This is a genomic window from Parapedobacter indicus, from assembly GCF_900113765.1.
In the GTDB taxonomy this organism is placed as follows: domain Bacteria; phylum Bacteroidota; class Bacteroidia; order Sphingobacteriales; family Sphingobacteriaceae; genus Parapedobacter; species Parapedobacter indicus.
Map to the genome: position 1 here is coordinate 230686 of NZ_FOQO01000007.1, position 115343 is coordinate 346028.

Genomic DNA, 115343 nt, shown 5'->3' on the forward strand with positions numbered 1-115343 from the left:
CCAACGCATGGCTTCACTTAGCCCGCCAGCAACGTTCGGAATTCATCCAACACGAACACATCGGCAACCTGAATTTTATTGCCGCATACGCGCCGATACGAAATGATGCATACGAACCGGTAGCGTTTCTGAGTCTACCACATTATAGTTACCAGAAAGAGTTCGAACAAAATGTCGGACTTCTTCTCAATACATTAGTCAATATTTATGCCTTGGTTATTCTCGTACTGGGACTGTTTGCCGTATTCGTTGCCAATAAGATTACCGCTCCGTTGGCGTTGGTGCAGCGGAGCCTGGCAAAAACTAGTATCGGCAAACAAAACGAGCCAATCTTCTGGAAGCGCCACGATGAAATTGGGAGCCTCATCAAGGAATATAACCTCATGATCGCCGCACTGGAGCAAAGCGCCAATACAATTATGCGATCTGAACGGGAATCTGCCTGGCGGGAGATGGCAAAACAAGTAGCCCATGAAATTAAAAATCCACTGACTCCGCTGAAGCTTGGCATTCAGCAACTGGAGCGCTCGTGGAGAGAGAAAGATCCGCGGTTTGACGAGCGATTTGCACGGTTCAGCGAATCATTCATAGAGCAAATCGACAGCCTTTCATTGATTGCTTCGGAATTTTCAGAGTTTGCCAAGATGCCTGACACGCAACTCAAGGAAGTCGACATCTTGGATATTATGAACAAAGCCGCGGAGGTATTCAATAACAACATCGGCGTCAAAATATCTATTTTCAATCGGTGTGGGGACCCTCAGATCAAAATTCAGGGCGACCGGGACCAATTGCTCAGGTCGTTCAATAATTTAATAAAAAATTCAATTGAAGCAGCCATCACCAAGCGGAAATGCCTGATCGACATCCATGTTAACTATGATATGGATCATTACGTATCGATAGCCATCCAAGACAACGGCCATGGCATAAGCCTGGAAGCCCGCGAAAAGCTTTTCCAACCCAACTTCACTACAAAAAGTTCAGGAACGGGTCTCGGTTTGGCATTTGTAAAACAAGCCGTAGAAGGAATGGGGGGCAGTATCCGATACGAAACGTATGTTGGAAAAGGTACTACTTTCTTTATTCGGATTCCTTCTGTCCGTGTGAAGCAACCCCTGACATAGCTGAGGCTTATTTCAGCACAACACTACCCTGACCCATTATCGCATTATCTGCATATAAGAGGATCGTATAGGTACCTTTTTGGAACGCCTTGGTATCTTTCCAATCAACGGTATAGGAAGCTCCATCATTCACGAATTCGATTGTTGTCTTATAGGTATATTGTATCTGATTTCCATTTACTTCAAACAACCCATAATCCGCCGTACGCAAATTCCCATTTGGATCAATCACACGGAGATAAACGTCATGTACGCCCTTTTCCGCCAACGGATTATCTGCGATGGTAAAGGTAATTTTGAGTTTATCAGCCCTTCGTGCTCGTGTTTCTATGCCTTCTTTATCGCCGCTACGCTCTCTTACACCATTTACCAGGATATGCGATAGTTTAAGAGCGGATGCCAGTTTCACTTTATCCGTTAAATCGGTATTCAGTTCTTCCAACACCGCAACCCGATCAGAAGAAGAAGAAATTTCCCGTTTCAGTTCGTCCCGTTCGGACTTTAGACGGTCATTTTGAGTTTTCAGTTGTTCTATTTCGGTTTTATACTGCGATACCTGCTGCTTCAATTGATTGATTTCTTGCCGGGCTTCTCCCAACTGTCCCCGACTGAGATTGTTTTGCTCTAATTGTTGGCGGAGGGATGCGATCGTGGTGCGCACACTATCTTGCGACGCCTTCAAAGCAGCGTTGATTTCAATATTTTCGTCGGTCAATTGATCCATCTCGGCTTCGATGCGGTCGATCTCAGCCTGCATGTTTACTTTTTCACTGGTTAGCTCATAAACCTGATCACCGGTATTTTTATATTTGACATAAAAATACACATTGGTAGCAAGCAACGCAACGATTGCCACCACAAAGAAGTACACCTTGGTTGAATCCTTCCTTATTTCCTCAGGCTTCGACTCGGAACCTGTTTCTTGCATGGTATGTGTTTCTTGCATGGTTTATGTACCGCAAACCTTTTTCCTTACAACACCCAAACCGTATGCAAAAATTGTTCCAACATCCTTTTGATGTTGCCATGTAGGGATAATTGCCGCTTCCTTATTCGAAATAATTCAAGGTTTTGAAACCACCAGCTTTAAGATATTCATCTTTACGCATGAGCTGTAAATCCGATTGTATCATATCTTGTACCAGCGCATTCAGCGTATATTTAGGTTGCCAACCTAGTCTTTGTCGGGCCTTGGTAGCGTCGCCGATCAGCAAATCCACTTCAGTAGGGCGATAATATGCAGGATCTACTTTGACGACCGTTTGTCCAAACTTAACAGCTGATGGATTGATGGACCATTCCGCGAGCCGATTTTCATCCACATCAATAATTACTCCCTTCTCACGGTCTCCTTTCCCGCTGAACTCCACTTCAATACCTAACTCTGCAAAACTCATCTTTACGAAATCACGTACCGTTGTTGTAATTCCCGTTGCAACAACGTAATCTTCAGCTGTTTCCTGCTGCAACATCAGCCACATGGCTTCTACATAATCCTTTGCATGCCCCCAGTCGCGTTGTGCGGAAAGGTTTCCCAGAAATAATTTGTCCTGCAGTCCCAACGCAATCCGTGCGACGGCCCGTGTGATTTTACGTGTTACAAATGTCTCTCCTCGGATTGGACTTTCATGGTTGAACAATATTCCATTACACGCAAAGAGATTATATGCTTCGCGGTAATTGATCGTAATCCAGTATGCATACAGTTTGGCCACCGCATACGGGCTACGCGGATAAAAGGGAGTTTTCTCGTGTTGAGGCACTTCCTGAACGAGCCCGTAGAGCTCAGATGTTGCAGCTTGATAAAAACGGCATTTTTGGCCTAAACCCAGCAATCTAATGGCTTCCAGTATCCGGAGTGCTCCCAATCCGTCGGCATTTGCGGTATATTCAGGAGTATCAAAACTCACCTTTACATGACTTTGCGCAGCGAGGTTATAAATTTCGTCCGGTTGCGTCTCTTGAACAATTCGGATGAGATTAGTGGCATCGGTGAGGTCGCCATAATGCAAGGTAAAATGACGATTGGGCTCATGCGGATCCTGATACAAATGGTCAATCCGATCTGTGTTGAACAGTGAACTGCGCCGTTTCAAGCCATGCACCCGATATCCTTTCTTCAGCAGAAATTCGGCTAAATATGCCCCGTCCTGTCCGGTTATCCCTGTAATCAACGCCGTCTTTGCCATTTCTTTAGCTATGTTTCTTCAAAACCGACTTTAGCAGATACTGTCCGTATCCACTTTTTAATAAGGGTTCAGCAATTGTTTCCAATTGTGAACCGTCGATATACCCCATACGGTAAGCAACTTCTTCAATACAGCCAATTTTTAATCCTTGCCGTTCTTCGATGACTTGTACAAATTGACCTGCCTGCATTAGGGAGGTAAAGGTGCCCGTATCCAGCCAAGCCGTGCCTCGGCTAAAGACACCTACCTTTAGCCGCTCCTGTTCCAGATACACCCTATTGACGTCTGTAATTTCATATTCACCCCGGGCCGAAGGCTGTATATTCTTGGCAATCTCAACGACCGAATTGTCATAAAAATACAGTCCCGGCACTGCATAGTTGGACTTAGGACTCAACGGCTTTTCTTCAATGGAAACGACATTGCGTTGTACATCGAATTCGACTACGCCATAACGTTCGGGGTCAGAGACGGGATACGCAAATACCACACCTCCCCCATCGGGCAGGTTTGCACTTTGCTGCAACAAACGCGACAATCCCTCACCATGAAATATGTTGTCTCCCAGTATTAATGCAACGTGGTCATTACCAACAAATGCTTCTCCAATTACAAAAGCCTGTGCCAGTCCATTCGGCACCTCCTGCACGGCGTATGAAAAAGAGCAGCCCAATTGCGAACCGTCTCCCAATAATTTCTGAAACGCAGGCAGGTCGTGGGGTGTAGAAATAATCAACACCTCCCGGATTCCTGACAGCATCAGAGTCGATAAGGGGTAATAAATCATGGGCTTATCATACACGGGCATCAATTGCTTACTTACCGCCAGTGTCAATGGATGTAAACGTGTACCTGAGCCTCCAGCCAGAATAATACCTTTCATCAGCTATAAGTTTGTTTTAAATGGTCTAATAAAACCTGCACTTTCATCGCACTACCGCCTCCCAGCGATGACGAAGCTTGTGTGAGTCTTCGCTTTCGCCGGTTTCATCATTTTTTGCGCCAGACGCTGACATAGCAGGTTTTACTGTTGTTGCACTTTATTTGTAACGTGCCAAAAGTATTAAATTTTATGCATTAAATGGATACGTATTGGTTTAGTCGATGAAAAACTTCGTGGATGTACGATGCACTGCTTATCTATATGGACATCCACGAAGTCGTAGTTTCAATTAATTAGCTGCTTTTACGGTAAAAGGTACCGAATAAGGCCCCCAAAGAAGTGTAACCGTACCATTTTTGTCAGCCTGGATGGTAAACTGCTCAACAGATTGACCACTGTCACTGCCTGCGGCGACAACACGGAGCGCATCTTGAGCTTCGTCGTACTTAGTACCCCACTGATCCCACACTTTATTGAAAATTAGGGTCGTGTTTTGTTCGGTAGGGATGGAATATAGGCTATATTTTCCGGCGGAGAGCGGCTTCCCTTGAACCAACACATTTTTATTGACTTCAAACGTAGTGGCTTCATTTGCACCTGTTCGCCACACTTTACCAAAGGGCGCGATGTCTACACCGATTTTGCGTCCTTTTAAGGAAGGTTTACTGTAATGGATGTCTATCGTAACTCCATCGGTTGTCGTTACGGTAGTGCGATCGGGGGGGCTAGCCCGTTTACTTTTATCCTGTTGGGCAAATGACAGTGCAGACAGGGCCAATACAAACACGAAAGATAATGTAATTGCTTTCATTTGAATATAATTTATGTTTACAATGTATCATTGAAGCCGTTCGAAATTAAAAACCAGGTAGCCCGTAGCACCGTCCAGATCCAAAGGCATCCGCAGCACAAGTTGTTCGGCATCTGCATAGGAAAGATCCAGTCTATAACCGGCTGTAACATTGCTCGGTTTATCTCCGGGATATATTTTTTTGAACTGAAATTGCGGTTGCCCATTGTCCCGCCCCGGATTGTAAATCGACCACACGATGTTCCGTACAGCACCGGGGGCACAAAGTGTTCCTTCCGCATCAAACGTGATACTTCCCTTACCATTATTCGGCAAGTTCCAAACACTGCCGACAAAACACTCCGCAGGCGCTTCTTCAAATACCGATTTCACAGAATATGCCGAAGGGAAGTTTTCCTTATCAACGGAATGCAAGACCCATTGACCCTTTACCCCGTTTTTCCACGCAGATGCTGATGGCCCTCCCGCAACGGATCCCTGCTGGGAGGAACAAGACGTCGAAAACATAACCGAAGACAAGAGTACTGTGAGTAGAAATAATGAGCGATTCATAGTATCGTAAAAATCTATTTGATTGGAATTGTATTTTTGTACCGTAAAGGTAACAGATTCCATTGTAAAAATAACTATTCAATATGACAATCCCGTCCAAAAACCATACCATCAGCAAATTTGTTGCAAAATTGCTCGTCCGGCTTTTCATGCTGCTGTTGCTATTTGCATTTGCTCCGGCTATCCTTGAAACCAAAATAGCCCGGCCACTAAGTTCAACATTTGTCTATATTCAGAATAAGTGGGCATTCATATTTCCCGGTATCCTTTTTCTGAGTTTTCTGATACTGCTCATCCTCACACTTCGTCACAAATATCAAAAAACTGACCTGAACTGGATGCTGTCGTTGAATACCGGCTTACTGATTGTCTATGTGGTTATGCTGTATGCCAAACTTTATCCGCTCATCTTCGGTTAAGCCCCTTGCAATACTCTTAACGTTTTTTATACCTTTGAGGCTTCACCGGCATACTATGGATAAAAAGAGGCTGTGGAATATTTTAAAAACGATAGGTAAACTTTGCTTCACAGCAGCCGCGTTATATTGGGTATTCCAGAAGGTAAATATAAGCGATCTAAAGGAGGCGTTGATCGATTCCCATCCCCTATTCCTTGCGTTGGCATTTTTAGCTTATACCTGTTCAATCTTAATCGCTTCTTCGCGTTTAAACGGATTTTTCAAGGCGATGGGATTAATCCTTTCTGAGCGCTATAATTTCAAGTTGTATCTCTTGGGATCGTGCTATAATCTTTTTCTGCCGGGAGGAGTTGGCGGCGACGGGTACAAAATCTACTTTTTACGACGTAAATTTAAGGTAAAAGGCAGACAGTTGTTATCTGCCGTTTTTTTCGACCGCCTCAGTGGGCTTTGGGCACTCTGCCTGATTACCGCCGCATTGGTGATCTTTATCCCCCGGCTGCAAATACCGAACGAAGTGCCGATCGTCGCAGTCGCATTGGGTACGGTGGCTTATTATGCGGTCTTAAAGCGATATTTCCCGACCTACAGCAAACATTTTTTTCTAACCCATCTGAAAGCCCTCGGTGTACAATCCATGCAGGTCATTGCTGCTATCTTAATTTTGTATGCACTTCGCTTTGACGGCAAGTTTTCACCCTATTTACTCATGTTTTTACTTTCGTCATTGGTCGCGGTCATTCCTTTTTCTGCGGGCGGGCTGGGCCTACGCGAAGTAGGAAATATGTACGGTGCACAGTTTTTTGCACTGGATCCGCATTTAGCGGTATTGATCAGCTTGCTCTTTTATTTTATATCTGCAGCGCTTGCTATCACCGGCTCATATTTTATTTTCCGGCCGCAAGGCTTGGGTGAAGACAGACTGCCAACCACAGCGGAAGCGGAGATGAATGAGGAAGACGAGGAAAATGAATAAAACAGACTGTTATGGCAAATATTGTAATTACCGGAGCAAGCAATGGTATTGGCTTTGAAACGGCATTGGCATTAGCGAAACAGGGAAACAATGTGCTGGCGATTGCCCGTAACGGCAATCGGCTCTCCAAACTCCAATCCGTTGGCACAAACGAAGCATCCACACAAAAAATCCAGGCGCTCTCGTTTGATATCGTAAATGGGGACTACAGACAGGCGCTTATCCCGTTGATCACAGAAAAATTTGGACAAATTCATGCACTTATCAACAATGCTGGCACGTTAGTTAATAAACCTTTTGCCGAAACATCCGCAACTGATTTTCTGGCAATGACACAAAGCAACCTGATAGGGCATGTTCAAATCATTCAGCATCTTTTGCCCTATCTGGCTGCCAATAGCCATATTGTCAACATTGGAAGCATGGGCGGTTTCCAGGGAAGCGTTAAGTTTCCGGGACTGGCTGCCTATTCGGCCAGCAAAGCTGCATTACACGCCTTGACTGAGTGCTTAGCGTTGGAATTCAAAGACATGGATATTAAAATAAATTGCCTAGCTTTGGGTTCGGCACAAACAGAAATGCTGGAAAAAGCGTTCCCCGGATACAAGTCACCGGTAACCGCTTCCGAAATGGGCCAGTACATCGCCCATTTTGCCTTAACGGGCCACCAGTTCTTCAACGGAAAAATATTACCTGTAGCGGTCACGACGCCATAAAAAGAATAAAATCAAAAAGTACGGAACTATGAACACGCCAAACTTGCGATCGGTATCCCTACTCCTATTCATCGTAACAGCCACATTTTCATGCCGAAATGAATCCAGCGAAAAAAAGGAGTCGCCCTCCCATAAGGAAATGGCCGAGGAAATTGCTGAAGACATGGAGGCGCCACTGCCCGCCCTACCCTACCTCGCGGTTTTCGATAAGCAAACTGAACAATTAACCGCCCAAAAAAACACAGATTTCAGCGTCACTTCACTGAACGCCGATGCCCTTACGCAGGCGTTGGTTGCCAACTACCCCGAAATTATCCCGAAAATCGAGCGGACTTCCAACGACACGCTTTACCTACGCATAGCCGATGCTCAGTATCTTACTCAACAGATGGGGTCATCGGGAGCACAGATGTATTTAATGGAAGCCACCTACGCATATACCGAGTTGCCCAACATTCATGTCGTCCATTTCTCCTTTGCAGAAGGGGACCACGCCTTGCCCGGCAATTATAAGCGTGATAGCTTTAACCCATAAATCGGATAGCCGTTCTTAACAGAAATGGCGTTTGCTAAACTGTTGATTAATCATATCTTTGCAGTTTTTTAACGCACACGTTTAGTGGACAACGATACATGAGAAAACTTTTCGGTTATATTCTTTCGCCCATTTTTTATTTACTTTTCGGTATCATCATCACGGTATTTCATCCCATACAATGGCTTTGCCTAAAATTGGGAGGGTACCAAGGCCATAAAACATGTGTGGATGTACTTAACGGATTTCTACTCTGCACCTATTACGCCCTGGGAAATACGATCAAATTTACCAACAAGCAGCACCTACCTACTGACCGGCCCATTCTGTTTGTGGCAAACCACCAAAGCATGTACGACATCCCCCCACTGATCTTTTTCCTACGCAAACATCACGGTAAGTTTATTTCCAAAATTGAGCTTGCCAAGGGCATACCGAGCATATCATTTAATCTACGTCACGGCGGTGCTGCCAATATCAACCGTAAAGACCCCAAACAATCAATTGCCGAAATTCTCAAACTAGCAAATAACATGAAATCCAAAAACTGGTCGGCATTCATTTTTCCGGAGGGGACCCGTGCGAGGACTGGAAGTATCAAACCTTTTAACGTGGGGGGAATAGCGACCATACTGAAGAAAGTATCCAATGTATTGGTTGTACCCATTGCCATAAACAACTCGTGGCAGATGGTTCGGTATGGCTTTTTTCCACTTAATACTTTTACCAGGATGAGATGGGAGGTTCTTTCCCCCATTGAACCAGCGGGGCTAAACCCCGAAGAAGTGGTTGCTCAGGCGGAAGCCCAGATCCGGGAAAAAATCAGTTGACCCGTCGGCCTTTCCATTGATATTTCCCGATGTTGCCCGCAATACCGATGTATACCATATATAGCACGTGTACAACTGTCAATACGGGCAGATACACCAGCAACTCCATCCGCTTGGCAAACCTGCAAAGTGGATAAAGAAAAATAAACTCAATAAGGAATTTCAGTGAAATTGCTACAGCGAATACCGGCCACAGCACCTGATAACATGTAAATGCAGCTATTCCGCTTATTAATAGCAGCACATTGAAAAACCAGATAGAAATCCCCAATGCAACGATCCCCCGATTTTTATAATGCGTACTTTTGGATGCCCAGCGTCTCCGCTGGTTGATGAACCCACGAAGATTTCTTTTGGCATCGGTATAGACAATCGCATCCCTTGATTTGCAAAACCCAATTTTGTTCGGATAGCTGGCGGCCACTTTATGGAGAAACAATTCGTCGTCGCCGGAAGCGAGGTGATCAATCCCATTGAATCCCCCCATTTCGTAAAATACATCCCGCCGATAGATGAGATTGGCACCGTTGCAGGTAGACGGATACCGGTTTCCGATACCAGCCGCTCCCAATCCAATGAGATACAGGAACTCAAGCGTCTGCAATTCCTCGAAAAAGCTCCGTTGCTGTGAATAAACTACAGGGGCGGATAGGAGAAAATAGTCGTATTGTTCCATGCAGGTAACCACCGTGGTCAACCAATCGCTTCCCATCCTGCAGTCGGCATCCGTGGTAATCATCAGTTGACCAGTAGCTTCGGCAATCGCCATCGATATGGCTTTCTTTTTATAGGAATTCAGGGGTTCCGATTCATTGAGTGTTAAGAGCTTTACACCTTGCCCGGAGAGAGATTGCACAATAGCCGATGTTCCATCTGTGGAGTGATCATCAACTACAATAATTTCCAGGAGTTCTTTCGGGAAGTCCTGAGCCAAAATATCTGAAAGCGTGCGACCTATATTTACTTCTTCATTTCGTGCAGCGATTAGCACACTGACCTTTGTTGTAGGCTTTTTCCCCCTCCGTGAAAAGCTGGGCAAGGCCCTCCAGCCTCTACACATGTAACCCACAAGCAATAGATAAACACCGGCGAAGATCACCAATGCCATGCTAATCAACTGAATCGCCAAAGAAATTAATTTTTAAGACAAACACTGAACCTAAAATGGCGGGCAATATAAGATTTATAAACCAAATACAGGATGCGATTGCCATCACCGCAATATCCTGATCGGTAATGTGTCCATACAAATAACTCGCCGTAACACTGCGGACACCAAAATCAAATAGATCAAGTGTAGGTAAAGCCGCCTGAACAAAAAACAGAATAAATATCAGCAGCAACATTGGCATAAAATCGATGTCAGGAATCAAGACCAACATCAGTATACAATACTGAGAAGTAAATACGGCAAATCTGGCTAGTGAGTTTAAAAAAACAAGCAGTAACTCGCTGCGGCTATATCGAGTGAGTATCTCAAAAAAGCGATGGAACTTCCGCAGAAATTCGATTCGCTTTATCCAACTGTCAATCCACTTTACGTTAAAATAAAGTATCAAAAAAAAGCCGGCATATACCACAGCTAAGAACCACAGCGCCCCGCCCATCAAGATACCGATATCAAAAAACCGATTGACAAACCAAGCTATGCTAAGCGATCCCGCTACACTTGTCAATACCAACTGCGCGAGTGCACCGACCCCCATTGCTACTACGCCAAAAATACGCTTACGTGGCTTCAGAAAGAGTACCCGTCCGCCAAACTCACCGATGCGATTGGGTGTAAACACGGCCCAGGTTAACCCACAAAACACCGATTGAATCGCTTTCCATAAACTAATCCGTTCGATATACCGGCATAGGTACCGCCATTTTACTGCCTCCAGAAACCAATTGGCGAACATCAGCAAAATGACTACAGACAGGGTAACTACCAAGGTATCCTTTCCTAATCCTTGCATCAAGCGTTCAAACTCCAGCAAGTTTTGGTGGTTGTTGAGCTTGCGGTATAACACCCACGCCACCAACAGAAGAATAGCGACCTTGAGTGCAATACCCAGTATTTTCTTTGTCTTATTGCTCAAACCCGGTGATTTAGCGTGCAATGTTACTAATTTTTATAAGGTAAACCTAAACAAGATGATTTATGGAATTGATCAGTAAAATTCATCTTAATGACAACGGGAGGTACAATACCTTCTTGGATAACATAACGGCCGTTTTGTTTAACTTTTATTCATCAGTTAATTTTTATCGTTATGTTCTATCCAAAATCGGATCTTTTCAGCCAAGATTGGCTGGATGTCATTTTCGAAGGGCGCAACAAGCAATACGGCGCCTATGTACTGCGTAGGGATGCATCGAAGCTAGCAGCTTTTGCTTTACTCATTGCCTCCACTATCTTCATCGTTTCACTGCTTATACCTTTGATCAAAAACAGATTCTTTCCGGATGTCGCCCAGCGCATCGCAGACCCGTTTGAAAAAACACACATCATTGAATTAGCCCCACCTCCACCCATTGACAGATCTATTCCCGAGCCGCCGACTTTGACTCGGCCCGCTCCGCGCGTTAGCCAGGTACGGATGCCACCCCCTAAGGTGGTCGCCGAAAGTCAGGTGACCGAAGAACCCCCTGCTGCTGCCCAGCTTAAATTGGTTGATCCTGGGTCTCAAACCATCGAGGGGAATCCCAATGCAGCCATTCATATTGACATCCCTTCGGGGCCTGGTGAAATCGACGCAGGGATAACAGAGAGCACCGGCGCGGTCGATGAGCCGTTCCAGTCGGTAGAGGTCGAACCTTCATTCCCAGGCGGCATGGCGGCATTTTTAAGGTATGTACAAAAAAATTATCGATATCCCACCCGCGCGGTAGCAGAAGGTGTAAAAGGGAAGGTCATTCTGACCTTCATCGTGGAGCGAGACGGTTCATTGACCGATATCAAAATCATACGGGATTTACAATTCGGTACCGGCGAAGAAGCGGTGCGCTTACTCAAAGCATCGCCAAAATGGAGTCCCGGCATCCAAAATGGCCGGGAAGTACGCGTGGCTTATACACTTCCCATCAGCCTTGATATCAGCCGCTGAACACGAAAAAACAACATCGATCATCAGCGGATTCGCTAAATTGCGAATCCGCTGATTCGTAAATCTTACCCGAAAACCCTAATTTCGCAGGATGCAAAAGTCGGCGGATTCGGAACGGATTATATTGGGAATTGACCCGGGCACAACTGTATTGGGCTACGGTCTTATCAGGGAAATCGGTAAACAGCTATCCCTGATCAGCCTAGGGGTCATCAAATTGGACCATCTGTCTGACCACGGCCTGAAGCTGCAGCACATTTTTCAAAAAACGACTGCGCTGATTGAACAATATCAGCCAGATTGCATGGCCCTGGAAGCACCTTTTTATGGCAAAAACATCCAGGTAATGCTCAAGCTGGGCCGTGCACAGGGTGTCGCCATGGCCGCTGCGCTAAACCGTGACATCCCTATTTTCGAATATGCCCCGCGGAAAATCAAGCAATCTGTCACCGGTAATGGCAATGCGGGCAAAGAGCAAGTGGCCGCCATGCTTAAAACGTTACTCAAATTTGAAGAGACGCCCCAATTTCTGGATGCTACAGACGGGTTGGCCGTAGCGGTGTGCCACGCATTCCAAAACAATTCACGGGGAGGGGCAGCAAAAAGCTACTCCGGTTGGAAGGACTTTATCAGGGATAACGCAGATCGGCTACGCTAGCCCCTATAATTTCACCTGCCTAATTACATTTTTGACATTTAATTCGATAATGTCTGTCATGGTGCGGCATTTCAGGTACTGGTCGTTTCCGTAATACGCTGCATAGCCTTCCCTAAGCTGCTTCACATTGGCCAGCGTTGACAACTCTTCGGTATTGGAGACGTCGCGCAAGGCGGCAATCCGATGGCGTTCACTGCGTACACGATGTACAATGGACGAGCGCTCTTCTTGCTGGTATTGCGATACGGTCCGTTCGGTTAGGTGCTCCATACACAACTGCACGTACGCTAGGTTATCCTTAAAAAACTGCGGCATGTATATCTTGGGGTTTCCCTCATAGAACTGCTGGTCAAAATCGATTGCCCGGATCCGAAATTGAAAATCATCAAAATCGGGAGTGATCTGCATCACAAAGTTATACGACCGCATATCACCCAGCAAGGTAATGATACACCGTTCGTTGAATTTAACAAACTCCTTAGCAATCCGCTTCGGATTATAATCGGGATTATCCATCAATGAACGAGCAAACACGTCGCCCGGAATACCGACAATATGTTCTTCCACAAGCGTTTGGCCTGCTACGATATAATTTACCGGATTCGGCGAAATAATCTGCTCCAACTCCAATCCGTATATTCTGGATGCGTCGGCCTGCTTTATATAAAAATAATCGTATACATCATTCAACCGGTTGACAATGCGTATCCGGAAGGGATGGGTATTACCGAAGCTACAGTATTCTACCCGATCGATGTACTTATGTTCTACAACCCGTATATTCCCCGATGCCTTGAGTTCCGCGTAAATAATTTTCAATCCGTTATATAAGGTCTCTTGCACATGAGGAGGATATAAGGGCGTTTCCCATAACGTATCCTTTCCATTCTTGTCGATTACCGGAACAGTCTCATAAAAATCTAACAGGTTTGCATAGCCAATAGGCATTCGCGCATCGCGCTGATAAGCACGCAGGTACTTTTGTAGTGCAGGAGATACCCCATAAATGGGCTTTTTGCGGGAGATTTTTACATCATCGGTTTTCATTTTATCAACGACTATTTTTTAAGTAAAGATACATTTTTAAATGGAGCATCTAAAAAATTGAAAATTTCTCATAAATGAACCGGATTTAGTCTATATTTTTGAGAAATTTTCAATAAAAACAGATTATTACTGCAAGCTTGAAATGGAGAAAACTAACTGTATTAAAAAGGAAGAAGCTCCTTTGGGAGAGGAGCTTCTACGCTAACCAATTATAAACCTATATTAAATTGAGGGAGGGCAACTTATTGATCAACATTTTTCACCTTTTCGCTGATCGATTGATACAAAAGTAATAATAATATTGAATTATTAAAGTTTTTTTATAGAAAAAATTGAATTTTTACGTTTTTTTCAATTAATTTTGAGATATATTGAAATAAATATCATTTTTTATGGAAAAGAAGTTCGAAAATTTAGATCTTGACAACTTGGATATACAAATTTTATCCATTTTAATGAACGATGCATCAATACCTTATACAGAAATAGCAAAAAAATTAATAGTTTCTGGCGGAACAATACACGTCAGAATGAAAAAGATGGAAGAATTAGGGATAATAAAAGGATCAAACCTCACAATCAACCCTCAAAAAGTCGGATTTGACATTACAGCATTCCTAGGAATCTATTTGGAGAAAGGATCCCAATACAATAATGCTGTCGAGCAATTAAAACAGGTAAAGGAAGTGGTCGAATTACATTATTGCACGGGCACATATAGTATGTTCGCAAAAATCGTTTGCCGGGATACTACCCATCTTCGCAAAGTCCTGAACGAAGATATTCAGGCAGTGAAGGGCATACAGCGTACAGAGACCATCATCTCATTGGAAGAAAGCATCAAGCGTCAGATCAGTTTGACCTGACAGTACATTACCGTTGAATCGTTCCGTTTAGCCCCACTTTAACAGAAAAAGGGCCACAATACGCATCCAATAGTACCGCCACATATTTACGGGTTGCGATGCGTTTTTCATCGTATTCATCTTCAAAATGAAAACGCCTCTTCCAGTTCTTTTGCACCTGGCCTTCCAGTTCGTTTCCCCGTTGACCGACAAACTTAATATAACTGAACACGTCCGCCAACGTCAATGTATCGACATCGGCATGGTCAATAAACCATATCTGGCTTCTCGAAAAAAGCTGATTCAGGACCGGTTTGATTTCAGCTGCCGTTACTGCATTATCGACATCAAAATAAACACGACCGTCCTCGTCGGCTCTGCCAGCCAGCATTCCCGTGGCACCAATCCGTTGAACGGCCAAAAAATAGGGTTCTTCTATCGTTATATCGCTAAATGGCATCAATCTGGCGCCGTATTTCAGCAGCTCCCCCTGTATGTCTCGCACATCCACCTTATCAGAGGTCGTTTTAAAAAAAGCAACATACGCCGCCGCCGCCCCTACAGCCTGCCCAACATGCATCAATAAAGGAATATCTTTCTCATCGCTCGTAAGCAAATGCTGAACGACAGGTGTTCGTTGGGTCAAAAACAAATTACTATCATCGCCCGGTATCAATCCCGATAACGGTAATGTAAATGCTTGACCACCCAAATCACCCACTGCCACCCCTGTACGAAAGAGATCACCGGAATTCGCAGATCGGAAATACGCGTCTGGCACGACCTCCCGGGTAGTAATGCTGTCGGCAGTTCCTCCGGCCAACTGATACAGATAAGCGTCCTTCGAAGCATCGACTACGGCCCTAACTTTAAAACTGCGCCTGTCTTCCAGCTCAATGCGCCAATCTTTTCCTGATTTCTTTATGGAGCGGACTTGTCCTTGTTCAACAACAGTCAGGTTTTTGGCGGCCTTCAACACACTGTCAACCACATTCTGCACGATCCTCGGATTGATCCGCCGCTTGGCAATGGCTGATAACGAGTCGCTGGGCTTATCATGCCGTAGTGTCTTTGCCAACAGGTTGGCCCAAATACCTGCATCCAATCCTGTATTCGAAGCAATGGAAATGATCTCTGAGGTCAATTCTGGCATCAATTTATCCCCGTTAACCACCCAAACGGTATTCAAGTTTGACCAAGAAGACTGGACTGCGGCAGCATAAGCATCCACTCCATACCCGTACACCAATACCTGAGGACGTTTTTTCTGCGCAAGGCCCACCAATGGCAAGATCAGGAACAGACAAAAAGACAAACGTAATTTGTTAGTATGCATAGCTTTGATTCATGAAGACGTAAATTTAGACATAAATGCTTCAGTAAGGTTTATTTTTTGATCAAAACTAATAATTACCTTTGCGGTATGTTAAATGACGAAAAATCACTCAATTTCATCGAGGAAATCATCGAGGAAGATATCCGTAACGAAAAACACGCCGGAAAGGTGCTAACGCGCTTTCCGCCGGAACCCAATGGTTACCTGCACATCGGACATGCCAAATCAATCGTCCTTAACTTCGGGTTAGCTCAAAAATACAACGGCCGAACCAACCTGCGATTTGACGACACCAATCCCGTCACCGAAGAAACGGAATATGTAGAAAGCATCAAAAACGACATCAAATGGCTTGGCTTTCGATGGGCAGAAGAGCTCTATACTTCCGATTATTTCGAAACCTTGTATGCATTTGCGGTGAAGCTTATCGAAAAGGGGCTTGCCTATGTAGATGACAGTTCGTCGGAAGAAATCGCCGCATTTAAAGGCACCCCTACAGAACCCGGTAAACCCACCCCCTATCGCGACCGGAGCGTGGCGGAAAACCTCCGGCTGTTTGCGGAAATGCGCGACGGAAAGTATCCCGACGGAGACAAAGTGTTGCGAGCCAAAATTGATTTGGCCAGCCCTAACATGCACCTTCGCGACCCCCTGCTGTACCGCATCAAACACGCACACCATCACCGTACCGGCAACAAGTGGCGCATCTATCCCATGTATGATTTTGCGCATGGACAAAGTGATTCGATCGAAAATATTACGCATTCCATCTGCACATTGGAATTCGTACCGCACCGCCCTTTATATGACTGGTTGATCGACCAATTGGAAATTTTCCCTTCCAAACAATACGAGTTCGCCCGCCTCAACCTCAATTACACGGTGATGAGCAAGCGGAAACTGCTCCAATTGGTTAACGAAAAATATGTAGACGGCTGGGATGACCCCCGCATGCCCACAATCAGCGGACTGCGCAGACGGGGATATACGCCTGCCAGCATCCGCAATTTCTGCGAACGCATTGGCGTGGCTAAACGCGAAAACATCATTGATGTAGGGCTATTGGAGTTTTGCATCCGGGAAGATCTGAACCAAACGGCATGGCGACGCATGGCCGTGCTTGATCCGGTCAAGCTGGTGATCACCAACTATCCGGCAGGGCAAACGGAAACGTTAACTGGCGAAAACAACCCGGAGGCTGAGGGAGGAGAAGGAGAACGCAGCATACCGTTCAGTAGCGAGCTATGGATCGAGCGGGAAGATTTCATGGAGAATCCCCCAAAGAAATTTTTCAGGCTTGCTCCCGGCCTGATGGTAAGGCTCAAACACGCCTATATTATCAAGTGTGAAGACGTTGTAAAAGACGCCGCGGGAAACATAACCGAAATCCACTGCACCTATCTACCCGAATCCAAAAGCGGCGAGGATACCAGCGGGATCAAAGTAAAAGGCACCATCCACTGGGTGAGTGTGCCCCACGCAAAAACCGTAGAAGTAAGGCTGTATGACCGGCTCTTCAACGTAGAAAATCCAGCCGCGGAAACCGATTTTAAGTCGACCATTAATCCCGACAGCCTGCAAATCATCAAAAATGCGTATGCAGAACCCGATTTGCTCCATGCCGTTCCGGGCAAGGGCTACCAGTTTATCCGCAAGGGGTATTTTACATTGGATAGTAAAACCACTACCGCCGATAAGTTGGTATTTAACCGAACGGTAACGCTCCGGGATACCTGGGCAAAGGAACTGCGTAAAGAATAAAGAAATAATGAGGGCTAGAAAACGGCTTGAATAATACGTTTCGTAGGCTTGGGATTACCCATGGTATAAAAATGCAATACCGGTGCTCCCATGGCCTTGAGTTCCTTGCATTGCTCGATCATCCATTCGACACCTACCTCACGGACGTCATGCTCAGATTTGCATGCCTGCACGGCTTCACTGAGCTCAAGCGGAATATCCAGATGGAATGTTTTGGGCAGGCTAACCAGTTGTTTACTGTTAGTCAGCGGTTTTAATCCGGGAATAATCGGAATATGTATACCGTTTTCCCTACACCGATCCACAAAGGCTTTATACTTACTGTTATCGAAAAACATCTGTGTGACGATGAAGTCAGCTCCCAGATCAGCCTTCATTTTTAAATACTGAAAATCCGTACTCAGGTTCGGCGACTCAAAATGTTTCTCGGGATATCCTGCCACGCCGATACAAAAGTCTGTCTTTTCGGAATTTTCCATATCTTCATGCAGATACCTTCCGTTATTCATGTTAACCACATGCTGGAGCAGGTCGGAAGCATATGCATGTCCACCCGGTGTAGGAATAAAGGAACTGTCACTTTTCCGCGCGTCGCCACGTAGCACCAACACATTATCAATCCCCAGGAACTGTAAGTCGATCAGTGCATTTTCCGTCTCATCCTTGGTAAAACCGCCACAGATCAGATGTGGCACCGCATCCACTTTATACTTGTTTATGATGGCGGCACAGGTTGCCACTGTACTGGGACGTTTCCGATAGGCGACCTTCTCCAGCAACCCATTGGGATGTTGTTTATAGATGTAGTCTTCGCGCAGGTACGTGACGTCGATGAAAGGCGGATTGAATTCCATCAGGGGGTCAATCGCATCAAAGATGGACTGAATACTCTGACCTTTTATAGGGGGCAAGATCTCAAACGAATATAACGTTTTGCCCTTTGCGTTCTTAATGTGTTCCGTTACTTTCATTTCATTGAGCCTGACTAAGCAGCCGCCAAACTTAGACAAATTATTGATATTGGACAATATTCTTTTTGCATCAATCAGATCGCTCCGCTGAGTCCACTTTTATATGTAAAGCGAATTATTCTTGATTGTTTATCACGAATACACATCCACCAATCCGTCCGGTAAGTTTACCTGCAACAGGCGTTTTTCCTGATCAACCAAAACGATCAGTTCATCATTTAATGGAAACATCAGTTCACCATTCTTATAGTCGACTGCGGCGATATATTGTTGGGGATATTCGTGTACTTCGACGATTTCACCTAGTTCACCGTGGAGTGAATCAACTACCGTAAACCCTTTCAGGTCGGTCATCCGAAAATCGTCGGGGCCGCGTTCGGGCAGCTTATCGTTAGGTAGGTATACTTTCTTACGAACAAGAGGCTGGGCCTTATCGATGTGATCAATATCTTCCAGGAATAGATAAGCCGTACGATTGGCTTGGATTTTTAGGCTATCTACAAAGAACGGAACAAGTTTCCGGTCGATTTCCAAAAAAAGCACATCCAATTGCAGCGCTTCGTAATCTTCAAACTCAAAAAACAGCTGCACTTCCCCTTTAAGCCCCCGGGTTTTGCTGATATAACCGATATAAAAACTCTCTGTCAATTCCATCCAATAGGTAGTTTCGATTTAATCCAATACAAAAACCGCTCTAGGAATGACTCCTGGAGCGGTTTGTTTTGTTGGAAGAATACTTCGATTACTCTTCCGTTTTTGTTTCTTCACTAGCTGGAGCCTCTTCGGTTGTCTCCGTAGCAGCTTCAACTTCGGGAGTTTCTTCGGCCGCCTCAGGAGCTTCTTCAGCGGGAGGCGTATTCTTCGCTTCAACAGCCGCAGCTATTTCTGCTTTTTTCTTAGCTTCCGCAGCTAGGGCTGCTTTTTTCACTTCTTCTTTGGATTGAGCCAATCCGTCCTTTTTGCCTTGGATTTTGGCTTCTTTTGCACCCAGCCACTCTTCAAATTTGGCGTCGGCCGCCGCCTCATCAAAAGCACCTTTTTTCACACCGCCCTGCAAGTGTTTTTTATAAAGCACTCCTTTGTACGATAAAATCGCACGGGTGGTATCTGTGGGTTGCGCACCTTTGTTCAACCAATCAAGGGCTTTATCGAAATTCAAATCGATCGTTGCCGGATTGGTATTGGGATTGTATGAGCCGATGCGCTCAATGAATTTACCGTCACGCGGAGCACGCGAATCGGCAACTACTACATGGTAAAAAGGCTTTCCTTTTTTACCGTGTCTTTGCAATCTGATTTTAACTGCCATTCTGTTTTTTAAAATATGTATTCAACATAACCCCGGAGCGCTGTGCTGCGGGGCTGCAAAGATAGGTAAATTATTGCTCATAACCAAATCGCTTCAGGTAATTATCTTTTTTCCGCCAATCGGGGATTACCTTGACAAACAGCTCCAAAAACACTTTGGTTTGCAGAAAGTCCTCGACATCCTCCCGCGCATAGGTGCCCACTTTCTTAATCATACTGCCCGCTTTACCGATGATGATATTCTTCTGTGAATCTCGCTCTACAATGATTTCTGCACTGATCCGCGTAATGGCCGCTTCTTCCTTGAATGCGGTGATAACAACTTCGGTACTATAAGGGATTTCCTTTTCATACAGTTTAAATACCTTTTCCCGGATGATCTCCGACACGAAAAAACGTTCATTCCGATCGGTGAGTGAATCTTTTTCATAGTATGGCGGGTGTTCCGGAAGACGATCTAAAATAAACTGCATAATCGCGGCTATATTGTGCCCATGCAAGGCCGATATTGCAAAAATCGCCTGGGGATTAACGAGCTCCTGCCAGTATCCTATTTTCTGTTTAACCTCGTCTTCTGTCGATTTATCAATCTTATTAATGAGTATGGCTACCGGTGAATCGGTCTTTTTCAGTTTTTCAATGACATCGCTTTCATCATACTTTTCATGGATATCCGTAACCAACAGGATAATATCGGCATCAATCAGCGATCCCTGTACGGAACTCATCATCGATTCCTGCAGTGTATAAGCGGGTTTAATCACGCCGGGCGTGTCAGAAAAGACGATCTGGTACTCCGGTTCATTGACAATCCCAATGATGCGGTGCCGTGTTGTCTGCGCTTTTGGCGTCACAATAGACATCTTCTCCCCCACTAACGCATTCATTAAGGTAGACTTACCTGCATTTGGCTTTCCGATGATACTAACAAATCCAGCTTTATGAGACATTTTTTTAAAAATTGATTTGGTTTACAAAGAAACAAATTATATCTTTGCAGTCCAATTCGGAATAGGAATTAAAAAATCCGGCAGCGATTGTTCGGATCTTACATAGGAAACATTGCGGGGTGGAGCAGTTGGTAGCTCGTCGGGCTCATAACCCGAAGGTCATTGGTTCGAGTCCAATCCCCGCTACTACAGAGAAAAAGGCTTTTAGATGTACATCTGGAAGCCTTTTCTTTTTGTTATAATATTCTGAATATAAGCTACATACAAAAACAGCAAATTTATTCTTGAGGTTCGACTTTCATCTGTTTTCTTGCTGTAGGTGATGCCTTGAGCGTATATACCCGTTTGATTCAGCCAAGGGCTATCAACCTAGACAATAATCCCAAGTCAGTCACACAATGGGTTTGATCGAAGAAGCCGAAGCGAAAGGTGAATTCTTGCCAGTCGGGAGGGTATAGAATTGGATGCATCAAGAAAAGCGGCAACCTGGTCGCTCAAAAGAAAATTTCACAATTCATTATCGAAATCGCTGACAACCCAACTTCAGGTACAGGGCATCCTGAACTACTGAAACAATGCTAAGCTTAATGATAAATAAAGCTCGCGGCACTTTTCCCGTATTCATGATGCCAGTGGATAACAAGCATTAGAAATCAGCCGCTAAATCCCATGCATATACGTAATCTTCCCCCTCCCATTCCTGCACACCTTGTATTTTTAAGGTCCATTGGGTTGAAGGCGGTGAACTGACGCCGAAGCCGTCTTCTCCGAAGGGCGCTCCGTTAACTTCAAGGAGGAACATATTGCTTACGGCTTTATATGCCGTGGTCTCGCCTACGGCTATCGTTCCGAAATCGGCTACCCGTTCCTCGCCGTCAAAATTAGTACTGGCCTTGTTTGGCAGGGCCTTTACGGTAATCGGACCGGTAAGCATGTTATTGGGTATGCTGCTATCGGTGTCGTTCACAATGCGGAGGTACATGATGACTGGATCGTCATCGACACTGCTTTTCTTACAGGCACAAAAAACGGTAGCCAGAAATGTCATAGAATACCACACAATGGGTTTGATTGTCTTCTTCATAAATGATGTGATTAGTTAGATTACAATACTTCGTTAAAAGAACAAACAAGTTTCTGATTTACAGCAAAATAGTGGATAAATAATGGTTGAAAATTTTTAATAAACCCTTGATTTTCAGTATCTTAATAGGATTTTCTCACGATTCTATAAGATATGGTCACCAAGGGGTATAATCTATACAAAACACTGATAATCAACGTATTGACTAATATGAAAAATATCAACGCATGCAGGCAGCGTTTCATGGTCGAGGCCGTTACCCTGTTCCTTTCGATAAAGGGCCGGATCAATTTCCAGCAGCTGGAAAGGTACGGCAAATATAGCGAACGGCGGTACCGTATCCAATTCGAGAAGCCATTTGATTTCATGCTTTCAACAGCGGATTGGTCAGGCAGCACGGCAGCGGGCATTACATCATCGCCCTTGACCCCAGCTTCATCGCCAAATCGGGCAGGAAGACGCCCGGCATCGGCTATTTCTGGTCGGGACAGGCAGCGCGCATGAAACGCGGGCTTGAAATGCTGGGCGTGGCGGCCATCGACGTGGCGGGCCACACCGGATTCCATCTGGATGCCTGCCAGACCCTGAGCGACAACCATCCCGGAAAGTCGCTGGCCGGGATCTACGCGGACTCATTCACCGACCATGCCGGGCAGCTCCTGGAACTGTCCAGCATTGCCGTGGCTGACGCATGGTTCACCAAGAAGCCGTTCATCGACGCGGTCTGCGGGGCCGGTTTCCAGTTCGTGGGCAGGATGCGCGATGACGCCAACCTGAAATACCGCTACACCGGCCCACGCAAGCCCGGTCGTGGAAGACCCCAGGTGTACGAGGGCAAGGTCAACCACAAGGACATCAAGGCCGGCTATTTTCATGATGTGGAACTGGCGGACGGAACCCTGGCCACCACAGCCGTGGTCTATGCCGTCTCACTCAAACGTAACGTCCGCGTGGTCAGGGTACCTTTCGGCAAGACGCACAAGCTGTGCTTCTCAACCGATACGGAGATGGATGCCGTAACGATCGTAAGATACTACCGCCTACGCTTCCAGATCGAGTTCATCTACCGCGACGCAAAACAGTTCACCGGGCTGGAGAACTGCCAGGCAAGGAGCGAGAACAAACTCGACTTCCATTTCAATCTGGCATTGACCGCAACCAATGTCGCCAAAGCCGCGCATTGGCTCAGCATACCCAAAGAGAAGCGTGCCTCATTCTCGATGGCAGACATCAAGACGATGAACCACAACGCTTTACTCATGGATAGATTTTTTTCAACCTTTGGGGTGAACCCACACTTGAAGAAAAATCAGAAACTTGTCAAAGAACTATTACTATACGGCACTATTGCCGCTTAAAAATTAACTAACTATTGAGATTACAATGGTACGAAAAAACGACCGGATTTCTGCCGTTTATTCCGCTTTTATCAAATCATCCGGTTTTTCTTGGCCAATGCAATGGCCTCGGTTTTAGAATGCACCTGTAATTTTTGGTAAATGTTTTCGATATGCCGGCGAACGGTGGAGGGTGAAATGCACAAATTGGCTGCAATGGAAGTATAAGGAAGCCCTTTCGACAGCTGTTCCAAAACTTCGGTTTCCCTGCTGGTGAGTTTTATGGTCTCATCCACGTCATCGTTTTGCAAAGACAGGGGGGCACGCAAAAGGTTAAGGGTTTTCAGGGCAATGGACGGCGTCATCGCCGCACCGCCCGCCAACGTTTGGGTAATGGCATCATAGAGCGCTTGCGGCGCGGTATCTTTCAATAGATAGCCGTCGGCTCCGGCCTGTATGGACCGGAAGATGTTGTCATCGTCGTCAAAAACGGTCAGCATAAGGATTTTAATGTGCGGATATTTCTGCTTGACCAACGCCGTGGCTTGGATGCCGTTGAGTCCCGGCATTTCAATATCCATCAAGATCAACGCTGTTCGAGGCTTTTCTTCCAACCGATCCATGCACTCCTGCCCATTTTTGGCGGTAAAGGAAATCGAAACAGCTTCGAAAAATGAAAGTTTTTCCTTGATACTTTTTATCAGGAAATTATTGTCGTCGATAATAGCTATTCTTGTTTTCATCACCATGAACGATCATATCGGCAGGCCCACCTTGAAGGTAACGGTTGTTTCTTCGCCCAGCACGGGCAGCAATTCCAGCTCACTGCCCAACTCCCCTGCCCGTTTCCGCATATTCTGCAGCCCGTTTCCGGCTTCCACTTCATTTTCCACAAACCCGCTCCCATCGTCGCGGACAGTAAACCGAATGCCATTGCCTTCTTTGGAAACAAGGATGTTAACATGACTGGCTTCGGCATATTTCAAGGCATTACTGGTGGCTTCCTGAATGATACGAAAAATATTGAGCCCCTGTAATGCCGTGAATTTCAAATCTGTCGGGATGCTTTCGTCCACTACAACCGCAATATGGGTTTTTAGTTGGGACTGTTTGGCTTTTTCGATGAAGTTGGCGATGCGGGACTGCAAATCCGCGAGGGTGATGCCCGCTTTGTTCATCGCCCAGATGGTATCCCGCAGTTCCTGTATGGTTTCTTTGGCAAATGCACCGATATTATCCAGCTTTCCTGTCAGTTTTTCGTTCTTGTCGGCAATGTAATATTTAATGGTATCGATTGCCGATACGATAAACGAAAGCTGCGCCCCGATATTATCGTGTAAATCCCTCGATATAGCCAATCGCTGTTCCTGCAAGCGGTTCTGGCTTTCGATTTTTTCCAATGCCAGCTTCAGGTCGTTGTCTTTTTGTTGCTGGATATTTCTGAGCACCTGCTGTTTGTACAGCAAAAAGCCGATCAGCCCAATAATAATTGCCAATGCCACCAACCCGAAAATCCAGAAGCTTCTGTTTTTGAGGGCAAGTTGGTGGTCTGTGATTTCCGCCTTTTGTTGAAGAATTTGTTTTTCCTTTTCGGCTGCTTCGTATTTTTCTTTGAGGTTGAGCATTTCCTTTGCTTTTTCTGACAGATAGAGGCTATCTCTAGCCGTTATAAACTTCTTAAGATAAGCATTGGCTTTTGGGTAATCCTTCTTTTTTTCGTAAATAAGGGATAATGCGCTTGACAGCACATCAATAGCTGGAATATAATTTATTTGCTCGGCTTCTTTAAAGGTAGCTAAAGCCAATTTTTCGGCTTCCTGTATATTTCCTTGTTCCAACAATATGTTGGACAAGTCATTCTTCAAATGAAAAATAGAAAACCGGTCTTCTCTTTCCTTTTGAATTTCGATAGCTTGTACATAATATTGCTCTGCATCTTCCAGTTTTCCAGCTTTCCAGCTGGATAAGGCCATATTCGTCAATGGGTATGCTTTGTCTAACCTTGCCCCAATGGCCTCGTAACCCTCCAACGATTTCTTGGCAAATTCAAAGGTCTTATCGAACTGCTTTTTGTCCAGATAGGCTGCGGATATACAGTTATAGCTCACCGCTATATAATAGTTATTTCCTAATTTTTGATATATTTCTAAAGCCTTTAGATAGTATTTAAGGGACAAATCGGGTTCAGCAATTAATCTGTATCTATTACCCAAATTGAGGTAGGAACCTGCAATCCATAGGCTGTCTTTTGCTTTGATAAAGTTATCTAGCGCTTTAAATTGGTATTCGACAGATTTATCAAGTTCGGTAAGAACCTCATAGGCATTTGATATACCTGTATAGAGGCTCCCCAGTGCATAATATTCTTCTGACACCTCTAAAATGGGCTGTGCTTTTAGATAATAAGCTAATGCTTCCTTAGGCTTGCTCGCATCATGAGAAAAAATACCGTAGGTAACCCATATCCTCGCCTTATAATAATCACTATTTATGGATTCGGCCTCCTTAAACGCCATATCGGTATAAAATTTGGCGCTATCCACATTCACAGAACGAAACTTCATTGCGATATCCTTTAAAAACAGCACTTTATCGCCACCTTTTTTTTCAGGTAGTGATGCCTTTAGGGTTGCAATTTCTTGTTGAAAGGTTTGGGCAACGGCAAGATGAGAGATTGTACCGAACAGTACCAACACCGTTACTGACTTGAAAAGCTGTTTCATTGAACACATTTTCTAAAAATAGGCATTTTATTTCAACGTTCGCTGTGATATTCCGTTCCTTTTAGCAAGTTTAATGAAGAATGAAGTACTTGTTTGAATGCGGAAGCCAGCATTTCGGGGTCTTCGTTCTGTGTTTGTGAAACTGGAATTTTCTGTTCCATTTCCGCTAATCGCTTTGCTATTACGCTATTGATTTCTTTATTGGCTTCCTGCCAGGAAGTGATAGCTTTTAGTTTCTTCAATTTATTTTCAAAATCGGTGGCATAAATATTTTCATCCAAACTGCTGTATGTTTCAAAGAAGTGTTGAAGCTCTTGTACAACAATCCATAACAATCCGATAATCACGATAAATAATAGGGCTAATTCTATCATATTACACTCCTTTGTATTTTCTTCTTCTGATTTTATTCCATTTCACGGTTGCCCAAACGATGATGACCACGGCAATAACCCCGATGATAAACGGTGCGGAAAGCACAAACAGGGTCAGCAAAGCAGGAAAAACACCCCAAAAGGTGGTTTCCACAGCATAGGGGTCGCCGATTTTGACCTCGGTGTACATGAGGGTTTCTAATAGCAAATTGCTCAATTCGTCAACCTTTGCAAATAAACTGTCGGATTGTGTGATGATTTTTTCAAATGAAAAGGTTTCGTTGCGTTCGTAATAGGTTGCTACCAGATTGTCTTTGCGTGTGGGCGAAAAATTGGTTTTCGTACCGCTGTACAGTTGATGTGTCTCGTTGTAACGGAACCCGAAGCCCGACGACAAGCCCTGCACATCTTTCGGGGTAAGACCTTCCATTAGCTGTACGTAGAAGTTTCCTTTCTGAATCGGTTGGTGCCATACGTTTCCGCTTTCCAACAAGTAGATAAAAGCGTTTTTTCGTTCGTAATTATATCCGCTTCGCACACCTGCATTGTTGGTATTCACGATAAAATAAACTGCTACCGATTGGCTTTCGTTGGGTGCGAATGCCATTTCCCATACCATCCAGTTATCGCTTGACGGTATCGAACTTTTATTGTCGTTGTTCAGTTCGGGATGGGCTTCTTTCAATAAAGGCAACCATTCGTCTTTGGCGCTGATTTTAAATCGGCTCAAACTGTCGAGCGTCACTTCGTTGCCGTCAACTTCGCCACCATAGTAAATACCATTAACAGGATAGCCCATTTTGAAGCGGAGTGGTTCGCCCGTGGTATTGCGGAACAGGTAAGTGCCTTTTACCACCGCATAGCCTTTGTAGAGCTGAATGTAAATGCGTTCCTGCTGCATCTGCACTTTTTTGAACGTGAGGCTGTCTTGGGGATAGAGCATCGTAAAGACGGTGCCGCCTGCGTTCCAAATGCCCGGCTGTGCGGCATTGGCAAAGGCTTTTTGGGAAAAGCCAAGCGCCATCAGCAAAAGTGCTGTACCGAAAATGTGATGTACTATCGCTTTCATAAACGCTATTCAAGTAAGGGTCAGTATCCGGTGTAAATAAAAGGTGCCCAAAAATACGGGTGGGTTTGATCGCCATATTTACCGTTAATAAAATTACGTTTTACGTCCGCCAATGCCGCCGAGGTCTCCATGGCATGATTAAATATGCGGTTGTACAATTCCACGCTCAAATACATGGTTCCCGAGTCGCTCACGCTCCACAATGACGTAAGCGTACTGTTAGCCCCTGCGTTGAAAAGTGCCTGATTGAATCCTTTGATACCGTCGCCCGGCGATTCGATCCCCAGTGCTGTTTGGCAGGCACTGAGCATGACAAAGTCAACAGGCAGGTTCAACTTCTCCAGCTCCTCCACGACCAGCATTCCGTCTTCACCATGAACGGGTTCCGACTTTACGGTCATCGCAATACCGCTCAAATCGAACACATAGGGATGTACACTGGCATGGCTGGAGAGGTGTACTGCGCGATATTTCCCTAGTTCGCCAGCAGCACTCATTTTTTTGAGTTCATTTTCGGTCATCCGGTCATCTAAACGGGTTTCCGTTTTCTGAACAATCTCCTCAATGACCACAACTTCTTTGCGCCCGCCTTCCAAATAAGACATGGGTTTATCTCCCTGAAAAGTGGCAAAAGCATAATCAAGCGGTTGTCCCTTTCCCAGATCTTCTCTGACCCGATAGCGGAGCTTTTCAAGGTCTCCGATAGAGTTAAGCGGTGCTTTCGGAGCGGAATACAGATCGTAAGTAGCCCCGCCAAACCCCAATACATTTATTTCATAGGTCTTGTTAGGCTGATTTCTCAACGTATATAGCATGGCGGCATTCGGGATGTAGCCAATCTCAAACCGCTCTGCCAGGTAATGGCCGTTGTCATCCACCAAGGCGTCAAACGGAATGGTTGCTATCAGGCCTTCCGGACTGATCATCAATTTGTCAACCGTAAAAAGATCAACATCCAGTCCGCTGATAAACGTGTGGTAGAAGCGGTTCAACAAGTCAGCTACATTTTCTTTTTGATAAAACACATAGCGACCATCTACTACCCCAGCTTCCATGTGTTTACGCAGATACTGGGTCATCAGTTTGAATTCGCCTTTGGCAAAAGTGTTGGGTATGCGAGTTTTCACTCCAGTCAGGTAGTCCAGATTTACTGCCCTAAACTCCATCTTTGCCCGTTCTTTTTCCAGTTCAATCAGTTGGCTTTTCTCATTAGTCAACAAATCGTCAAAGGCACCTGCCGAACGGTTATATTTGACAATCACGTTGTCTTTAGTAACCAAACACATCAGATACGTGCCGTCATACGTTGTCCCTTTCGACACGTCGATAAAAGACAAATAAGCCTCTTTTTCACCAAGAATGGCCTGCAATTCTTTTAATGGCAGCTGCTTTTTGACACTGCGCTTGTCATTCAACAAGGTGTACATACGGTTTGACTCGATAACATCATAAATTTTTTCGAATTGTTTGGTTTCATAGTACGCTCCCGCCAAAAAGCCATTTATTCGCTGGAATTTATCGAGATAGCCACGTTGTGCTAACAGGTCCATGTTATCCAGCAATTGGACCTCTTCTGCTCTCGCTTTTTCAAACTGCACAGCTGCTTCGGCATATTTCTTTTGCCCTACGAGCGTTACACCATCATTGTAGGCATTACCCGTAGCGACCACGGCCTCATCACCAACGATCTTCGCGGTAGTGGCTATACCGTTCTTCACAAGCTGCACATAATCAAATTGATCTATCCCAGGCGTTTTAAGGAAATTTTCTGCTTGTTGTGCAACAGCCCTTGCTTTGTCCAGATCTTTATTGAACGCATACGCACGCAGCAACACATTATAGGCTTCAGCTATATATTCTGGCGATTTTAGTTTAGGCAATGTAGCTGCATAGGCATCCGCAAGTACAGCAGCGTCCTGATATTTTCTTTGTTCGGTCAATGCCATCGTCAGGTAATAATACACCTTGGCTATGGTAGCAGACGACGGCAGGTTACTCCGCAGTGCAGACGTTATCAGGTTAGACGAAGTCTCTACCTTGTCCCACCGTTTTAAAGCCGCCTGCACTCTTGCCAGTCGCTCATAAGCCCGATATCGGGAGGCTAGATTATAGTTGCTCTGGTCGAAAACGATCTTTTCCAAATGGGGCTCCAGTTGCTGTCCGAATGTGAAGTTTACTTTTTCGGACATCCCCGCAATGCTCACCAGCGCATCGACATATAGCGTTCGGGAAATCAGTCCTTGTTGCACGGCTTCCTCCGCCGCAACCCAATCTGTCAAAATCTGAGCTGATTTTTCATTGCTGGCAATATCTCCATAAGTAGCTCCCAAGCTCGAAGCCAAGTTTTCAAAAGTTGCCTTTGCCCGTTTGATGCTTTCCTCTTCGTAATTTGCCAGATAGCCTCTTGCCTGCTGCACCGTAACCGAAAGAGGCGTGTAGCTGGCGAGCGAATTGAGGTATCCGTTCAAACTTTGATAATCTCGCTGCATACCAGCAGCATCCTGCCCCAGTGTTTGTAAATTCCTGATAAACTGTTCCGCTTCCAACGGCTGATTCGCGAATACGGCGTGCATAAATCCATAGAAGCTTCCACCACCATCATAGCTGTTATAGGCTACATCCCATTTGGAAAATGCTACCGCGTCCTCCGGCTTGTTAAGGTCATAAAAAGCACGTGCAACCAATTGAAAAGCCAGCGCATTGCCTGGATAGGTTTCAATCAGGTTAGCAGCCGCCTGCAAGGCAAGTGTCGGATTTTTAGCTTGTTTCGCTTGTTGATAGGCCGTATAATCCGGATGGGATTCCATTTTGACGGGAGGAATATCAACCTGCGCGAACGCCAGACCATGAGCCACTAAGAGAAAAAAGATAATTGAATAACGCATAGTTGACAGGTTTTATATAAATGAATGAGTTGATGTATCGGTTTGATAGGCAGCGGCTTCATACTTGTTGTTCATTACGCCACATAAATTTCTTCGTTGCCAGCATTGGTTACACTCAAAACCAGATTGCCGTTGGCGGGTTTGTATAAAATGATTTGATCACCAACATTTAATTTTCCATACAGCTGGTCATTCACCTTAATAGTTCCCGCCGAAGTTTCCACATTATTTGAACGCTTGCCGTTATGTGAGTATTTAGATTTGTCTTGTACAATAGCGAAAATACCCTCTTTGTAAGCATATTGCTTGTTACGGTAGTATAACCTCCATTCCTTATTGAATTTCCAAAATTGATATACCGCAATCAGCATCAACGGAAACAGGAAAACTAACATAATCTGCATATCGCCCACCATAAACGGCACAATAAAAAATGCCATTGCCGATATGACAATCAATCTGAATTTTGCTTTGCCCCAAAACCCTCTTTTCAATGCCTCGAAATCGTCTTGTGTAAAATATACTTTTCTCGGTGTGCTGCTCAAAAACTTCCGTTTCTCGTCATCTGCTTCTGTTGATTTTTCGGGCGGTAATTCATTGGCATTGCCGACTTCTAAAAATAAGGTAACGTGAGATTTTGGTGCTTTTTCCATTGTTATAGCCGCACCTACTTTTAATTTCCCGTAATGTTCCTGCTCTATGGAATATTGCACACCATCTATAGCTACATAATAGTGGCGCGAGGTGGAACCGCTACTGCTGACACTGCCTGTTTTACCGTGGGAGGGATGTGTAGTAGAAGTACGTACATTTAGTTTTTTATCGGTTATCTTGCCCCCTATCCGGTATTTGAAACCTCTCCGCAGGTCAATAGCATAGCTCCAGATCATATAGGCAACAACGCCAAAGAATAACACACTAAAGCCAACGAGTATGTAACGTGAAACACCATCCTGCAAAAAGCCGGTATCGGCATCATTACCCAAAAACGAAAAGAAAGCATAAAACATTCCGGCCGCTACAAACGGAAACAGTACGGTCGGCAACAGGTGCTTCCACAGCTTTTTGATATCTTGCTCATTGAGTGGTAACTTTTCTTTCATCGGGTTGGTTGTCATCTTACGCTGCATTAAACAAACTTATCAATGGCTTTCTGATCACATCATTTTTCGGGTTCATTGTATTCATTTTTTGGTGGCTGTGCTTGTTTTTTTGTAGCCACATAATGCTGATAGACTTGTTTGCAAAAATCCAATATGGCTTTTTCATCTTTTGCCGAGTACATCTTATCTGCGGTCTTGATTCTGCGTATCGTCACTTCTACCCAACTGGGGTCGCTATAGTAAAGATGCCTGTATGCTACACGTGCTACCCAGATGTCGCCATCGTACAGATATTCTGTCACGTGGATATCCATCACCTTGGGGGTCTCACCTTGTTGGTTGTCATAATGCACCAGCTTTGTTTCAAGGTCGCCTTTGTCGTTGTAGCTGTACGTGGTGAGTTCTTCCTTGCTTTTTCTTTCCATGGGCTGCGTAAATTTGAGTTGTTTTACTAATTTCCCTTGGTCATTGTTTTGATAAATAATGTCGGACACTATTTTGTTGTCTTTAAACTCTTTGACACGATATTCTTTTGTTCCGTTATATTCGATTTTCTTCCACGGTTCTACCTTTGCATCGTAGAAATTTTTGCTTTGCAATTCATCTGCCGCGTTATAATAGGCGACGGTTCTGGCGGTATAGCCTTTGTCCGCCCTGCGCTTGTAGGTGATTTCTTTATCTTTTTTTTCGACGGAGAACGTAGTAGAACTTGAAGACATCCCTCCATCCTTGGTGCCAAAGATGTAGTCTATCTTTGTAAGCTGTCCATCGGCATTATAATGGTAGACATCTTGGGTAGCCATATTATTGGTGATCATTTTTTTAAGCTGTGCAAGTTTCCCTTCGCTGTTGAAACGATATTCCTCACCACCTGTTTGGCTAAATATCTGTTTATCACCGCTATAACTACCTGTGATTTCTAATGCCATTTCGGTGTTTGCAGGCAGATCGAAATCTTCTGGCTTGGTGAGTTCCTGTGCCGTGGCAGTAAAACCGAGGGTAAAGAGAAGAAAACATCCCTTCACCCCTCCCAAGGAAGAGGATAAGCATATTTGGATAACATTGTTGATTGTTTTCATGCTACTGGAATTTGATATTTTAAGACTATGGGATTCATCGGAGCATTGACCCATCTATTTTCTGCCCATAAGTGGCAATGCTTGTAAAAAGGATAAGTAGCCGTGTGATTGTTGCTTTCATTTTACGGAGTATTTGGGCTTAACTGTTGTTTTGCTTTTGAATAATGTTATCCGAAGTGGTCAGTTTTTGCATCAACATCCGCAACAGCAAAAAGGGTAAGATGATGAGTGCCGAACCCCAACGGTTTTCGGGCGTGAATATTTCGGGATAGTTTCTGACTACAAAAAACATCAATGCGCCGCCCACGATGATCGAAACGTGAAGCACGATTGTGTTGGGATTGAACGCATCAAAGTAAACGTGTAGCGGTTGCTGTGTCTGGTGCAGATACCAGCGTTCTAACAGAACAAAAATCAGATTGATATTGAAAAACCAATTGTGGAACATCAATACCTCCATATTGGTGATTATTACAGCATCCGGACTGTCCACAGCGGCTATAAACCCGAAAATCACGACCAAAAACACCCAATAAACCCCCATCAGAAAAAGGCTTTCAAAAAAACTGTTATTGCGTGTGATTTCATACACCGCATTTTTGTTGCGTTTGTAGCACAATCTGTCCACCACCCAACGAACAAATTCATTCCACCAAAAGAAGTAGAGCAGATAGAAAACGGTGCTTTGTCCGTTCACTACCGACAGCAAGGTCAATACCGTAAAGATGAAGAAATCCCATTGACGGTAATATAGTAAGGGCCGTTCTATGATGGAATGAAATGGCTTCATTGTCCTATGACAAATTGCACTATATAGCTATCAAATAACCCTACCAATGGCTATTATTCTAACCAATAGCGGACTGCGTTATAGCGAACGGAGTTTGTGCCTACCACAAATACGGTATTTCCTACCGGCGTAAATTGTCTGCCGTCACTTCGATTGCCACCGCCAATGAAATCGGCGATTTCTACGCTACCGTCCGTGTTTTTCTTATACAATACGAACGCATTATCCTGCACGATACCGCCAAGATTCTCATTGGCTAAGAAGTAGTATGCTCCATTAAGCACAAACCCGCCCGTAGCACGCTTTTCCATGTCAACATGTTTATAATCCGAATTTTTAACCGTTAAGGCTTTTGTACTCAAATCATAGGTTACTTCCCTGTTGCCTTCAAAAACCAACTTCAATTGATTATCAAGTGCATAAAACAACTGGAAATAGCTACGCGCTTCAAAATTCGGATTTCCTTGATAAATTATTGCAGGAACCAAATCATCAGTGGGCACCCGTATATCTTCATCGCTCCATTGCTTCGTATTTAAGTCAAATACACCGATATAAGCTTCACCTAAATCCTTGTATAAGGGGAAATAATAAATTCTATTATCCCAAAGTGTCATCTTTCCGGCAGACTTCAAATTCCAAATCGCTGGGTTAGCAGGCGCTGTCGCATCATAAACATTCCGGTCGACACTGGCTAATTTGGACAGTTGTAAGGTCTCTAAATCGTATTCCCATAAAACGTCATCTCGACCAGTAGCTTCCCTTGGCATAGCAAAATAAACTTTAGCGCCATCCCGAGCATACGTCGTAAACGGGTTGTACCATTGAGTTCCGCTATATAGCGACCGTTCCAGGCCTTTTTTGTCATTACTATTCGGATTATTCATATCAAACCCATATTGACTGAAATCTATGGCGGGAAGAGGTGTCAGTTCTCTTGTCGTAATATCATAGGAATAATTCTCCGTCCCTCCACTGCCAAATAGAAGATATAGCTTATTGTTATGGAAGGCTTGAATATGCCCGGTTCGGGCAATACCCGACAGCTCGTTTAACGGTTGCATCACGTTTCCGCTATTTATTATTCGCACATGCGCCGTAATCGGGTTTGTCTCTCCACATTTATTGGTGATAACCGCTTGAAATGAGGTCATGATATCACCTTTCTGTATCTGGTCATCCGGTATATTGGTGGTAAATCCTTTAGAAAAATTATACTGGAAAGAAGGCATTTGTTCTATTTCTTCTTTTTGATAGTACGCCCCTGTTTCGGGATTTATTAACAAATTGTCGTGTTCAAAGTTCCAGCGGACTTTCATGGCACTTAAGTCCCGCTCAAGCCCGCCTGCCCCCACGCCTTTGTAGTTGGCGCTCAATGTTTCGCCCGGATAGAGCGTGATGATCTCTTCAATGACCGGGTTGGTAATATTTGGATCTATGGGTTGGGTAAACAGCGTTCCTTCCGGAATTTCGGGCAGTTTCATCTCTGCACCGTTGCAAGGAAGCTCGTCGTCGTTATTAAAAAGTTTCTTGCAGGACCCTAAAGTAAATATACTCCCTATCAAGAGTAGGCCTGCCATTAAAACAGTACGCCTGGTGCTGATGAATTTATGTTTCATGATTTGAATTGTTAAGAATAGCCAAAACAAATGCGGCTATTTCAAAGAACAACGACCAACTCCATGGCTGGCCGTTGTTTCCGGTTGATTAAAAACTGATTTTATAAATACCGCCTGCGCCGGGGACGCCGTCTTGCTGTACCAACATATAGATACTGCCGTTTTTGTCAGCCGCAAATACATTAAATAAGCTGTGGTAAGCTCTCATATATTTGGTTTTCCCACCCTCTTCAAAGGTTTTGATGATATTGAATCTTCCTTTCCGCTCAAAAGGGCCATCGTTTCCGTGGGTGGCTCCGATACTGTAGGTGAATTTCGGGTACTCATTTACGTTTACATCGTTGTTATCGCCATACAAGGCATAGAAATTACCCCCAGCATGATCAATCCCGAGCATCCAACCATCGCCATTGTTCTGCAAGGCATCGAACTGGGCTTTCCATTCAACTTCGGCACCGATAGTGCCGTTATCCACATCACGATAAACCTGTATGTCTCCCGGATATCCTCTATAGCCAACCAAGCGGAAACGATTGTCTCCCGTAGGCACCACTTTCGCCAGTTCATACGTGCGGGCATAAATCTTGTCCGTTAGCGGATTCATGTTCGCTAAATTTTCATCGTATACCGCCATACCGTACGTAGAATTGGTACCATTGTATTTAATGAACTCCGGAATGTAAAACCGTTTGTCGCTGCCTACAAAGATGTCGTTGACACCCGATGCATTGGATGCTTTGCCTGTGCCCAAAAAGCTGTATTCTTTGGTATTTACATTTAACTTAAAGACATTCTGTGTAGAAAACATAGCGGGTGCCGCATGCTTAGCACCATACAGGTAGCCATCGCCCGCAGGAAAGATAGCCTGTAGGATGAAGGCGTGGGCGGGCGTAAGCGGGAAGTCCATTTTCATGATGGGGTGGGAAGCATCTAAAATGTGTGTGACTGATTTGTCATTGAGATTGATAGCCACCAGATTTTGCGTGTTGTAGGCATAAAGGATATGGTTTTTTTCATCAATCTGCATCGCCAGCATGGCACCATGTTCGTTATTGTTGGGTAGGATCTCCTCAATGGTCAGGTTACCTTCCGTTACCTCAAACAGCTCTTCTATCGGGATGCCTGTCGTCGGCGTTGTCGTAGCAATTTCCAATTCGGGGCCTTCCACGGGGCCTTTCCCTTTCCGGGCTATTGTAATTTTACCACTTTCTGTACCTGCCACAATCTTGAATTTCACTTCGGTCAGCGTAGCGCTAATGATTTCCATGACTTTGTCGCCCACTTTCACTTCGAGCAGCCGCGGGTCGGTGTCAAAATGCTTACCCGTTAAAGTAACCTCATCGCCTGCCTTCGCGCTTGTTTTATCGGCGCCTTCCACGATAGGCGCATAGTGAAACACAGCTGTACTTTCTGCGGTTGCCCCCAAAACGGATACGGAAAGGTGCCCATGCACACCGTCTTCGGGTATGGTCACGTTGAGTTCGGTACTGCTCGCTGAAGTGACCGTCAGTACCTTATCGCCCAATTTCACCTTGTTCTCGTCCGGCAGGGCACTGAATCCTGTTCCTTTGAGGGTGACTTCCGTGCTGGCGCTCCCGTAGTCGGGCATCACCTCGGTAATGGTGAGGTTAGCCCCCGGATTATTGATCTGCGACCTCGGTTTGAGGTTGGCTTTGTAATCCTTTATTGTCGACGAGCCCTTGGCCGTGAACGTTTTGCCATCTGCGTCCTTAAAGGTGATATCCCACTCGAACGTGAGGTCATCACCGTCTATTTTTACGGTAATGTTGCCGGATATGGCAAAGAGCTGATTCGTCTTGGTCACGTACTTGACGTACACCGGCACGGTAACGGTAGTTTGGGTTTGGGCAGTGTTTGCGGCTTTTGTTGCTGCCACCTTGTTCAATGTACGTGTTTTTCCACTTTTATCCACAACAGCTAAACCGGAGAAACCATCGGCCGACAACCCGATGACGGCGGGGAATTGCTGGTTCAGTTGCGTGGTTTTGGATGTCGTCTCGTCTAGGAAAAAGACCATCCGCTCGCCGTCGGGCAACTGCGCACTGACTTCCAGTGCACCATCCGGTTCACCGCTATCGGCATAATAGAACGCCTGGATTTTGTTTTCATCTATGGAGATATCCTGTCCGCCCATGGTCATTTCCATGGAGGTTTCGGTTTCCGACGGGTCTGGCCCCGGGTTGTCTTTTTTACACGCGGATACCGTGCCGAATAATAGGAGGTAAAGTAAATACCTTTTCATAATTGATTACTTGAAAAATTTGGTTTGGAATTCGCTGACGTGGTGCGACAGAAAGGTGGTGATGGCTTGCTCCACACCTTTTTGGTATTTGCCGGCGTCGGCTTTTATCAAAGCGGCATCTTTTGCCGATCTGTTTTCGGCGGAATAAAGTCTACCAAAAGCTGTTTCGGTGCCCCAATTATCGTAATCGGCATCTACTTCCGTCTGTATTTTTTCTTCGGCAATGACACCCTCTATTTCCAGATTTTTTTTCAGCGCACCCACATAAGTACCCAAAGGTGAGCCACCAATTTTATTTTTACCGGCAACAAAATGAATTTTAGACTCGCAATCGACAAGCACTTCTTTCGTACCCGGCGCAGTAAGCCCCAGTTTGTTGCTCCACTTGCTATTGTCCGTATTGGTGGCTACACGGGTCTTCATGCCTTCATCGGCTGCAAGTATTAAATTGGTGTTGGCGGTAAGACTGGAACGTCCGGAAAATTTTCCGCCGATTTCTTTTCCGCTCATATAAAGCACATATAGATTGACATCAACAATTGCCGCATCATTCAACTGCGAAGAAATGGTATTAAAGCGTTCCACTTCACTTTTCCATTGAAAAGTTCCTAATCCTATTCCATCTTTTTTCTTGCCCGATTTGTCGAATCCTTGAATATAAAAAACAGCATCTGTAGGATAGGCGGTGATAAAGCCTGCCGCTTCGGAAGCGCTCATTTCCAGTCCTTGGTGACGCTGGTAATCTTTATAATAATCGATGCTTTTTGCTGCATCGCCATTGAGCACATTAAAGCCTTTGGCTTTTAGGTCGCTTACAAATTGTGCATAAGCATCGTCCGTAATCTGCTGAATGGTGGCAACAGGGATGTCCAGACCCACTGCTAGCTCTGCCTGGGTTTTACCTATTACGCCACCCATCATACCACTTCCTCCTTTCGTACTGGCTTTACGATAATTGTACACTTGGTAATGCACTGAAAAATTGGCAATGTATATGTCTTTGGAAGGGAACTTCCTCGGTCCCATTGCTCCCCTGTCTTCTTTGGGGCTAAAATCTCCCAAACTTTGGGCGTTGACAGTTGTCAATCCCATAAAAAGTGCCATTGTAATGATTAGTCTTGCTTTCATCTGTTTATTATTTGTTTTTTAGTTGTCAGATGGAGCCTTTGATGATTAATATAATCATTGCCCTGTGTGCTTAACTGCGTAGCATTCATGAACACCTTATGAAAGCAAGCACGAATGTGAATAATGATTATTTTAATCATGTCGGGTTCATATTATTTGTATTAAATTGATGTTGTGCAATATTAGCTGTATGGGCTACGTGAGAAAATAGGGCAAATGCCCCATTTTAGCCGCAGTGTTGTTAGCTCCTTTATTTCTTGATAGATCGAGGATTTCATGTTTAAGGATTTTGAATCCCCGCTAAAATTCACCTATTTTGTAGGGACCGGAGGTATAAAACGAGGTACTCCTCGTCTCAAATTCGTTGTCAAGTAGTCTCAAAAAACTAAATTTGATGTATTTAACCTTGTAAACCAACAACATGCGATCCTTTCAATCAGTATCCATTCGCACATTCATTGTATCCGATAGGCTGTTCTAAACGATGGTTCAAGTCCCTAACGCTGCTTTACTTCATGTAAACCTATTGGCAATTTTTGTATTGCTAATCCTTATTTTCAGCCTCGTTTTTAGGAAAAACAATGTAAAAGCAAATGTCTTGCTGGGCCTATTGCTGTTCTATACCGTGTCGACGATTAGCTTGAATGTCATTTCGATCTTCCTGCATCAACCGAGGCTGTTATTTCTAAACGCGATAAATGCAGCAATAAATTTTACGTTTGGTCCGGTTCTGCTCAGCTACCTGGCCTTTATACAGGGGAAAAGTAGCAGCTGGCTGATAAAGGATTTCAGGCATTTCATCCCAGCTCTTCTGGCTCTTTTTTGCTCTTTTTATTATTTGGCGGCCTCTGACGGGCAAAGCATGGGGTTGATGAAGCAAATGCATGCCGGTGAAGATCCCTTGTCAAATACACTGGCTGCTTTACTTTTGCTGCATTTTGGTCTTTACGTGTTTCGCGGGTGGAAAAGTGTCACCGATTACCGGGACAAGGCAACCGAACTAGGTGTGGATGGGATTGAAGCTTCGGTAAAATGGCAAATTGCCTTTATCCAATGCCTCTCCGTGATGATGCTACTGCTGTTGCTTGCCTACTTGTTGCCCGTGTTGATATGGGGCAAGGCGCACGTTTATTCCGATTTACTTGCCGTGCCGCTCATTTCACTTTTCACTTATATCTTCATTATCAACAAGGGGTTGTCTTACCACGTGATTTATAATAAACAGCAGTATCAAGATTTCTTTGACACCGTTACGCCACTCAACCAATTTATGCAAGAGATAGAAGAACTGACGGATCCAAGAAAGGGAGCGGAAAACAATAAGCAACATTCGGAAAACCTCATATTGAAGGAGAAACTTAAAAAGCTTTTGGAAGTGGAGAAAGTATATACAAGGCCCGGCCTGAAATTGAGTGAACTTGCCGACCTCCTCAAGACCAGTCCAGCTTGCTTGTCTGCGTTTATTAGTACCGACTTGAAAACAAACTTTTCAGATCTGATCAACCGGTATCGTATCGAAGCAGCGAAGCAGAACCTTACTCACAAGGATTATCTCAATTACAAAATCGAATACATCGGCGAAATGTCGGGTTTCAATTCTAAAGCCTCATTTTTTAGGGTGTTCAAAAAAAACATCGGTAAAACACCACAGGAATACCGGAATCAATATTCGAAAAGGGTAGGCTAAGAACGTTTGTTGTCGAAGAAAGACAAGTTTGATTGAAATGTGGCTCGCTACTTATTCTACCAGATTCTTTGCATTTAATACCGCTTCATAATCGACTAAAAAGTTCGACTTTTGACAACTTCCCGCTACTTTTGAAGGAAAGTCGAACTAGGCTTTCCTTTTTTTTGTTAAATCAATTTGAGTCAGACGCTATCGCTATCTTAAATTCAGAATAGTTTTTTGCTCATACATTTTTTGTTTAGCTCCCACAGATTTTTCCCAATTACTGCGATGCCAAGCTTTTTTGTATCCTTCAAAAAATATGGCAGAATATTGAGAGTAAATTAAAGGGACATGAAATTGGCAACCGCCCTCAAACATGCCCCTATCCGTGACGTGAATTATTGCAATTACTATTTAGCGTCTTCCTGTCGCAGATATTCCAAAACCGAAATAGCCTCTTCTTCTGTCAATCCGAGATTGGTCATTGGAGTCTGATATTCCTCGAAAAGTTTCTTTGCCTCTTCGTCCTGTTCGATCATCTTTTCCGGTGCAAGCATCATGTTCAGTATCCATTCCGGGGTACGTTTTTTTGTAACTCCTGATAGAGGTGGGCCGAGCAATTTTGCATCAAGCCGGTGGCACATCGAACATTTGGTGATGAATAGCCCGTTTCCCTCATCGGCCAACGACTGATCAAAAGGCTTGCGTTCGAAAGCCGTAATCGGTCCTACACCTTTCGAGCCAACGTTTAAATAGTCATGTACGTTGATTGTAGCAGCATTCTCCTGGTCATCGCTTGCCGTACCCATCTGTTGCTTCCCATCCTGTTCGTTTCCGGAACTTTCCGATACGTTATTTCCACATGATGTGATTACGGACACGACGGCCAAGGCGACGATTATTTTTATATAATTTATCATGGTTGTAATCTGTTGTTTTGTTTTTACTGAACAGGTTAAAAACTGAATGAAACATGTGCCAGCCACCGATCGCCCGCTTTTGCCCGCCCATCGGCAAGGTCCTGCGACAGAGGTGCCTGGTAATTGCCACCGAAAGAAACCCGGCCGGCGTTGACTTCCACTCCCGCTACCCCGGTCAGGGAATTGCCACCCGACTGCGCAACGTCATATCGGCCATAGATCACATCCTTGGTCTGGGTTTCGTACATTACCCCGGCATTGGGCGCAATCCTAACCCGGTTTTTGATATTGAACTTGTAATATAAAAGTGCATTGGCAGTCAGCTTGTTTCCATAGCGATATTCGTGCCTGTTCTCCGTGTTGACCTTGTAGCTCACGTTCGTATTTAGCCCCAAATCCATGAGCCTGATATCATACGCAAGGTTTACCATAAAATCCGTACTCGCTGTTCCCAGTTGGAAATTATTCGGTGCATCCTGTGACACCGATGCCCGCTCGCCCTCATCGTATTTTCCTGTGGGTGCCTTAACACCAATTCCAGCCCAAAGCGAATGGATAAGTAATTTGTTGTCACCTGTCCCGCCGACTTGCTCAAAGACTTTGTAAAACCCCATCAGCGCAAGGTCGCCCACACCGTTTTTATACCCCGTCTGTCCGCTGCCCCGCACATGGCGGGTGTTGAAGTTATAGGGCAGGATGGCCATCGCTCGCCACCGTGTGCCGAAGTTCCATGCTCCCCACCATTCCAGGCTTTCATAGGCTTCATCAGCCGAGATGGGTGTGCGGTTGCCCATGGGTCCCAAATGCGTGGTGAGCAGTTTGTGTTGATATCGCAGCCCGACGAATCGCTTATTGAAATCGGGCAATATGCCAAGGTAGTAACTGCCCACGCCGCAGCCGCAGATGTCGCAGGCACGGGATAACTGAACGCTACCAACCAACAGGATGGCCATTGTTATCATTGTTTTGATATTCATTGTATTGTTCATTAATTTAATTGACTAGCATCCCTCCATTTATTTCCGGTTCCGCAAACAAAGGGTTGGTGACAAATTCCCGGTCATTCAATGTTTGCAGGAAGGCCGTAAGGTGCTCTTTTTCCTCATCCGTCATGGGAATACCTATCGTTCCGTCCGGCTGCCTGAACACGGGGTCAAGGGTTTCGGAGTCGACCATGCCGTTACGATAATGCTCCAATACCCTATTCAGGGTCAGGAAACGCCCGTCATGCATATAGGGTGCCGTATATTGCCAGTTGCGCAGGCTGGGCACCTTGAATTTGTACCGATCCTGCGGGTTGAGGGTCACCGAATCGCGTCCGATGTCGTTCACGCGGTTGGGTCCGATCCCGTTGTTTCGGTAGCTGCGGTCGGTAAACAACGGTTCACTGTGGCACGTGGCACAATGTTCCTTGAAGAACATGTATCCCTTCTGTTCAGCTTCGGTGAAAGAAGCTCCGTCCTCGTTCCGCATTACTTTGTCATACTTGGAATCTGCACTCACCGCCATCAGCATGAATTGGGACAGCGCCATGAACATCCGCGCATCGGTGATTTCCTCTGTGCCGAATGCCTTTTTGAACAGTACCGGATAGTCGGGGTGTTCGCGCAGCTTGCGGATGACGTTCGGCACGGTCTCGTCCATCTCCACTGGACTGGTGATGGCATTCACCGGAGAAAGGTCGAGGTCAAACACACCGCCATCCCAGAAAAACTCCCCTTGCCATGCCATGTTCACAATCGGCATGGGGTTGCGCGTCCCCAGCCGGTCGTCAATGCCATGGCTTACGTCATGCCCGTGGTGGGTAAAGGAAGCCGATTGGATGTGGCAGCTCCCGCAGGCAATCGTATTGTTGCGCGAAAGCCGTGGTTCGTAGAATAGTCGTTTGCCCAGCTCAAAACCAGCTTCGGTTACCGGATTGCGGGAGAAATCGTACTCCGGTCCGGGGAAATTGGCCGGACGCGTGAAACCGGCAAAAATATCGGGCAGCACATCGTTCCCTTTCTTACAGGCGAACACCAGTCCAACCAGTATTGCCAATACCAACAGCTTCTTCATCTTAAAGTTCATCTTCGCTCCTCACGAAATTTTCCGTGTGGTCATGGGTGAACATAGACGGGAAATTATTCGCGATGTTCACGCTATACTCACTGAACATTACGTTGGGGTGTTCGGGGATGCTGAACGTATGTGGCCCATTGAACACCTGCATGATATCCACAAACAGGTGTACGTTGCTGCGTAGTCCTTCGCGCACCTGTGCAGTACCGGCCTGTGTGAGGTCCACCGTGACGGTCTTGACGTTGTTGATGGTAGGCGCACTATACCCGCCGAAACCACCGATGTGGTACTTGAACTGCTTGTTGCCCGTAGGGTCTCCCTGCTGGTCGTCCGAAATGAGGCCACAGTAACCCTCGAATTTGAAGAAGATGTACCCACTGTTCCATCCCCAGTACATGCCGCCACCTTCATGGCCTTCGTCCGGGTTGAAAGAAAGTACGCCCTTCCGCTGCTCCACGGGCATCTTGCTGCGTTCGGCATCCACGCCGACGATAAAGGAAACTTTGGTGTAATCGCCCTCCGGTGCCATCACTTTGGTGAACCGGGTGGAACGATCCCCACCGTTGACTAGGAAGTAACTATCCTCCTGCGGCACCGTGTATTCGCTTCCATCGGCCTTGTACAGCTTGATGTTGCTGATGAAATACTGCAGCAGCTTGATGCTGAATTTTTCGCCTTTGGCATTCGTGTATTCGCGCGGATGGAAGCCGAAGGTTTCCTCGCTCACGATGTTGTCAAATTCGATGGAAAACGCTCCCGTCTTACCGGCGTCCGGTCCGGGTGTATCCTTCTTGCTGCAAGCCGCGGCCATCAACACGGTGGCCATGAGCAACACGGATTTCCATCCTATTTTTGTGTCTGTTCTTTTCATTTTCATTTTTTCGTATTGTTTGGGTTTGCAAAATCCCTGTCGCCAAGGAACGCTTCGTCTGTCAGCGTGTGCAGGAAAGCGACAATCGCCTCTTTTTCATCGCCGCTCATCGGTATTCCGGGTTTGCCATCACGCTGGTACAGCAACCGGTCGGTCACTTCGGAGTCCTTAATCCCCGAGGCGTAATGGTCGAGCACCCCCTCGATGGTGGCAAACCGCCCATCGTGCATGTAGGGAGCGCTGACCATCACGTTCCGCAGGGAAGGCGTCTTGAACGCGCCGAGGTCCATCGGGTCGAACGTGATGCGGTACCGTCCGCGATGTATCCATTCGTGGGAATCGTCGCTGAAATCGTCATCGATGCCGTTGTTATGGAAGCTGTTGTCCGTGAAGAGCTCTCCGCTGTGGCACCCCCCGCATTTCTGCCTGACCAGGGAAAGTCCGTGAAGTTCTGTTTCGTTGAGTGCCGACGGACCTGCCCCGTCCAACGTATAGCGGTCATACCGGGAATTTCCCGATACCAGCGTCCGCTGGAACTGGGCGAGGGCCTTGGCCACGTTGGCAGCGGTGATGCCGTCAGAAAATGCATCGCTGAACAACTTCGGATAGTCGGCACTCTCGCGTAGCCTTGTTTCGAGCAACCCGAGATCCATGCCCATCTCGTCGGCATGGGTGAGCGGCCCGAACGCCTGCGATTCGAGGTTCTTCGAGCCTCCGTCCCAGAAAAGACCACTGGACGCCCATGCCAGGTTAAACAGCACCGGCACATGCCGCTCCAGCGGTCTGCCAGATACACCGTGCGTAGCGATGGCCACGCCGTCCGAAAACGCAAGCTCCTGCCGGTGGCAGGTGGCGCAGGACACGTTGCCATTGGCGGACAGTAGTCCCTCGTAAAAGAGTTTCCGGCCAAGCTCCACGCCCCGCACGGTCAGCGGATTGTCGGCTGCCGGTTCGGATGGCGGGAAATGGGAAGGGATGGCAAGGGTATAGGGTTCCGGGCCGGATGGCTCCGGTTCGGGCATGGGCGTTTCCTTGCGGCAGCCCTGTGCGACCAGCATGGCCAGCAATGCCCCCACTATGGGATACATCCACGCCTGTTTCCGGTTCCTTTTCTCTGCCATCCCTTCTGTTTCCTATTTGGCCGTTGAAGACGCCGTGCGCAGGCCGATGGCTTTCTCGAGGTAATTGGCTGTCAGTTCATCCATCAATTCCGGCGTGGTCGCGCCGATCGCGCTGTTGTTCCATGGGTATTCGAAATCGATAAGCTGCTGCACGTCCACATCGAGTTCCACGTTGGACACTGCCTGTGAATTGATGGTGATCGGCGATTCGAACGTAATGGTCTTTTCGCTGTACTGTTCGTTTGAACCTGTCTCCCAGAAAAACGTCTTGGATTCCGGCGTTTCCTTCACCCATGTCATCTCGCCCGACAACGAGGTGAAGATGTAGCTGGTAAACCACATCCAGCTATCGGAAGCCATTCCGTTCAGCGGCGTGAGTTCACCCGTACGTAACGTCAGGTTGTCGTTATACTTCGGTTCCACGCCGATGGAGAATTTCACGCCGGTATAGTCGCCTGCCGGTATTCCTTTCACGGCAACTTCCTCACGCTTGTTGGCAGGATAAACTTTGCCGTGCGTGCCGTCCTGAACGGGGATTTCGTTATTCTCTTCCACCAGGTAGTAGGAATCCGGAACGGCTACTTCGCTTCCGTCCGACTTGATGAACTTCACGTTGCTTACCCAATAACGGAGCCTTGTGAACTTGTATTGCAGATTGAATTCCCCGTCAGGATTGATAAGCTTGTAGTCATACGCTTTATTCAGTTCGAAATCCGAATCGCCGTAACGGGCATCGAAAACGATGATTGTTTCTCCCTCCAGGACGGGCTCGGTCTCCACATATTCGGTTTTTTCACATGACACCGCAATCAGGGCAACGGCTGCCATTGTATAAATTCCTGAATTTCCTATCATGTTGGTTTTCATTCGTTAATAATTTTTTTAAAAGCCTCATGGAACCTGCATTTCATCACCTTATTATAAGGCGCTGTAATGGCAGGTTTCCTTGTTTTGTTTTTTCAAATTTTGTTATTCCAATTAATTGATTCCGGCCGCTTAGCCGGTGACATCCACCTTGAACACGATGGGATCGGTTGATACCTGCTTCCCGTCCTTGAATAGTTTTCCATGCAGTTCCCACAGGCCCGGCATATTGAAATCCACGGTTCCCTCGTATTTGCCGCTGCCCTGCGATAAAGCGTCTGTGTTTCCTTTGGAACCATGCCCCATGCCCGGCATAGCGGTCTTCAACTGTATCGAGTAGCCATCGGCGGCGGGGAAAGCGTCCTGGTCAATGCCATGGAGAAGGAATGCCGTCTTGTGCCGTCCCTTACCCACGCTGTCGGGCATCAGCAGGGATATGAAAAACCTGCCCTCCCCTCCCGCATCGAACGTCATGGTCCGGGTTACCGCGGCCTGCATGATAGGCAGCTTGAACGTAAGCGAATCCGTCTTTCCTTCAATTGATAAGGCAACGTTCAGCAACCAGCCCCTGCCCATATCCTCCACGTCCGGCATGATGAATACCGCGCTTCCGCAGTACCATCCATTCGTCAACTCCACGGGTTGTGCATGCGGTGCGCCATGGGACATCATTCCCATATCCATCAGTGGCGAAAAAACGACACCGGCACCGCTTACGGGGGTTCCGTCCGTCCGTTCGACTTTCAGGTAGAGATTTTCATACCTGCTTGACAGCGCGGTTTCGGAAAACAGGGAAACCTGCAATCCTGTTCCGCTGAGTGTGGTATCCCCAACGGGTATCAATGCCTCGTCAGTTGGCATGCGCTCACCGGCGAAACCGGAATCCGCTGTATCCGTATTATCTGCTTGATGCTCCCCTCCATTACAGGATATGAGGATATGCATCACAACCATCAAGGCGCACCATACGGCAATGCCCTTCATTATCGGTCTTGTCATGATCTTAGATTATTTGCCTTTCTGTGACCGGAAGCGGATCGAACATGGTTGCGGTTCAGCCACGTACGGCAAGCTGGTTGCCTCAGCGCTCCGGGAACAGGATTATTCCGCTATATGAGTAGAGATGGCAAACGGGGTGGACGGAAATTGTCATTCGAAAACAAATAGTGGTAGGATTCGTTCGATGGAATAGGTGTAATGGACTTGGGTATAAAGAGCGAATGGAAGATAATTAATTCTGGTAGTATGAACACGACGGTTTCCACTTTGGGACTTGCGTGGTCACCCGTACCATTCGTTCCGTCGTCTTCCATCGCCTTCAGTTTTTTCATCAGCACACACTGGCCATTACAGTGCAGTTCGGGCCTGTCACGGTTCTCGCACAGTTCTTCCGCGATGCGCTGCTTATTGGCGCTATACCATGCAAACACGCCGAGGCAGCCGAGGCATTGGTATACCAGCGAAATCAGAAGTACTATGGAAACCGTCTTTTTCAAACTTCTAGCCTTTATCCAGCAGTTTTTCGATATCAGCGATGACCTTCGGGATGGAGTCCGTAAGTGTACCGTCGTACACTCCCCGGACACGCCTTTCTTCATCCACCAGGGTGAAAGCCCCGCTATGGTTGAAACCGCCCGGGGCGTCCGCGTCTTCCTGCGCGAATGAGAAATAGCCCTCCTGCCCGGCAAGCCGGTAGACTTCTTCCTTTGGTCCGTTTACGAAATGCCACAACGGAGGCGCACCAAGCTTATCGGCATAACTTTTCAATACCGGAGGTAGGTCGTGTTTGGGGTCAATCGTATGCGAAAGGATGGCAAACCGTTCATTGCCTTCGAAATGCCTCGCGATGGCCAACAGATTCTTGGACATGATGGGACAGATCGTAGGGCAGCGCGTGAAGAAAAAATCGGCCAGATAAATCTTTCCCTCGAACGTTTCATTGGTCACCCAACTGCTGTCCTGGTCGAGGAAGCGGAACTGCGGTACGGTGTGGAATACCGTATCAATATGCTCCACGCCTTCCCTGACGGTTGTTATGTATTCCTTTTCGCCCAGAATGGGCAGCTTTTCCTGCTCCCCGCTGGAACAGGCGGCATGTACAATGGCCATGGCCATACATGCCAACAGATGTGTTATCTTCATTAACGATTTCTAACTACAGGGAACATCAGTTACCCGTTGAGTTCGACATAGTGGAATTATTTGCCAATACTTTCGTATAGCAAGCCGGACGTCTATCAGGAAATCGGGGGATGGAAAATGGCGTGTTCCATTCGGAACAGGTAGTGTGGTTCGGGTTGCGGATGGTAACGGACAGTACGCTCAAAACCGGTATACTCTCCTATACCAAAACTTTCCGTTACCTGTGAAAACAGCACAATTTCCTTGAGCTTAAGATCGGGCTGCTGCTGTTCCTTTTCCTGCTGCTCTTTCAGTTTCTTCATCAGCACGCACTGGCCCTTGCAGGAACTGTTCAGCACAAAGCGGCTTTCACACTGGTTTTTGGCGATAAAATCCCGGTTTGCATAGAAACCCGCCGTAACCCACAAGGCCGATAGGCTCTGCGAAAGCATGGCAAGGGCTAAAACCAAAGCAAACAGTTTAATCATCGCACGCAAATGTAGTGATTTTTTACTTTTACAACTCAAAAAAAGAGGCTGCCTAAAAGTCAACCTCTTCATTATTCTGGTGTGTCGGTATTTAACGGCTATTCTTCTTCTACTGCCGGAGCCAATGTAAGGGTACCCAGGTCAGAAATCATACCGAATTTGACCGGCACATCAGTTACCGTACTGGCTGCTAAACCGGAAGTGGAATCGGGCTCGGCAATCACCGTATAATCACCTTCAGGCAGGCCGGACATCAGGAAATAGCCGTCCTCATTCGGAATAGCAGTGGCTGTATCCGTTGCACTGAAGGCAGTGATGATCACCGAGTAGTCAGGCGACATCGGTTCCACCGTACCCTTAATCCGGCCGTTGGTAAGCTCCGTAAACACCCGGATCACCGGTTTTACAATGTATGCACCATTGCCCGTCTCCACAATAGATTTCGCGACATCAAAATCCGTCCACACAGTATATGAACCATCGGGGGCGAGCTCCTGGTGTACGTTAAACTTCAATCCGCTCTGTTTTCCAGACGGAACGGTAAACGGAATTTGCGCACCATCGATAACGAACGAGTTTTCCTCGCCTAATATCACCCGCACCTGAGAAAGTGTTCCGGTGGGAAGCGTCGTGCTAGCAATCAGGGAATCCACCCCATTCCGAAGCTTAAGAACGTCGTAAACACCTGGAAGTATGACATCAGCGGTCTGCCATCCAGCCTCATCCGTGTGGAATTCGATTCCTTGGATATCCAGGTATACGTGTTCAAACGGACCTGGCGCATCCGTCAACCGGAGATCCACTTTAGCCGTCCCCGCTCCCTCGGGGGATCCCGTCTTACTACATGCCCCGAAAAAAATAACGGCACAAAGTGCTACCAATACGGGCAATACAAATTGCTTTTTCATCATCTCAATTATAAAATTATAAACTATTAAACCAAAGCCTTTTTTCCAGTGACCGGGGTGCCGGGTCACGCATAGATTTCTCCTGTAATTTCTTAGCTTGTTCCGCAGGGACGTCCTTGCATAAGCCCGATCGAAAGGACCGTAAAGCTAAGTGCTAGTATCCTTAAAGAACTTTTCATGGTAGATGGTATTCACGCTAATCAAAAAACCTGCCGAAATTATTAAAACACGAAAATGAATGTATTTACACAGTTAAAATGGAACATAGCGCCGATGAAATGGAATGTAGTTGTATGTTTTTTTTACAGGGGTGGTGAGCCAACAATTTCCAATGGGTGAGAATGGGTAGATAGAACTGCTCACGGTTTGGTACGCGATTTGCCATTACCAGGGCATGTCTTTGAAGAAAAGCAGAACGATCCTCCTCGCGTTTACCTTTTTGAATCTACTATCGGCTCATGCGCAACAAACGGCCCGTTTCATTGAAAACCCCGCATATAAGCCCGCTTTAGGAGGCCTCATCGGCACCACGGGTATCGGGTTAGCCTTCTATCACCCCCTAGGCGTCCAGTTCGGCCTGGAGGTGGGTGCTGGCCTCATGCCCTACAATATGCAGGTCGTGGGCACCTATGGCGACTACCCAACGCGGTCGGTTGCCAGGGCAAGGCTGCATAACGCACACCTCTTGTTCGGGTGGGTTCCATTCCATGGTGCTGAAAACGGCTTCCGCCACCTGACCATCAATCTCGGCATGGGCTACCTGTTCAAAGCCAAAGGCACCATCACCACGCAATTGCGCGATCCCCAAAGCTATGGTGATATAGAATTGCAACCAGAAGAAATCGGCACCATGTATACCACCATTAATTGGAAAGAGAGCGTGACTCCGTATGCGGGACTTGGTTTCAGCGATATGCGCATCGACGAACATTTCGGATTCAATATTGCCTTGGGGGGTTATTTTCTTTCGCAGCCGAGCGTAACCGTCAAAGGCACCGCCATGCTTGAGGACAATGAAATCAATCAGCCAATTATCGAGCGAAACATCCAAAATTACCGGTATTTACCCAATCTGCAACTGGGTATTGCCTATAGTTTTTATGCATACTGATATTGACATGAAGCCCCATAAACACCTCATTATCTTACTGATCACCACTGTATTGATTATAATACAAGGCTGCGAACACCCTTTAAAAGACGTGGAAGTAGAAGTTGATCCAGATCCTTTTGCTTACGGCGTATTGCTACAGATTACTGATGAACACGATAATCCGGTGAGCGACGTTACCGTGACCATCGGTGGTCAAGATGCTGAATACATTTACAATCTAAATGGCTACAAGCAATTTGATATTGAAAAAGGCGTACTGATCTTGGGCATACATCCGCTACACAGACCGACTGAAAACAAGCCGGTCACCTTTTCCGTACAATTAAGCGGATCGGGTTACGTCACTGAGACGACACCGTTTACCATCACCGCAGCACAGTACACCAGTGCATACTCCATACAGATTCGCCGGACGGAGACTTAAAAAACGAGACATCAGCCCATTCGATCTATGCGAGGAGGTTCCTGGCATTTATTCACCCTTTAAAATTCCTTTTCTCCAAACTCACTTCCCGGTAGCTTTAGCTGGCGAGTTAACCTGTTCAAGTTGAACGACAGGTTGAGCATGATTACATCCACTTCGTAGATGTAATTGGTCGTCGTATAAAAATCAGGCGCCCACGTGGTGATACGTTGCTCATTACTCGGCAAGATACCCATTCCGATGTTCTGCCATTGCACCAATGCGGTTAGCGCACCGTCCAAAAAGGTATGCTTCAGCGAGAGATTAGGCGATAGGAATCTCGAATCTTCCCCTTGCACAGTAGGCCGGGCCGACAGGAAATTCACGTTGCCCTGCACGCTGAACCGACGGGTTAACTGTACGTTGGCATTGCCGTTTATCGTATACACCCATGCCTGGTTTTCCCGCTCCTCGGCATAATCGAGAATCATCCCCCGTGTTGTACTCTGATATAAATTGGCTCCCAGATAAAGCTGGGTCCACTTTACAGGATTGTAATTTGCACCGAATTCAATACCCAACCGTGTCGCCCGATCGGCGTTCGTGAAGACACGATTTAGGATGGTGTCGGCAAATACATTATTGACACGCTGGATGGGGTTTTTAATATCTTGGAAGTAAGCTGTAGTGAAAAAAGAGCCCGTTTTGAATTCCCGTATGATCCCGAGTTCCGCTAAATAAATGAATTCAGGCAACAGATTTGCGTCCCCCTGTTCCAGCGTTTCCGAATGCTCCCGCTCGGGGATGGGATTCAACTCGAAATTGCTGGTCCGCTGGACCCGTCGGCTCACCCCTGCCTTGGCTTTCCAATGGTCATCCATCGTATACAACACGCTTGCTGAAGGAAAAAGGTTATGCAAGTTGAGCTGGTAATCGTCGTCGCTCAATGAACGGACTTGTAAATCCCGATTGGCGTACTCGTAACGCAACCCGCCCATATATTCCAGTTTTTTACTTTTACCCGAATATTGGGTATAAACGGAGTGGATTTGGTTAACCGCTACGACCTCTCCGCTGAACGCAGGTATCACCGTAAAATCAGTCTCATCGGCTTCCCGAACCTCATAAACAAACCGACCGTCCTGGGCATCCCGTCGGTATTGATAACCGCTCTCCCAGAGGCCAGACCCGATCGGTACGGCAAAATCGAGCTTGCCGCGGAATCCATCCAGCGGATTCCGGTAGGTGCTCACCGTATTTTGTACGGTGTCGGACCCTTCAATATTGCGGTTCAACGTAGATCCATATAGATTTGCCCGTTCATACAGTGTGGAAAAAGTCAGTGTGGAACTATCCCGGAATGTATGGGTATAATCCAGGTTACCGAGTATAAAGCCTCCCTGCTTGCGTTGGAGATTCGAGTTGAAATATTGGCTTCTGCCAATGACCGTTCCCGTCTTCACGTCTGTAGTTGTGTTATTGTAGTGGATATCCGCTAACCGATCCTGGAATTTATGGCTTGCGAAGAAACCAGCAGAAAGCTGGTTGCGCGTATCCGGCGTATAACTCACGTTGAAACGGCCACCGTAATTGTATTTGTCAAAGCTACGCTCACCCTGGGAGGGAAAAGAAGTTTTCCGGTCGCCAATGATCGTATAAACGTCTCCGTCGCGAAAGCCGGCATTGTCATTGCGCAGGTAGTTAGCACTTGCTGATATATCCCACTTGTCTTTCCGGTAGTTAACCGTCACATCCGCCCCATAGCGTTGTTGGGATTCCAGATTACCGTAGTCTTCGATGGCAGGGAGACCACCTTGCAGGTTTGCTGTGAGTGCAAATCCATCGTCCGCCCCCTTTTTTGTGGTCACGTTGATGATACCGCCGCGACCATCTGGATCGTATTTAGCAGAAGGGGCTGTAATCAATTCAATGTTTTCAACCTGATTTGCAGGAAGCTGGCTCAATATCGTCGCAGCATCGGCTTGGATTGGTTTACCGTTGATCAATACCAGAAATCCTTGGGCACCACGGAGGGTAATCTGCCCCTGCCCATCTACGGAGACGGCAGGCATGTTGCGGATCACATCAATGGCAGTCCCCCCTTTTGCAGCTTGGAACTGATCGGCTTTATAAATTTGTTTATCGATCCGGTTGATGCTTTGCAACTGCTGTCCGGTAACCTCCACTTCATTCAAAAATTGCGGATTCACTTCCATTACGATCCGCCCCAGGTCGACGTGCTGGTTGCCCGTCAGATTTACCGAAGGAGATTCAACCGCATTATACCCCAGGAATTGAAGACGAATGAAGTAACTGCCCGATTTCAATCCGTTAAAACGGAATGTTCCGGTAGTGTCCGAAAGCTGGCCATCAACCAGTACGGAATCGCCGGTCTGGTGCAGTGAAACACTGACAAAGGCCAAGGGGCGCTGGGTAGTTTTGTCAAACGCAATACCGCCGATTGATCCCGTCTGCGCAAAAGCCGGCATCGTCGCTAAAAAAAACAACAAATAGGTTATTGATCGTGTTAAGCTGTTCATCATATACTGATTTTACGATCAAACGACCAGAGACCACCGTTATCATAATGTCCGATTCGCTGTAACCGCATTTTTTCGGCACAAAAGTAATGGATAATCGTACGTGGCGGCGGTCAATTTGAAAATAACGTGGTACAAACCACAATCCCTTCATATGCGTTGACGGAAAACATTTGGAGTGATCCCGGCATGCCGTTTGAAATATTTGATAAAATGCGAATTATCCCCAAAGTCGAGCCGACCTGCAATTTCCCCAAGACTCATATCCGTATAGCGCAACAGGCGCTTGGCCTCACCAAGTATATGCCCGGCCAATACAGCAGTGGCAGACTGACCTACTGTCCTGCGGCACACGGCATTCAAATTTTGTGGCGTTGTATTCAATTGTTCAGCATAATAAGCAACACGATTCCGCAACGTCCCGGTTTCACTGAGCAACGCCTCAAAACGTTGGAAGGTATCTGTAGATCCGATGTGCTTCGACCGTTCCGTCGGAACCTCCTGAAGGATCTTCGCCAGTAGCGTTTTCAACAGGCCTTCCATTGCCTCGCTTTGGAAAGGCCTTGCTTCTTCCTGCTTCCACTCCAACAGTAGGAGCGCAAAAATCGACGATAAGTTATGGGAAAAATGGAGCGGTATGTACGGGTGTGCATTTACACCTGAGACCAGGTATTTAAGCGCACTATCCAGACTATTGTCAATATACGGCTTTTTTATAATCAGCACATAGCCTTCGGGCTCGCCTTCCAATTCCCAGTGATGTACCTGCTCCTTCCGAACAATGAACAATACGGGAGGTACTACTTGGTAGGCAACTTCATCAATGAAATGAACACCGCCGCCCTTTGTAAGGAATATAAATTCCATATAACTATTATGCTTGTGAGGAGCTGTGCGACGGATGTCTTTGCGGAATTCTGCAACTTTAATGTATTGATGTTTCTCAATTTTATTCTTTATCTCGAGCATGGATAGAAAAATCTGATAACAAAGATCAGATTTTCGAGCTAATAAAAAAACGTCTCCAGAATTCCGGAGACGTCCTATCGTCAGGGCAATACAAATTGCTTCTTCATCATCTCTAGAATTTATTAAGCAAAAGCTCTTTTTTCCGGTGACCGGGGGCATGGTCACGTGCGGATTTCTTTCCGGTAATTTTCTTGGCCTGTCCCGGAGGGACTTTACCGCTTCTTCCGGCGGTGTGCACCGCGCAGGATCCCAGCCAAAACACCGTCAGGCTGAGCATCAATATTTTCAATAATCTTTTCATTGTAAACCTCACACACTCCGGTCAAAAAACCTGCCTAAATCTATAATATATTGAAAAACAAAAATTTATTCGAAATACAATTGAATATACTGCTGTATGTTTTTAAATACAATGTACGTTACCAACCCAACCGGCAAAGCCATCAAGAAGGGCTAGCCTTAAACCTCAACCCTTCTTTGCCAAGCGCATCCTTTAGAATGGGTATGGACGTTTTTCCCATGCCATGCAACGCCAGGATTTCCCTTTCACTGTACGCAGATAGCTGCGTTAAGTCGGTTACGCCGATGCTCATCAACGCACGTCGTGCGGGTGCACTCAATAAGGAAAGGAATCCTCCCGATGGCTTACGTTCCGCTTCGCAAGTCGGACAGGTGGGGCAGTCGCTACTTTTATAATAGGAGTGTCCATTCGGACAGACTTTCATTTTCTTCATAAGGTTCAGCTACGCTCACAAATTTCCTTCAGTTTTTCCAATGCTTTGGGATACGTATTCCGGAAATATTCGACCATCTGATCGTTCACATCCAGATCAACAGTCACCGTAGTTGAGCCGTTTTGCTCTTCAAACGTATAATTTTCAAATCCCTGCCAATCCTCGGCGATGGGCCCTTCGGTAATTTCATGCTCACCATCCAAAATGCCCATATATTCGATGGAAACAAATTGATTGGGAGCATTTTCCCGGATGTAACCGACCATCCCCTCCCGTTTACCCTCTTTATTGGTACCCACAAATAACACTTTTGAGCCTTTTTCCCAATTTCCTTCCATATTACCTCCTTCATAGTCCGAGCTGGGATTAAATACCGATGTCCACTGTTTGAATGTTTCCTTACCAATCATCTTGTCGTACACCGTAGCCACCGGAGCATCGATCGATGTAGTGAATTGCATCCGTTCCATGTCAATTTGCTTTTAAGATTTCCAATAAAACTAACAACACAAAGATACTACCATTCGCTAATTTATGTATTGGTACGATGCGCCAATATGAAGGGGTATTTACGACAAAAAGAACAAATCCAAATCATCTACCAAACAACAGGGCCATCAATTCGTCTTTCCGCTCCGGCGACACTTCGATTTCCATCCCATCAGCCCTTTCCTGCGTTCCACCATTACCTTTCCGACACTGTATTAAAGGTGGTAGCCAAGTATCCATTCCGGAAAAACAGGCTATCATGGCCCCACAATGGATGCTGCATCCATCGAGCGTCGATGCCAACACCGAAATCGCCACCGCCAAAATAATGATCGGCAAACATACCGCCTACGTATCCCATATTCGCTTGTGCCGTATCGCCATGATAGGTCCCTAACGTAGGATTTAACCCACCAAACACACCGATTTGCCACAGTGCGCGTTCCTGACATTTTGCCGCATGATTCCACATCAACCAAACAAACAGTATCGCTAATGAAACAATGAATCAATAATTTAATTTTGATTTAAAAGACAGTTTTTTAAATTAGCATTTCAAAGAATGTTTAATTTTCAATTCTTCTTAATCAGTAAACCAATTATCAGTATCATGGGAAAATTTGTGATTTCAACGCGTAAGAATGGGGAAGTTCAATTCAACCTGAAAGCCGGCAATGGCGAGGTCATCCTGGCAAGCGAGGGATATTCTGCCAAGACATCGGCCCTCAATGGCATCGAATCGGTGCGTAAAAACGCATCTGATGACAACCGCTATGAGCGGAAGGAATCCAAAAATGGAAAGTTTATGTTTAACCTGAAGGCCAGCAACGGCCAAGTAATCGGCACCAGCGAGCTGTACGAATCGGCCTCGGGACGTGACAAGGGTATCGAGTCGGTAAAACGCAATGCGCCTGACGCTACCATTGACGACCAAACTGCATAATATACAAGCGGATTGGTAAGGGAACCTTTCTTCCAATCCGCTTTTTTTTGCTAACTTGCACCCGTTAGATTTTTCAGCTATGAACGAGGCAGCAACAACAGCAATCCGGGTGGAGCAAACGCAGCAGTCGAGGCTCCCGCAAGTCGATTTCAACAACCTAAAGTTTGGTCAAATTTTATCCGACCACATGCTGGTGGCCGAATACGCAAACGGACACTGGGAGGATGTGAGCATCGTGCCCTACGGAAACCTGTCACTGAGCCCTGCCACGTCTGCGTTGCATTACGGACAGGCGATTTTCGAAGGGCTGAAAGCCTATAAATTTGCCGATGGCACTGTCAGCATGTTCCGACCGGATAAAAACAATGAACGGTTTAATAAATCGGCCCTTCGGCTCGAAATGCCGGAAGTACCCGAAGAAATATTTATCGGCGGACTAAAAGCTTTGATTGATCTCGATCGCGATTGGGTGCCGAGCACAACTGGTGCTTCGCTCTATATACGTCCGTTTATGTTTGGCACGGAGGCAGCATTGGGCGTACATCCTTCCGATTCGTACAAGTTTATCATCATTACCGGTCCGGTAGGTGCTTATTACAACAAGCCGCTACGACTAAAAGTGGAAACGCACTTTACCCGTGCTGCTGAAGGAGGAGTCGGTTTCTCTAAGAATGCGGGCAACTATGCCCTCTCGCTCCATCCCACACGGCTTGCACAGGAAGAGGGATTTGACCAACTGATGTGGACAGATGCCAAAGAACATAAGTATGTGGAAGAAGCGGGAACCGCCAACCTGGTATTCCGTGTAGGCGACACGATTATTACGCCATCAGCAGACACCATACTTCACGGGATCACGCGCCGTACGATTGTCGAAATCGCCCGGCATTGGGGGTATCAGGTTGAAGAACGTAAAGTATCCGTCAAAGAGTTGATTGATGGCATTGAAAACGGCAGTGTCACCGAAGCGTTCGCTGCGGGCACCGCCGCTACATTGACGCCAATTACGGAACTGGGATATGAAGGCAAACGGTACACCTTGTCAGATCCTGCCACGCGTGAGTTTTCCAATAAAGTACTTCAATACCTCAACGACCTACGTTACGGACGTATCGACGACGAGTTTGGGTGGAATTACCTAGTAGATTGATTTAATTCCCGGTAATATAGGTTATCATTCCCGCCAGATCAGTAGGTTCAAACCACATGGTCTCCGGGTCTTTTCGGAACCAGGTAAGTTGCCGTTTCGCATATTTACGGGTGTTTTGTTTAATGCGGTCAACGGCCTCATTCAGTGTATATTTTCCATCCAGGTAATCAAACAATTCCGCATACCCCACGGTCCGCAGTGGAGGCAGATTCCGGTACGGCAATAAGGCCATTACTTCGTCCAACAAGCCGGCTTCCATCATTGCATCCACCCGTGTATTGATGCGTCGGTAAAGGGATTGGCGCTCGGTATTCAATCCGACTTTACGTATTTGAAAAGGACGTTTTTTCTGTTGCTGTTTCCGGAAATATGAAAAAGGACGGCCGGTGCTTTCAAATACTTCAAGTGCCCGGATTACCCGTTGCGGGTTATGAATATCCACTTCCTGATAATAAACGGGATCTACGTCTTTCAACAGCTGCTGGAGGTGAGGCAATCCCTCAAGCTTATGCAGGCGATTGAGTCGGTCGCGCACACCGGGCGACGGTGTAGGTAAGTCGTCCAATCCGCGGCATACCGCATCAACGAACAATCCCGATCCACCGACCAATAAGACCCTATCTTGTTGCGCAAACAGTTCGTCCAACAACTGCAGGGCATCACGCTCGAAATCCCCAACGGAATATTCATCGGTCAGTTGGTGGGAATTGACAAAATAATGAGACACCGTGGCTAGTTCCTCCGGAGTCGGTTTCGCTGTGCCGATATTCATCTCCCGATAAAACTGGCGGGAATCGGCCGATAAGATAACCGTATGAAAATGTTGCGCCAATTGAATGCCTACTGCTGTTTTACCGACGGCAGTAGGCCCAACTACACATACTAGCGTCTTTGTTACTGCGGACTTCATTAATATTCATCCTCGTAACCCCCGTTTTCTGTTTCCTTACCACCTTCTTCAGATTGCTCCTCCTCGTCCAGCATATCGAAATCCTCCTCCTCATTGATGCCGTATTCTGTTTCCTGAAGGAAATCATAATCATCCCCACCTTTCTTCGTAACCGAATCAGAAGGGACTACTGCCGTTCCTGGAAGCTTCGGTGCTTGCCCTACATTTTTGAACAAGGAGGGATACTCCTTTCCTACCTCCTCTTTCAGTATCTTGATCAACTGCACATGGAAATCAAACGGATGGCTTACGTTGTATACATAGTAAAATTTCTGATGGGGATCGTCGATGAATTTACTCAGCTTTGAATTTTCCATCAGCGCAACCCCTCGTTCCTTTTTACGCTCGTCGGGCAAATAAGCTATTTCATCTCCCTTTTTCCAATGGTCATTGCTCACATAAAAAGATGACGATACTTCCGGATTATACCCCGTGGTGGCATGCAATGCTTTATGCAGATCCAAAAAGGTCTGCTTGGGCAGCAAATCAATCTCACGGATGATATCATCATAATCTTCGAATGAAATCCTAAAACGATAGATAGCCATAACGCTCTCCTGTGATTTTTTATTTTTAATAATTTTATTACGAATATCTGAAATTAAGCACGAAGTACGAAATCAGGTATGAGGCACGAAATACGAATAAAACACGAAGTATTTCTAATTTCGTTTCAAACCAAGTTCCTCGCCTTTTTTAAGCATAAACCGGTATGCTTCTTCTCTGTTATTGGCAATGTCACCTTCTAATATCGCTTCGCGGATCGCATTTTTGATAACTCCTACTTCCCTGCCCGGATTCAGCGTAAATGCAGTCATGATATCGGCTCCCGTTACCGGAGGCTGCCAGTTCCGAACCTTGTCACGTTCCTCTACATCCCGGAGTTTCTGCTTGACCAGTTCAAAATTCTGTCTGTATTTTTTCTTTTTATATTCATTTTTGGTCGTTACATCGGCATGGCAAAGCATCATGAGGCTGTCAATGTCATCACCCGCCTCAAACAGCAACCGCCTGACAGCGGAATCGGTTACAATATCCTGCGCCAATACGATAGGCCTCAAGTGTAGCAACACCAACTTCTGCACAAATTTCATTTTGTCATTAAGCGGCAACTTAAGGTCTGCAAATAACTTTGGCACCATCCGTGCACCTTTATCCTCGTGACCATGGAATGTCCATCCATGCCGTCTATCAAAGCGCTTCGTCGCCGGTTTCGCGATATCGTGCATAATAGCTGCCCACCTAAGCCACAGATCATCGCTCACCGTGGCCACATTATCCAACACCTCCAAGGTGTGGTAAAAATTATCCTTATGCCCTTTGCCATCGATGATTTCCACCCCATAAAGGTTGGCCATAGCCGGAAAAACAAGAGCCAGCAAGCCCGTATCAAACAAGTATTTGAAACCTATGGAAGGCTTCTCCGCCAAAATAATTTTGTTGAGTTCATCGATAATGCGCTCTTTGGATATAATGTTAATCCGTTCCTTATGTTCCGTGATCGCGTTGATGGCGTGGATTTCAATTTTAAAGTGCAGTTGTGTCGCAAACCGGATCGCACGCATCATTCGCAATGGATCATCCGAAAAGGTGACCGCGGGATCCAACGGTGTCCGGATAAGCCGGTGTTGAATATCTTCCATCCCACCAAATGGATCGATCAGCCGTCCGAAATCACTTTTATTAAGTGATAAGGCCATTGCATTGATGGTAAAATCACGCCGGTTCTGGTCGTCTTCCAAACTTCCATTCTCGACAATGGGCTTGCGAGATTCCGAGCGATACGACTCTTTACGGGCACCCACAAATTCCAATTGTAACGGGCCGTGATTAAGCATAGCTGTACCAAAATTCTTGTAAACAGCAACCTTCACCCCTAAACGACTCCCTACCCGAGTTGCAAAATCAATACCGCTTCCTACCACCACAATGTCTATGTCGTTTTTAGCATCGCGCCCCATGATCTGATCCCGCACGTATCCACCCACGACATAGCATTCGATGTGAGACTCGTCGGCAATATCACTCAATAAAGAAAAGATCGGCTTTTGTAAAAATTCCTTCATAAATGTCTCCGGTATCACCTTTGTCGATTAATCCCGGTCACGTGTCAGCCGTTTGGTGACCAACGGATTGGATACCAGTTCAGCTTGTTCTTTCCGCCGTTTGACAATGTGAAGCGCCGAAAATATCGCTTCCCGGAAAGACGTTTCCGAGGCTAGATTTTTCCCGGCGATATCGTATCCGGTGCCGTGATCCGGCGACGTACGTACCACTGGCAGACCGGCTGTAAAATTAACCCCACTGCGCGAAGCAATGTGTTTGAAAGGAATAAGCCCTTGATCGTGATACATGGCCAATACCGCATCGAATTTCGTATACGCATCTGAAGCGAAGAAACCATCCGCTGGATACGGTCCGAAACAAAAAACTCCCGCTGATTTTGCCTGTTCGATTGCCGGACCGATGATCTGCTCATCTTCGGAACCGATTAACCCATGATCTCCAGCATGTGGATTCAACCCCAATACAGCGATTTTAGGCTTCTGTATCCAAAAATCTTGTTTCAAGCTGGCATTCATCAGCATTAATTTCGAAACAATGGCTTCCGTATTGATATTCGGCGCAATATCTTTCACCGGAATATGCCCTGTGACAACACCGATCCGAAGCTCGTCGCTAACCATGAACATCAGCACATCTTCGCTATTTGTGCGGGATTGCAGGTATTCGGTATGCCCCGGAAACTCAAATTCATCCCGCTGTATGTTGTGTTTGTTGATTGGGGCTGTTACCAGCGCATCGATCTTACCTTCTACTAAATCGTCCACAGCTTGCTTTAAGGAAAGGAAAGCATATTTTCCTCCGATTTCATTCTCCTCCCCCAACGTGATTTTTACATCTTCCTGCCAACAATTGATCATATTGGGACGTTTGCTGTGGGCCTGTTCTGGAGAATTGACCACATGAAAACTGAAATCATTAATGCTTAACGCTTTGCGATGAAAGGAAGCCACCTTGGTATTTCCATACACAACAGGTGTAAAATATTCCAGTATCCGACTATCCATCAACGTCTTGATAATAACCTCCAACCCGATACCGTTTACATCGCCTATGGAAATTCCTATCTTCAATTTATCGCTCATATCCGTTCTGTAGTTTGGCTACCAAAAGTATGAATTTTAGCGGATGCACTCAAAACAATTTACGCGTTAGCCAAACAACCGCACTCAATGCAGCACTGAGAAGTAGCATACTGGTGAGTGGCATGTAGAAATTGAAACCCGGTTTTTCCACACGGATATCCCCCGGGAGGCTCCCAAACCATTTTAATTTATCCCCAAGGAAATAAATAACGAGTCCGGCACCGAGGAGCAGTCCGCCTCCAAAAATTAATACCTTTGCAATCTCTTTCATCGTGAGCTGCAAAGTTACAAAAACACAGCCATACGCGGTCCTTGCGAGTGCCTGACTTCGCGTACAACCTGTCCATTATCGTAAAATAATTATCTTTGCCACAAATCCATTCATCGATGAGCAGCGTTCGCGCAAAAAAACACCTGGGCCAGCATTTCCTAACGGATAAAAATGCTGCCGCTAAAATTGTAGATGCGCTCCGCCCCCAGTTGGGCTATGACACTGTATTGGAAGTTGGTCCCGGCATGGGCGTCCTGTCGGATTTTCTGCTGACACAGGATCGGTATCAAACGTGGCTCATCGATGTAGACGGCGAGTCCATTCAATTCCTGCGGCAACAGTATCCGCAGTTGGGCAACCGGCTTATCCACGGCGATTTTCTCCACCTCGATTTCGCAGCTCATTTTGAAGGGAAGCTGGCCATCATCGGTAATTTTCCTTATAATATTTCTTCGCAGATCCTGTTCAAGGTGCTGGAGGAACGCCATCGCGTGGTCGAGGTAGTGGGCATGTTTCAGAAAGAAGTTGCTGAGCGCTGCGTTGCCCCACCGGGCGGCAAGGACTATGGCATCCTCAGCGTATTCCTACAAGCCTACTTTGACGTGGAATATCTTTTCACCGTTAAGGCCGGAGCGTTTAACCCGCCACCCAAGGTGCTTTCCGGCGTCATCCGGCTTACGCGCAATACCGCCGAAGTGCTGGATTGCGATGAGGCCCTTTTCCGACGTGTGGTCAAAGCAGCCTTTAACCAGCGGCGCAAGACCTTGCGAAACGCGCTAGCTTCTGTTACTCCGAAAGACAAGATGAGTGATAATCCGCTGTATGACCTACGGGCTGAGCGGCTTTCGGTCACCGATTTTATTACATTGACAAACGAAATTTCTCAACGCATATGACAACACTCCCTACCAAGGTGCTGATCGTGGATGACATTCATCCCGTTTTTATGGAAAAGCTTCAAGGTGAAAACATTGCATTTGATTACCATCCCACGATTGGCAAGAAAGAGACGCTGGATATTATCTCCGAATATACAGGATTAGTTATCCGATCCAAGTTCAAGGTCGACGCAGCGTTCATTGACGCCGCTCCACAATTAACCTTCATTGCACGTGGTGGCGCGGGTATGGACAACATAGACGAACATTACGCGCTGGAAAAAGGGATTGCCCTGCTCAATGCCCCCGAGGGCAACCGTGATGCCGTAGGCGAACACATGTTGGGCATGTTATTGGGATTAATGAACAACCTCAATCGCGGCAATATTGAAGTAAAAGGTGGATTGTGGCGACGCGAAGAAAACCGCGGGCTGGAGCTAGGCGGCCGTACCGTCGCTCTGATTGGCTACGGAAACAACGGACAAGCCATGGCACGCAAACTATCCGGATTCGGTGTTACAGTTATTGCATACGACAAGTATAAAACGGGATTCAGCGATGCTTATGCAACCGAAGTGAGCATGGAAGAAGTGGTCAAGCGGGCCGATGTACTCAGTCTTCACATTCCCCTTACTCACGAGACACGGAACATGGTAGATGACGAATACCTGCTCCATTTCCGTAAGCCTATTTTCTTCATCAACGGCGCACGTGGAGAAATCGTGAACATTCCTGCGGTATTGGATGCGCTAGACGCCGGCCGCGTATTAGGTGCCGCCTTTGATGTATTGCCTGTGGAGAAATTTCCCGCGCTGGCCAATGCCCCGTGGTTCACCCGGTTAATCAAACACGACAAGATAGCGCTGAGCCCACATGTTGCGGGCTGGAGTGTCGAAAGCTACTTCAAAATAGCCGATGTATTGGTGGGTAAAGTGATCAAGTACCTCATCCGTCACTAGTTAATATTCGTCCTTATATGGCGAATATCCGGATGCCCCCGCATATGCAATGTCAGCCATCCCCCATAAGGTACATAAAGGGTACGGAAGCCGTGCGGATCGGGAGCGGATGGGGTGCTTATCCATAGGCTTTCGAAGGCTTCACGCAGGACCAGTTGCCGACTTACCTGCGAATAATAGCTACCTACCGATCCCCATTTAGGCTACCGAATCTGTAAAGCGACAAAAACATACAAAAAGCGACATTTCGCGACAATAGCGTCATTTTGTACCCTTTCGCGACAAGCGACTCAACACACCTGCCTAACTTTGTACCAACAAATAGCAAAATCATGGCAGAACAAGAAAGTATCATCAAACTAAAAGGACGGGTCGGAGACCTGACTTTCTACAAAAATGACAGGGGTTATCAAGCACGTGTATCCACCGGCATAGACCCGGCCCGAATTGCCAAAGATCCCTCTTTCCAGCGAAGCCGCGAAAATGCCGCCGAATTTGGCCGTGCCGTGCAGGCCGCCAAATACTTGCGCAATTCGCTACGCCCGTTATGCCTTCACTGCCCAGACAGCACACTAACGAACCGGTTGCACAGTCGGATGTTACGCGTGGTGAAAGCAGACGGTGATCATCTACGCGGCGAAAGGAACATCCTTCCACAACACACCCGCATGCTTCGTAATTTTGATTTCAATGCGGCAGCTCCGTTACATGAAACGGTACTAGTTGATTACACGATACAAGCAGACCTCGCCACAAACCTTTTGCAGGTTACTATTCCGCCGTTTTATCCCAAGGTAGGCGTCGTGGCACCGAAAAAAGCGACGCATTTCCAATGGGTGGCGGCCGGGCTTCCCATAGATTTTAGCCAAATCGACGAAGGCTATCCTGCATTAGCTTATGCAACCGGAGATATATTGCCGCTTCATCGTGCAGCCGAACTGCTAACATTTGCGCTGTCCATTCCGGAATCCACATCGAGCACTTCATTGATTGTGTTGCTGGGAGCTCTTTTTTTCGAGCAATCATTGACGGGAGTATATCCTTTGTCCGAAAAATCAGGAAATCCATTGGGGATTGCGGAAGTATTACTTTTGTAAGTGTTTTATGTGAACCAGTTGCAATACCCTACCCATACTGCCAAAAACTGAAGGGCCATCATTCCATCCAATATAAAAAAATAATAGTATTCATTTTTTTTAACCGGTGGAAACAAAATCATAACCAAGCAAAACAGGGAAGTGATCGACAGTGCGAGACGAACTTGCAACGGATACCCGCTTATCCAGACCCAACCAGCATGTAAAACCAATAAGACAGCAGATAACGCCAACGCCTTGTGCTCACCGACCATGATAGGTATGGTTTTCAGTCCATAGTATCTATCCTGATAAATATCACGGATATCAAAAGGAATCGTGATAGCCAAGACAAATAAAAACACCCACCCCAACAATTGAGCGACTTGTCCTACGTCAATTGCAAATCCATCGTGGTAAGCCTCGGCTACTGGAAGCAGTACATTGCTCATAGCCCACATCAACCCGATGTAAAACAGTTTCAGTCCCGTGATCTGCCGCAATCCTGCCCAGCGTTGTTTTCCGGGGATCGGAAGAACGGGAAGGTTATAGGCAACCCCCATCGCTCCCATAATGCCAAGCAACAAAAACGAAGGCAGGTGAAGCCTCAACCCTAATACCAGTAATACTGCCACCGCAATACCTGTCCAGACCCAAAGCGAGCGCTCGTGCTTAAATACCCATCGAACACGTCGAAAACGTGATTTGTCTGGATGTGGCGGCTTGGCTAGTATCATGCTGAAATTGTAAAGTGCCAAGGTGGAGCACCCTAATATAATCAACACTTCGCTCTTAAAGGGCAATGACAGCAATAGATAGGTCAATCCCCCCTGAGCGACTGCACAAGCAGCAATAAACACATTACTAAACAATAAGGTGTCTACGGTTCGTTGTAAGTAATTCCGCAGCATTTGGCAGAAAATTCTCTTTTTTACAAAAAGTACGTAAATTAGCCAGCGTTTAAAACCAAAAGTAGGCCAATGTGTCCAACAAAATAACACATAAAAAAGTTAAACTAAACATGGATTTACAAATCAAGTCATTTGAGGAATACCAACGGGTTTACCAAGAGAGTGTAGAAAAACCTGAGGAATTTTGGGCGGGAATCGCAGAACATTTTTACTGGAGGCGCAAATGGAACCGTGTATTGGACTGGAATTTCAAGGAACCCAAGATCAAATGGTTTGAAGGTGCTCGGCTCAACATTACCGAAAACTGCCTCGATCGGCACATTTACCAATTGGGTGATAAGCCTGCCATCGTATGGGAGCCCAATGATCCCAACGAGGCCCATCGGGTGCTTACCTACAAGCAACTGCTTGAAAAGGTAGAGCAATTTTCCAACGTACTCAAAAACAACGGCGTTCGTAAGGGCGACCGCGTGTGCATTTACCTGCCTATGGTGCCCGAGTTGGTCATTGCGGTACTCGCCTGTGCCCGTATCGGTGCGATTCATTCCGTGGTCTTCGGCGGGTTTTCTGCACAATCGATCGCCGACCGCATCAACGACACGGGCTGCCGCTTGGTCATCACCTCGGATGGTGGTTTCCGGGGCACCAAAACCATTGAATTAAAAAACATCGTCGACGATGCATTGGTACAATGCAAATCCGTAGACCGCGTCATCGTACTTACCCGCACCCGCACACCGGTATCGATGATCAAAGGCCGCGATGTATGGTGGGAAGATGAAATTAAAAAAGTGGAGACCCAAGGCAACCCGGCCTGTCCCGCTGAAGAAATGGATGCCGAAGATATGCTGTTCATTCTCTATACTTCCGGATCTACCGGCAAGCCCAAGGGAGTGGTACATACCTGCGGCGGCTATATGGTTTATACGGGGTATACCTTTGCCAATGTGTTTCAATACCAACCGGACGAAGTTTATTTCTGTACTGCCGATATCGGATGGATCACCGGGCATTCGTATATCATCTATGGTCCCCTATCCCAGGGTGCAACTTCATTGATGTTTGAAGGCATACCTACCTGGCCCGATGCTGGGCGTTTCTGGGACATTGTGGATAAACACAAAGTAAATATACTCTATACAGCGCCGACTGCAATCCGCTCGCTAATGGCCGCAGGCGACGAATATGTTGACTCAAAAGACCTGAGCAGTATCCGCAAGCTCGGCAGTGTGGGCGAACCGATCAATGAAGAAGCTTGGAATTGGTACAACGAAAAAATCGGAAAAGGGAAAGCCCCCATCGTAGATACGTGGTGGCAAACCGAAAATGGCGGTATCCTGATTTCGCCCATTGCCGGTGTTACGCCTACCATCCCCAGCTACGCTATGCTTCCACTTCCCGGTGTACAGCCCGTACTGGTGGATGAAAATGGAAAGGAACTACAGGGCAATGATGTGAGTGGGAATCTCTGCATCAAATTTCCGTGGCCGGGAATGATCCGTACCACGTATGGCGATCACGAACGTTGCCGGCAGACATACTTTTCGGCCTATGAAAACATGTATTTCACTGGGGACGGTTGTTTGCGTAATGAAGATGGATATTACCGCATCACCGGGCGCGTAGACGACGTATTAAACGTATCCGGTCATCGCATCGGCACGGCAGAGCTGGAAAATGCCATTAACATGCACAGCGACGTAATTGAATCGGCGATTGTCGGCTATCCGCATCCGGTCAAAGGCCAGGGTATTTACGCATACGTGATCGCTTCCGGGCACCATGTTGATGAAGATTTAACCCGCCGGGACATCAATCAAACGGTCAGCCGCATCATCGGCGCTATTGCCAAACCCGATAAGATTCAGTTTGTCAGTGGGCTACCCAAAACCCGTTCGGGAAAAATCATGCGCCGTATCTTACGGAAAATTGCCGAAGGGGATACCTCCAACCTAGGCGATACGACAACGTTGCTTGACCCGGGCGTGGTAGATGAAATCAAAGCTGGGGCAGAGAAATTGAGGTCTTAATTATTTTGAACACGGATGACTCTACTCCATCCGTGTTCATTCTTTCTTATTCCCTAATCCTCCCTAATCCAACTCAAACGTAAACTGGTCATATTCGGCGGTACGCCATGCTAGTTGCCGTGTAGCTGGAGAGATCGCAAATAAAGGTGAAAACGTCCTCACCTTAATCGTCTTTCCGTCCGGCAAAAATTCCAGGTAACGCAACCAGCCATCTCCTCCGTTTCCGTGCCATCCACCCCCTAATGCCTGCGCATTGAACACCATTTGTTGTACGCGTTTGCCCGCGGCGTTGGTATCCGTCCGGAATCCGATGTGCCCCAAAATATCATCGGGTTTGCCGATATGCCCACTGAATACCAATTGAATATTTTTGGAGGGCTTCACCAATTTCTCCCAAACAGCAGCGCCGTAATTCCCATCGGTAATGGGGTATCCTTCCTTGACAATGTGTTCACTGTCGGAATTGAGGTAAGAATGCGTCAATAGAACAACCGTGTGCTCCGCATATTTTTCTTCATTGATAGTTTTCAATGCCCAACGGAGCACGGTATCCCTTGGGGCGAACTCGAGCACCATGAACAGAAATTTGCGACCATGGGGGCTCATAAACTCATAGGTTGCATTGGTCAACGAGGGATATCCTTCGTTGTCAATCCCTGCATCGCGTAATAAACGCTGCGATAAGGGATTTTTATCCACCGGAAAGTAGTGGTTATAATTCGTCCGACGGTATTCGATACTTTTTACGCCATAATCATGATTGCCTGTCGCGGCGATATAGGGAACCTTACCATCCAATCGGCTAAATGCACCCGCCACCGCTTCCCATTGCTCTTTACCGGCTTGATTCCCCTGCGTTCCATTCGGATTCAGCCAGTCGTTATGCTCCACCAAATCACCTGTGCATAATACCATACCGATATTCAATGGCTCGATCTGCTCACTGATCCAGCCGGTCATCAATTCCAGGATTCCTTGGTTGCGTTCAAACTTGACGTAGCTTTGTGGATCGGGTAGCAGCACCAACGACCAGGAATCGGGGTTGCTTAATGCCGGCGGCTGAAAAGAAGGCGCCTGAGCCCTGCCGGCGATGCTCGAAAAGGCGATGAAAACAACGGCAATGAGCCGGATGAAATAAAGATTACGCATGATTATAAAAGATAATTGGTTTCCAAAATATCAATGTATCAGTTAATTTTTAATGCCGCTATCAAGTTACCAAGCTGTAACGCCGTACGCGTAAGGTTCACATCCGTAAGTGGCAAGGCTTCAGCCAGTGTGGTCGGCGCGTTCCCAATCGGTAACAGCAAATCAAAATAATCATTCAATTCTTCTGCTATCTGAGCAGGCACCCTGCCGGCCAGTCCGATCACCGGCACGCCTAGTTGCTTTGCTCGTTTCGCTACGCCGTAAGGCCCCTTTCCCTGCAGAGTTTGGCCGTCTATACTTCCCTCACCCGTGATAACGAGCTGGCTTTTTGATAGCGAATCGTCAAATCGTGTCAGTTGCAAAAAATAATCAATGCCATTCACCAACCGAGCATCCAGCAGCCCGGCCACGCCTGCACTGGCACCGCCCGCTACGCCACCCGACGGAACAGCAGCAATATCGCGCCCCATTGCAGATCGTACGACTGCCGCCAAGCGCCGCAATCGTTCTTCCAACTGCGCTACCATCTCGGCCGTAGCACCCTTTTGTGGCCCGAATACGGCGGCAGCTCCATTTTCTCCCAGCAAGGGGTTGTCTACATCACACAATACAGTGATTTCGCAATCGGCTAATCGACTGTCTAATGCGGTGCCATCCAGCGCATGCAACTGCGAAAGCCCGAAAGGAAGATCTTTGATCACGTTACCCGCCTCATCCAAAAACCGGACACCGAGTGCTGCCAATATACCGCTTCCTCCGTCTACGGTCGCTGACCCGCCCATGCCGATAATGATTTTGCGAGCGCCGTGGTCCAGCGCGGCCGTAATCAATTGCCCGGTTCCATACGAGTTGGCATGTAGGGGGTCGAGTTCTTTTTCCTGTATCAGGTGCAATCCCGACGCATCAGCCATTTCAATCACAGCCGTGTGCCCACTATCTATCAATCCAAAGGAAGCTGTCACAGGTCTGCCCAAAGGGTCATCAACCACTACGTCTACCGTACGACCATTCAACCGATCCATAATCAGTCTGCAGGTACCGTTGCCGCCATCCCCGATGGGAAAACATTCGCAGCTGCACGTCAGTTTGCTGGCTTCGATACCTGCTTGGATAGCTAAAGCCGCTTCCTGCGCATTTAAGGCATGTTTGAACGCATTGGGCGCGATGAGGACATGCATGATTTAGGTATTGACAACATGGATTGGTTGACCTTGGAGGTATCCCACCAAGTTCGACACCACCATTCCCATCATACGGCTTCGCGCCTCGCGGGTAGCCCAGGCAATATGGGGCGTAATGAGGCAATTTTCGATACCAAACAACGGATGATCCGAAGGAGGTGGCTCAGTCGAGAGCACATCCAGTCCGGCGCCGGCCAGTTGCCCCCGCTTCAGTGCGTCCGCAAGGTCTTTTTCTACGATAATCGGACCTCTTGATGTATTCAGCAGAAAGGCACTTTCTTTCATTTTAGCCAACGTTCCCGCATGAATTAATCCCTTAGTTTGCGGTGTAAGCGGACAATGGATGCTTACTACGTCCGACTGCTCCAACAACTCATCTAATTGGGCCCAACTGAAATTCCGTCGGTGAGATTGGTCGGTTTGGATACGGCTATATCCCAACACCTTCATACCGAAAGCCGATGCCACATCGGCCACCTGCTGTCCGATATCACCAAATCCTATGATACCCAATGTCTTTCCTGAAAGTTCCACCAAGGGGTACTCCCAAAAACAGAAATCGGGCGATTGGGACCACTTGCCTTTCGATACGCTATCGCTGTGGCGCTGTACGCGCTGACACAATTCCAATAAGAGTGCGAATGTTAGCTGTACCACAGAGTTTGTACCGTATCCCGGAACATTGGTTACCACGATGCCTCGTTGCCTGGCAACGGCTACATCGATGATGTTATACCCGGTGGCTAACACGCCTATATAGCGCAATTTGGGAAGCTTTTCCAACGTGTCGGCATTCAGTGGTACCTTGTTGGTAAATATCGCATCTGCGTCTTTAGCCCGTTCCGCAATCTCCGCCACAGAAGTACGGTCATAAACCGTCAGCTCCCCCTGTTGTTGTAGATCGTCCCAGCTTAAGTCACCCGGATTTAACGTATGGCCATCTAATACTACTAAATTCATTTCAGGTATTTTGTTTTGATAGCTCAATAATAAGAAGAACTTTTCAATTGCGATACATTGCTTCTGTTTTTTCCCGGAATTTCGCTTTGATACGTATAAGCAACCTTATGGCATGAGGAGAGCGAGCGTTACGGTTGCGTTGCGGATCAAAGCGAATCCTTATTATTTTTTCAAATTTTAAGCAATACCATTGGCAGAATTTATATATTTTAGTGACCGTTCAACTAAAAAAAGGCAGATGTTAGCAGCGGTTTTGTCGGGTTTGATTGTATCCATTTTATACATTCCATTTGGTAAGTACCTCAAGGACAGACTCTCCATTTGCGTATCATTTTTACCGATTGCCCTGTTTGCTTACTTTGCCAGTTTTATTCCAACTATCCGCGACGGTGGACATATTACCTTTCACTACCCGTGGGTCCCGTCCCTGGGAATCAATCTTGATTTCCATTTAGATGGGCTCTCCCTTCTTTTCAGCTTATTGATTACCGGCATCGGTTCGCTGGTATTTCTATACGCCGCGCCCTATCTTAAGGGCCACCGTTACCTTGATCGTTTCTATGCCTACCTGAGTTTGTTCATGGCGGCGATGCTAGGTTTGGTTCTCGCCGACAATGTACTACTGCTGTTCATCTTCTGGGAACTTACCAGCATCAGTTCCTTTTTCCTGATCGGTTTCAACAACGACAATGCCGACTCGCGCAAAAGCTCATTGATTGCATTAGGAATTACGGGCGGTGGTGGATTCTTATTGATGGCCGGCTTGATTTTGATGGGCCACCTATCGGGCAGCTATTCCATCCAGGAAATGCTCGGTGCAAACGAGTACCTGAAAGGCCATGCCTTATATGGATGGATATTGGCACTGGTGTTTGCCGGTGCATTTACGAAATCGGCCCAATTTCCTTTCCATTTCTGGTTGCCGGGGGCGATGAAAGCCCCTACGCCGGTGTCGGCTTATTTGCATTCGGCCACGATGGTGAAAGCGGGCATATACCTGCTGGCCCGTCTCAACCCCGTGTTGGGCGGCACAGATTACTGGATGTACCCACTGGTCATCATCGGTGGCGTCACCATGCTTTACAGCGCTTTCCATTCCCTGTTCCGGACGGATCTGAAAGCCATATTGGCTTACTCAACCATCGCTGCATTAGGCATACTGGTCTTTCTCATCGGCATCGGCACCCCCGAATCGTTACTGGCGGCATCGGTATTTATCCTCGTGCATGCGTTATACAAAGCTTCGCTATTTCTTACCACGGGAGTGATTGATCACGAGACAGGCACCCGTGATGTCACCCGGCTGTCGGGCTTACGCAAGGTGTTGTGGCCGCTTTCCATTGCCGGGATACTGGCTGCGTTATCGAGTGCGGGTGTCCCGCTTACCTTTGGCTTCATCGGCAAAGACCTGATTTATGAAGCGACGCTACACACGGTGGGTGTGTTACCCATCGTCCTTACCGCCCTTGCGCTACTTACCAATGTCCTGGTACTGTATGCAGGTTTTCTCGCAGGGATTAAACCATTTACCGGTCCGCTTCCACAAAATCTCACGCAGGTCCATCTGCCAAATGCCCTGATGTGGGGCGCCCCCTTGGTATTGGCGTTGTTGGGCCTGTTATTTGGCTGCCTCCCTTTTCTGGCAGACGATGCGTTATTAAACCCTGCGGCCCATGCGATGCTGCAGGCGCCCATCGGTACTTCGCTGAAAATCTGGCATGGCTTCAATACGGTGTTGCTACTCAGCGGTATTACGTTGGTGTCCGGTGTGTTGCTGTATGTTATACGAAAACCTTCCCAGCGAAGCTTGGCTTCGATCGAACGATTCAACGCTTGGTCGCCCCGCCATCTCTTCGGCAAGGTTGCCCAGTATTCAAAAGCATTCTCCCGTCGTTATACGCACACCCTTCACAATGGCTTTTTGCGGGTATATTTGCTACGTATTATCGTGTTTGCCGTCTTGCTGCTCGCCTTCCGGCTGTTTACCGGCGGACCGATTCGCTTGACATTGGATCAACTTTCTCCTGTCAGCGTGTACGAAATCATTGTGGCGGCGATTCTCATTGCAGCCATATTCCTGGCGGTCACCACCTCATCACGACTTACGGCGGTAGTAGCCACCAGCGTCATCGGTTACTGCATCTGTCTCCAGTTTGTATTCTACAGTGCACCCGATCTGGCAATGACCCAATTTTCCATTGATACACTCACCGTGGTGTTATTCGTGTTGGTACTCTTCAGGCTTCCTCCTTTTCTCAATTTGGCCAATCGCTTGACCCGAATACGCGATTGGACGGTTGCCTCGGCATTCGGTGCCGTGATTTCGCTGATCGCCATCCAAGTGCTGAACCAGCCTTTTGACGGAGCGGTAAGCCGTTTCTACGGAGACAATGCCTATACGCTGGCCAAAGGCAAAAACGTGGTCAACGTAATCCTCGTCGATTTCAGGGGGTTCGATACGCTATTTGAAATTGTAGTGCTGAGCATTGCGGCCATCGGCGTATTCAGTTTATTGAAATTAAGGCTTAACGCATCGGAAAAAGAATAATATGAACAGCACCATTTTAAAAACCGCCTCCAATTACCTGCTGCCCATTTTGCTGCTCTTTTCCATATTTCTGCTACTACGGGGTCATTACCACCCCGGTGGTGGATTTGTAGGTGGACTTATCGCTTCTATCGCCTTTGTATTGCATAGCTTTACTCACGGCACCGATGCCACGCTGCGACTGCTCCGTATCCACCCGGGCTCATTAATTCCGGTAGGTCTTGGGTTGGCGGCACTCAGTATGTTTGCTCCGATGCTGGGTGGCCAGCCGGTCATGACGGGGCTGTGGCTGGAAGAACCCCTGCCGGTAATCGGCATGGTCGGTTCGGCGTTATTTTTTGATCTGGGGGTATACCTGGTGGTTGTCGGAGTGGTACTCACCATTTTGTTTACCATTTCTCAATACAGCGAATAAGCATGGAAATTGTACTGGTCCTTTTAATCGGCATTCTGTACGCTTCGGGCATTTTCATGCTTCTCCGCAGGAGTATGGTTAAACTGTTGATCGGGCTTACGCTACTAGGCAATGGAGCCAATCTCTTGATTTTTCTACTCGGAGGGATTACCAAAGGAAAGCCGCCCGTCATTGATACCGCTGCCAAACTGTTTACCGATGTGTATGCCGATCCCGTCCCACAGGCGTTAATTCTGACGGCCATTGTCATCAGTTTCGGACTACAGGCATTTGCTATCGTTTTGTTAAAACGTGTTTATGTGTTGGTCAATTCGGATGACCTCGACGATTTGAATACACCGGAGGAAGAAGACATATGACAGACAACACACTTATTTTTCCGGTACTCGTCCACTTGTTTACCGCCATCGTAACACTATTCTTTTGGCGGAAAACCGTATCGCAGCGCGTCATCAGCATCATGGGCAGCGTGGTTGCGATGGGGGTATCCATCGAGCTCTTTGCCAAGGTATGGACCGGCGGCATTCTTACCCTGCAGGCTGCCGGCTGGGATGCACCTTTTGGCATCTCCTTCGTTGCAGATGTATTCAGCAGCAGCATGGTCTTGCTCACTTCGTTTTCCGGATTTGCCGTATCGCTGTATTCGGCTACAGGTGTCGCACGCGGGCGGATGTTATACGGCTATTTTCCCATCTTCCATTTTTTGCTGATGGGGCTTAACGGCGCATTCCTTACGGGGGATATTTTCAATCTCTATGTATGGTTTGAGGTGATCATCATCGCGTCGTTTGTACTCATGACGTTAGGAGGCAGAAAAGCGCAGATCGAGGGTTCGGTCAAATACATGGCGATGAACATCCTGGCTTCGACATTTTTTCTTACCGGCATCGGTATTTTGTACGGCATTACGGGCACGCTCAATATGGCCGACTTATCCCTGAAAATCGGCGCACTGGAAAACCGCAAGCTGGTGGATATCACTGCCATTTTTTTTGTGATCGGATTCGGCATCAAATCCGCCGTATTCCCGCTATATTTCTGGCTCCCCTCCTCCTATCATACCCCCCCGTCGGCCGTAGCCGCAGTATTTGGCGGCTTATTGACCAAAGTGGGCATTTATGCGTTGTTCCGTATTTTCACACTGATCTTCATCCCGGATGACTTTCTCAGCACGTTATTGATAGTGCTAGCCATATTTACCATTCTGACCGGCACATTCGGTGCGGTTATCAAAAACAACATCCGGCGCGTATTCTCATACCTCATTGTCTGCCACATCGGTTTCATGATAGGCGGATTGGGCATGTATTCAGAAATTGCCCTTACCGGGGCGTTATTTTACCTGTTTCACGACATCTTGGTTAAGACGAACAGCTTTCTCATCGCCGGCCTCATCCGGAAACTGCGTGGCACGATGAACATGGATAAGCTGGGTGGACTTTATGCGGAATATCCACTGCTTTCCTTATTGATGGCCATTGTATTATTCTCGCTAGTGGGTATACCACCCCTATCTGGATTCTGGCCAAAAATTTACTTGTTTGAGGCGGGGTTTATGGACCATCACTACCTACTGATCGGAGCCATTATCATCGGCAGTTTTGCTACGCTGTATGTAATTACTAATCTGTGGGCGAAGGTTTTTTGGAAGGATCAGACAACCGCAACCGGCGAGGAACTACTTACCGACGATTTCAAGCCCATGACCCGTTTTCGGAAAGCATTATTGGTCACTCCCATCGCCTTTTTAGCGGCGATTACCCTATATATTGGTTTGGGGGCGGAAAACATCACGTTGGTGGTTCAGCATATCGCACGTGAGATGAAAGATCCTTCGCCGTATGTCGAAGCTGTTTTAGGAACGAATGTATCACCCTAATATAGGATATCATGGTCAAACAATTTTTGATGAATCTCTTGCTTGCCTTTATTTGGGTAGCCTTGACGGGGGTGCTATACTACACCAACTTCCTGTTTGGTTTTGCTGTCGGATTTTTCCTAATGTGGTTGATGAATCGCAACGAGAGCGATCACCGCTATTTTACGCGAGTACCAAAAATCATTGGGTTTTTCCTGTATTTTCTCTACGAAATGATCAAGGCCAACATACAGGTTGCCTACGATATGGTAACTCCGAAATTTTTTATGAAACCGGGAATTGTCAAATACCCGATGAACGCAAAAAGTGAGGTCGAAATCAACTTGCTTTCCACGGTTATTTCGCTAACACCCGGCACGTTGATCCTTGATGTGAGTGAAGACCGGAAGGTACTGTATATACACGTTATGTATTTAAAAAATAAGGAGCAGTTTATCCAGCAAATCAAAGACGGCTTCGAACGGAAGTTACTGGAAATCTTACGATGACACTGAGCGCTTACATAGATTACGTGATTCTGCCCATTCTGGGGTTGTCCTTGTTACTTGTTTTTATCCGGCTGGTCCGCGGACCAAGTGTGGTAGATCGTGTTGTCGCACTGGATTTGCTAATTACCATTGGCGTAAGCGTTATCACCGTATATAGTATCAGTACACAGAAATCGACCCTTATCGATGTGGCGATGATTCTTGCACTGATTGCTTTTTTGGGCACGATTGCCTTTGCATATTATTTAGAAAAGAGAGGAAGAAAATGACAGCAATTTTGATCGGCATTCTATGCACCATTGGTGCGCTGGCCATACTCATTGCGGCGATCGGTATCTTACGGATGCCAGATTTTTACCTACGTCTGTCCGTCACCGTAAAAGCCGCTACCCTGGGTGGCGGACTGTTACTGCTGTGTGCAGCGTTCTATTTTCCCGACGAGGTTTCCGTGACAACCAAAGCATTGGCCATTATTTTTTTCCTGACGCTTACGGCTCCTGTCGCCGCCCACCTCATTGCCCGGGCGGCCTATTTCATTGGTACGGAGCAATGGAAAGGCACCGTACGCGACGATCTCGCGGGTATGTACGATAAAGAAACGCACACACTCGGCAGTGGAAAAGAATCAGGGGGCGACTAGTCCACAAAAACCAGACATACTGGTACAGGTACAGCAATGCGATGTCCTGTATCCGTAAGCAAGCCGGTTTCGAGGTCGCGCGCAAATACGACCACTTCATCGGTGTTTTGATTGGCTACCAACAGGTATTTGCCATCCGGCGAAATCGTAAAATTCCGGGGTCCACCTCCCAGCACCGATTGGTTTCCTATTTTAGCGAGTGTGCCGTCTGCCGCGTTTACCCGATAAATAGCCAACGTATTCGCATCTCCGCGATTAGAGGCGTAAAGGAATTTGCCATCGGGTGATAAGTGAATATCGGCCGCACCATTTTTACCGGAAAAGCCATCTTCGTTCATCTCCACTTCCTGAACGGCTTCCAACCGTTCATTCTGTTGCCGGTAAACCATCACTTTGGCTGTCATTTCCTGCACTAGGTACACCCTACTGCCATCAGCAGACTGCGCAATGTGCCGCGGACCGCCACCCGGAGCACTTTTTACAAAAGGCTGCGCCGCCGGAACCAACGGATCTCCCCCTCCTGTCGGTTTGAAATCATAGATATTGATTTTATCCGTCCCTAGATCCTGTATGTAAATACGTGTTTGGTCGGGCGTAAAAAAGGCCGAATGTACATGCGGAGCCTGCTGTCTGCTTTTGTCCGGGCCACTTCCCTTTTGTTGGATCATCTGTTTGATCGGGCCGAGACTGCCATCATGTTCAATGGGGAATACGTTGACGCTGCCTCCGCCATAGTTTGAGATGACAACATGGCTACCGCGGCTATCCGTCGTTACGTGGCAAGGTCCGCCTCCCTCCGTCAGCTGTTGATTCAGCAAGGTAAGCTTTCCGGTAGCCTGTTCATAGGCATACGCGCTAGCCGCTCCCTCACCATCCCCATTTTCATTGGCTGCATACACATACTTCCGATCGGCACTGATGGCTAGGAAAGAAGGATTTCTGGACTCCGTTATGCTCTTCAGCGTAGTACTGCCCGTAGCCGGGTCGAAAGTATATACATAAATACCTTGGCTTTTTCCATTATTTGTATAGGTACCGATCAACAGATCAATCGGTTGGTGTTGTGCAAAAATCATGGCAGGCAATGCTAGTAAGAGAAATGTAATAGCTGTTTTCATCGAACGGGTGATAAATAAGGATCAATAATAACAAAAATTGCGGATATTCTGGCGTACCGTGCAAAAATCCGGTTTGCTTGCGAAGCTGGCCTTAACCGTTTAAAAATCTCGCAAAGACGCAAAGGAAACCGCTTTGCTTCTTTGCGAGAAAACTGAAGCCTGCGCATCCCGTGAAAGTTTACCTAGTCGATCCCCAACAGCCGTCGATTGCTGGCCTCGTCGGCCGCTCCACCGGCAAAATCGTCGAACGTTTTGTCCGTCACGCGGATGATGTGATCCTGGATGAATCTCGCGCCTTCGCGGGCTCCGTCTTCTGGGTGCTTCAAGGCACATTCCCACTCCATTACCGCCCAACCTTCGAAGTCGTACGCCGTCAGCTTACTGAATATCGCTTTGAAATCCGCCTGCCCATCGCCAAGCGAACGGAATCGACCAGCACGCTCTACCCAGCCCGAATAACCGCCGTATACCCCCTGCTTACCCGTGGGGTTGAACTCTGCATCCTTTACATGGAACATCCGGATGCGCTCGTGGTAATGATCGATGTAAGCCAGGTAGTCTAAGCATTGGAGCACAAAATGTGAGGGATCATACAATAGGCATGCTCTTGGATGATTATCTACTTTTTCCAGGAAACGTTCGTAGCTTACGCCGTCGTGCAGATCTTCGCCTGGGTGAATCTCGTAGCATACATCCACTCCGTGCTCATCAAACACATCCAGTATCGGGCGCCAGCGTCTGGCCAATTCTTCAAATCCCGTATCCACTAGTCCCTGTGGGCGCTGAGGCCACGGATAAACCGTATGCCATAAGAGTGCGCCACTGAAGGTACCGTGTGCATTCAAGCCCAGGTTGGCAGACGCCTGAGCGGCGTATTTCAGTTGCTGCACCGCCCACTCGGTCCGGGCCTTCGGATTGTTGTGGTACTGCGCGGGTGCAAATCCGTCAAACAGCTGATCGTATGCCGGGTGTACGGCCACTAACTGCCCTTGCAAGTGCGTAGATAGTTCGGTGATCTCCAGACCGATCTCATTTGCCAACCCTTTAATTTCATCCGCATACGTCTTACTCTCGGCAGCCTTTTGCAAATCGAAATACGAGGTTGCCCACGTCGGAATCTGAATACCCTTGAATCCCAAACCCTTTGCCCACCGGCAAATTGCCTCAAAAGAATCAAACGGAGGTTGATCGCCTAAAAATTGTGCCAGGAAGATCCCCGGTCCTTTTATTGTCCGCATCTTTGTCTATTAAAATAAAACCATCATTTTCTATTTATCACACCGTAAAAGGAGTCCACTTTTCATTGCTTTCGCTGCTGTTGACCACATTATCCAAAAATGCCATTCCGCGAACACCGTCGTCTACCGACGGAAAATCGTATCCTGTGTCTTCTTCTCCTGAGAGTTTTGCCCGCAACGCATTTGCAAACAGTTTGTACAGGTTAGCAAAGGCTTCGAGATACCCCTCTGGATGCCCCGCGGGAGTACGGCATAACGAGGCCGCTTCAGCCGACAGACCGGCTCCGTTTGCGCGGTAGATCTGCGTAGGTTTATCCAACCACCTTACCTGCAAGGTGTTGGGTTCTTGTTGATGCCATTCCAACCCTCCATTTTCGCCATAGACGCGGATTTTCAACGCATTTTCTTCGCCTGCAGCTACTTGCGAAGCGATCAGCACCCCACTTGCACCGTTATCAAACTGCAACAGCACATTGCCATCGTCGTCCAATTTCCTTCCTTCCACGTACGTATACAGCGAGGCACAGAGCTGCGTAGTCTGCAGTCCCGAGATAAACTCAGCCAGATGCAATGCATGCGTGCCAATGTCGCCCATGCAGCCGGCTTTGCCTGATTTGGAGGGATCTGTACGCCAGGAGGCCTGCTTGTTGCTATTGTCCTGTTCCCGGCTAAGCCAACCCTGCGGGTATTCCACATAAATTTTACGGATTTTGCCCAAGGCACCGTCGCGCACCAACTGTCTGGCCTGCCTGACCATCGGATATCCAACGTACGTGTGGGTCAGTAAAAACAGCAGTCCCGTCTCATCCACCTTCTGTTTAAGTTGTTTGGCTTCCGCCAAATCAAAGGTCATCGGCTTGTCCAACACGACGTGAAATCCGCTTTCTAATGCGAGCATTGCCGGCCCGAAGTGGACGTGATTCGGCGTAACAATACTGACAAAATCCATGCGTTCGCCTTCCGGCAACTCACGCTCCCGTTCAATCATCTCCTGAAAACTCCCATACACCCGGTTTTCCGGAAGAAACAGTGAACGCCCACTTTCTTTAGACTTCGCCGCATCCGAACTAAACGCACCACAAACCAGTTCAATCTGATTATCCAGTTGCGCGGCTATGCGATGTACTTCACCGATGAAAGCACCCTGTCCACCGCCTACCATTCCCATTCTTAGTTTTCGATTGACCCTGTTATTGACCATATTTTACTAATTTTAGTTAACTTTTCTGCTATCGTTGGCATTACCTTTGGTTACCGTATCCAAATTGCGTTGGAACGCCGGTACGCAAAAATAGCATTAATGCTCAAAAAACCACATGTTGCACGAAAGATTTTACGATCATCGCCGTACGTTAATCGAATCCATCGCCTTTTATGAATAAATTGTGTTAAAATTGGTTAAAATCCCATCCCATTGACCACAAATATGTACATTAGCCTCTTGAATTATGTAAAATGATGCCGTGTTGCTTGGAAACTAGATGGTTAGGGTGTTTATATCAATCGCTGTCCTTTTTGCATCGTTGCTGATGGCATGCCACCGTGAAAAGCCAAAACCATTGGCACGGTCGTTTGACCGGTTTCTCTACCCCGAAGATTTGCAAGGGGTCGTTCCTGCAGGTATTACGGGTAACGACAGCATTCAGTTGGTGAAAGCGTACGTAGAGCAGTGGCTGCGCCAACAGGCATTATTATATTATGCCCAACGCAACATCTCGATCAATACAAAGCGCCTGGAAGCTCAGGTGGAGGAATATAAAAACGGGTTGATCGTGTATGAATATGAACAGGCACTGGTGAGTCAGAAGCTTGATACGGTGGTTACGGAAACGGAAGTTCGTAACTATTATGCGACCCGTGGGGAGCTATTCATGCTGAAACAGCCCATATTGAAAGTTTCTTACATTCGGTTGCATACCGATGCACCTGAATTGGACCGGGTAAAGCGTTTGTTTTTATCGACGAATTTCGAAGAACAGGATTTGCTGGAAAAATATTGTGCCCGGTATGCAACGGAATACAGCCTACGCGATACAACCTGGCGGTATGCACATGATTTAGTAAAAAAATTGCCCCTTTCGCGTATTGGCGAAGAGAACTATAGCCGTACCGGGCGAATTTTTGAAATAATTGAAAATAATGAATTATATCTGATAATTTTGCACGATTCGAAATTCAGGGACACGCGCTCGCCGTTGTCATTGGTCTATGACAACATCCGCAACCTGATTTTGAACAAACGTAAAATAGATTTGGTTGACCAAATGCAAAAGAGCATCGTAGCAGATGCCCGTAAGAAAAACAACATTGAAATATATAACTAAATGAGTAGAAATCGCTGCATTTTTCTGTTTTTGACGCTAGTAACATTTTCCTATCAGGCATGGGCCCAAGAAGCCAAAGTAATTGACAAAGTAGCAGCCGTAGTGGGTTCCAACATCATCCTGCAGTCGGAAATCGAGATGCAATATGCTCAATATCTTGCCCAAGGCAATAAAGCCAACGAAGATTTCAAATGTTACATCCTGCAACAGCAACTCACCCAGAAATTATTGGCTCAGCAAGCCGCTATTGACTCGATCGACGTGAGTGAGGGTGAGGTGGATGACAACATCAATTCCCGCTTGCGTTACATGTCCAACCAAGCGGGCGGACAGGAACGGCTCGAACAGTTTCTTAACCGTTCGTTGCTCCAATATAAGGAAGAAATGCGCCCGAGCGTATATGAGCAACTGAAAGCCAATAAAATGCAGCAGGATATCGTATCGGGTATCGACGTGACTCCCCTTGAAGTAAAACGTTATTTTGAGTCGTTAGACACAGACAGCCTGCCTTATTTCAATACCGAAGTAGAAGTAGGCGAGTTGGTTATCTTTCCGCAGCTTACCCGTGAGGAGAAGCAGCAGTTCCGCGACCGTGCCGAAGATTTGCGGCGCCAAGTGGCGGAAGGAGCTGATTTTGCGACGATAGCCCGTTTATATTCACAAGATCCTGGATCAGCTCCGTACGGTGGCGACTTGGGCTTCAATACCCGTGATGGCTTTGTTAAAGAGTTCTCGGCTGTTGCCTTCCGGCTCAAGCCTGGCGAGCTTTCTCCGGTATTCGAATCCGAATATGGTTTCCACTTTTTGGAAGTATTGGAGCGCCGTGGCGAAGAAGTCCGCACAAGGCATGTTCTGATACAAATCAAGCCCACGGCCGCCAGTTTAGCGCGTGCCAAAACACACATCGACAGCATCTATGAGCACGTGGTTGACAATAAACTTGATTTTTATACCGCAGCTACGCTCTACTCGGACAATAAGGAAACGAAATATAACGGAGGTATGCTGCTCAACATGGAAAACCAGCAGAGCCGCACTACCATGATACCGGCAGATAAACTCGATGCTTCGGTTTTTACGGCAATTGACACGCTGCAACCCGGACAATATTCCCGGCCTGCGGAATTTACTGACCGGACCGGGAAAACGGGATACCGCTTTACTTATCTCAAATCACGGACCCCACCCCACCAGGCCAATCTCGAACAGGACTTCGCCAAAATCAAAGAAGCCGCCCTACAGGACAAGATCAATCGCAAATTAAGTGAGTGGTTCGAAGGCCGACGCAAAGTGACCTTCATCAACATCAATGAGGAATATCATGACTGCGATGATCTGAAGATTTGGTTGAAAGAACAGGGGGATACGACCGTCGCGAAGCTTTGATGGTGCGAAGTTGCAGAGAGGCGAAACTGCGAAGTTGCAAAGCTAGCTGCGAATCAGCAACTTTGCAAATCAGGACTCCGCAACTAATCACGCTTCAAAGAGCATTTCGATAATTACCCGCCATTGAAAATCGGGTTGCAATTGCCAAATCCGGACGTAATTGCATTTCAATTGTTCGGTTTTCATTGCTACGGTGGCAGTTCCGTAAGAATAGGCGAGTTCCCCACTGTAAGACCGGTTTGCAACCAATGATTCGGCTTGAATGGCCATATCCTGCTTTTTCACAAACGACAAGATATTTTCTTTCCCCACAATCGGCGTATTCCACGGAAAATAAAAGCGGGCGTCGTCTGCCAGAAATTCACCGTAAGCAATGGATGCGTCCGATTTCAATACAGCAGAAAGTAATTGGTCGTTGCTAAGTACAATTTCCTTGCGTTGTTGAATCCGTTCTTTGGTTCTAAACCTGGTATAATCCGCATCGTCGGGCTCGATGTAACTGAGTTCAGCTTCTTCTTTGCCTCCTTTGTGTTCGATCTGCGCGCGCAGGTTGATCTTCCAGTTGCCTTTGCGGTCGCGATGCCACACGGTGAGATATTCTCCATATCGTTTTATCGCCCCAACACGTTGAAAAGAGAATGGTCCTGCGGTTACTCCCCACTCCATACTTTTAGCTACCGCAGCGAAGGCGGGCTTCCATGTCATCACGTCGGGGATGTTAGGCCGATTGTCCAGGTATTCCAACGCTCCTACGGGCGAAGGGGTAAAAAACAATGAATTATCATCAACGATTGATCGTAATGCCGTATAGGGCCCCTTAGCTGCCGAAAGCCGGGCAGCCGTCCGATCTGCAGCCAGCAAACTGCCTACCTTTCCGAGTACCTGTGCAGCAACGGGGGTCGCCAAAAAAAGAAAATAGATGGATACACAAATCCGGGTAATATCTTTCATAACCTATCAAATCTTATTCCAAAGCGTCCCCTCTTTGCTGTCCTTGAGTTGGATACCCATCGCATTCAGTCCTTCCCGTATGCGGTCGGACATCGTATAGTCTTTATTTTGTTTGGCTTCATTACGAAGCCCGATGATGACTTCCAGTAATTTTTCAAAATCATCGGATCCGGTGTTGTCATCCAAGAGACCCAGCACATCGTGCACAAAATGCTGCATCAGGGTGTTTAAATTTTCCAATGAGGACGGATCAATCGTTAGTTTACCGTCATATACACTGTTGACAATGCGGACGGCCTCAAACAATTCTGCGATTAAGACAGGGCTATTGAAATCGTCGTTCATCGCGGCATAGCACCGCTGTTTCAGCGCATCTACATCGCTATTCCCTTTCTTACCCGTCGCCTTAAGCTTAGGCAGTAACGCCATCGCATTCATCAGCCGTTTGTATCCTTTGTCCGCCGCATCCAACGCGTCATTCGAGAAATCGAGTGTACTCCGGTAGTGCGCCTGCAACATAAAAAAGCGCACGGCCATGGGCGAGTACCCCCGTTTCAGCAACGGATGAGAACCACTGAAAAGTTCGTGGGGCAGAAAACCATTGCCTGCAGATTTGGACATGCGCGTGCCGTTTACCGTCAGCATGTTGGTATGCATCCAATATTTGGCAGGCTGGGTGTGGTTGCAAGCCTGAGATTGCGCAATTTCATTGGTATGGTGTGTTGCAGCAAGATCCATTCCGCCCCCATGGATATCAAACTGATCGCCCAAATACTTTCGGCTCATTGCCGAACACTCGATGTGCCATCCCGGGAAACCTATTCCCCACGGCGACGGCCAACGCATGATATGTTGCGGTTTAGCTTTGATCCACAAGGCAAAATCGAGCCGACCCCGTTTTTCGTCCTGCCCGTTCAATTCACGCGTATTATTCAGCAAATCATCCAATTTCCGGTTAGTAAGAACGGTGTAATCGTATTCCTTCACGTACTTTTCTACATCGAAATATACCGTTCCATTTACCTCGTAGGCATAGCCCTGTTCCAGGATATGTTGGACCATGGTAATCTGTTCGGAAATATGGCCGGTAGCGGTCGGCTCAATGCTGGGCGGTAACGTATTGAACAGCCGTAGTACCTCGTGGAATCCCAGCGTATACTTTTGGACAATCTCCATGGGTTCCAGTTGCTCCAACTTAGCCTTTTTGGCAAACTTGTCATCTCCCTCGTCGTTATCGCCTTCCAGGTGTCCAGCGTCCGTAATATTACGCACGTAACGAACTTTGTAGCCCAGATGAGTAAGATAACGGAATATAAGATCGAAAGATACAAACGTGCGGCAATTCCCCAGATGCACGTCGCTGTATACGGTGGGGCCACAGACATACATCCCCACAAAGGGCGGATTCAGTGGCTCGAACTTCTCTTTTTTTCTTGTTAACGTATTGTAAAGAACCAAACGGTTATCCATGGGCGCGAAAATACGAAATAAATACGATTACGATTCATGCCTCTGACCGATCAGTTTACTTAAATGTGAAATCTGTTTTACATTTGCCTTTTTCAAGATCCTGTCCCGATAGGTTGCAACAGTCGTATAACTAAGATTCAATTTGTCACCAACATCCTGAAGGGGAATATCTTTCAAAAGATACTCCGCTATTTCTTGTTCTCGGCCGGAAAATAGGTCGAAGATATTCAATTCACCTTTATGAACTATTTGCTGCATGACCGGATGCCTAGCGAGCAGACGATTTACAAACATTCCACCTAATAAAATTGCCTTTATTGCAGCGAGCACCACCTCTACAGACTCGTGCGGGGATATAAATCCTTTTGCTCCCGCGGAAATACATAGCGGGGCATATACAGATTCACACATTTCCGATATGACCAAAACACGTATATCATTACGCTGTACCTGTGGCTTGGCTGTCACCAATAACCTTTTTATATCTGCCACTTCATCCGTATGCATTCCAAACACCAGCAAATCAATTTGTTGCCTTGATTCGCTAATAGCTTCGATTGTTTGGGAAACATCAGCACAGCTGATAATCTCACAAGGGCAATAATCTTTTAGTAAATGTATTAACCCTATTCTCATCACAGAATAAGACTCTTTAATAATCACCCTCATATCAACATCTAATCAACAACTTTCTTACCTGTCTGCCTCCATATAGAGCCTACGATACAAATACTGTTACCTTACCCCTTCGGTTGACTTTGCATGAATCTATCCTTATCCCACCTTTAATCTTACTACAGGCTTTGGCAGCGTTTCCGCCCCAAACACAGCGGCGTCTTCCTGATTATTTATCAAGTAGCTCTTTATCACAGAATCTTCGATATGATCCAATAATTCGGCAACGCCAAAATAATCAATCGCAATCTTGATATCAATTTGACGAAGGATTTCATAACATTCATCTTCAGATAGACGCGTCATAGTGTACTTCATTACTTTCATTTATCGTTAAAGGAGATGTGGTAGCATCCTGATTCTTCATTGTGCCATATCTAGCCGTGATTAGTTAACAGCACATTCCTAATACGCCAGTACGGTTACCTCAGTCCTGCGGTTGGCTTGGTGTTCTTCACGGCTACACGGCACATCATCGGCACAACGATTCACCAGCTTAGTTTCGCCGTACCCCTTGGCCACCATGCGATCACGGGCAATGCTCCGGCTCACTAAATAATCGACAGCCGACTGGGCTCTGCGTTGTGACAACGCTTCATTATATGTGTCACTGCCGCGGCTGTCCGTATGGCTCGACAACTCGATCTTCAGTGTCGGATTGTCTCGCATTGTGCGTACCAATTCATCCAATATCACCGCCGCATCTGGCCGGATATTGTGTTTGTCGAAATCGTAGTATATGTTTTCTAACTCGAAGGTTTTGCCCACTTCGAAAACGGGTTCCAAGAGCAAGGCGACTTCCAACGTGTCGGATTTAGTGATCCCGACCGTGCTTATTTTCGCGGAATCCGCGTGGTACCCCGTCTTTTGCCCCAATACCGTATAGGTCCGGTTCCCATCAAGTATAAACTCAAACGCTCCGGCATCATAGCTATTCTTTTTGGCTACAATCTCACGCCTGCCGTCATATAGTGTTACGATAGTGGCAGGTAAGCGCTCACCACTGGCCTTATCCGACGTAGTTCCTTTCAGGATAATGATGATCTTAGGTTTCTCATAAGTAAAGGAATAGACATCATCCCGGCCTTTACCGTCTTTCCGGTTAGAGGAAAGATAGCCCGCCATGCCTTCCTCACCGTCGTATGTCGTCAGATAGGCAAAATCGTCGCCCGATGAATTCACAGGATAGCGCAGGTTCTCCGGTTTGTCCCACGTCGCCTTTTCGCCGGTCGACCGGAAAACATCCAATCCGCCCATTCCTGCGAAGCCGTCGCTCGAATAATAGAGGGTGTTTTCTAGCCCGATGTTTGGAAACAGCTCATCCCCGGCACTGTTAATGGCTCCGCCGGCGTTCACGGGCTCTCCCCATCTGCCGTCACCCTGCCTTTCACAATACCAAATGTCAGTACCACCTTGCCCCCCCGGCATGTCGCTTGCAACGTACAGGATTTTCCCATCCCCGCTCAACGCCACATGGCCTATCGAGTATTCCGAAACGTTGTTGTATACGAAGGGCTCTACCGACCATGTACCGTCCGGAAGCCGGGTATAGACATACACCTCAAGCTTTTGCGTCCGGTACTTCCCACCAGCCTCTTTGGTTATGCTGCCGTCTTTACCGGGATACGTCCGCGTCACATATAGGGTATCGCCAGTGGCATTCGCAGCAACTGGACCTACGTGGTAGGGGGCATTGTTTAGTGATTCAATAGCTAATACGGAGTTCGTGAGGGTGTTGTCTGCCTGGCGATCGGCTGTATAAACACGAAGGAACGAATGGCCCGTCCAGCCATATCGGCCAGCGCCTTGCATATATCCATCCGGTTCACCCGTATAGTATACATGGTCCCCGATTGGAAATACCGAAAATTCCGACAGCGACGTATTGATGCCTTCATTCCGCAGCTGGTGAACCGTTGGGTCGGCCATCCACACGACAGCAGAATCACAGCCCGCAATCGCCACGGCAACTGCCTCCGCATCGCCGGTCTCCCTGGCGTATTCCTCCAATTGCTGTTTGGCCTCCACATATTTTCCGTTTGCTTTAAGCACGTCTCCGTACAACAAGTGATTGCCCGCTTCCGAGCCTGCCATTTCCACAACACGAGCGTACCAGTTCTCAGCCGATTCATAGTCGTTCATCTGCACATAGCTGTACCCCAACCGTTCCAGGTCCTGTAGTCGGGGGCGTTTGGTATCCACCAGCTTCACATACAACGCGGCGGCATTTGCATACTCGTACTTCCTGAATAGTTCGTCTGCACGATCGCGCAGGCTGGGCTGTTCCTGTGAAAAGGCAACCCCACCCATGCAAAGCAGGAGCGTCAAAAAAAATAATGGTTGCAGATCGTATCTCATGGTAACTGTCTAATGTCTAATATCTAGTGTCTCATATCTCACGTCTCATATCTCACATCTCCCCTTAAAAAAAACGCGGACTCAGCAAGCGGTTATACCGCCGACCGAATGTAATGCCCAGGGTGATCTCATGCGATCCGTTCTGAATGCTGCTCAGCCGGCTCACGATATGGTCATACGAATAGCCGATCCGCAGCGCATCCGTCAGGTAAATCTGCGTAACCGCAGAAAACGAGTTGCGCCCGCTCAGGCTATTGCCGCTCACCCGGTTGTACTCACGCTTGAAAACGGTAATACCTGTGCGCCAGCCCGCGCCCAGCCAAAACCGCCTGCCGAAGATGAACATCGCATTTAAATCCAGGCTCGTCGGACCCCGGAAATCTTCCTTCACCAGCAGGCTGGGCCGGAAGTCCAGCCCCCTGTTCAGGTTGAATAGCGCTCCGCCGATGAAGTACATGTGCCGCCGTCTGCGGATGTTATCCGTGGTGGTATTGTCCCAGCGGAAGATGTTGTTACTCTGATCGCCCGACAACAGGTCCATCACCGAAACCCCTGCATACCACCTCGGATTGTAGTAATACACACCGAAGCGGACATCCGGCACCCAGTTGCTGATTTTGCCAGCAGGCACGACCCGGTCCCCCCCTTCGATCGGGTCAAGCACCGACCCGTCCAGGCTATACTGCGTCACCCCGGCACCGATGCCGAAGCTCAGCCGCTGTGTATCCTCCTCGTCCAGCCGCAGCCGGAAGGCGTAGTTGGCATAAGCCGAGGTGGCGGCCTGCGGGCCGAGCTTGTCGGCCGTGAGCTGCATCCCTAGTCCATGCCGTTTATTGGCCGGATCAACGATACCATCGACGGACAGCAGGCCGGTCTGGGGTGCCCCATCTAAGCCCACCCACTGGCTGCGAAGCCCCAACTGTCCAAACCACTCTTCCTTGTACCCAGCATACGCCGGGTTGACACTCATCGAATTGAAAATGTACTGTGTGAACTGGATGTTTTGCTGGGCATAGGTTAACTTACCTATACTCAACATCAACATCATGGTAGACATTTTAATGATATTTCTCATAATTCACTTTCAATTATCATTCACCCGTTTCACTGTCTTTTTATCAATAACCATCCCGTGTACTGCGCTCGCTCACTTCCCTTGTGGGTGGTCAGTCGATAGTAGTACGTGCCTTCATTGAGGTCGCCACCATTCCAGTCATTCTTGTAGTTGTCATTCCGGTACACCTCGTTACCCCAACGGTTCACCACAATCACCTCGATGCGGTCGAAGGCCTCAATGCCTTCGATCTCGAACACGTCGTTTTGTCCGTCGCCATTGGGCGTAAACACGTTCGGTATCCGGAGTGGTTTGGGGGTTACCGTAATTGTAATCTTGGCCGATGACACTAGGCCATTTTCGTCGGCAATTTCAAACTCGAAGCTATCTTCGCCAACAAAACCGGGGTTCGGCGTATACGTGATGCTACCGTCGGCATTTACCTCGACCGTGCCATTGCTGGGCTGACGGACAACGCGCACGCTACCCACCACAATCGGGCTGCTACCAGGAAGGGCGTTCTCTAGTACATTGATCTGTGTAGATTCCCCCGAGACGACGGTTGCGACACCGTTATTAGCTTCGGGTCCGACATCCTCCTTCTCCGTTAGCTTGGTAAACCAACTACCCTCATCGGTTACCCCGGTCACAGTGAGGATATCTGCCCGCGTGTGTACGCCGGCTGCTTCCAGCGTCGTTACGTCGCCCAGCCAGTTGCCGCTTCCGGCATACTGCACGATCTGGGCATCGGCATCCATGTAAGCGCTGCCATTTGTAATGGTGTTATGTTGCAAAGTGTATGTGGTGCTCACTCCCTCGTCAGCAAAAATATGCCAGATACGATCCATCCCCCGTTCGGCTTCCGATAGGTCGATATCTGCCGCAAGGTAATCCTGTACACTCACGTATAAGGTGGCGGTAGCTGCCGGCGAAAGTGTGGCGGGGGTGTAGTCGCCCTCAGCGATACCCACCGGGAACACGAACGGCTGGGTATTGCCGTAGTGCTTCACCACGTGCCCCACCGTACTATTGCCCGTTACCACCATTCGGTTGCTGTTGTAGTCTTCAAACCCGCCCTCCGGGCCTACGCCGAGGTCATGGCCGTTAAGTAGTATATCACCCCCATCTATGGCAAACGTAAACCGCTTACCGATGTTCAGGGCGGCAGCCGCCGCACCACTGCCATTGGCCGTTCCATAGCCCGGATCTTCCAAATCCGCCAGCACCAGGTTAGCAGGGTTACGTAGTTCGATGTCCACGTCCAGGAAGGCCGCGCCGTTGCCGTCTATCCTTGTCGGACCGGCGTCGATATCCCCGTAATAAGGGTTCGTGCTCGGATCATGGATAATGATCCGCCCCGTACCCGTGAAGGTTGCCGAGGGTGCTATCCATATGTTTTTACTCCAGATTTCCAACGTACCATGGATTTCCCACTGGCTATTCGGACCGAAATAGGTAGTCTCCGAAAAGCGGAGCTCGACCGTGCCGGGCGCCACGCTCACGGACGCGTTGTCTGCTGTTTCGCTGTCCGAGCCCGTCTGGGCGAAGCTGGCCGCCGAAAACAGCACCAGTATAGCTACAAGGGTGATTATATGTCGTGAAAATTTTATCATGTGAATCGATTTTTCAGCGTCACCTCCAACTGCTGTTGCTTAACCCTATTTCCAATAACTCCACACCGAGCCGTCATAAACAGCCAGCGCCTTGGCATCCGTATCGTAGCACATCATCCCCGGATAAGGGCTGGGCACGTTTAGATGGGGCGACGCCACTTTCGGAAGTATTAACGCTTTATCGGTCGCTTCGAGCACCAGCACCCCATCCACTTCGGTGCTTTTCGCACCGATAACTGTCTGCTTCCCGTTCGCCGTACCCGAATAGGGTAATACGGCACTGTTATCTCCCTCATCCGACAGGTTCATCCAAGCGCCGTTTGTAAACACTTTGACCATTTGGGCATTCTTATCGTACACGAACGTTCCATTTGCGGGTGTTGCAGGTAACGTTTCTACGGCCGGGAGAATGATTCCCTTTGTGGTACCGGAGGCGAAATCCAATACCCCATCGCCATCTGCGGTTCGTTTTCCAATGGCTGTTTGGCCGAGGGCCAACGAACCACCGAAATAACCTACAACAAGTAATAAAACTGATATCTTCATCATTTCAACGATTTTATATTTTTAATCCTGACTTCTTTTTTATTCGTTGCAACTGCGTTGGATACAATTCCAGCCTGTTCCGTTATACAGTTTGAGGCATTGGTCGGCCATTTCATAGACCAGCATGCCTTCCTGCGGATCGGCGATGTCACTCACCTGCTGCACCCGCGTAATCACAAAACCATTTGTTTCCGATTCGATGGCAATGAACCCATTCGGCACGCTTTCCGGCCAGTTCGACCCGAAACCTTCCCTATCGGATACGCCAACTTGCGTAAACTCCGTTGGGGTACCTGTAGCACCCGGTTGTACACAGTAAGTAACACACGTATTGGTAAGCGGATCTTGGGCTGCACCTATCCCCTGCCCCGCGTCACCGCCGTCATCTGCTGCTCCGCCGGTATTGACGAGGTTGGGGATTCCATCGCTGTCAACCCCTCCGGTTTCGCCTATATTAATGCTGCCATCGGGATTCAAGTCGGCAAGCGTGACATTTTCATCACCTTCCAGGGCGTCCGGACAGCCGTCATTATCCGAATCCAAATCCAGGTAATCCGGGATTCCGTCACCATCGGTGTCACATGGCTGAAAATCCAGGAACACGATTTCATTCACGGATGCCCGCTCGGGATCGGCGGAACTATAGCCTTGGCTGGAAATGATCGTAAATTCGATATGCGAAACGTCGGTATACTCTTGTGTAAAGCTTAGTATTACCCCGCTGACATACTGATCAGGCGCAGTTAAATTCTCGGTTCCTAGAAGCACATCGCTATCATCATATAATTCAACCCTAAATTCGTCTATCCATTCATTAATTCCCCAAGGGCCGTACAATTTGATATGGTCAATAATGGAAGGAGTCTGCAAATCCATAGCAAATTCAATGGGTAGATTACCAACATTTGTATACCAATTTGGGAAAGGCCCCGATCCGGTTCCGCCTGCCCCTTCTCCATCAACCAGTTGTTGCGCATTTCCGCTTGTAATGGTTCCGTTTACGGTGATAGAAGCCGTAGTTACAGGTCTTACAACATATAGATCCGGACATTCATCTGTGTCCAGGATACCATCATTGTCGTCATCCAGATCGCACATATCCGCGATACCGTCTCCATCTGAATCGAGGCCTGAACACACGGACGTATTTACATCGGAGGCATTGTTGTCCGTTAAGTTCGGGTCTGTGGCATTTACCGGCAATGTCACGGCCACTTCATTGACGAGATCTCCGGTATATGAAGCGGGTATATCAACCGTTACGGTGTAGGTCACCGTTCCGCCGGGTGGCACTGACACCAAATCATCGATCGCACCGGTTTGCGTACCCGTCACCGAAGTTGTGCCTCCGGAAGAAGCTACCGCTGTATAACTCACATTTGCGGCAGGAATACCTGCGGGCAAGGCATCGGCAACCTGTGCATCCATTACCCCGAACGGCCCGTTGTTGGTAACGACCACGGTATAGGTAATCGTGGTTCCGGGGGTATACGTGTCGGCTCCATCTGTTATCGTAACGGAAAGATCTACTTCAAAAGTAATGGGCGCGGTCACACAGTGCGCGCCTTCGTTTCCGGAACTCACAGGAGAGCTGGATAACTGCAAACGGGTTCCATCGGTAAGATTGAACTGGTAAAAACCTCCGGAATTGCTCACCCCATAGAGTTCGCCGGTACTTGATCCCATCATCGCTCCGAACGGTTGTCCTCCTGTCGCGGTTCCGATAAAGGTTACCGTACCGTTCGTAGGATCGATCGAGATAAGGTATCCGTTGTTATTTACACCATATAAAAGTCCATCATGGGGACTATAAGCTATATCTGACGGATTAATGCTACTTGTCAGGTCGATTTCCGTAGCGGACATCGTTGCGATGTCTATATTATACATCTTGTCTGAAGTTGTTGACCCGGTCGTACTCATTACGTAAAAATTATCCGCATCATCCATCTCCCCGTTATTGTAAGATGCTACAGGAAGTCCGGCAACGGCTCCCAGATTTTCATAGGTACCATCCGCACTGATCTTCAGCAACTGGTTCGAAGCGTTTAACAGGGCGTAGATGTATCCATCTGCTACGCGCAAACCCATTGCATTATAAAGCACGTCTGACGTGACGCCTATCGGGTCATAAGTCAGCGGATTGGTAGAGGTATTAATAACGTACAAGGTGGTGTTCGATCCGCCCGATGATTGCGCCAAATACATTGCATCAGTGCACAAAAACGGATTGCCCGTTACAGGGTCATCGCTGTAACCGAACGTAAGGTATCGGCTGGTATTTTCGGTATTGAAATTGTGTGAAAACACCCACTTTCCGTCCACAAATGTTCCCGGGGTAATCTCTACATTCTCCGTGAAACTGTCGTCGTCGGCAATGACCATGTAAATCTCATTGCTCGATACGGCGAATTCTACACCATAAGCGGACAAGTCTGCTCGGAAATAAACGTCATCTGCCAACTGTGTACGTTGTGAAAGCCATTTTCTGTCAATAACTGCCATATTGGTAACGCCCAGACCTCCCGGCAGTGTAATCGTATGGGTCGGTGTGGTGGTAACGTTGTTATCCCCTAAGATAAAATAGGTCAAATCATTAGTAAACGATGTTCTCGGATCTAAATTACTCGACGTAAAATCGTTGTTTTTAGCGATGGTGAGGATGGTACCGGGATTGACACTTTTCGAAACCCTTTGTTCGAAACCTGAAATATCATCACGTCCAATGCCAAAAATATGGTTGTTATAAACCGTATTTTCGGTACCGTTCCAAATGATGGCTTCGGTAGATGAGAGGTAGTGATCTGTTGCCACTCTACCTAAAGTAACGCCGTATTTGATCGCTAAATATGAATCTACTCTTCTTCTTTCTATAGAAGTTATATTTCCCTGTCCGTAGATAACGGTTTCGGCAATATTACCAACGAATCCACCATTATCACTACCACTGCCTGTCCATCTTGTAGAACCAAAAATATGCCCGCCTAACGGGACTCCCATTGGCCCGGGGCCATCATAGATAGCACCATTAGCGGCACCATTCAATCCTCTGCTATATGGCTGGTTGAGGAAATTATAGTACATAATACTGGTAATATTAGCATCGTGGCCGGGATTAACAGCCGGGAAGTTTGTACCTCCCTGATATACCCTTCTTTCTACATTATTACTCGGCCAAATACCTAAATAGTCCCAATTAGCTATTGTGGTAGTCGTATTATCCATCCCTATACTAAAGAAGTGAGGATTAGGGCTACCTGCCCAGGTCATTCCTTCTTTAGTGACCATAAAAAGGTCATTATTCTCATTGAAAATGGTCTGTACAGATCGCGTTCCTATGGTTTCATTAATGGTTGTAAAATTAATCCCTGGATTAAAGTTAAAATACGTTTCTTCTCCATCTTTAAAGTTAGGCAAAGGATTTCCACCAACCGCAGACGCAACCGTATTCCCAAAGAAATCGGTCCAAGAAGTCACATCTGTTCCGGTGCCGGTATGGGTAGCCAGTTTATCCGCCCTGTACCAATACGACAGATTTCTCGCTACGCCCCCCGGTGCATAGGCAAACCCAGCGAAGGTAAAATATATGCCGTTAGCGAGCGTTACCGTAGCGGTGTTGTATACTACGCCATTAACGGTTACCTCATTAGCCATCGGCGTAAACGCGTCCGTAACATCAATGATTTCATCGGCAGATTGCACCACATATAAATTCTCAATGCCCTTTGGCCAAGCGATCGTTACGGTTCCTACACCACCCGTATTTTGAGCTTTCCAAAGGGCTTCAAACCGGAAGTTGGTTGTCCCGTTGGCCCCGGCTGTGTAGGCCAACGGTGTCGTCAGTTGCTGTTTCAAGCCGTTGTCTCCTACTACCAGGAATTGCCCTTCTGCAAGGTCTTTGGTATTGTCAGCATTCATGGCAAACAGGGAGCTGCCGTGCCCAATAACAAGTTTCTGCCCGGGGTTGATGCTATTGGATTGTTTCTGATGCAGCGCCGAAAGTTGGTCGTGGGCTATGCCAAAGACATTGTTGTGATAAGCTGAATTGGCCGTTGTGCCTGGCCAAACATTATTTTCTTCCGCATCCAAGTAGTCAAAACCCTGGCCCGCATCGTCCCGCAGTGTGACGCCATATTTGATTCCGATATAGGAGCGGACCCGTTGTTTTTCCAGGGGGGTCAGGTCCCTTTCGTAGGCAATCACTTCCCCGATTACGCCGTTGTTTACTTCGCCTTGCGAACCGAGTATACTCCCATTGGCCAGCAGGGAGTTGCCCGCTGTTCGGGTTTGCGTAGTAGCGGCATCCCTTCCGTTCAGTCCATATTTTATACCGGCGACATCAACCGTATAGGATACATCGGTCAGTAAGAATTCATTATCAGGATACGCATTGGGGAATGCCGACGTGGTGGAGTTATACAATACAATATCATTGTTCAACTTTGTTATTGTGGGAAGGTTCGCGTTTCCTAGCCCTGCCGTCGGTGTAGTCCCGCCAAAGCCTAAGATGTCCCGATAGCCACTGGTTCCTCCGGGGCGGGTTAGCGTAGCGGTGAAGAATGTGCCGCTTAACCCGTTGGCGGAAAAAGGCTTTCCGGCTGGCACGACCATGAAGCGTCCGTCGGCCGATGCACTACCGCCAAAATCGACAACCGGATTGAAATTAAATGCCTCGGCTGCCACGAAAGGTTGGCGGTTGCTATTGGTTTGGGTATAATCATTATCCGCTATGGAATGGTCGACCCAAGTATCTGCGGCAAATCCCTGGTTTGCCTTAAGCCATATGCGCAGGTCGGCCAAAACCCCCCCCGGTGCGAAGGCATATCCGGCAAGGGTAAAGTACTCGCCATCATTAAGCGCAATGGTAGCCGTATTATAATCCTGCCCGTTGATGGTCGTTAGCCCCGCCATCGGAATGAAGTCGTCCGCCATATCGATCGTTGCATCGGTAGAGCGCACCACATGCAAATTAGCAATCCCCACGGGCCAGGCCATTGTTACTGTGCCAACGCCGCCCGTATTTTGGACCTTCCATACCGATTGGAAACGATAATTGACCGCTCCTCCCGGTGCACCCGGATGGGCCAGTATCTCTGTAAGCACCTGTTTTTGGCCATTATCACCCACCATGAAGAATTGCCCCTCTACAAGATCATTGGTATTGGCGGCATTGGTATTGAAAAGCGAACTCCCGTTTCCTATGACTAGCTTTTGGTTATTATTTGCACTTCGGGATTGCTTCTGGTGTAATGCAGACGTATTATCCCTTGCAATACCAAAAACATTGTTGCCATACGTACTATGGGCGGTGGCATTCCATACGTTGACCGCATCGCTACTCAAATAGTCTGAAGTGCTTGTTCCAGCGCTATTTTTCAACGTAATGCCGTATTTGATCGCCAGGTAGGAGTTGATCCGTAACTTTTCATCACCTGTTGAATTTTCATGGTCGACGCTATAGGCAAACACTTCGGGCAATCCACCAATAAATCGCTCATTACCAGCCCCTGTCAGAAATACCGCTTCTGACCCGATGGCGAAATAGCGATCATCAATGGATCCGATGTGCGTGGTTGTGTTGCCATAAGTTGCCCCGTTAAAATTCAGGTAAACGCCATTGTTTACCGCTCCCGTTCCTTTCCACGCCATTCCTCCGATGTGGGCTCCGATCGCGGTAAGTGATAAACCCTCCTCCATTACGATGCCATTGTCACGCCATACCGAGTACCGGTCGTCCCTTCTGTTCAGGTTGGGTTCGTCATCGCCCCAGCCGTAGGGCGTGCGCCAATTCCCCACATCCCCATTATCAAACATAACACCATACACGGAGCCTTGGCCGCTTGCGGGGAAATAATCGCCTATTGCACCCGCGTCCCGATAGAAAAAATCTCCCCCATCAAAGTAATAGAACGGATTAAAATTCAAGAAGTAGTTTTGATTATCGGCTGCATGAACGGCATCAAGGATCAAATTGGGTTCGTAAGTCGTGTTGTTGGTTTGGGTAACCTCCCGGCCGTTTCCGGAAAGGTCGGCCCAACTGGCCTTTGCCCCCGCAATTGCCGTTCCGTCGTCTGCTTTGTGCCACATCAATAAGCCTTCCGTTACGCCACCGGGGGCGTAGGCATACCCGGCAAGTGTAAAGAACTCTCCATCCGCCAGTACTACGGTTGCTGTATTATATTCGACTCCATTTACCGTAACTTCATCGGTCATCGGAGTAAACGTATCGGTATCTTCAAAGGTTTCATCGGTTGATTGCACCAAATACAGATTACTCATTCGCTTCGGCCAGGCGATCGTTACTGCACCCATATTACCCGTATTCTCTACTTTCCAGATCGACTCAAAACGGAAATTGGTTTCACCATTGGTTCCGGCGGTATAGACTAAAGGGACATTTAATTGTTGGTCCAAGCCATTGTTCCCCACCAATAGGAACTGTCCGTCGGCAAGGATGTTGGTATTGGCCGCATTGGTATTGAAAAGTGTATTTCCGGCACCGATGATTAATTGCTGGCCTTGATTGGTGCTTTTGGCTTGCTTTTGGTATAATTCCGAACCATCGTCCCTTCCGATTCCCAAAATATGCTGATTGTAGGTTGCGTTATCGGCGGCATTCCAAATGATAGCGGAAGAAGAATTTTTATAATCGCTCGCTCCTGACGCATAAGTAACTCCGTATTTAATGGCCAGGTAAGACTCTACCCGATCCATTTCGTCGGCGTTCAAAGCAGCATCAAAAATTATCACTTCGTTTACCTGACCATTGACCGCACCCCAGTTGCTATCCCATCCGACCCTGATATCCCTGGAAGCGTCATTGATCACTGCATTCTGAAGTTCCGTGTTACTGTAGAGCGATCTCACACCGTTTAACGATACAGTAGATGAAGCATAAAGCGCACTTGCTCCCGTCCCATTCTCCCAATTGGCTCCCGCAATAAAATAACTGTCATCTTCGAACTGATTGCTACTTAACCCTTGGTAGCCGGGGCCTCCGGTATAAAACAATAAATTATCCAGCCCATTATTGGAGGTGTGCAAACCCGGATAATCCATGGAGGCATGAAAACCCAAAATCCCGGCCGGGCCTACGGTGTTAAAATACCCTGCAGCGTACATTGTTCCATTTGTACGGTCTATTATATTAACCCCGGGAGTGGGAAAATATTCCAAATAGTCTGCATTGAATGATACCGTGGGGTTAAAGTTGACCAATGTGGTGGCATTGGAATAGACCGGCCGCGATCCCACCGTATTCTGGATTAAATTGTGGCCGGTACCCAAATATTCGTTCCATTGCTGTACCGGACCATTGTCCGACGCATGTGTGGTCCCTGCGTCGGCAAAAACGGTCGTCGGGGCATCGGCTTTATACCATGCAGCGGGTGTAACGCCTCCGGGAGCCTGCGCATACGCGTCAGACAGGGATACACACGCCAGAAAAGCAGCCGGTATTAATAAATACAATCTTCTCATCGTTTTGACTTTCATGTATTACCTTCAACCGTTTATTGCTGACCTAGCAACTGTTCGATTTTCGCTAGTTTCTCTTTCAGCTCCGCCAGCTCTTTTTGTTGCTTTTCTAGCTGCGCCTGTTGTTTATCCAGTAATTCCTGTTGTTCGATGGTATGGATAAACAACTCTTCGATTTTTTCGAGCTGCTGGATGGAGAGCGAGGTTAAATCAAACGTGTATCCATTTGCTGATTTCGATAAATCGGCAATCCGGGTGATACCGGGCAAATGGTGATTTTTCGTGATGAACTTCTTGACGTCGTTCAACGAGGCAAACTCGTACTTCGCATTCAGATCAGAGTGTCCGTTAAAATATTTTTCAAACACATAGTCGGCATACAGACTGTTGGTTGTATATAGTCGGCCCGTGGAGGTGATATTACCATCGACGTGCAGTTTGACAGTTGAAGTCAGGTTCTCTCCGTCGACAGAAAGAACCGGGATTTCATTTGTTCCAATGGCGATGCTACCGGTTTGGTAAATTTCCTGGGCATTGTCGGTGGCTTTGTCTGTGGTTCCCTGCACTTGCCAGGGTTCTATGGCAAATGCATCGGTAGCTACCGTTTTCAATACCCCATCGGCATCGGCTACCACAATATTGTCTGTGCTTGCACCGACATTGGTATTGATATCGCGGATTCGTGCATTACCTGCAGTGACATCTAATTTTTCCGAAGCATCTAACCCGTCTGAACCGATTCCGAGGTAACCTTCCGAAGTAATGTAAATTGCCGGATTTGGTGCTAATCCTCCTCCCGGAGAAGTGTCAAATCTGACAAACGTAGGATTTGCTGTGTATCCGGTACCGATTACAAAGTTGGTCGCATTACCGCTGGCTATCACCTGCGTACTTCCCCCATAAAATGCCTGTACATAAAGATTTGTGTTATTCCCACCCAAGAATCCCATAGAAGCGGATCCCGAGGAAGGTAAGAGGTTGTTTTGAGTAATGCCTCCGTTTGGACTCCAACCGGTTTGCTGGTTTGTGCCGGCAAATTCAAGACTCGATCCGTTCAAATCCAATATACGATCTCCGGTAAGGGCTCCGTCGCTGTTGTAAATATTGACATTGGCCGGTTTCCAGGTCGTCCCATCGTTCGTGTAGATATCGCCTGTGCTTTCGTCCACATAGATATCGCCGGCTGTCCCAGTGGTACCGGCGGTGGTGGGATCACCTACACCGCTTTGGGTCACGTCGAAAGTGGTCGGCGTGCCGTCCTCGCTCGTATAGGTGTACGTGCCGTCGGTGTTGTTAACCAGTGTGGTCACCGTCTCGTTCGCCTGCACAAGGTCCCCGAAATCGATCGACTGCGGGTCGCCGGCAGCGTCCACATACGTGAACGACGTGCCGTCGTAGTAAACATTGCCCCCAACGCTGGTGCTGGTCAGCTGCTCGATCAGTTCGTTCAGTACGTCCGCGTCGCCGATGATCGTCTCGAAATTGCTGATCACGTCCGCAGGGATGTCGATCACAATGCCCGAACCCGGGACCGGGTTCCCGTCGTCGTCAATCCCCGCCTCGTTGTAGTACGTGTAGGTGCCGTCCGTGTTGTTAACCAGTGTGGTCACCGTCTCGTTCGCCTGCACAAGGTCCCCGAAATCGATCGACTGCGTGTCGCCGGCAGCGTCCACATACGTGAACGCAGTGCCGTCGTAGTAAACATTGCCCCCAACGCTGGTGCTGGTCAGCTGCTCGATCAGTTCGTTCAGTACGTCCGCGTCGCCGATGATCGTCTCGAAATTGCTGATCACGTCCGCAGGGATGTCGATCACAATGCCCGAACCCGGGACCGGGTTCCCGTCGTCGTCAATCCCCGCCTCGTTGTAGTACGTGTAGGTGCCGTCCGTGTTGTTAACCAGTGTGGTCACCGTCTCGTTCGCCTGCACAAGGTCCCCGAAATCGATCGACTGCGTGTCGCCGGCAGCGTCCACATACGTGAACGACGTGCCGTCGTAGTAAACATTGCCCCCAACGCTGGTGCTGGTCAGCTGCTCGATCAATTCGTTCAGTACGTCCGCGTCGCCGATGATCGTCTCGAAATTGCTGATCACGTCCGCAGGGATGTCGATCACAATGCCCGAACCCGGGACCGGGTTCCCGTCGTCGTCAATCCCCGCCTCGTTGTAGTACGTGTAGGTGCCGTCCGTGTTGTTAACCAGTGTGGTCACCGTCTCGTTCGCCTGCACAAGGTCCCCGAAATCGATCGACTGCGGGTCGCCGGCAGCGTCCACATACGTGAACGACGTGCCGTCGTAGTAAACATTGCCCCCCACGCTGGTGTTGGTCAGCTGCTCGATCAATTCGTTCAGTACGTCCGCGTCGCCGATGATCGTCTCGAAATTGCTGATCACGTCCGCAGGGATGTCGATCACGATGCCCGAACCCGGGACCGGGTTCCCGGCATCGTCGATCCCCGCCTCGTTGTAGTACGTGTAGGTGCCGTCGGTGTTGTTAACCAGCGCCGTCAACGTCTCGTTCGCCTTAACCAGGTCCCCGAGATCGATCGTCTGCGTGTCGCCGGCAGCGTCCACATACGTGAACGCAGTGCCGTCGTAGTAAACATTGCCCCCCACGCTGGTGCTGGTCAGCTGCTCGATCAATTCGTTCAGTACGTCCGCGTCGCCGATGATCGTCTCGAAATTGCTGATCACGTCCGCAGGGATGTCGATCGCAACCCCCGAACCCGGGATCGGGTTCCCGGCAGCGTCGATCCCCGCCTCGTTGTAGTACGTGTAGGTGCCGTCGGTGTTGTTAACCAGCGCCGTCAACGTCTCGTTGGCTGTGACGATGTTCTGTATCTCCGTGTAGATGTCGCTCGTGTTGTCCTGCAAGTCCGTCAGCACGTCGCCGGGGGTGTCGATAACCACTGTGGTGCCGTCCGCACCGGTGACCGTGTACGTGCCGTCGCCGTTGTCCATAACCGTCGTGGTGTTCGCATCGAAGGAAACAACAGTCCCGTCGGCCGCCGTGTGCGTGAACGTGCCGTCGCCGTTGTCAACCAAAGCGTCGCTGCCAGCCGTGATGATGTTCCGGATCTCGTTGTAGATGTCGCTCGTGTTGTCCTGCAAGTCCGTCAGCACGTCGCCTGTAACATCGATCGTCACGGGGGTGCCGTCCTGGCCGATGACCGTATACGTGCCGTCACCGTTGTCCGTGATATCCGAACGGGTTCCATCGAACGTCACCTCCGTGCCATCGGCCGCCGTGTGCGTGAACGTGCCGTCACCGTTATCAACCAGCGCGTCGCTGCCAGCCGTGATGATGTTCTGGATTTCCGTGTAGATATCGCTCGTATTGTCCTGAAACTCCGTCAGCACATCTCCTGCCACATCGATCGTCACCGTGGTGCCGTCTGCATTGGTAATGGTGTAGGTACCGTCGCCGTTATCCGTCACCGTCGAGGTGTTCGCATCGAACGTCACCGCCGTGCCGTCCTCGCTGGTATAGGTATATGTGCCGCCGCCATTGCTGACCAACGTGGTCACCGTCTCGTTCGCCTGCACCAGGTCCCCGAAATCGATCGTCTGTGTATTGCCGTCGCCGTCCACGTACGTGAATGCCGTCCCATCGTAGTACACATTGCCCCCTACGCTGGTGTTGGTCAGTTGCTCGATTAGCTCGTTTCGTACGCCTTCATTATTCAGTATCTCCTCGAAGTTACTGATTACATCGGCTGGAACGTTAATCATGGTTTCCGTGCCAGCCTCGCTCGTATATGTATAGGTCCCGTCTCCGTTGTTTGCCAGCATGGTCACCGTCTCATTGGCCCTTACAATCTCTTGCAAATCGATGGTTTGGGTGTTCCCCTGATCGTCAACGTAACTAATCTCATACGAAGTAGGGTTATAGCTAATATTGTTCGCACCATTCGTAACGGTACCAGCGAGTACCCATTTGGTTCCATCGTTGTAGTAAATACCCGGTACGACATCATTGGCGGTCGCCGTATTGTATACCATCATCCCTGCTACGTGTTGCGACAACGGGGTAGCTTCGGTACTGCTAGTCAGCATCACACGGGTATGCAGCAACCCTTTGTTGGTACTTTCCAATTCCAATATGGCATTCCCGTTTGGAAGCGTATTGCCTTCAACCGTACGATCTTTTACCTTTTGCTGCGAAAACAATGCCCCTACAAATAACATGGAGGCAATAGTAAGTAGTAGATGTTTGTTCATTTTTTTGTAAAGATTAACCTGGAACTGTTTCGTTATCGGGCATTTATTTGGTTCGATTTCGGGTATCGTGACTTCTCAATGTTAAATAAGGAATCGAAAAGGTCTTACGGCTTGTGCTATTGATGTCGTAGCGGCCACTGTAAGTGCAAAATACGCTATCTCATGATGAAGGGACCAGTTGTGCTTGGCCTCTTAATAACGCGATGGATGACATCAAAAGCATCCAAAATCGCAATTGGTTATTCGTATACATGTTGGTAGATGTTTTAAACCTTTCGGCAATATTCTGATAGGTATTTCCACGTACTGCCACCCCAATTGTGCGATGGTGTGCTTTAATATAATTCGGTTAGAAGTGGTAGATGTCTCCTATCTTTAGAAACAAAGAAAATGTTTTGAATTGAACAAAAATGACAATGGATCTATATATAACTAATTATTGCTATTAATTTTCAATAAAATAGCATATTTTTGCTACGTTCGCTGTTTTCTATGCTTCGGACTTATTACTAGCTTTGCTGCCGTTTACACTCCATCACTACTAACAAATTTGCCCATGCACCCAATAGGAAGCCCAATCGCTGTCATTTATGATGACCATTTGTTGTTTGCGGAATCCTTTTCTGCGGTTCTTGAACGGCTAACACTTTTCAAGTCGGTGCATGTATTTGTTGGTGACGAACAGGCCTATCTGCGGTTTTTGGTAAAAAATTTCGATGAGCCGGTCTATTTATTCCTTGACTACTATTTGCCCCAAAAGAATGCACTTACGTTAATCAACGAGACGCGTCGAATCAATAAAAAAGCACGTGTCATTATAGTGAGCAGCGTAAGTACCCCCAGCATCATCAACCATATTTTAACATACGATCCCGATGGATTTCTTAGTAAGTCCAGTGGTGTCGATATCGTTGTAGACTGTCTGCGTACGATGTCAGAAGGCCAACTTTATATTTGTCCGGTTATCCGGGAAATTATTAATACCAAGTCCCTTCCTACAGATACCGTCCCGTTTACCGCCCGTGAACTTGAAATGCTCCATTATTTTGCGCAGGGGTTATCGATTATTGATACAGCAACTAGAGCCCACCTCAGTAAACATACCATTGTAGCGCACCGCCGCAAAATGATGACAAAGGCCCAAGTAAACTCTATTACGGAACTATTGGCCTATGCGAGAAGCAAAGAATTGATTTGATTTTTTTTTCAACAGTCATCCATTTTCAATAGCCAGTTTATATTTTTGACACGGCATGGATCCTGAGCTTTGTTTTCTACCGAGTGAGGCAAAAACATAAATTGGGATGCCTTGTGCGCTACTACCATTGAAAAGAATCAATAACAAATCAATATGAAACAACGTTTACTTATCCAACGGTTGTTTGCCATTATGCTCCTTGCGGGAATACCCGGCAGCAATATGGCTATGCAGCAGCAAACCGTAACAGGTACCGTGGCCGACGCCACGGATGGGACCCCTATTGCCGGGGTTACCATTCGTGTGCGGGGCACTTCGATCGCTGTCAGTTCAGCTGACGACGGCCGCTACATCGTTACCGGGATCAATACCGACGATGTACTGGTGTTCAGCTACCTTGGTTATCGAAGCCGGGAGGAGCCAATCGAAGGCCGCACCACGATCTCCGTCCAATTGGGACGCTTGGAGGATGTACTTGAAGAAGTAGTAGTGACCGCACTGGGCATTCGGAGGGAAGAAAAATCATTGGGCTACTCGGTACAACGTATCGGTGGCGAACAAGTACAGCAGGTTAAAGGCGTAGATATCGCTACCTCATTGACCGGTAAGGTGGCCGGGCTCTGGATTCAAAACAGTACTGAATTTGACGAATCGCCCGACATCCGGCTTCGCGGCGGATCCAGTAATCCGCTGTTGGTGATTGACGGCGTGCCCTATGGCAACATGGGCTTGCGGCAAATCGCTCCAGACGACATCGAGAGCATCGATGTACTCAAAGGCGCCACCGCTTCGGCCCTTTACGGTGTGCGCGGTGGTGGTGGTGCCATCATCGTGACGACCAAAAGCGGTGGTAACGGCATCAGCGTAAATAGTAACAACATGTTTTTTGCAGGCTACCTGGCGTTACCCGAAGTGCAAACATCCTATAGTGCAGGCCTAGGCGGATCGTATAATTCGATTGACTATGTGTGGGGCGATAAACTCGATGTCGGCATCATGGAAGAACAATGGAATCCGGAAACCAAGCAGTTCGAGCTGATGGAACTGACTTCTCGGGGTAGGGATAACTTAAAAAATTTCCTCGAACCCGGCATTGTGACCAACAACAACATCAGCTTTGCCCGGTCGGGTGACATAGGTTCTGTGCGGGCGTCGCTTAACCACGTCTATAATAAAGGGCAATATCCAAACCTGAAATTGAACCGGCTGAATGCAACGATTTCAGGTCAATTGAAACTCAGCGAAAAATTGGAATTGAAAAGCCATATCGGGTATAATCGGAGTATGACCCCGCAGATTACGGGAGCTGGATACGGCGATCAAGGCTATATCTATCAACTGCTGATGTGGACGGGACCCGAATATGACGTTACCAAATTCCGCGATTATTGGGTAGTGCCCAATGAACAGCAAAACTGGCATTACAAGGCGTGGTACGACAATCCTTATCTGATTGCCTACGAAAAACTTTATGGCAGGGAAAACAATATGACCAATGTCAACCTGACATCGGATTACAAACCCTTCGAAGGTGCCAAGGTAACCGCAAGGGTGGGCTACGACTTCTATTCCAATGAAGATACCCGCCGCAATCCCCCGGGCATCTTTTCCACACGCGGATGGCATGCGAACGGGATGTTTGGCCAATACCAATCCCGTGGATTTAGTTTGAATACCGATCTGCTTTTCAACTATGGCAAAAAGAAACTATTTAACACCCTGGACATCGACTTCACTGCGGGGGGAACCATTTACCGGTATGAAGACCAATCGCTTTCGGGTGCAACCCGCAGCGGCCTCATTGTGCCGGGTGTGTATTCACTGAATAATTCGGTGGAGCGTCCGGATGTGTGGACCTCCCGGTATGGCAAGCAAGTGAACAGCTTGCTCGGATTAGCTTCATTTGGCTGGAAAGATGCAGTTTTCCTTGACTTGACGGGTCGGAACGACTGGAGTTCTACCTTAGACATTACGACCCGTTCGTACTTTTACCCGTCCGTGTCCGGGAGCATACTTCTTGAGGAGTTTTTCAAGCTGCCAACCTGGGTGGGCATGTGGAAGCTCCGAGGGTCCTGGGCGGTTTCAAAACAGGATCTCGGCGTATACGCGACAAACGTGAATTACGACATTTCCCAAGGTGCGTGGGACGGCCTGAATACGGCCGATTATCCGTCGGGACTCAATACTTCGGTCATTAAACCCCAAACAAACCGGACCTGGGAAGCGGGCACAGCAATTTACATGCTCGACAATCGTTTAACCATTGACCTTGCCTACTACAACGTGTTCAATTACAACCGGCAGCTGTCCTCCACGATACCCGCTTCTTCGGGTTTCACCGCTACATTAATCAACACGAATGAAACGCGTGTCAGGCGCGGCGTGGAGGTGTCGCTGAATACCGGCGTGTTGAAAAAGCGTAATTTCACCTGGGATGCTGCGGTAAATTGGGCAACAACGCATCAGTACTACAAGGAGTTGGATCCCGTCTATTCGCCGGATAACCTGTGGACGAAAGTCGGCGGACGAGTCGACAATTATACGATCACCGATTGGTTGCGGGATCCGCAAGGTCGTGTCATCCATACCAATGGTGGACTTCCGCAGCAGGGTCAATACGCCTCCGCAATCGGGTATAGCGATCCCAAATTTATATGGGGTTTTACCAATTCGTTTACCTTTCGCGATTTTGATCTTCAGTTAAGTTTTGATGGTCGGGTAGGTGGCTTGTTATACAACTATACGGCCTATAAGATGTGGGACACGGGTTCGCACCCGGACAGCGATAACCAATGGCGTTACGACGAAGTGGTCAATGGCAATGAGTCTTTCGTCGGAAATGGGGTGAAAGTAGTCTCCGGGTCGGTCTCCTTCGATCCATACGGTCGTATTACGGAGGATACGCGCATGTATGCACCCAATGATGTGCCGGTTTCGTATGAAACTTATGCTCGCAGGTTTGCCGACGGACGTTTCGGCGCTACTGATCCCACGTTCATCAAAATCCGTGAGCTGGCTATCGGATACACGGTTCCGCGTTCACTAAGCGAACGCTGGGGAATGAGTCGCGCGCGCATATCATTGACCGCTCAAAATGTATTCCTATGGACCAAGGATTTTCGGTTTGCTGATCCCGATTGGAATGCTGACAGCGACCTGACGTCACCTTCCCAGCGATTTATCGGACTGAACCTGAATTTTCACCTTGCTAATGATAACCAACCAAACAACTAGGAAGCCATGATAACCCTACGAATAAAATCTACCATTGCCTGCATCGCAGTTACAGTTGTTTTGGCGTCGTGCACGCATTTCGAAGACCTAAATACCAATCCCGATGGTTTTACCACTGCCACCTCGCAAATGCTGGCGACGAAGCTGATTCTCGACATCACAAGAAGCGACATCAGCAGCCAGAAAGGATTTATGGCAAACTTCATGCGCGACAAATACATCCTGTGGAGCGAGTTTGCACAGGGCGAGCAGTACAACCGCATCGACCGAACCAGCTTCGGTAATTTTACCCGGCTTATCGACGTGGAGAAGATGATCGGTCTCACCGACGAGCTCGATCAAGAAGTCGCCAATTCGTATAAAGGATTGAGTTATTTTATGCGGGCTTATACATTCTTTAGCGCGACCATGCAAGTGGGCGATATCCCGTACTCGGAAGCGCTAAAAGGTGAACGTGAAGGAAACGTCAAACCTCGTTACGATACACAGAAAGAGGTGTTTATCGGCATCCTCAACGAATTGGACGAAGCAAACCGATTGTTTGCGCAAGGCGCAAACTTTGAAGGTGATGTGATTTACCAAGGCGATCCCGTAAAATGGCAGAAAATGGTCAATTCGTTCGCACTCAAGGTGCTGATCAATTTGTATCGGAAAACAGCCGATTCGGACCTGCGTGTGGTGGAACGCTTCAATGATATTTTGAACAATCGCCCCATTTTTGAAAGCAACGCGGACAATTTCCAACTCGTTTACTCAGACCAGGAGAACCAGCGCTATCCCTTCCATAAACTGGGGAATCAGTTTGTTATTTATCCGATGGTGTCGGACATATTGATCGACCGTTTGAAAGCGACAAATGATTATCGTCTGTTTTATTACGCTTCGCCATCCAAGGTACAGCTTGATAACGGTCATTCTTCTTCGGATTTTGACGCGTATAAAGGCACGGATCCAGCAATCCCCTATGCGGGTTTGAGTGCGATACATAGTTCGGGCGACTATTCCGGCGTGAATGCTCGGTACACGGAAATCCCGGCCGGCGAGCCGATAAGCCTGCTTAGCTATGCACAAGTGCAGTTCTTGCTTGCGGAGGCCGCAGTACGGGGCTGGATCGAGGGCGACGCACAAACTTACTATGCCGCGGGCATACAGGGTGCCATGCAATTTGTTGCAGATCATACACCGAACCATCCATCCTACCATCATAACCGCATTATGGATGATGCTTATATCGAAGCATTTCCGGCCACGAACGCCGTCAAACTGACGGGCGCCGCAGAACATCAGATCGAACAAATCATTGCACAGAAATATGTTAGCACCTACCTCCAGTCACCGCTGAACGCCTTTTTTGAAAATCGGCGCACAGGATATCCGGAGTTTCCGATTAATCCGGCGTCCAATGAAAATATCCCTGCTGATCGCCTGCCTATACGATGGATGTATCCCAGTGATGAAGTCAGCTACAATAGCGAAAATGTGAACGAGGCCATCAATAGGCAATACAATGGCAGCGACAACGTAAATGAGCGCATGTGGTTGCTGAAAGACTGACTTTTGTGACGGACAATTTTTGCAACCATTCATGCGCCGACTAAAATTCACTGCTTTCGCACTCGTATTCCTTCTGACTTGCCTTTGTGCCAACCTGGCACAAGGGCAACTTCGGGAAATCGGACAGGAGCTACAAAAACTATCTTCGGTTAAGGACAGTGTCAGTCTCGTCAACAGCCTAAACCGGCTGGGAGCACTTTACCGTTACCGAAATATAGACAGCTGCTTTCACTATGGAATGAAAGCCAAGCGTATAGCAGCCAGCTTGCATTACCAACAAGGACAGACAAACGCCGACCATGTGATTGCTTTTGCTTTGTATAAGAGAGGATTATATGCGGAATCGCTGGAGTTATTCGGCAAAGTGCTAGCGGGTTATCAGCAACACGCTGATACTGCAAATATTGCCCGTGTTTATATGGATATGTCTGCGGTACTGCACAAGGACCTCGCCAATCAGGCAAAGATTAATGCCATGATGCAAACTGCTATGCAAACCGGGAAAAAGTTAAAGAAGGACAGTGTATTATCTTTAGTGTATTTTAACTATTGCAACTTTAATGCTACCCTTTCTGAAGACAGTGTAAACTACTATCTAACGAAGTCCAAAGAAATTGCAAGCCGGTTTAAGGATGAATATATGCTAGCCCTCCATCGGTCAAAGCAAATATATTTATTAAATAGAGCCTATTTATTAACTAGAAAGGGGCATAAGCCGAAAGTCTTGCCCGCTGCAAAACAGTTGTTATCCGATGCGAAAAATATGGGCAACGTAAATTTAGAGATTTATGCACTGCTCATTCTGGCCAATTATTATCACGAAGACAACCCACAAAAAGCGTTTGAATATTACAATCAGATTTGTGAAGTAGCACAGAAAAGCGGAGATAACGAATTGCAAATCTATTATTTAACCGGCGCATTGGGACGTGCTACAAAATCCGGCATTAAAGATGACATCATCAACGCCTATGCTGCATTGGAAGAGGCGATGATAGCGGACAGGGAAAACATGAAAAAATTTATTGGCGATTACGTCAGGTATAATGCCATAGAAGATCACAATAAACTATTGAGCGAGAAAAATGCACAGCGGACCCTTTGGTTGGTGATCATTTCATTTTCCTCAACTATTATTGTGTTGGCCATCTATCTGATCATGCTCCGCCGAAGCCGGAAAGCGAAAAAACAGATAGAGACCCTTAACAACGCAGCCAATATGCAGGTCATCGCCATGGAGGAAGCAAAGCACCAAGCGGTAAAGGAAGAACAGCAACGGCTTGGACAGGACCTCCACGATGGTCTTTCCTCATCCATTGCGGCCGTCCAACATCAGTTGGAAAACCTAGCCATGGATACAATGGACACTTCCCTGAAAGATAAACTGCGCAAGCTACAAACGGTGGTGGAATCGGCCTACGACGCAGCCAGAAATAAAAGCCATGAATGGTTCCGCGCCGCTGAAGAACGACAAGAGCAATCTTTTGAGCAGCGGATCAAACTGCTCACCGAAAATGCGCTGCCAGACTTCCGTTATAACAAAGAAATTCACATTGATGACAGCTCATTGCTGCGCGTCGGCGCGGATACCCGCATAGCCTTGCTTCGCATCATCCAGGAGGCCATTACCAATATCATCAAACATGCCAAGGCGAAGAACGTCGGTATTCTGATTTATGAAGAGATGGAGAATCTCATTCTGATCATCAGCGATGATGGCAAAGGACTGGGAGAAAAGAAACCGGACTATGAAAAATCAGCCCTGGGCCTACAGTCCATCCGCCGTCGCGTTCGGTATCTCAACGGCGAGACGAATATCCAATCATCGACAAAGGGCACCGAGATAACCGTATCTATTCCGCTCACATCATCGTAACACCGAGGACATCATGCACGTACTAAAATTTACAACTTCCCTACTCCTATTCGCGCTGATTTTCGTTTGGGCTAACCCTACAAAAGGCCAAATCCCGCAAATCCAAGAGGAGCTCAAAAAGCTACCTTTGTTCAAAGACAGCATCAGCCTGGTCAACAGCCTGAACCGATTGGGGACACTTTACCGAACCCGAAACGCAGACAGCTGCTTTTACTATGGGATGAGGGCCAAGCGCACAGCCACCAATATTCAATACCGGAATGGACAGACAGACGCAGATCATGTGATTGCTTTTGCACTGTTTAAGAAAGGACTGTACGCAGAATCCCTTGAACTGCTAAGCAACCTGCTAGCGCATTACCAGCAACTCGATGATACCGAAAAAATTATCCAGGTATATCTAGATATGGCTGAAGTCGAGAACAAAGGCATTTCCGATAGAGCAAAAATTACATCTCTTTTGCATAAGGCTATCCAGACCGGAAGAAAACTGAAAAAGGACAGCATTATGTCAGATGTTTATTTAACCTACCTCAATCGGGGACCCGCCCTTTCTGAAGACAGCATTACTTATTACCTTACCAAATCCACTGAAATAGCCAGCCGTTATAACGATGAACCCATACTGGCTCACAATCGGCTGTGGCAGGCAGACTTATTGGTATCAAACGGCCAAAAAGAAAAGGCATGGTCCCTTGTAAACCAATGCCTGTCTGATGCGCAGCGTACCGGCAATGCCATTCTGGAAATCAGCTCCCTGATCACACTCTTTAATTATGAGGACGATCCCCATAAAAAGCTTGAACATCTCTATCAGGCCTACGAAGTGGCACAGAAAAGCGGAGACAAATACTTGGAAAACTACATCTTAACTCTTGCCTTAGCAGTTGGCAACTATCTGGGTGATAAAGACGAGATCATCAAGATCTATGTCAAATTGGAAAAGGTGATGAGCGCCGAGTGGGAAAGATCAAGGAAATTTATGGGTGACTATGTGCGGTATAATGTCATAGAGCAGGACAATAAGCTATTGGCTGAGGAAAATGCGAGGCGGACTATGTGGATAGTCATTATTTCATTTATGGCATTGATCTCCTTAATGACCATTTACGTAATCATGCTTCGCCGGAGCCGGAAAGCGAAAGAACAGATAGACGCCCTCAACGATACGGCTAATATGCAGATCATCGCCATGGAAGAAGCGAAGCACCAAGCGGTAAAAGAAGAACAGCTGCGGCTTGGACAAGATCTGCATGATGGTCTTTCATCGTCTATCGCGAGCATCAAGCATCAACTGGAATTGCTATCGATGGATACCGATGATGTGTCCTTAAAACACAAGTTGGGCAGGTTGCAAACGGAGGTAGCGACGGCCTATGAAACAGCCCGCACCAAGAGCCATGAATGGTTCAGTGCTGCAGAACAGGAAGAGCAGTCTTTTGAACAACAAATCAAACTGCTTACAGATGGTGCCCTACCCGATAACCGCTATCAAAAAGATATTCAAATAGACGATCACGCATTGTTTACGCGTCAATGCAGATATTCGGATCGCTTTGCTTCGCATTATCCAGGAAGCGATTACCAACATCATCAAGCATGCGAAAGCCAAACATGTGAGTATTCTGATTTATGAAGAAATGGATAGCCTGGTACTGATCGTCAGCGACGACGGGAAAGGACTAGGTGAACAGAAACCGGATAGTGAAAAATCAGCAATGGGCTTGCAATCCATCCGACGACGGGCTCGTTACCTCAACGGCAAAATCACCATTCAATCGGATGCAAAAGGCACCGAAATCACGATATCCATTCCGTTGAACAACGTCATATACGATTAGTCTATGAGAGCCTACCGATATGGATAGCTTTCTGTAAGTTATTTCTGCCTGAAATACACTTGCACGGGGACGCCTTCGAAATCGAAGTTTTCCCGGAGCTTATTTTCTATGAAGCGTCTGTAAGGCTCTTTGATGTATTGGGGTAGGTTACAGAAAAAGGCAAACATCGGCGACTTGCCGGCTATTTGGGTAACATATTTAATTTTAATGTACTTGCCCTTCGTAGCCGGCGGCGGATAGTTTTCGATGATGGGCAGCATTACATCATTCAGCTTTGAGGTAGGCACCTTTTTCGTTTTGTTTTTATAAACGGCGGCAGCAGCCTCCACAGCTTTGAAAATCCGTTGTTTCTCGGTGACGGACGTAAAGACGATCGGCACATCCGTGAATGGTGCAATTTTTTCTCGGATCAGCTCTTCAAACACCTTGGTGGTTTTTTGATTTTTCTCGATCAGATCCCACTTATTGACTAGGATGACGATTCCCTTTTTATTTTTCTCCGCTAAATGGAAGATATTGATATCCTGGGCCTCGATGCCTTCCGTGGCATCCAGCATCAAGATCACCACGTCCGATTCTTCCAGCGCTTTGATGGTGCGCATGACCGAGTAAAATTCGATGTTTTCCTTCACCTTGGTTTTCCGCCGTAATCCAGCCGTATCAATCAGGATAAAATCGTGCCCATATTGATTGTAATGAATACGAATGGAATCGCGGGTGGTACCTGCCACAGGGGTTACGATATTCCGGTCTTTACCAATCAAGGCATTGGTAAGCGACGATTTACCGACATTCGGCCTACCGACGATTGCAAACTTCGGGCGTTCATCTTCTTCCTCCTCTTCGTGCTCAAAATGGGTGACCACCTCATCCAATAGCTCACCCGTACCGGAGCCGGTCATGGACGACAGCGGGTAAATCTCACCCAGTCCGAAGCTATAGAAGATACTAGCTTCTTGCTGGAGCAGTGGGTGGTCTACCTTATTAACCACCACAAAAACCGGCTTTTTGCTACGCCGAAGCACGTCAGCGATCGCATCATCCAGATCGGTGATACCCGTGGTCACATCCACCATAAACAAGATAACCGAAGCCTCTTCGATGGCAATCAGTACCTGTTCGCGGATGGCGGCTTCAAAGACATCCTCCGAGCCGTGTACGTAGCCACCGGTGTCTACCACCGCAAATTTCTTCCCTATCCATTCGCCCTGCCCATAATGCCGGTCGCGCGTTACCCCACTGTAGTCGTCGACAATAGCCCGGCGGCTTTCCGTCAACCGGTTATACAGCGTAGACTTTCCGACGTTTGGCCGCCCTACAATTGCGATGATATTTGCCATCAAAAACCCCTAATTATTCGTTGATTGCCTTCACTCCCGGAAGCACTTTACCTTCCATGTATTCGAGCAGCGCACCGCCGCCTGTACTCACGTAGCTCACGTGCTCGGTCATTCCAAATTTGCTCACGGCCGCCGCCGAATCACCTCCACCGATCAATGAAAATGCTCCACGCTCGGTGGCAGCCACTACGGCATCAGCCACGGCTCTCGTACCTTTGGCAAATTTATCCATCTCAAAAACGCCCATCGGACCGTTCCATAGGATGGTATTTGAAGCCTGGATTACCTGTGCGAAATGCTCACTGGATTCTTTCCCGATATCCAACCCCATTTTGTCGGCCGGAATGGAATCATTTGGTCCGTCATACGCCGGTGAATCTGGTGAAAATTCATCAGCAATCTGACAATCTGTGGGCAATACCAAGTTGACACCTTTTTCATCCGCTTTCTTCACCAAATCATTGGCGAGATCCAATTTATCCAGCTCGACGAGCGACTTTCCGATCTCACCCCCGCGCGCTTTTACAAAGGTATACGCCATACCTCCACCGATGATCAGGTTG

The 115343-nt window shown here is 47.5% G+C and carries 102 protein-coding genes and 1 tRNA gene (2 of these 103 only partly in view); 37 read left to right on the plus strand and 66 right to left on the minus strand.

The window, feature by feature from the left end; genetic code table 11:
* A protein-coding gene (locus BMZ56_RS15495) for a sensor histidine kinase (protein WP_090628227.1) crosses the window boundary here: on the plus strand, positions 1–1127 show its end. The gene continues 2638 nt to the left of window position 1, outside the view; the window shows 1127 of its 3765 coding nt (coding positions 2639–3765); its start codon lies beyond the left edge, outside the window; the stop codon is at positions 1125–1127.
* Between the two features lie 7 nt (positions 1128–1134).
* Here the strand turns inward: BMZ56_RS15495 and BMZ56_RS15500 are convergent, their stop codons facing one another.
* The 5 genes from BMZ56_RS15500 to BMZ56_RS15520 all read right to left on the minus strand — a co-directional run bounded on the left by BMZ56_RS15500 (position 1135) and on the right by BMZ56_RS15520 (position 5562).
* Positions 1135–2073, minus strand: coding sequence for a DUF8428 domain-containing protein (locus tag BMZ56_RS15500; protein ID WP_090628229.1), 939 nt, complete (start codon positions 2071–2073; stop codon positions 1135–1137).
* Positions 2074–2176: 103 nt separating this feature from the next.
* The gene (gmd, locus tag BMZ56_RS15505) at positions 2177–3316 is read right to left on the minus strand and encodes a GDP-mannose 4,6-dehydratase (protein WP_090628230.1); all 1140 of its coding nucleotides are present in this window, start codon (positions 3314–3316) and stop codon (positions 2177–2179) included.
* Positions 3317–3320: 4 nt separating this feature from the next.
* Positions 3321–4199, minus strand: a complete 879-nt coding sequence (gene rfbA, locus BMZ56_RS15510; protein ID WP_090628232.1) for a glucose-1-phosphate thymidylyltransferase RfbA — start codon at positions 4197–4199, stop codon at positions 3321–3323.
* Positions 4200–4488: 289 nt separating this feature from the next.
* Positions 4489–5010 (minus strand): DUF2911 domain-containing protein, encoded by a 522-nt coding sequence (locus tag BMZ56_RS15515; RefSeq protein ID WP_090628233.1) that lies wholly within the window; start codon positions 5008–5010, stop codon positions 4489–4491.
* A gap of 27 nt (positions 5011–5037) precedes the next feature.
* Entirely contained in the window at positions 5038–5562 is a 525-nt protein-coding gene (locus tag BMZ56_RS15520; RefSeq protein ID WP_090628464.1) for a hypothetical protein, read from the minus strand.
* Positions 5563–5645: 83 nt separating this feature from the next.
* On the opposite strand from BMZ56_RS15520, the gene BMZ56_RS15525 reads away from it, so the two are divergent.
* From BMZ56_RS15525 to BMZ56_RS15545, 5 genes are all read left to right on the plus strand, one after another.
* Entirely contained in the window at positions 5646–5981 is a 336-nt protein-coding gene (locus BMZ56_RS15525; protein WP_090628235.1) for a hypothetical protein, read from the plus strand.
* A gap of 55 nt (positions 5982–6036) precedes the next feature.
* Positions 6037–6957, plus strand: a complete 921-nt coding sequence (locus BMZ56_RS15530; RefSeq protein ID WP_090628237.1) for a lysylphosphatidylglycerol synthase transmembrane domain-containing protein — start codon at positions 6037–6039, stop codon at positions 6955–6957.
* A gap of 11 nt (positions 6958–6968) precedes the next feature.
* On the plus strand, positions 6969–7673 hold the full coding sequence (locus BMZ56_RS15535; RefSeq protein WP_090628238.1) for an SDR family NAD(P)-dependent oxidoreductase: 705 nt from the start codon (positions 6969–6971) through the stop codon (positions 7671–7673).
* A gap of 28 nt (positions 7674–7701) precedes the next feature.
* Positions 7702–8208, plus strand: coding sequence for a hypothetical protein (locus tag BMZ56_RS15540; RefSeq protein ID WP_090628240.1), 507 nt, complete (start codon positions 7702–7704; stop codon positions 8206–8208).
* 98 nt (positions 8209–8306) lie between these two features.
* On the plus strand, positions 8307–9038 hold the full coding sequence (locus BMZ56_RS15545; RefSeq protein ID WP_090628242.1) for a lysophospholipid acyltransferase family protein: 732 nt from the start codon (positions 8307–8309) through the stop codon (positions 9036–9038).
* Here the strand turns inward: BMZ56_RS15545 and BMZ56_RS15550 are convergent.
* A complete protein-coding gene (locus BMZ56_RS15550; protein ID WP_317048196.1) occupies positions 9031–10167 on the minus strand; it encodes a glycosyltransferase family 2 protein in 1137 nt (378 codons plus the stop codon). The genes BMZ56_RS15545 and BMZ56_RS15550 overlap by 8 nt on opposite strands.
* Complete coding sequence (locus BMZ56_RS15555; RefSeq protein WP_090628243.1) at positions 10148–11122, minus strand: lysylphosphatidylglycerol synthase domain-containing protein; 975 nt, start codon at positions 11120–11122, stop codon at positions 10148–10150. The genes BMZ56_RS15550 and BMZ56_RS15555 overlap by 20 nt, the downstream gene beginning before the upstream one ends.
* Positions 11123–11296: 174 nt before the next feature.
* On the opposite strand from BMZ56_RS15555, the gene BMZ56_RS15560 reads away from it, so the two are divergent.
* Positions 11297–12130, plus strand: coding sequence for an energy transducer TonB (locus BMZ56_RS15560; RefSeq protein WP_090628245.1), 834 nt, complete (start codon positions 11297–11299; stop codon positions 12128–12130).
* Positions 12131–12221: 91 nt separating this feature from the next.
* The gene (ruvC, locus tag BMZ56_RS15565; protein ID WP_090628247.1) at positions 12222–12788 is read left to right on the plus strand and encodes a crossover junction endodeoxyribonuclease RuvC; all 567 of its coding nucleotides are present in this window, start codon (positions 12222–12224) and stop codon (positions 12786–12788) included.
* 3 nt (positions 12789–12791) lie between these two features.
* Here ruvC and BMZ56_RS15570 read toward each other — a convergent pair whose 3' ends face one another.
* On the minus strand, positions 12792–13835 hold the full coding sequence (locus BMZ56_RS15570; RefSeq protein WP_090628249.1) for a hypothetical protein: 1044 nt from the start codon (positions 13833–13835) through the stop codon (positions 12792–12794).
* A gap of 392 nt (positions 13836–14227) precedes the next feature.
* Between BMZ56_RS15570 and BMZ56_RS15575 the strand changes: the two genes are divergently transcribed.
* Positions 14228–14701, plus strand: a complete 474-nt coding sequence (locus BMZ56_RS15575) for an Lrp/AsnC ligand binding domain-containing protein (RefSeq protein ID WP_090628251.1) — start codon at positions 14228–14230, stop codon at positions 14699–14701.
* 7 nt (positions 14702–14708) lie between these two features.
* Here BMZ56_RS15575 and BMZ56_RS15580 read toward each other — a convergent pair whose 3' ends face one another.
* Entirely contained in the window at positions 14709–16016 is a 1308-nt protein-coding gene (locus BMZ56_RS15580; protein ID WP_090628252.1) for an FAD-dependent oxidoreductase, read from the minus strand.
* A gap of 87 nt (positions 16017–16103) precedes the next feature.
* Here BMZ56_RS15580 and BMZ56_RS15585 point away from each other — a divergent pair, with 87 nt between their 5' ends.
* On the plus strand, positions 16104–17777 hold the full coding sequence (locus BMZ56_RS15585; RefSeq protein ID WP_090628254.1) for a glutamine--tRNA ligase/YqeY domain fusion protein: 1674 nt from the start codon (positions 16104–16106) through the stop codon (positions 17775–17777).
* Between the two features lie 14 nt (positions 17778–17791).
* On the opposite strand, the gene BMZ56_RS15590 is transcribed toward BMZ56_RS15585, so the two are convergent.
* From BMZ56_RS15590 to era, 4 genes are all read right to left on the minus strand, one after another.
* Complete coding sequence (locus tag BMZ56_RS15590) at positions 17792–18748, minus strand: methylenetetrahydrofolate reductase (protein ID WP_090628256.1); 957 nt, start codon at positions 18746–18748, stop codon at positions 17792–17794.
* A gap of 132 nt (positions 18749–18880) precedes the next feature.
* Positions 18881–19402: a ribosome maturation factor RimM gene (gene rimM / locus BMZ56_RS15595; protein ID WP_090628257.1), complete on the minus strand. Its 522-nt coding sequence runs from the start codon at positions 19400–19402 to the stop codon at positions 18881–18883.
* Positions 19403–19490: 88 nt separating this feature from the next.
* The gene (locus BMZ56_RS15600) at positions 19491–20057 is read right to left on the minus strand and encodes a 30S ribosomal protein S16 (RefSeq protein ID WP_090628259.1); all 567 of its coding nucleotides are present in this window, start codon (positions 20055–20057) and stop codon (positions 19491–19493) included.
* 70 nt (positions 20058–20127) lie between these two features.
* Positions 20128–21006 carry a GTPase Era gene (gene era / locus BMZ56_RS15605; protein WP_090628260.1) on the minus strand — a complete coding sequence of 293 codons (879 nt, stop codon included), beginning with the start codon at positions 21004–21006 and terminating at the stop codon, positions 20128–20130.
* 113 nt (positions 21007–21119) lie between these two features.
* Here era and BMZ56_RS15610 point away from each other — a divergent pair.
* Positions 21120–21192: transfer RNA gene (locus tag BMZ56_RS15610), tRNA-Met, on the plus strand.
* Positions 21193–21652: 460 nt separating this feature from the next.
* Here the strand turns inward: BMZ56_RS15610 and BMZ56_RS15615 are convergent.
* On the minus strand, positions 21653–22090 hold the full coding sequence (locus BMZ56_RS15615; RefSeq protein ID WP_090628262.1) for a hypothetical protein: 438 nt from the start codon (positions 22088–22090) through the stop codon (positions 21653–21655).
* Positions 22091–22300: 210 nt separating this feature from the next.
* On the opposite strand from BMZ56_RS15615, the gene BMZ56_RS25635 reads away from it, so the two are divergent.
* Together BMZ56_RS25635 and BMZ56_RS15620 are read left to right on the plus strand one after the other, a co-directional pair.
* A complete protein-coding gene (locus BMZ56_RS25635; RefSeq protein WP_177195167.1) occupies positions 22301–22594 on the plus strand; it encodes a hypothetical protein in 294 nt (97 codons plus the stop codon).
* Positions 22591–23448, plus strand: coding sequence for a transposase (locus BMZ56_RS15620; protein ID WP_177195168.1), 858 nt, complete (start codon positions 22591–22593; stop codon positions 23446–23448). The genes BMZ56_RS25635 and BMZ56_RS15620 overlap by 4 nt, the downstream gene beginning before the upstream one ends.
* A gap of 71 nt (positions 23449–23519) precedes the next feature.
* On the opposite strand, the gene BMZ56_RS15625 is transcribed toward BMZ56_RS15620, so the two are convergent.
* The 11 genes from BMZ56_RS15625 to BMZ56_RS15675 all read right to left on the minus strand — a co-directional run bounded on the left by BMZ56_RS15625 (position 23520) and on the right by BMZ56_RS15675 (position 38460).
* Positions 23520–24170, minus strand: coding sequence for a response regulator (locus BMZ56_RS15625; RefSeq protein ID WP_090628467.1), 651 nt, complete (start codon positions 24168–24170; stop codon positions 23520–23522).
* Between the two features lie 12 nt (positions 24171–24182).
* Positions 24183–26150 carry a tetratricopeptide repeat-containing sensor histidine kinase gene (locus BMZ56_RS15630; protein WP_177195169.1) on the minus strand — a complete coding sequence of 656 codons (1968 nt, stop codon included), beginning with the start codon at positions 26148–26150 and terminating at the stop codon, positions 24183–24185.
* 32 nt (positions 26151–26182) lie between these two features.
* Positions 26183–26524 carry a hypothetical protein gene (locus tag BMZ56_RS15635; RefSeq protein WP_090628266.1) on the minus strand — a complete coding sequence of 114 codons (342 nt, stop codon included), beginning with the start codon at positions 26522–26524 and terminating at the stop codon, positions 26183–26185.
* Position 26525: 1 nt separating this feature from the next.
* Positions 26526–27593, minus strand: coding sequence for a hypothetical protein (locus tag BMZ56_RS15640; protein WP_090628268.1), 1068 nt, complete (start codon positions 27591–27593; stop codon positions 26526–26528).
* Between the two features lie 20 nt (positions 27594–27613).
* Positions 27614–30478, minus strand: coding sequence for a CHAT domain-containing protein (locus BMZ56_RS15645; protein WP_090628269.1), 2865 nt, complete (start codon positions 30476–30478; stop codon positions 27614–27616).
* 74 nt (positions 30479–30552) lie between these two features.
* A complete protein-coding gene (locus BMZ56_RS15650; protein WP_177195170.1) occupies positions 30553–31464 on the minus strand; it encodes a hypothetical protein in 912 nt (303 codons plus the stop codon).
* A 176-nt stretch (positions 31465–31640) separates the two neighbouring features.
* Positions 31641–32660, minus strand: a complete 1020-nt coding sequence (locus tag BMZ56_RS15655) for a hypothetical protein (RefSeq protein WP_090628272.1) — start codon at positions 32658–32660, stop codon at positions 31641–31643.
* A gap of 139 nt (positions 32661–32799) precedes the next feature.
* On the minus strand, positions 32800–33450 hold the full coding sequence (locus BMZ56_RS15660) for a hypothetical protein (protein ID WP_090628273.1): 651 nt from the start codon (positions 33448–33450) through the stop codon (positions 32800–32802).
* Between the two features lie 53 nt (positions 33451–33503).
* A complete protein-coding gene (locus tag BMZ56_RS15665) occupies positions 33504–35069 on the minus strand; it encodes a Kelch repeat-containing protein (RefSeq protein WP_090628275.1) in 1566 nt (521 codons plus the stop codon).
* Positions 35070–35157: 88 nt separating this feature from the next.
* A complete protein-coding gene (locus tag BMZ56_RS15670) occupies positions 35158–37332 on the minus strand; it encodes an IPT/TIG domain-containing protein (RefSeq protein WP_090628276.1) in 2175 nt (724 codons plus the stop codon).
* Positions 37333–37338: 6 nt separating this feature from the next.
* On the minus strand, positions 37339–38460 hold the full coding sequence (locus BMZ56_RS15675; protein ID WP_143072938.1) for a hypothetical protein: 1122 nt from the start codon (positions 38458–38460) through the stop codon (positions 37339–37341).
* Positions 38461–38944: 484 nt separating this feature from the next.
* Here BMZ56_RS15675 and BMZ56_RS15680 point away from each other — a divergent pair, with 484 nt between their 5' ends.
* The gene (locus BMZ56_RS15680) at positions 38945–40147 is read left to right on the plus strand and encodes a helix-turn-helix domain-containing protein (protein WP_090628283.1); all 1203 of its coding nucleotides are present in this window, start codon (positions 38945–38947) and stop codon (positions 40145–40147) included.
* Positions 40148–40539: 392 nt separating this feature from the next.
* Here the strand turns inward: BMZ56_RS15680 and BMZ56_RS15685 are convergent, their stop codons facing one another.
* The 11 genes from BMZ56_RS15685 to BMZ56_RS15735 all read right to left on the minus strand — a co-directional run bounded on the left by BMZ56_RS15685 (position 40540) and on the right by BMZ56_RS15735 (position 49486).
* On the minus strand, positions 40540–41049 hold the full coding sequence (locus BMZ56_RS15685) for a c-type cytochrome (RefSeq protein ID WP_090628289.1): 510 nt from the start codon (positions 41047–41049) through the stop codon (positions 40540–40542).
* A 35-nt stretch (positions 41050–41084) separates the two neighbouring features.
* A complete protein-coding gene (locus BMZ56_RS15690) occupies positions 41085–42026 on the minus strand; it encodes a transporter family protein (RefSeq protein WP_317048197.1) in 942 nt (313 codons plus the stop codon).
* A 16-nt stretch (positions 42027–42042) separates the two neighbouring features.
* Positions 42043–43107, minus strand: coding sequence for a cytochrome-c peroxidase (locus tag BMZ56_RS15695; protein ID WP_090628291.1), 1065 nt, complete (start codon positions 43105–43107; stop codon positions 42043–42045).
* Between the two features lies 1 nt (position 43108).
* Entirely contained in the window at positions 43109–43981 is an 873-nt protein-coding gene (locus BMZ56_RS15700) for an MbnP family protein (RefSeq protein ID WP_090628470.1), read from the minus strand.
* A gap of 2 nt (positions 43982–43983) precedes the next feature.
* Positions 43984–45102, minus strand: coding sequence for a cytochrome-c peroxidase (locus tag BMZ56_RS15705; protein WP_218146582.1), 1119 nt, complete (start codon positions 45100–45102; stop codon positions 43984–43986).
* A 12-nt stretch (positions 45103–45114) separates the two neighbouring features.
* Entirely contained in the window at positions 45115–45969 is an 855-nt protein-coding gene (locus BMZ56_RS15710) for an MbnP family protein (RefSeq protein ID WP_090628293.1), read from the minus strand.
* 129 nt (positions 45970–46098) lie between these two features.
* On the minus strand, positions 46099–46965 hold the full coding sequence (locus tag BMZ56_RS15715) for a FixH family protein (RefSeq protein WP_090628295.1): 867 nt from the start codon (positions 46963–46965) through the stop codon (positions 46099–46101).
* 110 nt (positions 46966–47075) lie between these two features.
* Positions 47076–47297, minus strand: coding sequence for a hypothetical protein (locus BMZ56_RS25640; protein WP_177195171.1), 222 nt, complete (start codon positions 47295–47297; stop codon positions 47076–47078).
* A gap of 169 nt (positions 47298–47466) precedes the next feature.
* The gene (locus BMZ56_RS15725) at positions 47467–48108 is read right to left on the minus strand and encodes an SCO family protein (RefSeq protein WP_090628298.1); all 642 of its coding nucleotides are present in this window, start codon (positions 48106–48108) and stop codon (positions 47467–47469) included.
* A 95-nt stretch (positions 48109–48203) separates the two neighbouring features.
* Positions 48204–48575 (minus strand): hypothetical protein, encoded by a 372-nt coding sequence (locus tag BMZ56_RS15730; RefSeq protein ID WP_090628300.1) that lies wholly within the window; start codon positions 48573–48575, stop codon positions 48204–48206.
* Between the two features lie 98 nt (positions 48576–48673).
* Positions 48674–49486, minus strand: coding sequence for a DUF4382 domain-containing protein (locus tag BMZ56_RS15735; RefSeq protein ID WP_090628302.1), 813 nt, complete (start codon positions 49484–49486; stop codon positions 48674–48676).
* A gap of 391 nt (positions 49487–49877) precedes the next feature.
* On the opposite strand from BMZ56_RS15735, the gene BMZ56_RS15740 reads away from it, so the two are divergent.
* Complete coding sequence (locus tag BMZ56_RS15740) at positions 49878–50594, plus strand: hypothetical protein (protein WP_090628305.1); 717 nt, start codon at positions 49878–49880, stop codon at positions 50592–50594.
* 7 nt (positions 50595–50601) lie between these two features.
* Complete coding sequence (locus BMZ56_RS15745; protein ID WP_143072940.1) at positions 50602–51021, plus strand: hypothetical protein; 420 nt, start codon at positions 50602–50604, stop codon at positions 51019–51021.
* 59 nt (positions 51022–51080) lie between these two features.
* On the opposite strand, the gene BMZ56_RS15750 is transcribed toward BMZ56_RS15745, so the two are convergent.
* From BMZ56_RS15750 to BMZ56_RS15775, 6 genes are all read right to left on the minus strand, one after another.
* The gene (locus BMZ56_RS15750) at positions 51081–53543 is read right to left on the minus strand and encodes a TonB-dependent receptor (protein ID WP_245893256.1); all 2463 of its coding nucleotides are present in this window, start codon (positions 53541–53543) and stop codon (positions 51081–51083) included.
* 147 nt (positions 53544–53690) lie between these two features.
* Positions 53691–54668 (minus strand): AraC family transcriptional regulator, encoded by a 978-nt coding sequence (locus tag BMZ56_RS15755; RefSeq protein ID WP_439895872.1) that lies wholly within the window; start codon positions 54666–54668, stop codon positions 53691–53693.
* The gene (locus BMZ56_RS15760) at positions 54622–54810 is read right to left on the minus strand and encodes a hypothetical protein (RefSeq protein ID WP_090628317.1); all 189 of its coding nucleotides are present in this window, start codon (positions 54808–54810) and stop codon (positions 54622–54624) included. Before BMZ56_RS15760 ends, BMZ56_RS15755 begins: the two co-directional genes overlap by 47 nt.
* Before the next feature lie 142 nt (positions 54811–54952).
* Positions 54953–55243 carry an RNA polymerase alpha subunit C-terminal domain-containing protein gene (locus BMZ56_RS15765; protein WP_090628318.1) on the minus strand — a complete coding sequence of 97 codons (291 nt, stop codon included), beginning with the start codon at positions 55241–55243 and terminating at the stop codon, positions 54953–54955.
* A 5-nt stretch (positions 55244–55248) separates the two neighbouring features.
* Positions 55249–55713 carry an SRPBCC family protein gene (locus BMZ56_RS15770; RefSeq protein ID WP_090628320.1) on the minus strand — a complete coding sequence of 155 codons (465 nt, stop codon included), beginning with the start codon at positions 55711–55713 and terminating at the stop codon, positions 55249–55251.
* Between the two features lie 215 nt (positions 55714–55928).
* A complete protein-coding gene (locus tag BMZ56_RS15775; protein WP_143072941.1) occupies positions 55929–56207 on the minus strand; it encodes a hypothetical protein in 279 nt (92 codons plus the stop codon).
* Positions 56208–56342: 135 nt separating this feature from the next.
* Here BMZ56_RS15775 and BMZ56_RS15780 point away from each other — a divergent pair, with 135 nt between their 5' ends.
* Entirely contained in the window at positions 56343–56675 is a 333-nt protein-coding gene (locus BMZ56_RS15780; RefSeq protein WP_090628473.1) for a YegP family protein, read from the plus strand.
* A gap of 79 nt (positions 56676–56754) precedes the next feature.
* On the plus strand, positions 56755–57825 hold the full coding sequence (locus tag BMZ56_RS15785) for a branched-chain amino acid aminotransferase (protein WP_090628323.1): 1071 nt from the start codon (positions 56755–56757) through the stop codon (positions 57823–57825).
* Between the two features lies 1 nt (position 57826).
* Here BMZ56_RS15785 and miaA read toward each other — a convergent pair whose 3' ends face one another.
* From miaA to BMZ56_RS15810, 5 genes are all read right to left on the minus strand, one after another.
* Positions 57827–58735 carry a tRNA (adenosine(37)-N6)-dimethylallyltransferase MiaA gene (gene miaA / locus BMZ56_RS15790; protein WP_090628325.1) on the minus strand — a complete coding sequence of 303 codons (909 nt, stop codon included), beginning with the start codon at positions 58733–58735 and terminating at the stop codon, positions 57827–57829.
* Positions 58735–59322, minus strand: a complete 588-nt coding sequence (locus tag BMZ56_RS15795) for an IS1096 element passenger TnpR family protein (protein ID WP_090628326.1) — start codon at positions 59320–59322, stop codon at positions 58735–58737. Before BMZ56_RS15795 ends, miaA begins: the two co-directional genes overlap by 1 nt.
* 114 nt (positions 59323–59436) lie before the next feature.
* Positions 59437–60840, minus strand: a complete 1404-nt coding sequence (locus BMZ56_RS15800; protein WP_090628327.1) for a CCA tRNA nucleotidyltransferase — start codon at positions 60838–60840, stop codon at positions 59437–59439.
* Positions 60841–60867: 27 nt separating this feature from the next.
* Positions 60868–61923 (minus strand): 4-hydroxythreonine-4-phosphate dehydrogenase PdxA, encoded by a 1056-nt coding sequence (pdxA, locus tag BMZ56_RS15805; protein WP_090628329.1) that lies wholly within the window; start codon positions 61921–61923, stop codon positions 60868–60870.
* Positions 61924–61972: 49 nt separating this feature from the next.
* The gene (locus tag BMZ56_RS15810; RefSeq protein ID WP_090628330.1) at positions 61973–62194 is read right to left on the minus strand and encodes a DUF2905 domain-containing protein; all 222 of its coding nucleotides are present in this window, start codon (positions 62192–62194) and stop codon (positions 61973–61975) included.
* 116 nt (positions 62195–62310) lie between these two features.
* Here BMZ56_RS15810 and rsmA point away from each other — a divergent pair, with 116 nt between their 5' ends.
* From rsmA to BMZ56_RS15825, 3 genes are all read left to right on the plus strand, one after another.
* Complete coding sequence (gene rsmA / locus BMZ56_RS15815; protein WP_090628332.1) at positions 62311–63090, plus strand: 16S rRNA (adenine(1518)-N(6)/adenine(1519)-N(6))-dimethyltransferase RsmA; 780 nt, start codon at positions 62311–62313, stop codon at positions 63088–63090.
* Positions 63087–64031, plus strand: a complete 945-nt coding sequence (locus BMZ56_RS15820) for an NAD(P)-dependent oxidoreductase (protein ID WP_090628333.1) — start codon at positions 63087–63089, stop codon at positions 64029–64031. The genes rsmA and BMZ56_RS15820 overlap by 4 nt, the downstream gene beginning before the upstream one ends.
* A 332-nt stretch (positions 64032–64363) precedes the next feature.
* Positions 64364–65128, plus strand: coding sequence for a hypothetical protein (locus BMZ56_RS15825; RefSeq protein ID WP_090628334.1), 765 nt, complete (start codon positions 64364–64366; stop codon positions 65126–65128).
* A gap of 5 nt (positions 65129–65133) precedes the next feature.
* Here BMZ56_RS15825 and BMZ56_RS15830 read toward each other — a convergent pair whose 3' ends face one another.
* Positions 65134–66018 (minus strand): UbiA prenyltransferase family protein, encoded by an 885-nt coding sequence (locus BMZ56_RS15830; protein WP_090628336.1) that lies wholly within the window; start codon positions 66016–66018, stop codon positions 65134–65136.
* A gap of 71 nt (positions 66019–66089) precedes the next feature.
* On the opposite strand from BMZ56_RS15830, the gene acs reads away from it, so the two are divergent.
* Positions 66090–68048 (plus strand): acetate--CoA ligase, encoded by a 1959-nt coding sequence (acs, locus tag BMZ56_RS15835; RefSeq protein ID WP_090628337.1) that lies wholly within the window; start codon positions 66090–66092, stop codon positions 68046–68048.
* 63 nt (positions 68049–68111) lie between these two features.
* On the opposite strand, the gene BMZ56_RS15840 is transcribed toward acs, so the two are convergent.
* Genes BMZ56_RS15840 through BMZ56_RS15850 form a run of 3 tightly spaced genes read right to left on the minus strand, consistent with a single transcriptional unit; the run spans position 68112 to position 71338 of the window.
* On the minus strand, positions 68112–69197 hold the full coding sequence (locus BMZ56_RS15840) for a metallophosphoesterase (RefSeq protein ID WP_090628339.1): 1086 nt from the start codon (positions 69195–69197) through the stop codon (positions 68112–68114).
* A gap of 38 nt (positions 69198–69235) precedes the next feature.
* Positions 69236–70375: a glycerate kinase gene (locus BMZ56_RS15845; RefSeq protein ID WP_090628340.1), complete on the minus strand. Its 1140-nt coding sequence runs from the start codon at positions 70373–70375 to the stop codon at positions 69236–69238.
* Between the two features lie 3 nt (positions 70376–70378).
* A complete protein-coding gene (locus BMZ56_RS15850; RefSeq protein WP_090628342.1) occupies positions 70379–71338 on the minus strand; it encodes a D-2-hydroxyacid dehydrogenase in 960 nt (319 codons plus the stop codon).
* 238 nt (positions 71339–71576) lie between these two features.
* On the opposite strand from BMZ56_RS15850, the gene BMZ56_RS15855 reads away from it, so the two are divergent.
* From BMZ56_RS15855 to mnhG, 7 genes are read left to right on the plus strand one after another with little or no spacing between them, the layout of a single operon-like run.
* Positions 71577–73886, plus strand: a complete 2310-nt coding sequence (locus BMZ56_RS15855; protein ID WP_090628344.1) for a putative monovalent cation/H+ antiporter subunit A — start codon at positions 71577–71579, stop codon at positions 73884–73886.
* 1 nt (position 73887) lies between these two features.
* Positions 73888–74301 (plus strand): Na+/H+ antiporter subunit B, encoded by a 414-nt coding sequence (locus BMZ56_RS15860; RefSeq protein ID WP_090628345.1) that lies wholly within the window; start codon positions 73888–73890, stop codon positions 74299–74301.
* A 2-nt stretch (positions 74302–74303) separates the two neighbouring features.
* Complete coding sequence (locus tag BMZ56_RS15865) at positions 74304–74660, plus strand: Na+/H+ antiporter subunit C (protein WP_090628347.1); 357 nt, start codon at positions 74304–74306, stop codon at positions 74658–74660.
* A complete protein-coding gene (locus BMZ56_RS15870) occupies positions 74657–76180 on the plus strand; it encodes a proton-conducting transporter transmembrane domain-containing protein (protein WP_090628348.1) in 1524 nt (507 codons plus the stop codon). The genes BMZ56_RS15865 and BMZ56_RS15870 overlap by 4 nt, the downstream gene beginning before the upstream one ends.
* Positions 76181–76191: 11 nt before the next feature.
* Entirely contained in the window at positions 76192–76668 is a 477-nt protein-coding gene (locus tag BMZ56_RS15875) for a Na+/H+ antiporter subunit E (RefSeq protein ID WP_090628350.1), read from the plus strand.
* Positions 76665–76937 carry a monovalent cation/H+ antiporter complex subunit F gene (locus BMZ56_RS15880; RefSeq protein WP_090628351.1) on the plus strand — a complete coding sequence of 91 codons (273 nt, stop codon included), beginning with the start codon at positions 76665–76667 and terminating at the stop codon, positions 76935–76937. Before BMZ56_RS15875 ends, BMZ56_RS15880 begins: the two co-directional genes overlap by 4 nt.
* Complete coding sequence (gene mnhG, locus BMZ56_RS15885) at positions 76934–77308, plus strand: monovalent cation/H(+) antiporter subunit G (protein WP_090628354.1); 375 nt, start codon at positions 76934–76936, stop codon at positions 77306–77308. Before BMZ56_RS15880 ends, mnhG begins: the two co-directional genes overlap by 4 nt.
* On the opposite strand, the gene BMZ56_RS15890 is transcribed toward mnhG, so the two are convergent.
* The 3 genes from BMZ56_RS15890 to BMZ56_RS15900 all read right to left on the minus strand — a co-directional run bounded on the left by BMZ56_RS15890 (position 77305) and on the right by BMZ56_RS15900 (position 80865).
* Positions 77305–78426: a lactonase family protein gene (locus BMZ56_RS15890; protein WP_218146584.1), complete on the minus strand. Its 1122-nt coding sequence runs from the start codon at positions 78424–78426 to the stop codon at positions 77305–77307. The two genes, mnhG and BMZ56_RS15890, sit on opposite strands and share 4 nt — an antisense overlap.
* 182 nt (positions 78427–78608) lie before the next feature.
* Positions 78609–79664: a sugar phosphate isomerase/epimerase family protein gene (locus BMZ56_RS15895; RefSeq protein WP_090628355.1), complete on the minus strand. Its 1056-nt coding sequence runs from the start codon at positions 79662–79664 to the stop codon at positions 78609–78611.
* 37 nt (positions 79665–79701) lie between these two features.
* Positions 79702–80865 (minus strand): Gfo/Idh/MocA family protein, encoded by a 1164-nt coding sequence (locus BMZ56_RS15900; RefSeq protein WP_245893258.1) that lies wholly within the window; start codon positions 80863–80865, stop codon positions 79702–79704.
* Between the two features lie 289 nt (positions 80866–81154).
* Here BMZ56_RS15900 and BMZ56_RS15905 point away from each other — a divergent pair, with 289 nt between their 5' ends.
* Together BMZ56_RS15905 and BMZ56_RS15910 are read left to right on the plus strand one after the other, a co-directional pair.
* Positions 81155–81988, plus strand: coding sequence for a hypothetical protein (locus BMZ56_RS15905; protein ID WP_143072942.1), 834 nt, complete (start codon positions 81155–81157; stop codon positions 81986–81988).
* On the plus strand, positions 81989–83374 hold the full coding sequence (locus BMZ56_RS15910) for a peptidylprolyl isomerase (protein ID WP_090628359.1): 1386 nt from the start codon (positions 81989–81991) through the stop codon (positions 83372–83374).
* An 87-nt stretch (positions 83375–83461) separates the two neighbouring features.
* Here the strand turns inward: BMZ56_RS15910 and BMZ56_RS15915 are convergent, their stop codons facing one another.
* The 10 genes from BMZ56_RS15915 to BMZ56_RS15960 all read right to left on the minus strand — a co-directional run bounded on the left by BMZ56_RS15915 (position 83462) and on the right by BMZ56_RS15960 (position 103737).
* Positions 83462–84325 carry a YybH family protein gene (locus tag BMZ56_RS15915; RefSeq protein ID WP_090628361.1) on the minus strand — a complete coding sequence of 288 codons (864 nt, stop codon included), beginning with the start codon at positions 84323–84325 and terminating at the stop codon, positions 83462–83464.
* Positions 84326–84331: 6 nt separating this feature from the next.
* Positions 84332–85795 carry a cysteine--tRNA ligase gene (cysS, locus tag BMZ56_RS15920; RefSeq protein ID WP_090628362.1) on the minus strand — a complete coding sequence of 488 codons (1464 nt, stop codon included), beginning with the start codon at positions 85793–85795 and terminating at the stop codon, positions 84332–84334.
* 27 nt (positions 85796–85822) lie between these two features.
* Entirely contained in the window at positions 85823–86431 is a 609-nt protein-coding gene (locus BMZ56_RS15925) for a LuxR C-terminal-related transcriptional regulator (RefSeq protein WP_245893263.1), read from the minus strand.
* Between the two features lie 138 nt (positions 86432–86569).
* Positions 86570–86797 carry a hypothetical protein gene (locus tag BMZ56_RS15930; protein ID WP_090628365.1) on the minus strand — a complete coding sequence of 76 codons (228 nt, stop codon included), beginning with the start codon at positions 86795–86797 and terminating at the stop codon, positions 86570–86572.
* A gap of 78 nt (positions 86798–86875) precedes the next feature.
* A complete protein-coding gene (locus tag BMZ56_RS15935) occupies positions 86876–88828 on the minus strand; it encodes an OmpA family protein (RefSeq protein ID WP_090628367.1) in 1953 nt (650 codons plus the stop codon).
* Positions 88829–88892: 64 nt separating this feature from the next.
* Complete coding sequence (locus BMZ56_RS15940) at positions 88893–89885, minus strand: PorP/SprF family type IX secretion system membrane protein (protein ID WP_090628369.1); 993 nt, start codon at positions 89883–89885, stop codon at positions 88893–88895.
* 47 nt (positions 89886–89932) lie between these two features.
* Complete coding sequence (locus BMZ56_RS26000) at positions 89933–91495, minus strand: T9SS type B sorting domain-containing protein (RefSeq protein ID WP_090628371.1); 1563 nt, start codon at positions 91493–91495, stop codon at positions 89933–89935.
* Between the two features lie 45 nt (positions 91496–91540).
* Complete coding sequence (locus BMZ56_RS15950; protein ID WP_090628372.1) at positions 91541–92044, minus strand: phage tail-like protein; 504 nt, start codon at positions 92042–92044, stop codon at positions 91541–91543.
* 36 nt (positions 92045–92080) lie between these two features.
* Positions 92081–99520, minus strand: coding sequence for a DUF8202 domain-containing protein (locus BMZ56_RS15955; protein ID WP_177195172.1), 7440 nt, complete (start codon positions 99518–99520; stop codon positions 92081–92083).
* A 32-nt stretch (positions 99521–99552) separates the two neighbouring features.
* The gene (locus BMZ56_RS15960; protein ID WP_143072944.1) at positions 99553–103737 is read right to left on the minus strand and encodes a phage tail-like protein; all 4185 of its coding nucleotides are present in this window, start codon (positions 103735–103737) and stop codon (positions 99553–99555) included.
* 556 nt (positions 103738–104293) lie between these two features.
* Here BMZ56_RS15960 and BMZ56_RS15965 point away from each other — a divergent pair.
* From BMZ56_RS15965 to BMZ56_RS15990, 6 genes are all read left to right on the plus strand, one after another.
* Entirely contained in the window at positions 104294–104935 is a 642-nt protein-coding gene (locus BMZ56_RS15965) for a response regulator transcription factor (protein WP_090628377.1), read from the plus strand.
* A gap of 153 nt (positions 104936–105088) precedes the next feature.
* On the plus strand, positions 105089–108169 hold the full coding sequence (locus BMZ56_RS15970; protein ID WP_090628379.1) for a SusC/RagA family TonB-linked outer membrane protein: 3081 nt from the start codon (positions 105089–105091) through the stop codon (positions 108167–108169).
* A gap of 6 nt (positions 108170–108175) precedes the next feature.
* Complete coding sequence (locus tag BMZ56_RS15975; RefSeq protein WP_090628381.1) at positions 108176–109723, plus strand: SusD/RagB family nutrient-binding outer membrane lipoprotein; 1548 nt, start codon at positions 108176–108178, stop codon at positions 109721–109723.
* A gap of 31 nt (positions 109724–109754) precedes the next feature.
* Entirely contained in the window at positions 109755–111599 is a 1845-nt protein-coding gene (locus BMZ56_RS15980) for a sensor histidine kinase (RefSeq protein WP_090628382.1), read from the plus strand.
* A 13-nt stretch (positions 111600–111612) separates the two neighbouring features.
* Positions 111613–113235 (plus strand): histidine kinase, encoded by a 1623-nt coding sequence (locus BMZ56_RS15985; protein ID WP_090628384.1) that lies wholly within the window; start codon positions 111613–111615, stop codon positions 113233–113235.
* Positions 113156–113440, plus strand: a complete 285-nt coding sequence (locus BMZ56_RS15990; RefSeq protein WP_177195173.1) for a sensor histidine kinase — start codon at positions 113156–113158, stop codon at positions 113438–113440. Before BMZ56_RS15985 ends, BMZ56_RS15990 begins: the two co-directional genes overlap by 80 nt.
* A gap of 38 nt (positions 113441–113478) precedes the next feature.
* Here BMZ56_RS15990 and der read toward each other — a convergent pair whose 3' ends face one another.
* On the minus strand, positions 113479–114780 hold the full coding sequence (gene der / locus BMZ56_RS15995) for a ribosome biogenesis GTPase Der (RefSeq protein WP_090628386.1): 1302 nt from the start codon (positions 114778–114780) through the stop codon (positions 113479–113481).
* 13 nt (positions 114781–114793) lie between these two features.
* A protein-coding gene (locus tag BMZ56_RS16000; RefSeq protein ID WP_090628387.1) for a phosphoglycerate kinase crosses the window boundary here: on the minus strand, positions 114794–115343 show its 3' end. 641 nt of this gene lie beyond the right edge of the window; only the last 550 of its 1191 coding nucleotides appear in the window; its start codon lies beyond the right edge, outside the window; its stop codon occupies positions 114794–114796.

Coding starts and splice junctions, on each gene's coding strand:
- BMZ56_RS15620 (WP_177195168.1), top strand. CDS start 22,591: ATGAAACGCGGGCTTGAAATGCTGGGCGTGGCGGCCATCGACGTGGCG.
- BMZ56_RS15865 (WP_090628347.1), top strand. CDS start 74,304: ATGGAAATTGTACTGGTCCTTTTAATCGGCATTCTGTACGCTTCGGGC.
- ruvC (WP_090628247.1), top strand. CDS start 12,222: ATGCAAAAGTCGGCGGATTCGGAACGGATTATATTGGGAATTGACCCG.
- BMZ56_RS15820 (WP_090628333.1), top strand. CDS start 63,087: ATGACAACACTCCCTACCAAGGTGCTGATCGTGGATGACATTCATCCC.
- BMZ56_RS15535 (WP_090628238.1), top strand. CDS start 6,969: ATGGCAAATATTGTAATTACCGGAGCAAGCAATGGTATTGGCTTTGAA.
- mnhG (WP_090628354.1), top strand. CDS start 76,934: ATGACAGCAATTTTGATCGGCATTCTATGCACCATTGGTGCGCTGGCC.
- BMZ56_RS15895 (WP_090628355.1), bottom strand. CDS start 79,664: ATGCGGACAATAAAAGGACCGGGGATCTTCCTGGCACAATTTTTAGGC.
- BMZ56_RS15985 (WP_090628384.1), top strand. CDS start 111,613: ATGCACGTACTAAAATTTACAACTTCCCTACTCCTATTCGCGCTGATT.
- BMZ56_RS15855 (WP_090628344.1), top strand. CDS start 71,577: ATGTTAGCAGCGGTTTTGTCGGGTTTGATTGTATCCATTTTATACATT.
- rimM (WP_090628257.1), bottom strand. CDS start 19,402: ATGGAATTGACAGAGAGTTTTTATATCGGTTATATCAGCAAAACCCGG.
- BMZ56_RS15570 (WP_090628249.1), bottom strand. CDS start 13,835: ATGAAAACCGATGATGTAAAAATCTCCCGCAAAAAGCCCATTTATGGG.
- BMZ56_RS15590 (WP_090628256.1), bottom strand. CDS start 18,748: ATGAAAGTAACGGAACACATTAAGAACGCAAAGGGCAAAACGTTATAT.
- BMZ56_RS15955 (WP_177195172.1), bottom strand. CDS start 99,520: ATGAGAAGATTGTATTTATTAATACCGGCTGCTTTTCTGGCGTGTGTA.
- BMZ56_RS15795 (WP_090628326.1), bottom strand. CDS start 59,322: ATGGCTATCTATCGTTTTAGGATTTCATTCGAAGATTATGATGATATC.
- BMZ56_RS15960 (WP_143072944.1), bottom strand. CDS start 103,737: ATGAACAAACATCTACTACTTACTATTGCCTCCATGTTATTTGTAGGG.
- BMZ56_RS15670 (WP_090628276.1), bottom strand. CDS start 37,332: ATGAAAAGGTATTTACTTTACCTCCTATTATTCGGCACGGTATCCGCG.
- BMZ56_RS15910 (WP_090628359.1), top strand. CDS start 81,989: ATGAGTAGAAATCGCTGCATTTTTCTGTTTTTGACGCTAGTAACATTT.
- BMZ56_RS15625 (WP_090628467.1), bottom strand. CDS start 24,170: ATGAAAACAAGAATAGCTATTATCGACGACAATAATTTCCTGATAAAA.
- BMZ56_RS15695 (WP_090628291.1), bottom strand. CDS start 43,107: ATGAAGAAGCTGTTGGTATTGGCAATACTGGTTGGACTGGTGTTCGCC.
- BMZ56_RS15540 (WP_090628240.1), top strand. CDS start 7,702: ATGAACACGCCAAACTTGCGATCGGTATCCCTACTCCTATTCATCGTA.
- BMZ56_RS15755 (WP_439895872.1), bottom strand. CDS start 54,668: ATGCCCCCGGTCACCGGAAAAAAGAGCTTTTGCTTAATAAATTCTAGA.
- miaA (WP_090628325.1), bottom strand. CDS start 58,735: ATGAAGTCCGCAGTAACAAAGACGCTAGTATGTGTAGTTGGGCCTACT.
- BMZ56_RS15860 (WP_090628345.1), top strand. CDS start 73,888: ATGAACAGCACCATTTTAAAAACCGCCTCCAATTACCTGCTGCCCATT.
- BMZ56_RS15900 (WP_245893258.1), bottom strand. CDS start 80,865: ATGGTCAATAACAGGGTCAATCGAAAACTAAGAATGGGAATGGTAGGC.
- der (WP_090628386.1), bottom strand. CDS start 114,780: ATGGCAAATATCATCGCAATTGTAGGGCGGCCAAACGTCGGAAAGTCT.
- BMZ56_RS15520 (WP_090628464.1), bottom strand. CDS start 5,562: ATGAATCGCTCATTATTTCTACTCACAGTACTCTTGTCTTCGGTTATG.
- BMZ56_RS15690 (WP_317048197.1), bottom strand. CDS start 42,026: ATGAATATCAAAACAATGATAACAATGGCCATCCTGTTGGTTGGTAGC.
- BMZ56_RS15825 (WP_090628334.1), top strand. CDS start 64,364: ATGGCAGAACAAGAAAGTATCATCAAACTAAAAGGACGGGTCGGAGAC.
- BMZ56_RS15785 (WP_090628323.1), top strand. CDS start 56,755: ATGAACGAGGCAGCAACAACAGCAATCCGGGTGGAGCAAACGCAGCAG.
- BMZ56_RS15940 (WP_090628369.1), bottom strand. CDS start 89,885: ATGTCTACCATGATGTTGATGTTGAGTATAGGTAAGTTAACCTATGCC.
- BMZ56_RS15840 (WP_090628339.1), bottom strand. CDS start 69,197: ATGCGTAATCTTTATTTCATCCGGCTCATTGCCGTTGTTTTCATCGCC.
- BMZ56_RS15675 (WP_143072938.1), bottom strand. CDS start 38,460: ATGAAAGCAAGACTAATCATTACAATGGCACTTTTTATGGGATTGACA.
- BMZ56_RS15915 (WP_090628361.1), bottom strand. CDS start 84,325: ATGAAAGATATTACCCGGATTTGTGTATCCATCTATTTTCTTTTTTTG.
- BMZ56_RS15870 (WP_090628348.1), top strand. CDS start 74,657: ATGACAGACAACACACTTATTTTTCCGGTACTCGTCCACTTGTTTACC.
- BMZ56_RS15515 (WP_090628233.1), bottom strand. CDS start 5,010: ATGAAAGCAATTACATTATCTTTCGTGTTTGTATTGGCCCTGTCTGCA.
- gmd (WP_090628230.1), bottom strand. CDS start 3,316: ATGGCAAAGACGGCGTTGATTACAGGGATAACCGGACAGGACGGGGCA.
- BMZ56_RS15725 (WP_090628298.1), bottom strand. CDS start 48,108: ATGAAGATAACACATCTGTTGGCATGTATGGCCATGGCCATTGTACAT.
- BMZ56_RS15950 (WP_090628372.1), bottom strand. CDS start 92,044: ATGATGAAGATATCAGTTTTATTACTTGTTGTAGGTTATTTCGGTGGT.
- BMZ56_RS15715 (WP_090628295.1), bottom strand. CDS start 46,965: ATGACAAGACCGATAATGAAGGGCATTGCCGTATGGTGCGCCTTGATG.
- BMZ56_RS15735 (WP_090628302.1), bottom strand. CDS start 49,486: ATGATGAAAAAGCAATTTGTATTGCCCGTATTGGTAGCACTTTGTGCC.
- BMZ56_RS26000 (WP_090628371.1), bottom strand. CDS start 91,495: ATGATAAAATTTTCACGACATATAATCACCCTTGTAGCTATACTGGTG.
- BMZ56_RS15665 (WP_090628275.1), bottom strand. CDS start 35,069: ATGAAACATAAATTCATCAGCACCAGGCGTACTGTTTTAATGGCAGGC.
- BMZ56_RS15875 (WP_090628350.1), top strand. CDS start 76,192: ATGGTCAAACAATTTTTGATGAATCTCTTGCTTGCCTTTATTTGGGTA.
- BMZ56_RS15685 (WP_090628289.1), bottom strand. CDS start 41,049: ATGATAAATTATATAAAAATAATCGTCGCCTTGGCCGTCGTGTCCGTA.
- BMZ56_RS15575 (WP_090628251.1), top strand. CDS start 14,228: ATGGAAAAGAAGTTCGAAAATTTAGATCTTGACAACTTGGATATACAA.
- BMZ56_RS15630 (WP_177195169.1), bottom strand. CDS start 26,150: ATGAAACAGCTTTTCAAGTCAGTAACGGTGTTGGTACTGTTCGGTACA.
- BMZ56_RS15880 (WP_090628351.1), top strand. CDS start 76,665: ATGACACTGAGCGCTTACATAGATTACGTGATTCTGCCCATTCTGGGG.
- rfbA (WP_090628232.1), bottom strand. CDS start 4,199: ATGAAAGGTATTATTCTGGCTGGAGGCTCAGGTACACGTTTACATCCA.
- BMZ56_RS15530 (WP_090628237.1), top strand. CDS start 6,037: ATGGATAAAAAGAGGCTGTGGAATATTTTAAAAACGATAGGTAAACTT.
- BMZ56_RS25635 (WP_177195167.1), top strand. CDS start 22,301: ATGAAAAATATCAACGCATGCAGGCAGCGTTTCATGGTCGAGGCCGTT.
- pdxA (WP_090628329.1), bottom strand. CDS start 61,923: ATGAGCGATAAATTGAAGATAGGAATTTCCATAGGCGATGTAAACGGT.
- BMZ56_RS25640 (WP_177195171.1), bottom strand. CDS start 47,297: ATGAAAAAACTGAAGGCGATGGAAGACGACGGAACGAATGGTACGGGT.
- BMZ56_RS15800 (WP_090628327.1), bottom strand. CDS start 60,840: ATGAAGGAATTTTTACAAAAGCCGATCTTTTCTTTATTGAGTGATATT.
- BMZ56_RS15545 (WP_090628242.1), top strand. CDS start 8,307: ATGAGAAAACTTTTCGGTTATATTCTTTCGCCCATTTTTTATTTACTT.
- BMZ56_RS15580 (WP_090628252.1), bottom strand. CDS start 16,016: ATGCATACTAACAAATTACGTTTGTCTTTTTGTCTGTTCCTGATCTTG.
- BMZ56_RS15525 (WP_090628235.1), top strand. CDS start 5,646: ATGACAATCCCGTCCAAAAACCATACCATCAGCAAATTTGTTGCAAAA.
- BMZ56_RS15745 (WP_143072940.1), top strand. CDS start 50,602: ATGAAGCCCCATAAACACCTCATTATCTTACTGATCACCACTGTATTG.
- BMZ56_RS15845 (WP_090628340.1), bottom strand. CDS start 70,375: ATGCATGTCCTCATCGCGCCCAATGCGTTCAAACATGCCTTAAATGCG.
- BMZ56_RS15615 (WP_090628262.1), bottom strand. CDS start 22,090: ATGAAGAAGACAATCAAACCCATTGTGTGGTATTCTATGACATTTCTG.
- BMZ56_RS15890 (WP_218146584.1), bottom strand. CDS start 78,426: ATGAAAACAGCTATTACATTTCTCTTACTAGCATTGCCTGCCATGATT.
- BMZ56_RS15740 (WP_090628305.1), top strand. CDS start 49,878: ATGTCTTTGAAGAAAAGCAGAACGATCCTCCTCGCGTTTACCTTTTTG.
- BMZ56_RS15980 (WP_090628382.1), top strand. CDS start 109,755: ATGCGCCGACTAAAATTCACTGCTTTCGCACTCGTATTCCTTCTGACT.
- BMZ56_RS15970 (WP_090628379.1), top strand. CDS start 105,089: ATGAAACAACGTTTACTTATCCAACGGTTGTTTGCCATTATGCTCCTT.
- BMZ56_RS15680 (WP_090628283.1), top strand. CDS start 38,945: ATGGTTCAAGTCCCTAACGCTGCTTTACTTCATGTAAACCTATTGGCA.
- rsmA (WP_090628332.1), top strand. CDS start 62,311: ATGAGCAGCGTTCGCGCAAAAAAACACCTGGGCCAGCATTTCCTAACG.
- BMZ56_RS15830 (WP_090628336.1), bottom strand. CDS start 66,018: ATGCTGCGGAATTACTTACAACGAACCGTAGACACCTTATTGTTTAGT.
- BMZ56_RS15585 (WP_090628254.1), top strand. CDS start 16,104: ATGTTAAATGACGAAAAATCACTCAATTTCATCGAGGAAATCATCGAG.
- BMZ56_RS15600 (WP_090628259.1), bottom strand. CDS start 20,057: ATGGCAGTTAAAATCAGATTGCAAAGACACGGTAAAAAAGGAAAGCCT.
- BMZ56_RS15560 (WP_090628245.1), top strand. CDS start 11,297: ATGTTCTATCCAAAATCGGATCTTTTCAGCCAAGATTGGCTGGATGTC.
- BMZ56_RS15710 (WP_090628293.1), bottom strand. CDS start 45,969: ATGAAAACCAACATGATAGGAAATTCAGGAATTTATACAATGGCAGCC.
- BMZ56_RS15760 (WP_090628317.1), bottom strand. CDS start 54,810: ATGAAAAGATTATTGAAAATATTGATGCTCAGCCTGACGGTGTTTTGG.
- BMZ56_RS15765 (WP_090628318.1), bottom strand. CDS start 55,243: ATGAAGAAAATGAAAGTCTGTCCGAATGGACACTCCTATTATAAAAGT.
- BMZ56_RS15660 (WP_090628273.1), bottom strand. CDS start 33,450: ATGAAGCCATTTCATTCCATCATAGAACGGCCCTTACTATATTACCGT.
- BMZ56_RS15640 (WP_090628268.1), bottom strand. CDS start 27,593: ATGAAAGCGATAGTACATCACATTTTCGGTACAGCACTTTTGCTGATG.
- BMZ56_RS15810 (WP_090628330.1), bottom strand. CDS start 62,194: ATGAAAGAGATTGCAAAGGTATTAATTTTTGGAGGCGGACTGCTCCTC.
- BMZ56_RS15850 (WP_090628342.1), bottom strand. CDS start 71,338: ATGAATTTAGTAGTATTAGATGGCCATACGTTAAATCCGGGTGACTTA.
- BMZ56_RS15700 (WP_090628470.1), bottom strand. CDS start 43,981: ATGAAAAGAACAGACACAAAAATAGGATGGAAATCCGTGTTGCTCATG.
- cysS (WP_090628362.1), bottom strand. CDS start 85,795: ATGGATAACCGTTTGGTTCTTTACAATACGTTAACAAGAAAAAAAGAG.
- BMZ56_RS15750 (WP_245893256.1), bottom strand. CDS start 53,543: ATGATGAACAGCTTAACACGATCAATAACCTATTTGTTGTTTTTTTTA.
- era (WP_090628260.1), bottom strand. CDS start 21,006: ATGTCTCATAAAGCTGGATTTGTTAGTATCATCGGAAAGCCAAATGCA.
- BMZ56_RS15500 (WP_090628229.1), bottom strand. CDS start 2,073: ATGCAAGAAACACATACCATGCAAGAAACAGGTTCCGAGTCGAAGCCT.
- BMZ56_RS15770 (WP_090628320.1), bottom strand. CDS start 55,713: ATGGAACGGATGCAATTCACTACATCGATCGATGCTCCGGTGGCTACG.
- BMZ56_RS15655 (WP_090628272.1), bottom strand. CDS start 32,660: ATGAAAACAATCAACAATGTTATCCAAATATGCTTATCCTCTTCCTTG.
- BMZ56_RS15635 (WP_090628266.1), bottom strand. CDS start 26,524: ATGATAGAATTAGCCCTATTATTTATCGTGATTATCGGATTGTTATGG.
- BMZ56_RS15965 (WP_090628377.1), top strand. CDS start 104,294: ATGCACCCAATAGGAAGCCCAATCGCTGTCATTTATGATGACCATTTG.
- BMZ56_RS15925 (WP_245893263.1), bottom strand. CDS start 86,431: ATGAGAATAGGGTTAATACATTTACTAAAAGATTATTGCCCTTGTGAG.
- BMZ56_RS15705 (WP_218146582.1), bottom strand. CDS start 45,102: ATGGCAGAGAAAAGGAACCGGAAACAGGCGTGGATGTATCCCATAGTG.
- BMZ56_RS15975 (WP_090628381.1), top strand. CDS start 108,176: ATGATAACCCTACGAATAAAATCTACCATTGCCTGCATCGCAGTTACA.
- BMZ56_RS15930 (WP_090628365.1), bottom strand. CDS start 86,797: ATGAAAGTAATGAAGTACACTATGACGCGTCTATCTGAAGATGAATGT.
- BMZ56_RS15780 (WP_090628473.1), top strand. CDS start 56,343: ATGGGAAAATTTGTGATTTCAACGCGTAAGAATGGGGAAGTTCAATTC.
- BMZ56_RS15935 (WP_090628367.1), bottom strand. CDS start 88,828: ATGAGATACGATCTGCAACCATTATTTTTTTTGACGCTCCTGCTTTGC.
- BMZ56_RS15730 (WP_090628300.1), bottom strand. CDS start 48,575: ATGATTAAACTGTTTGCTTTGGTTTTAGCCCTTGCCATGCTTTCGCAG.
- BMZ56_RS15645 (WP_090628269.1), bottom strand. CDS start 30,478: ATGCGTTATTCAATTATCTTTTTTCTCTTAGTGGCTCATGGTCTGGCG.